The organism is Herbidospora yilanensis (genome assembly GCF_001570565.1).
Classification (GTDB): Bacteria; Actinomycetota; Actinomycetes; order Streptosporangiales; family Streptosporangiaceae; genus Herbidospora; species Herbidospora yilanensis.
Genome location: NZ_BBXE01000028.1, coordinates 1 through 111,715 on the forward strand (window position 1 = coordinate 1; position 111,715 = coordinate 111,715).

At 71.9% G+C, this 111,715-nt stretch carries 111 protein-coding genes and 2 riboswitches (1 of these 113 cut by a window edge); of the genes, 31 read left to right on the forward strand and 80 right to left on the reverse strand.

Annotated elements, in window-relative coordinates; translation table 11 throughout:
- The 14 genes from ftsZ to mraZ form a co-directional block, all read right to left on the reverse strand.
- The coding region (gene ftsZ, locus AW273_RS22125; RefSeq protein ID WP_062351101.1) for a cell division protein FtsZ at positions 1-1,046 on the reverse strand (1,046 nt) is incomplete at its 3' end.
- A 188-nt stretch (positions 1,047-1,234) separates the two neighbouring features.
- A complete protein-coding gene (locus tag AW273_RS22130; protein ID WP_062351104.1) occupies positions 1,235-1,969 on the reverse strand; it encodes a cell division protein FtsQ/DivIB in 735 nt (244 codons plus the stop codon).
- Entirely contained in the window at positions 1,966-3,363 is a 1,398-nt protein-coding gene (gene murC / locus AW273_RS22135; protein WP_062351107.1) for a UDP-N-acetylmuramate--L-alanine ligase, read from the reverse strand. The genes AW273_RS22130 and murC overlap by 4 nt, the downstream gene beginning before the upstream one ends.
- Complete coding sequence (gene murG, locus AW273_RS22140; RefSeq protein WP_062351122.1) at positions 3,360-4,439, reverse strand: undecaprenyldiphospho-muramoylpentapeptide beta-N-acetylglucosaminyltransferase; 1,080 nt, start codon at positions 4,437-4,439, stop codon at positions 3,360-3,362. Before murG ends, murC begins: the two co-directional genes overlap by 4 nt.
- 42 nt (positions 4,440-4,481) lie before the next feature.
- On the reverse strand, positions 4,482-5,735 hold the full coding sequence (ftsW, locus tag AW273_RS22145; protein ID WP_062351125.1) for a putative lipid II flippase FtsW: 1,254 nt from the start codon (positions 5,733-5,735) through the stop codon (positions 4,482-4,484).
- Positions 5,732-7,093, reverse strand: a complete 1,362-nt coding sequence (gene murD, locus AW273_RS22150) for a UDP-N-acetylmuramoyl-L-alanine--D-glutamate ligase (protein WP_062351128.1) — start codon at positions 7,091-7,093, stop codon at positions 5,732-5,734. Before murD ends, ftsW begins: the two co-directional genes overlap by 4 nt.
- Entirely contained in the window at positions 7,075-8,151 is a 1,077-nt protein-coding gene (gene mraY, locus AW273_RS22155) for a phospho-N-acetylmuramoyl-pentapeptide-transferase (RefSeq protein WP_062351131.1), read from the reverse strand. Before mraY ends, murD begins: the two co-directional genes overlap by 19 nt.
- Entirely contained in the window at positions 8,148-9,527 is a 1,380-nt protein-coding gene (locus tag AW273_RS22160) for a UDP-N-acetylmuramoyl-tripeptide--D-alanyl-D-alanine ligase (RefSeq protein ID WP_062351134.1), read from the reverse strand. The genes mraY and AW273_RS22160 overlap by 4 nt, the downstream gene beginning before the upstream one ends.
- The gene (locus AW273_RS22165; RefSeq protein ID WP_062351571.1) at positions 9,524-11,035 is read right to left on the reverse strand and encodes a UDP-N-acetylmuramoyl-L-alanyl-D-glutamate--2,6-diaminopimelate ligase; all 1,512 of its coding nucleotides are present in this window, start codon (positions 11,033-11,035) and stop codon (positions 9,524-9,526) included. Before AW273_RS22165 ends, AW273_RS22160 begins: the two co-directional genes overlap by 4 nt.
- 67 nt (positions 11,036-11,102) lie before the next feature.
- Positions 11,103-12,818: a peptidoglycan D,D-transpeptidase FtsI family protein gene (locus AW273_RS22170; RefSeq protein ID WP_500778876.1), complete on the reverse strand. Its 1,716-nt coding sequence runs from the start codon at positions 12,816-12,818 to the stop codon at positions 11,103-11,105.
- On the reverse strand, positions 12,773-13,579 hold the full coding sequence (locus AW273_RS38740; protein WP_157556039.1) for a hypothetical protein: 807 nt from the start codon (positions 13,577-13,579) through the stop codon (positions 12,773-12,775). The genes AW273_RS22170 and AW273_RS38740 overlap by 46 nt, the downstream gene beginning before the upstream one ends.
- Before the next feature lie 387 nt (positions 13,580-13,966).
- Positions 13,967-14,485, reverse strand: a complete 519-nt coding sequence (ftsL, locus tag AW273_RS22180; protein ID WP_062351141.1) for a cell division protein FtsL — start codon at positions 14,483-14,485, stop codon at positions 13,967-13,969.
- Positions 14,486-14,493: 8 nt separating this feature from the next.
- Positions 14,494-15,453 carry a 16S rRNA (cytosine(1402)-N(4))-methyltransferase RsmH gene (gene rsmH, locus AW273_RS22185; RefSeq protein WP_062351144.1) on the reverse strand — a complete coding sequence of 320 codons (960 nt, stop codon included), beginning with the start codon at positions 15,451-15,453 and terminating at the stop codon, positions 14,494-14,496.
- A 284-nt stretch (positions 15,454-15,737) separates the two neighbouring features.
- Positions 15,738-16,169, reverse strand: coding sequence for a division/cell wall cluster transcriptional repressor MraZ (gene mraZ, locus AW273_RS22190; protein ID WP_030450330.1), 432 nt, complete (start codon positions 16,167-16,169; stop codon positions 15,738-15,740).
- A gap of 410 nt (positions 16,170-16,579) precedes the next feature.
- Between mraZ and AW273_RS22195 the strand changes: the two genes are divergently transcribed.
- From AW273_RS22195 to AW273_RS22205, 3 genes are read left to right on the forward strand one after another with little or no spacing between them, the layout of a single operon-like run.
- Entirely contained in the window at positions 16,580-17,566 is a 987-nt protein-coding gene (locus tag AW273_RS22195; protein WP_062351147.1) for an AAA family ATPase, read from the forward strand.
- 11 nt (positions 17,567-17,577) lie between these two features.
- The gene (locus tag AW273_RS22200; RefSeq protein WP_062351150.1) at positions 17,578-18,816 is read left to right on the forward strand and encodes a DUF58 domain-containing protein; all 1,239 of its coding nucleotides are present in this window, start codon (positions 17,578-17,580) and stop codon (positions 18,814-18,816) included.
- Positions 18,816-21,377 carry a transglutaminase TgpA family protein gene (locus AW273_RS22205; RefSeq protein ID WP_062351152.1) on the forward strand — a complete coding sequence of 854 codons (2,562 nt, stop codon included), beginning with the start codon at positions 18,816-18,818 and terminating at the stop codon, positions 21,375-21,377. Before AW273_RS22200 ends, AW273_RS22205 begins: the two co-directional genes overlap by 1 nt.
- Positions 21,378-21,464: 87 nt before the next feature.
- On the opposite strand, the gene AW273_RS22210 is transcribed toward AW273_RS22205, so the two are convergent.
- The 8 genes from AW273_RS22210 to AW273_RS22245 form a co-directional block, all read right to left on the reverse strand.
- The gene (locus AW273_RS22210; protein WP_030450334.1) at positions 21,465-21,863 is read right to left on the reverse strand and encodes an SCO2097 family morphological protein; all 399 of its coding nucleotides are present in this window, start codon (positions 21,861-21,863) and stop codon (positions 21,465-21,467) included.
- A 156-nt stretch (positions 21,864-22,019) separates the two neighbouring features.
- Positions 22,020-23,258: a DNA polymerase IV gene (locus AW273_RS22215; protein ID WP_062351155.1), complete on the reverse strand. Its 1,239-nt coding sequence runs from the start codon at positions 23,256-23,258 to the stop codon at positions 22,020-22,022.
- A 235-nt stretch (positions 23,259-23,493) separates the two neighbouring features.
- A complete protein-coding gene (locus AW273_RS22220) occupies positions 23,494-24,189 on the reverse strand; it encodes a methyltransferase domain-containing protein (protein ID WP_062351158.1) in 696 nt (231 codons plus the stop codon).
- Between the two features lie 60 nt (positions 24,190-24,249).
- Positions 24,250-24,660 (reverse strand): transcription antitermination factor NusB, encoded by a 411-nt coding sequence (nusB, locus tag AW273_RS22225; protein ID WP_062351161.1) that lies wholly within the window; start codon positions 24,658-24,660, stop codon positions 24,250-24,252.
- Positions 24,660-25,220, reverse strand: coding sequence for an elongation factor P (gene efp, locus AW273_RS22230; RefSeq protein WP_062351164.1), 561 nt, complete (start codon positions 25,218-25,220; stop codon positions 24,660-24,662). Before efp ends, nusB begins: the two co-directional genes overlap by 1 nt.
- Before the next feature lie 30 nt (positions 25,221-25,250).
- Positions 25,251-26,288: a M24 family metallopeptidase gene (locus tag AW273_RS22235; protein ID WP_232327540.1), complete on the reverse strand. Its 1,038-nt coding sequence runs from the start codon at positions 26,286-26,288 to the stop codon at positions 25,251-25,253.
- Positions 26,289-26,307: 19 nt separating this feature from the next.
- Positions 26,308-27,735, reverse strand: a complete 1,428-nt coding sequence (locus AW273_RS22240) for an AAA family ATPase (protein ID WP_062351170.1) — start codon at positions 27,733-27,735, stop codon at positions 26,308-26,310.
- 25 nt (positions 27,736-27,760) lie between these two features.
- Positions 27,761-29,332 carry an MDR family MFS transporter gene (locus tag AW273_RS22245; protein WP_063910067.1) on the reverse strand — a complete coding sequence of 524 codons (1,572 nt, stop codon included), beginning with the start codon at positions 29,330-29,332 and terminating at the stop codon, positions 27,761-27,763.
- Between the two features lie 95 nt (positions 29,333-29,427).
- Between AW273_RS22245 and AW273_RS22250 the strand changes: the two genes are divergently transcribed.
- Entirely contained in the window at positions 29,428-29,976 is a 549-nt protein-coding gene (locus AW273_RS22250) for a TetR/AcrR family transcriptional regulator (RefSeq protein WP_232327541.1), read from the forward strand.
- A gap of 82 nt (positions 29,977-30,058) precedes the next feature.
- On the opposite strand, the gene AW273_RS22255 is transcribed toward AW273_RS22250, so the two are convergent.
- The gene (locus AW273_RS22255) at positions 30,059-31,093 is read right to left on the reverse strand and encodes an LLM class F420-dependent oxidoreductase (RefSeq protein ID WP_062351176.1); all 1,035 of its coding nucleotides are present in this window, start codon (positions 31,091-31,093) and stop codon (positions 30,059-30,061) included.
- 112 nt (positions 31,094-31,205) lie between these two features.
- Between AW273_RS22255 and AW273_RS22260 the strand changes: the two genes are divergently transcribed.
- The gene (locus tag AW273_RS22260) at positions 31,206-32,093 is read left to right on the forward strand and encodes an endonuclease/exonuclease/phosphatase family protein (protein ID WP_062351178.1); all 888 of its coding nucleotides are present in this window, start codon (positions 31,206-31,208) and stop codon (positions 32,091-32,093) included.
- Here AW273_RS22260 and AW273_RS22265 read toward each other — a convergent pair.
- From AW273_RS22265 to AW273_RS22280, 4 genes are read right to left on the reverse strand one after another with little or no spacing between them, the layout of a single operon-like run.
- Complete coding sequence (locus AW273_RS22265) at positions 32,090-32,641, reverse strand: nucleotidyltransferase family protein (protein ID WP_062351576.1); 552 nt, start codon at positions 32,639-32,641, stop codon at positions 32,090-32,092. The genes AW273_RS22260 and AW273_RS22265 overlap by 4 nt on opposite strands.
- Positions 32,641-33,744 carry an XdhC family protein gene (locus AW273_RS22270; protein WP_062351181.1) on the reverse strand — a complete coding sequence of 368 codons (1,104 nt, stop codon included), beginning with the start codon at positions 33,742-33,744 and terminating at the stop codon, positions 32,641-32,643. Before AW273_RS22270 ends, AW273_RS22265 begins: the two co-directional genes overlap by 1 nt.
- A complete protein-coding gene (locus AW273_RS22275; RefSeq protein WP_062351184.1) occupies positions 33,737-34,825 on the reverse strand; it encodes a vWA domain-containing protein in 1,089 nt (362 codons plus the stop codon). The genes AW273_RS22270 and AW273_RS22275 overlap by 8 nt, the downstream gene beginning before the upstream one ends.
- Entirely contained in the window at positions 34,818-35,681 is an 864-nt protein-coding gene (locus AW273_RS22280; RefSeq protein WP_062351187.1) for an AAA family ATPase, read from the reverse strand. The genes AW273_RS22275 and AW273_RS22280 overlap by 8 nt, the downstream gene beginning before the upstream one ends.
- Positions 35,682-35,739: 58 nt before the next feature.
- Here AW273_RS22280 and AW273_RS22285 point away from each other — a divergent pair, with 58 nt between their 5' ends.
- From AW273_RS22285 to AW273_RS22305, 5 genes are all read left to right on the forward strand, one after another.
- Complete coding sequence (locus AW273_RS22285; protein ID WP_062351190.1) at positions 35,740-36,327, forward strand: HD domain-containing protein; 588 nt, start codon at positions 35,740-35,742, stop codon at positions 36,325-36,327.
- A gap of 63 nt (positions 36,328-36,390) precedes the next feature.
- Entirely contained in the window at positions 36,391-37,212 is an 822-nt protein-coding gene (locus tag AW273_RS22290) for an ABC transporter permease (protein ID WP_062351192.1), read from the forward strand.
- The gene (locus AW273_RS22295; protein ID WP_062351196.1) at positions 37,188-37,883 is read left to right on the forward strand and encodes an ABC transporter ATP-binding protein; all 696 of its coding nucleotides are present in this window, start codon (positions 37,188-37,190) and stop codon (positions 37,881-37,883) included. Before AW273_RS22290 ends, AW273_RS22295 begins: the two co-directional genes overlap by 25 nt.
- Complete coding sequence (locus AW273_RS22300; protein WP_062351199.1) at positions 37,880-38,839, forward strand: ABC transporter substrate-binding protein; 960 nt, start codon at positions 37,880-37,882, stop codon at positions 38,837-38,839. Before AW273_RS22295 ends, AW273_RS22300 begins: the two co-directional genes overlap by 4 nt.
- Complete coding sequence (locus AW273_RS22305; protein ID WP_062351202.1) at positions 38,836-39,942, forward strand: LLM class flavin-dependent oxidoreductase; 1,107 nt, start codon at positions 38,836-38,838, stop codon at positions 39,940-39,942. The genes AW273_RS22300 and AW273_RS22305 overlap by 4 nt, the downstream gene beginning before the upstream one ends.
- Here the strand turns inward: AW273_RS22305 and AW273_RS22310 are convergent.
- The 8 genes from AW273_RS22310 to rpe all read right to left on the reverse strand — a co-directional run bounded on the left by AW273_RS22310 (position 39,939) and on the right by rpe (position 46,098).
- Positions 39,939-40,391 carry a PH domain-containing protein gene (locus AW273_RS22310; RefSeq protein ID WP_062351203.1) on the reverse strand — a complete coding sequence of 151 codons (453 nt, stop codon included), beginning with the start codon at positions 40,389-40,391 and terminating at the stop codon, positions 39,939-39,941. The two genes, AW273_RS22305 and AW273_RS22310, sit on opposite strands and share 4 nt — an antisense overlap.
- Before the next feature lie 11 nt (positions 40,392-40,402).
- The gene (ribH, locus tag AW273_RS22315) at positions 40,403-40,882 is read right to left on the reverse strand and encodes a 6,7-dimethyl-8-ribityllumazine synthase (protein ID WP_062351226.1); all 480 of its coding nucleotides are present in this window, start codon (positions 40,880-40,882) and stop codon (positions 40,403-40,405) included.
- Positions 40,879-42,099 carry a bifunctional 3,4-dihydroxy-2-butanone-4-phosphate synthase/GTP cyclohydrolase II gene (locus tag AW273_RS22320; protein WP_062351228.1) on the reverse strand — a complete coding sequence of 407 codons (1,221 nt, stop codon included), beginning with the start codon at positions 42,097-42,099 and terminating at the stop codon, positions 40,879-40,881. The genes ribH and AW273_RS22320 overlap by 4 nt, the downstream gene beginning before the upstream one ends.
- Positions 42,096-42,716 (reverse strand): nicotinamide mononucleotide transporter family protein, encoded by a 621-nt coding sequence (locus AW273_RS22325; protein WP_062351233.1) that lies wholly within the window; start codon positions 42,714-42,716, stop codon positions 42,096-42,098. The genes AW273_RS22320 and AW273_RS22325 overlap by 4 nt, the downstream gene beginning before the upstream one ends.
- The gene (locus AW273_RS22330) at positions 42,713-43,300 is read right to left on the reverse strand and encodes a riboflavin synthase (protein WP_062351236.1); all 588 of its coding nucleotides are present in this window, start codon (positions 43,298-43,300) and stop codon (positions 42,713-42,715) included. The genes AW273_RS22325 and AW273_RS22330 overlap by 4 nt, the downstream gene beginning before the upstream one ends.
- A gap of 2 nt (positions 43,301-43,302) precedes the next feature.
- Positions 43,303-44,358: a bifunctional diaminohydroxyphosphoribosylaminopyrimidine deaminase/5-amino-6-(5-phosphoribosylamino)uracil reductase RibD gene (ribD, locus tag AW273_RS22335; protein WP_232327542.1), complete on the reverse strand. Its 1,056-nt coding sequence runs from the start codon at positions 44,356-44,358 to the stop codon at positions 43,303-43,305.
- Positions 44,359-44,444: 86 nt separating this feature from the next.
- Positions 44,445-44,575: riboswitch (FMN riboswitch) on the reverse strand.
- A gap of 74 nt (positions 44,576-44,649) precedes the next feature.
- On the reverse strand, positions 44,650-45,429 hold the full coding sequence (locus tag AW273_RS22340) for an oxygenase MpaB family protein (protein ID WP_062351239.1): 780 nt from the start codon (positions 45,427-45,429) through the stop codon (positions 44,650-44,652).
- Between the two features lie 9 nt (positions 45,430-45,438).
- A complete protein-coding gene (rpe, locus tag AW273_RS22345) occupies positions 45,439-46,098 on the reverse strand; it encodes a ribulose-phosphate 3-epimerase (protein WP_062351242.1) in 660 nt (219 codons plus the stop codon).
- Between the two features lie 75 nt (positions 46,099-46,173).
- Here rpe and AW273_RS22350 point away from each other — a divergent pair, with 75 nt between their 5' ends.
- Complete coding sequence (locus AW273_RS22350; protein ID WP_062351245.1) at positions 46,174-47,067, forward strand: ATP-binding cassette domain-containing protein; 894 nt, start codon at positions 46,174-46,176, stop codon at positions 47,065-47,067.
- The gene (locus tag AW273_RS22355) at positions 47,067-47,855 is read left to right on the forward strand and encodes an ABC-2 transporter permease (RefSeq protein WP_062351248.1); all 789 of its coding nucleotides are present in this window, start codon (positions 47,067-47,069) and stop codon (positions 47,853-47,855) included. Before AW273_RS22350 ends, AW273_RS22355 begins: the two co-directional genes overlap by 1 nt.
- Here the strand turns inward: AW273_RS22355 and AW273_RS22360 are convergent.
- The 20 genes from AW273_RS22360 to pyrR form a co-directional block, all read right to left on the reverse strand.
- Positions 47,836-49,245, reverse strand: a complete 1,410-nt coding sequence (locus tag AW273_RS22360; protein ID WP_062351251.1) for an RsmB/NOP family class I SAM-dependent RNA methyltransferase — start codon at positions 49,243-49,245, stop codon at positions 47,836-47,838. The two genes, AW273_RS22355 and AW273_RS22360, sit on opposite strands and share 20 nt — an antisense overlap.
- Before the next feature lie 48 nt (positions 49,246-49,293).
- A complete protein-coding gene (gene fmt / locus AW273_RS22365) occupies positions 49,294-50,220 on the reverse strand; it encodes a methionyl-tRNA formyltransferase (RefSeq protein WP_062351255.1) in 927 nt (308 codons plus the stop codon).
- Positions 50,220-50,768 (reverse strand): peptide deformylase, encoded by a 549-nt coding sequence (gene def / locus AW273_RS22370; protein WP_062351258.1) that lies wholly within the window; start codon positions 50,766-50,768, stop codon positions 50,220-50,222. The genes fmt and def overlap by 1 nt, the downstream gene beginning before the upstream one ends.
- A gap of 45 nt (positions 50,769-50,813) precedes the next feature.
- Positions 50,814-52,043, reverse strand: coding sequence for a hypothetical protein (locus AW273_RS22375; RefSeq protein ID WP_157556041.1), 1,230 nt, complete (start codon positions 52,041-52,043; stop codon positions 50,814-50,816).
- Between the two features lie 23 nt (positions 52,044-52,066).
- Positions 52,067-53,752 carry a hypothetical protein gene (locus AW273_RS22380; RefSeq protein WP_062351261.1) on the reverse strand — a complete coding sequence of 562 codons (1,686 nt, stop codon included), beginning with the start codon at positions 53,750-53,752 and terminating at the stop codon, positions 52,067-52,069.
- A gap of 129 nt (positions 53,753-53,881) precedes the next feature.
- Complete coding sequence (locus tag AW273_RS38745) at positions 53,882-56,209, reverse strand: primosomal protein N' (RefSeq protein WP_232327544.1); 2,328 nt, start codon at positions 56,207-56,209, stop codon at positions 53,882-53,884.
- A gap of 62 nt (positions 56,210-56,271) precedes the next feature.
- Positions 56,272-57,459, reverse strand: coding sequence for a methionine adenosyltransferase (gene metK, locus AW273_RS22390; protein WP_062351275.1), 1,188 nt, complete (start codon positions 57,457-57,459; stop codon positions 56,272-56,274).
- 90 nt (positions 57,460-57,549) lie between these two features.
- Complete coding sequence (locus tag AW273_RS22395; RefSeq protein WP_062351279.1) at positions 57,550-57,906, reverse strand: hypothetical protein; 357 nt, start codon at positions 57,904-57,906, stop codon at positions 57,550-57,552.
- Between the two features lie 71 nt (positions 57,907-57,977).
- Positions 57,978-59,177 carry a bifunctional phosphopantothenoylcysteine decarboxylase/phosphopantothenate--cysteine ligase CoaBC gene (gene coaBC, locus AW273_RS22400; RefSeq protein WP_062351282.1) on the reverse strand — a complete coding sequence of 400 codons (1,200 nt, stop codon included), beginning with the start codon at positions 59,175-59,177 and terminating at the stop codon, positions 57,978-57,980.
- Positions 59,178-60,159: 982 nt separating this feature from the next.
- Positions 60,160-60,429: a DNA-directed RNA polymerase subunit omega gene (rpoZ, locus tag AW273_RS37385; protein WP_030450373.1), complete on the reverse strand. Its 270-nt coding sequence runs from the start codon at positions 60,427-60,429 to the stop codon at positions 60,160-60,162.
- Between the two features lie 12 nt (positions 60,430-60,441).
- Positions 60,442-61,005: a guanylate kinase gene (gene gmk / locus AW273_RS22410; protein WP_062351285.1), complete on the reverse strand. Its 564-nt coding sequence runs from the start codon at positions 61,003-61,005 to the stop codon at positions 60,442-60,444.
- 148 nt (positions 61,006-61,153) lie between these two features.
- The gene (gene mihF, locus AW273_RS22415) at positions 61,154-61,477 is read right to left on the reverse strand and encodes an integration host factor, actinobacterial type (protein WP_030450375.1); all 324 of its coding nucleotides are present in this window, start codon (positions 61,475-61,477) and stop codon (positions 61,154-61,156) included.
- A 161-nt stretch (positions 61,478-61,638) separates the two neighbouring features.
- A complete protein-coding gene (pyrF, locus tag AW273_RS22420) occupies positions 61,639-62,343 on the reverse strand; it encodes an orotidine-5'-phosphate decarboxylase (protein WP_062351288.1) in 705 nt (234 codons plus the stop codon).
- Complete coding sequence (locus AW273_RS22425) at positions 62,340-63,287, reverse strand: dihydroorotate dehydrogenase (RefSeq protein ID WP_062351292.1); 948 nt, start codon at positions 63,285-63,287, stop codon at positions 62,340-62,342. Before AW273_RS22425 ends, pyrF begins: the two co-directional genes overlap by 4 nt.
- A 1-nt stretch (position 63,288) precedes the next feature.
- Positions 63,289-64,107 (reverse strand): dihydroorotate dehydrogenase electron transfer subunit, encoded by an 819-nt coding sequence (locus AW273_RS22430; RefSeq protein WP_062351585.1) that lies wholly within the window; start codon positions 64,105-64,107, stop codon positions 63,289-63,291.
- A gap of 56 nt (positions 64,108-64,163) precedes the next feature.
- The gene (gene carB / locus AW273_RS22435; RefSeq protein WP_062351295.1) at positions 64,164-67,442 is read right to left on the reverse strand and encodes a carbamoyl-phosphate synthase large subunit; all 3,279 of its coding nucleotides are present in this window, start codon (positions 67,440-67,442) and stop codon (positions 64,164-64,166) included.
- Positions 67,435-68,538, reverse strand: coding sequence for a glutamine-hydrolyzing carbamoyl-phosphate synthase small subunit (gene carA / locus AW273_RS22440; RefSeq protein WP_062351298.1), 1,104 nt, complete (start codon positions 68,536-68,538; stop codon positions 67,435-67,437). The genes carB and carA overlap by 8 nt, the downstream gene beginning before the upstream one ends.
- On the reverse strand, positions 68,535-69,824 hold the full coding sequence (locus tag AW273_RS22445) for a dihydroorotase (protein ID WP_062351301.1): 1,290 nt from the start codon (positions 69,822-69,824) through the stop codon (positions 68,535-68,537). The genes carA and AW273_RS22445 overlap by 4 nt, the downstream gene beginning before the upstream one ends.
- Positions 69,821-70,735: an aspartate carbamoyltransferase catalytic subunit gene (locus tag AW273_RS22450; protein ID WP_062351304.1), complete on the reverse strand. Its 915-nt coding sequence runs from the start codon at positions 70,733-70,735 to the stop codon at positions 69,821-69,823. The genes AW273_RS22445 and AW273_RS22450 overlap by 4 nt, the downstream gene beginning before the upstream one ends.
- A complete protein-coding gene (gene pyrR / locus AW273_RS22455) occupies positions 70,732-71,292 on the reverse strand; it encodes a bifunctional pyr operon transcriptional regulator/uracil phosphoribosyltransferase PyrR (RefSeq protein WP_062351307.1) in 561 nt (186 codons plus the stop codon). The genes AW273_RS22450 and pyrR overlap by 4 nt, the downstream gene beginning before the upstream one ends.
- A 390-nt stretch (positions 71,293-71,682) precedes the next feature.
- Between pyrR and bldD the strand changes: the two genes are divergently transcribed.
- The 4 genes from bldD (at position 71,683) to AW273_RS22475 (ending at position 74,645) form a co-directional block, all read left to right on the forward strand.
- Complete coding sequence (bldD, locus tag AW273_RS22460) at positions 71,683-72,177, forward strand: transcriptional regulator BldD (RefSeq protein ID WP_030450384.1); 495 nt, start codon at positions 71,683-71,685, stop codon at positions 72,175-72,177.
- 103 nt (positions 72,178-72,280) lie between these two features.
- Positions 72,281-72,493 carry a DUF3040 domain-containing protein gene (locus AW273_RS22465; protein ID WP_062351310.1) on the forward strand — a complete coding sequence of 71 codons (213 nt, stop codon included), beginning with the start codon at positions 72,281-72,283 and terminating at the stop codon, positions 72,491-72,493.
- A 37-nt stretch (positions 72,494-72,530) separates the two neighbouring features.
- Entirely contained in the window at positions 72,531-73,754 is a 1,224-nt protein-coding gene (locus AW273_RS22470; RefSeq protein ID WP_062351313.1) for an arginine deiminase, read from the forward strand.
- A 6-nt stretch (positions 73,755-73,760) separates the two neighbouring features.
- Positions 73,761-74,645 (forward strand): universal stress protein, encoded by an 885-nt coding sequence (locus AW273_RS22475; protein WP_062351315.1) that lies wholly within the window; start codon positions 73,761-73,763, stop codon positions 74,643-74,645.
- On the opposite strand, the gene AW273_RS22480 is transcribed toward AW273_RS22475, so the two are convergent.
- The 5 genes from AW273_RS22480 to AW273_RS22500 all read right to left on the reverse strand — a co-directional run bounded on the left by AW273_RS22480 (position 74,642) and on the right by AW273_RS22500 (position 77,872).
- Entirely contained in the window at positions 74,642-75,028 is a 387-nt protein-coding gene (locus AW273_RS22480) for a VOC family protein (RefSeq protein WP_062351318.1), read from the reverse strand. The genes AW273_RS22475 and AW273_RS22480 overlap by 4 nt on opposite strands.
- Before the next feature lie 43 nt (positions 75,029-75,071).
- Entirely contained in the window at positions 75,072-75,635 is a 564-nt protein-coding gene (locus AW273_RS22485) for an NADPH-dependent FMN reductase (protein ID WP_062351322.1), read from the reverse strand.
- 128 nt (positions 75,636-75,763) lie between these two features.
- On the reverse strand, positions 75,764-76,174 hold the full coding sequence (locus AW273_RS22490) for a winged helix-turn-helix transcriptional regulator (RefSeq protein WP_232327546.1): 411 nt from the start codon (positions 76,172-76,174) through the stop codon (positions 75,764-75,766).
- Positions 76,175-76,298: 124 nt separating this feature from the next.
- A complete protein-coding gene (locus AW273_RS22495) occupies positions 76,299-76,760 on the reverse strand; it encodes an SAV_6107 family HEPN domain-containing protein (protein ID WP_062351325.1) in 462 nt (153 codons plus the stop codon).
- Positions 76,761-77,098: 338 nt separating this feature from the next.
- Positions 77,099-77,872 carry a L,D-transpeptidase family protein gene (locus tag AW273_RS22500; protein WP_062351328.1) on the reverse strand — a complete coding sequence of 258 codons (774 nt, stop codon included), beginning with the start codon at positions 77,870-77,872 and terminating at the stop codon, positions 77,099-77,101.
- Positions 77,873-78,016: 144 nt separating this feature from the next.
- Between AW273_RS22500 and AW273_RS22505 the strand changes: the two genes are divergently transcribed.
- The 3 genes from AW273_RS22505 (at position 78,017) to AW273_RS39170 (ending at position 79,391) form a co-directional block, all read left to right on the forward strand.
- Positions 78,017-78,481 (forward strand): YbaK/EbsC family protein, encoded by a 465-nt coding sequence (locus AW273_RS22505; RefSeq protein WP_439648641.1) that lies wholly within the window; start codon positions 78,017-78,019, stop codon positions 78,479-78,481.
- An 18-nt stretch (positions 78,482-78,499) separates the two neighbouring features.
- Positions 78,500-79,081 carry a GNAT family N-acetyltransferase gene (locus tag AW273_RS22510; protein WP_062351334.1) on the forward strand — a complete coding sequence of 194 codons (582 nt, stop codon included), beginning with the start codon at positions 78,500-78,502 and terminating at the stop codon, positions 79,079-79,081.
- Positions 79,082-79,259: 178 nt separating this feature from the next.
- Complete coding sequence (locus AW273_RS39170; protein ID WP_269750260.1) at positions 79,260-79,391, forward strand: hypothetical protein; 132 nt, start codon at positions 79,260-79,262, stop codon at positions 79,389-79,391.
- Between the two features lie 49 nt (positions 79,392-79,440).
- Here the strand turns inward: AW273_RS39170 and metF are convergent, their stop codons facing one another.
- A complete protein-coding gene (gene metF / locus AW273_RS22515) occupies positions 79,441-80,361 on the reverse strand; it encodes a methylenetetrahydrofolate reductase [NAD(P)H] (RefSeq protein WP_062351337.1) in 921 nt (306 codons plus the stop codon).
- A gap of 129 nt (positions 80,362-80,490) precedes the next feature.
- On the opposite strand from metF, the gene AW273_RS22520 reads away from it, so the two are divergent.
- Positions 80,491-81,558, forward strand: a complete 1,068-nt coding sequence (locus AW273_RS22520; RefSeq protein WP_062351340.1) for a polyprenyl synthetase family protein — start codon at positions 80,491-80,493, stop codon at positions 81,556-81,558.
- Here AW273_RS22520 and thiE read toward each other — a convergent pair.
- The 3 genes from thiE to AW273_RS22535 are packed head-to-tail and all read right to left on the reverse strand — an operon-like array spanning position 81,555 to position 83,811.
- Entirely contained in the window at positions 81,555-82,199 is a 645-nt protein-coding gene (thiE, locus tag AW273_RS22525; RefSeq protein WP_062351343.1) for a thiamine phosphate synthase, read from the reverse strand. The genes AW273_RS22520 and thiE overlap by 4 nt on opposite strands.
- A 24-nt stretch (positions 82,200-82,223) precedes the next feature.
- Complete coding sequence (locus AW273_RS22530; protein WP_062351346.1) at positions 82,224-82,598, reverse strand: Rv2175c family DNA-binding protein; 375 nt, start codon at positions 82,596-82,598, stop codon at positions 82,224-82,226.
- Between the two features lie 43 nt (positions 82,599-82,641).
- Positions 82,642-83,811 carry an NAD(P)/FAD-dependent oxidoreductase gene (locus AW273_RS22535; RefSeq protein ID WP_062351349.1) on the reverse strand — a complete coding sequence of 390 codons (1,170 nt, stop codon included), beginning with the start codon at positions 83,809-83,811 and terminating at the stop codon, positions 82,642-82,644.
- 124 nt (positions 83,812-83,935) lie between these two features.
- Positions 83,936-84,050, forward strand: a riboswitch (TPP riboswitch).
- On the opposite strand from AW273_RS22535, the gene thiO reads away from it, so the two are divergent.
- From thiO to pknB, 4 genes are all read left to right on the forward strand, one after another.
- The gene (thiO, locus tag AW273_RS22540) at positions 84,040-85,086 is read left to right on the forward strand and encodes a glycine oxidase ThiO (RefSeq protein ID WP_062351351.1); all 1,047 of its coding nucleotides are present in this window, start codon (positions 84,040-84,042) and stop codon (positions 85,084-85,086) included. It overlaps the preceding riboswitch by 11 nt.
- Positions 85,087-85,287 carry a sulfur carrier protein ThiS gene (gene thiS / locus AW273_RS22545; protein WP_062351354.1) on the forward strand — a complete coding sequence of 67 codons (201 nt, stop codon included), beginning with the start codon at positions 85,087-85,089 and terminating at the stop codon, positions 85,285-85,287.
- Between the two features lie 5 nt (positions 85,288-85,292).
- The gene (locus AW273_RS22550) at positions 85,293-86,063 is read left to right on the forward strand and encodes a thiazole synthase (protein ID WP_030450401.1); all 771 of its coding nucleotides are present in this window, start codon (positions 85,293-85,295) and stop codon (positions 86,061-86,063) included.
- Positions 86,064-86,135: 72 nt separating this feature from the next.
- On the forward strand, positions 86,136-88,052 hold the full coding sequence (gene pknB / locus AW273_RS22555) for a Stk1 family PASTA domain-containing Ser/Thr kinase (protein WP_062351357.1): 1,917 nt from the start codon (positions 86,136-86,138) through the stop codon (positions 88,050-88,052).
- Between the two features lie 56 nt (positions 88,053-88,108).
- Here the strand turns inward: pknB and alc are convergent, their stop codons facing one another.
- Genes alc through uraD form a run of 9 tightly spaced genes read right to left on the reverse strand, consistent with a single transcriptional unit; the run spans position 88,109 to position 95,780 of the window.
- Positions 88,109-89,050, reverse strand: coding sequence for an allantoicase (alc, locus tag AW273_RS22560; protein ID WP_062351360.1), 942 nt, complete (start codon positions 89,048-89,050; stop codon positions 88,109-88,111).
- Complete coding sequence (gene allB, locus AW273_RS22565) at positions 89,047-90,327, reverse strand: allantoinase AllB (RefSeq protein WP_062351363.1); 1,281 nt, start codon at positions 90,325-90,327, stop codon at positions 89,047-89,049. The genes alc and allB overlap by 4 nt, the downstream gene beginning before the upstream one ends.
- Positions 90,324-91,463 (reverse strand): glycerate kinase, encoded by a 1,140-nt coding sequence (locus AW273_RS22570; RefSeq protein WP_062351366.1) that lies wholly within the window; start codon positions 91,461-91,463, stop codon positions 90,324-90,326. The genes allB and AW273_RS22570 overlap by 4 nt, the downstream gene beginning before the upstream one ends.
- Positions 91,464-91,470: 7 nt before the next feature.
- Entirely contained in the window at positions 91,471-92,799 is a 1,329-nt protein-coding gene (locus AW273_RS22575) for an 8-oxoguanine deaminase (protein ID WP_062351369.1), read from the reverse strand.
- Positions 92,796-93,272: a (2Fe-2S)-binding protein gene (locus AW273_RS22580; protein WP_062351372.1), complete on the reverse strand. Its 477-nt coding sequence runs from the start codon at positions 93,270-93,272 to the stop codon at positions 92,796-92,798. Before AW273_RS22580 ends, AW273_RS22575 begins: the two co-directional genes overlap by 4 nt.
- Positions 93,269-94,111, reverse strand: coding sequence for an FAD binding domain-containing protein (locus AW273_RS22585; protein ID WP_062351375.1), 843 nt, complete (start codon positions 94,109-94,111; stop codon positions 93,269-93,271). Before AW273_RS22585 ends, AW273_RS22580 begins: the two co-directional genes overlap by 4 nt.
- Positions 94,111-94,965 (reverse strand): factor-independent urate hydroxylase, encoded by an 855-nt coding sequence (gene pucL / locus AW273_RS22590; protein ID WP_062351378.1) that lies wholly within the window; start codon positions 94,963-94,965, stop codon positions 94,111-94,113. Before pucL ends, AW273_RS22585 begins: the two co-directional genes overlap by 1 nt.
- Positions 94,966-94,968: 3 nt before the next feature.
- Positions 94,969-95,310 carry a hydroxyisourate hydrolase gene (uraH, locus tag AW273_RS22595; protein WP_062351381.1) on the reverse strand — a complete coding sequence of 114 codons (342 nt, stop codon included), beginning with the start codon at positions 95,308-95,310 and terminating at the stop codon, positions 94,969-94,971.
- Positions 95,307-95,780 (reverse strand): 2-oxo-4-hydroxy-4-carboxy-5-ureidoimidazoline decarboxylase, encoded by a 474-nt coding sequence (uraD, locus tag AW273_RS22600; protein WP_062351384.1) that lies wholly within the window; start codon positions 95,778-95,780, stop codon positions 95,307-95,309. The genes uraH and uraD overlap by 4 nt, the downstream gene beginning before the upstream one ends.
- A gap of 128 nt (positions 95,781-95,908) precedes the next feature.
- Here uraD and AW273_RS22605 point away from each other — a divergent pair, with 128 nt between their 5' ends.
- The gene (locus tag AW273_RS22605; protein WP_062351387.1) at positions 95,909-96,745 is read left to right on the forward strand and encodes a deoxyribonuclease IV; all 837 of its coding nucleotides are present in this window, start codon (positions 95,909-95,911) and stop codon (positions 96,743-96,745) included.
- A gap of 96 nt (positions 96,746-96,841) precedes the next feature.
- Here AW273_RS22605 and AW273_RS36480 read toward each other — a convergent pair whose 3' ends face one another.
- Positions 96,842-97,606 carry a LytR/AlgR family response regulator transcription factor gene (locus tag AW273_RS36480; protein WP_232327547.1) on the reverse strand — a complete coding sequence of 255 codons (765 nt, stop codon included), beginning with the start codon at positions 97,604-97,606 and terminating at the stop codon, positions 96,842-96,844.
- Between the two features lie 28 nt (positions 97,607-97,634).
- The gene (locus AW273_RS22615; RefSeq protein WP_083949965.1) at positions 97,635-98,177 is read right to left on the reverse strand and encodes a molybdopterin-dependent oxidoreductase; all 543 of its coding nucleotides are present in this window, start codon (positions 98,175-98,177) and stop codon (positions 97,635-97,637) included.
- Positions 98,178-98,452: 275 nt separating this feature from the next.
- Here AW273_RS22615 and aroF point away from each other — a divergent pair, with 275 nt between their 5' ends.
- Both aroF and AW273_RS22625 read left to right on the forward strand, forming a co-directional pair.
- Positions 98,453-99,487: a 3-deoxy-7-phosphoheptulonate synthase gene (aroF, locus tag AW273_RS22620; RefSeq protein ID WP_062351391.1), complete on the forward strand. Its 1,035-nt coding sequence runs from the start codon at positions 98,453-98,455 to the stop codon at positions 99,485-99,487.
- Positions 99,488-99,498: 11 nt separating this feature from the next.
- A complete protein-coding gene (locus tag AW273_RS22625) occupies positions 99,499-100,686 on the forward strand; it encodes an MFS transporter (protein WP_062351393.1) in 1,188 nt (395 codons plus the stop codon).
- Here AW273_RS22625 and thiI read toward each other — a convergent pair.
- The 3 genes from thiI to macS are packed head-to-tail and all read right to left on the reverse strand — an operon-like array spanning position 100,675 to position 103,667.
- On the reverse strand, positions 100,675-101,871 hold the full coding sequence (gene thiI, locus AW273_RS22630; protein ID WP_062351395.1) for a tRNA uracil 4-sulfurtransferase ThiI: 1,197 nt from the start codon (positions 101,869-101,871) through the stop codon (positions 100,675-100,677). The genes AW273_RS22625 and thiI overlap by 12 nt on opposite strands.
- Before the next feature lie 42 nt (positions 101,872-101,913).
- Complete coding sequence (locus AW273_RS22635) at positions 101,914-102,564, reverse strand: response regulator (RefSeq protein ID WP_062351398.1); 651 nt, start codon at positions 102,562-102,564, stop codon at positions 101,914-101,916.
- On the reverse strand, positions 102,561-103,667 hold the full coding sequence (gene macS / locus AW273_RS22640; RefSeq protein WP_062351411.1) for a MacS family sensor histidine kinase: 1,107 nt from the start codon (positions 103,665-103,667) through the stop codon (positions 102,561-102,563). Before macS ends, AW273_RS22635 begins: the two co-directional genes overlap by 4 nt.
- Positions 103,668-103,777: 110 nt before the next feature.
- Here macS and AW273_RS22645 point away from each other — a divergent pair, with 110 nt between their 5' ends.
- A complete protein-coding gene (locus tag AW273_RS22645; RefSeq protein WP_062351415.1) occupies positions 103,778-104,614 on the forward strand; it encodes an MHYT domain-containing protein in 837 nt (278 codons plus the stop codon).
- A 25-nt stretch (positions 104,615-104,639) separates the two neighbouring features.
- Here AW273_RS22645 and AW273_RS22650 read toward each other — a convergent pair whose 3' ends face one another.
- Complete coding sequence (locus AW273_RS22650) at positions 104,640-105,665, reverse strand: 6-phosphofructokinase (protein WP_062351418.1); 1,026 nt, start codon at positions 105,663-105,665, stop codon at positions 104,640-104,642.
- A 107-nt stretch (positions 105,666-105,772) separates the two neighbouring features.
- On the opposite strand from AW273_RS22650, the gene AW273_RS22655 reads away from it, so the two are divergent.
- Both AW273_RS22655 and AW273_RS22660 read left to right on the forward strand, forming a co-directional pair.
- Complete coding sequence (locus AW273_RS22655) at positions 105,773-107,227, forward strand: FGGY family carbohydrate kinase (protein ID WP_062351421.1); 1,455 nt, start codon at positions 105,773-105,775, stop codon at positions 107,225-107,227.
- A complete protein-coding gene (locus AW273_RS22660) occupies positions 107,224-109,770 on the forward strand; it encodes an ABC transporter substrate-binding protein (protein ID WP_157556043.1) in 2,547 nt (848 codons plus the stop codon). Before AW273_RS22655 ends, AW273_RS22660 begins: the two co-directional genes overlap by 4 nt.
- A 12-nt stretch (positions 109,771-109,782) precedes the next feature.
- Here the strand turns inward: AW273_RS22660 and AW273_RS22665 are convergent, their stop codons facing one another.
- Positions 109,783-110,736: a lactonase family protein gene (locus tag AW273_RS22665; RefSeq protein ID WP_063910068.1), complete on the reverse strand. Its 954-nt coding sequence runs from the start codon at positions 110,734-110,736 to the stop codon at positions 109,783-109,785.
- An 89-nt stretch (positions 110,737-110,825) separates the two neighbouring features.
- Between AW273_RS22665 and AW273_RS22670 the strand changes: the two genes are divergently transcribed.
- Positions 110,826-111,715: the 5' portion of a bifunctional helix-turn-helix transcriptional regulator/GNAT family N-acetyltransferase gene (locus tag AW273_RS22670; RefSeq protein WP_062351427.1), read on the forward strand. It continues 22 nt past the right edge of the window; the window shows 890 of its 912 coding nt (coding positions 1-890); the start codon lies at positions 110,826-110,828; the stop codon falls past the right edge of the window.

Below are 111,715 nucleotides of genomic sequence, written 5' to 3' on the forward strand. Positions count from 1 at the left end.
GCGGCGGCCTGCGTCTGGGCCGGACGGCCCGCGGCGGCGGCCGGGGCGGCGGGCTGCGGACGCGCGGTCTGCTGCGGCACCGGCTGGGCGCGCACCGGCTCGGGCTCGTCGAACCCGGCCGCGATGACCGTCACGCGCACCTCGTCGCCGAGGGCGTCGTCGATGACCGTGCCGAAGATGATGTTGGCGTCGGGCGCGGCGGCGTTGGAGACGAGCTGCGCGGCCTCGTTGATCTCGAACAGGCCCAGGTCGGAGCCGCCCGCGATCGAGAGCAGCACGCCGTGGGCGCCGTCGATGCTGGCCTCCAGCAGCGGGCTGGAGACGGCCATCTCGGCCGCGGCGACCGAGCGGTCGTCGCCGCGCGCGTGGCCGATGCCCATGAGGGCCGAGCCCGCCCCCGACATGACCGACTTCACGTCGGCGAAGTCGAGGTTGATCAGGCCCGGGGTGGTGATGAGGTCGGTGATGCCCTGGACGCCCGAGAGCAGGACCTGGTCGGCCGCCTTGAAGGCGTCGAGCACGCTGACCTGCCGGTCGCTGATCGACAGCAGCCGGTCGTTCGGGATGACGATGAGGGTGTCGACCTCGGCGCGGAGATTCTCTATTCCGGCCTCCGCCTGCATCGCCCGCCGCTTGCCCTCGAAGGAGAAGGGACGGGTGACCACACCTATTGTCAGCGCGCCGAGCGAGCGGGCGATGTTGGCCACGACGGGCGCGCCGCCGGTGCCGGTGCCGCCGCCCTCACCTGCGGTGACGAACACCATGTCGGCGCCCTTGATGACCTCTTCGATCTCCTCGCGGTGGTCTTCGGCCGCCTTGCGGCCCACCTCGGGGTTGGCGCCTGCGCCGAGGCCGCGGGTGAGCTCCCGGCCGACGTCGAGCTTGACGTCGGCGTCACTCATCAGCAGCGCCTGGGCGTCGGTGTTGATGGCGATGAACTCGACGCCCTTGAGTCCCTCCTCGATCATCCGGTTGACGGCGTTGACTCCGCCGCCGCCGATGCCAACGACTTTGATGACCGCGAGGTAGTTCTGCGGTGCTGCCACGACGAGGGGCCTTTCCGCTCGCTTACATATGTCCGTCACGGGCGGGTGCCCGCACTAGCCAACTCTCACCCTCAAGTTGAGATTTAGAGTTATGTCAACCTGAGGATTGATACGGACAGTAGGGTTGCGCCCCGCCAGGGTCAACTCACCGCGCCGCAACCGGCCCGGCGTGTCGTGAACACGTCTCCTCAGCGTACGGTGACGACTTCCGGAGAGCTCACGTCGAACGTCTGGGCCCGCTGGTCCAGCAGCCCGAGAAGGATACGGGTCTTGTCGGCCGCGCGCTCGGGCCCGCCGAAGACGACGGTGCGGCCGTCGGAGAGCAGCAGGGTCACCGAATCGGCCGTCTTGGCCTGCACCTCGTGGACCTTGCGCAGCAGATGGTCGGGCAGCACCCCGAGCACGGTCAGCGCGGCCCGCACCGCCGGGTCCTGCGGGTCGAGGCGCGGCAGCCGGACCACCGGCAGCCGGGGCGGGGCGACCGCGACGATGTCGAGCACCACGCCGTACCGGTCGACCACGGCCGACTTGCCGTTCATCGGCACCGAGGCCAGCGCGGTGCGCTCGCGGATCCTGATGACGACGGTGCCCGGCCAGACCCGCTCGACCTTGGCCGACTCGACCTCGGTCACCGCGGCCACCCGCTGCCGGACCGCCTCGGTGTCGACCGTGGCCATCGGCGTGTCGAGCGGCAGCGCGGCGGCCTGCTCGATCTGCTCGGCCGCCAGGCCCAGCACGCCCTCGACCCGGATCTCCTTGACCCCCAGCACGGGCGACAGGAACACCAGCCACCCCGAGACCGCCAGCGTGCCGCCGGTGATCAGGGCCGCGGTGGCGAACCGCCAGATGCCCGGCCGCTTGCGGACCGCCCGCTCGGCGGCGGGCGGCCTGTCGGTGAGCGCCGGAGCTTCCGAAGGGGTCACCGCGACCGCAGCTCCGCGACGATGCGGGGGCCGAGCTCGGTGACGTCGCCGGCGCCCATCGTGAGCACGATGTCGCCGGGACGGGCCCGCTCGGCGACCAGCGCCGGGACGGCCGCCCGGTCGGGCGCGTAGGCCACGTTGCCGGCCGGGAGCGTCACCTTGCCGGCCACCAGCGCGCCGGAGACCCCAGGCTCGGGGTCCTCGCGGGCGCCGTACACGTCCAGGACGATCGCCTCGTCGGCCAGGCCGAGCGCGGCGCCGAACTCGTCGGCGAAGAAGCGGGTGCGGCTGTAGAGGTGGGGCTGGAAGACGGCGATGACCCGGCCCGCCCCGGCCACCACGTCGCGGGCGGCGCGCAGGTCGGCGGCCAGCTCGGTCGGGTGGTGGGCGTAGCTGTCGAAGACGGTGACGCCGTCGGCCTCGCCCTTGGACTCGAACCGCCGCTTGGCCCCGGTGAAGGCGGCCAGGCCGTCTCTGACCTCGTCGAACGGCAGGCCGAGGTCGAGGGCGACGGCGATGACCGCGGTGGCGTTGAGGGCGTTGTGGCGGCCCGGCACCGACAGGCGGACCGCGCCGTGGCCCTTGAGGGTGAACTCGACGCCGAGGCCGCGCGGCACCACGTCGCAGATGCGCAGGTCGGCCTCCTCGCCCTCACCGTAGGTGACGACCTTCAGGCCCCGCGCGCGGGCGATCGGGGCCAGCGCGGCGGCGCCCGGGTCGTCGGAGCAGAGCACGATCGTCTCGCCGACGCGCTCGACGAAGCGGGCGAAGCTGTCGTAGACGGCCTGCGGCTCGCCGTAGTTGTCGAGGTGGTCGGGCTCGACGTTGGTGACCACCGCGATGCGCGGGGCCAGCATCAGGAACGAGCCGTCGCTCTCGTCGGCCTCGGCGACGAACGCCCGGCCGGTGCCCTCGTCGGCGCCCAGGCCCGTGGTGACGAGCTGGCCGCCGACGCAGTAGGACGGGTCGGCGCCGCACTTCTGCAGCGCCACCGTGAGCATCGAGGTCGTGGTCGTCTTGCCGTGGGTGCCGGCGACGGCGACCCCGGTCTTGCCGGTCATGACGGCCGCGAGCGCGGCGGCGCGCGGGATGATGCGCACGTTCTGCCGCAGCGCCTCCCCCAGTTCGGGGTTGGAGTCGCGGATCGCGGTGGAGACCACGACCGTGTTGACGTCGCGGATGTGCGAGGCGGCGTGGCCGACGTGGACGGTCGCGCCCAGCTCACGCAGCTCGGTCAGCAGGTCGGAGCTGCGGGCGTCGCTGCCCGAGACGGCCACCCCGCGCTTGAGCAGGATGCGGGCGATGCCGGACATGCCGGCGCCGCCGATCCCGATGAAGTGGACCCGCCCGAGTTCCTCGGCGGGGATGGGCTCAACCAGTTTGACCAGACTCATCGGGCTGCGATCTCCAGAACCTTGCGGGCGAGCGTCACGTCGGCGTCCTTGCGTCCCATCCGGGCGGCGGCCTCCGACATGGCCGCTATCCGGTTGGGGTCGTGGAGCAGGGGCGCGAGGTTGCGCATGATCCAGTCGGGGGAGAGCTCGGCGTCGTCGACCATCAGGCCGCCGCCCGCCCGCACGATCGGCTCGGCGTTCAGGCGCTGCTCGCCGTTGCCGTGGGGCAGCGGCACGTAGGCGGCCGGGAGGCCGACGGCGGTCAGCTCGGCGGTGGTCATCGCGCCGCTGCGGCAGAGCACCAGGTCGGCGGCGGCGTAGGCCAGGTCCATGCGGTCGACGTAGGGCAGGATGACGTACTGCGGGTCGCCGGGCGGGGGCTCGACCTCGACGGTGTTCTTCGGGCCGATCACGTGGATGACCTGGATGCCGGCGCGGCGCAGGTAGGGCTCGGCGTTGAGGGCCGAGTTGTTGATCGAGCGGGCCCCCTGGGAGCCGCCGAACACCAGCAGCGTCGGGCGGTCGCTCTCCAGGCCGAAGTAGGACCGCGCCTTGTCGCCCAGCGAGAACCGGTCGAGCGTTGAGACGTCTTTGCGGAGCGGGATGCCGACGTGCTCGGCGTTGGGCAGCGGCGTGTCGGGGTGGCCGGTGAACACGTGGGTCGTCAGCCGCGCGCCCAGCCGGTTGGCCAGGCCCGGGCGCGGGTTCGCCTCGTGCACGACGATCGGCACGCCCTTGCGGCGCGCCCCCAGGTAGCCGGGCGTGGCGACGTAGCCGCCGAAGCCGACCAGGATGTCGGCCCCCACCCGCTCCAGGATGTTGCCCGCGGCGCTGATCGCCCCGGCGAGCCGCCCCGGCACGGTCAGGAGCTGAGGCGTCAGCGCGCGGGGCAGCGGAACCGCGGGCACGAGCGCGAGCTCGTAACCCCGGGCCGGGACCAGCCGCGTCTCCAGGCCGCGTTCGGTGCCGAGGCAGGTGATGCCGATCGACGGGTCGAACTGACGAAGCGCGTCGGCCAGCGCCAGCGCCGGCTCGATGTGGCCGGCCGTCCCGCCGCCGGCGAGGACAACCCTCATGTCTCTCCCTAGTCGTGCTATGGACCGATTCGCCCAGGGCGGTCAGGTCTTGAGGCCAAGCCAGCTTAGAGCCCGTGCGGCCGGGCCGGGGCCCCGTGCGGCCAAGGCCTCGGCGGCCCCCGGCTCGCGTTTGGCGAACGACAACAACATGCCAAGCGCGGCGAGCGTCGGCAACAGCGCCGATCCGCCGTAGGAGACCAGGGGCAGCGGGATGCCGGTGATCGGCAGCGCGCCGATGACGGCGCCGATGTTGACGATCGCCTGCCCGCCGATCCAGGCCGTGCAGGCCGCCGCGGTCAGCCGGATGAACGGGTCTCTGGTCCGGGAGGCGATGCGCAGCCCGGCGTAGCAGAGCAGGCCGAACAGGGCGAGCACCGTGAGGGTGCCCATCAGGCCGAGCTCCTCGCCGAGGATCGCGAAGATGAAGTCGCTCTCGCCGTGGGGCAGCCAGTCCCATTTCTGCCGTGACGACCCGAGGCCCAGCCCGAACCAGCCGCCCGACCCCATCGCGATCTGCCCCTGGGCGGCCTGGTAGCCCGACCCCTGCGCGTTGCCCCAGGGATTCAGCCAGCCCTCGATGCGGTCGGACCGATATCCCTCAGAGATGATCATGAAGACGGTGGCCATGGCGAGGAGGGACAGGATGCCGGCGAAGAGCCGTACCGGAGCCCCGACGACCCACAGCAGCGCCAGGAAGATGATCATCAGCACGATCGTGGTGCCGAGGTCGCGGCCGAGCATGACCAGCACGGCCAGGATGGCGACGCCGGGCATCAGCGGGACCAGCAGGTGCCGCCACTCGATCATCCCGTTGCGCGCCCTGCGGGCGAGCAGGTCGGCGCCCCAGATCACCATGGCCAGCTTGGCCGGCTCCGACGGCTGGATGGTCAGGCTGCCGATGTAGATCCAGCGCTGCGCGCCGAGCTCGGCGGAGCCGATGAAGATGGTCATGACCAGGCCGATGATGGACAACGCCATCAGCGGATATCCGGCCAGCCGGAAGTAGCGCTGCGGGAGCTTCGAGCAGACGTACATGAGCGGCAGGCCGAGCCCGACCGACAACGACTGCTTGAGGAACCAGTAGAACGGGTCGCCCATCATCTGCAGCGCCTCGATCGACGAGGCCGACAACACCATCATCAGGCCGAGCGCCAGCAGCAGGGCGCTGCAGCCGAGGATCAGGTAGTAGGAGGTCAGCGGGCGGCTCAGCAGCTCGCGCAGGGCGCCGAGCTGGGTCGCCGCCCACGACGGACGCGACCGGGTCTGGGTCTCCTCCGCCTCCTGGGTGGCGGTCACCGCTCTTCCAGGGTGCGAACGGCGCGCGCGAAGGCGTCTCCCCGCGCGCCGTAGTTGGCGAACATGTCCAATGACGCCCCGGCGGGGGCCAGCAGCACGGTGTCACCCGGGGAGGCGAGCCGGGCGGCTTCGGTGACGACACGGTCCATGACCCCAGTGTCTTCCCCGCCGACCTCCACAACGGGAACATCCGGCGCGTGTCGCGCGAGCGCCTCGGCGATCCTGGCGCGGTCGGCGCCCAGCAGCACCGCGCCGCGCAGCCGCTTGGCGGACCTCGCGACCAGCTCCTCGACGTCGGCCCCCTTGAGCTGCCCGCCCGCGACCCACACGATCGAGCCGTACGCCGCCAGCGACGCCCCCGCCGCGTGGGGGTTGGTGGCTTTGGAGTCGTCGACGTAGGAGACCCCGTTCACGGTCGCCACGTGGGCGATCCGGTGGGGGTCGGGGGTGAACGCCGTCAGGCCCTCGCGCACCGCCTCGGGCGGCACGCCGAACGACCGGGCGAGCGCGGCGGCGGCCAGCGCGTTGGCGACGTTGTGGGGCGCGAACGGCCTGATGTCGCCCAGCGTGGCCAGCTCGACCGCCGAGGTGCGCGGGTCGTCGACGAAGGCCCGGTCGACCAGCAGGTCCTCCACCACGCCCAGTTCCCCCGGCCGGGGCACCTGGAGCGTGCAGCCCACCGAGTCGTAGGGCTCGGCGAGCCGGGCCGACCAGGGGTCGTCGGCGTTGTGCACGACCACGCCGGCGTTGGCGAAGATGCGGGCCTTGGCGGCGGCGTACTCCTCGAAGGAGCCGTGCCAGTCGATGTGGTCGGGCGCGACGTTGAGGATCGCGGCGGCCGCCGGGGCGACGCTGGACGACCAGTGGAGCTGGAAGCTCGACAACTCCACGGCCAGCACGGTGGTGTCGCCGGGGTCGAGCACCGCCTCGATGATCGGCGTGCCGACGTTGCCGACCGCGAGCGGCCGCTCCCCCGCCTTCTCCAGGATGGACGTCAGCATCCGCACAGCCGTCGTCTTGCCGTTGGTCCCGGTGAGCGCCAGCCACGGCGCGGCGCCCTCGTGGCGCAGCCGCCAGGCCAGCTCGACCTCGCCGATGACCTCGACGCCGGCCGCCGCCGCTTCGAGCAGCAGCGGGTGGTCGGGCCGCCAGCCGGGCGAGGTGACGACCAGTTCCACCTTGTCGGGCAGCCCGGCGGCCTTCTCGACCCCCAGATCGGCCAGCTCCGCGGGGAGCGGCCGGTCGGACTGCTCGACCACGACGACCCGCTCGCCGCCCAGGGCCAGGCCGCGCGCGGCGGCGGTGCCCGAGACGCCGAGCCCGGCGACGACGACACGGCTCACGTCTTGGGCATCCATTCCACGTAGAAGAGACCGAGCCCGGCCGCGGCGCACAACATCGCGATCAGCCAGAACCGGACCACGATGGTGGTCTCGGCCCAGCCCTTGAGCTCGAAGTGGTGCTGGAGGGGCGCCATCCGGAAGATGCGTTTCCTGGTCATCTTGAAGAACCCGACCTGGATGATCACCGAGGAGGTGATGATGACGGTCAGGCCCGCCAGGAGCAGCAGCAGGAGCTGGGTGCGGGTGGTGATGGCCAGACCGGCGATCACGCCGCCGAGGGCCAGCGACCCGGTGTCGCCCATGAAGATCTTGGCCGGGGGGGCGTTCCACCACAGGAACCCGATCAGCGCGCCCAGCACGGCGGCGGCGACGACGGCCAGGTCGAGGGGGTCGCGCACGATGTAGCAGTTGGGCCCGAGGATCGCGGTCGTGCAGCTGTTGCGGAGCTGCCAGTTGCCGATGAGCACGTACGACGCCAGCACCACGCCGGTCGCCCCGGAGGCGAGGCCGTCGAGGCCGTCGGTCAGGTTCACCGCGTTGGAGAACCCGACGATCATGATGAGCACCCAGATGATGAAGCCGATGAGCCCGATCGGGGGACCGAAGTCGCGGAGGAACGACAACCGCGTCTCGGCGGGGGTGACCGCGTAGGCGTTGGGGAAACGCACCACGAGGACGGCGAAGACGACGCCGACGAGGAGCTGGCCGAGGGCCTTGGCGCCCGACCGCAGGCCCAGGCTGCGCTGCTTGTAGATCTTGATGAAGTCGTCGAGGAAGCCGACCACGCCCAGGCCGGTCATGAGGAAGAGGACCAGGAGGGCGGAGGCGGTGGGGGGCGAGGGGTTGGCCGACAACATGGTGGCCAGGTGGGCCACGGCGTAGCCGAGGAGGGCGGCGATCACGATCACCGTGCCGCCCATGGTGGGCGTGCCCTTCTTGTCGTAGTGGCCCTGGGGGCCCTCCTCGCGGATGTTCTGGCCGTAGCCGCGCCGCCCGAACAGCCGGATCGCGATGGGGGTGCCGAGCATCGAGACGACGAGCGCGACCGCTGCGGCGACGATGATGTCTCTCACCGGGCGTCACCCCCCGACCCCGTGGTCAGCAGCGCTTCGGCGACCTTCTCCAGCCCGGCGGCCCGGGGTCCCTTGATCAGCACGACGTCTCCCGGCGCGAGGCGGCCGGTGAGCTCGGCCACGGCGGCCTCGACGTCGGGGGCGTGGATCGCGTCGGGGGCGCCGGCGATGATCTGCCCGGCGTCGTCGCCCACGACCACCAGGGCCTCCAGACCGGCTCCCGCGGCCAGCCGGCCGACCCCCGCGTTGAGCTCGGCGGCGTCGTCGCCCAGCTCGCGCAGGGAGGCCACGACCGCGAACTTGCGGCGGTGGCCGGCCAGGGCGTGCATCGCGGCGAAGGCGGCGCGCATCGAGTCGGGGTTGGCGTTGTAGGCGTCGTTGATCACGGTCACGCCGTCGGCGCGGTCGGTGACCTCCATCCGCCAGCGGCTGCGCGGCTCGGCCAGCGACAACTCCTCGGCGATGGCGGCCGGCGACAGCCCCAGCTCGTGGGCGGCGGCCGCGGCGGCCAGGGCGTTCTCGACCGCGTGGGCGCCGTGCAGGCGCAGCGCGACCTCGGCCTCGCCCGAGGGGGTGTGGAGGGTGAACCGGGCCCGGCCGCGGTCGTCGAGGGTCTCGTGGGAGGCGCGCACGTGCGCGCCGCGCGAGCGGCCGAAGTAGAGGACCCGCGCCCGGGTGCGCCCGCTCATCGCGGCGACCAGCGGGTCGTCGAGGTTGAGCACCGCGACGCCCGAGGAGGGCAGCGCCTCGGGCAGCTCGCCCTTGGCCCGCGCGATGGCCTCCTTGCCGCCGAACACGCCGAGGTGCGCGGTGCCGACGTTGAGGACCACCCCGATGGACGGCGGGGCGATTCCCGCCAGATAAGCGATATGTCCGGCATTACGCGCCGAAAGCTCCAGCACCAGGAACCGCGTGTCCTCATCGGCCTTGAGCACCGTGAGGGGGTGCCCGATCTCGTTGTTGTACGACCCCACCGGCGCCACCGTTGGACCGATCCTGGCCGTCAGCCGTGCCAGGAGGTCTTTGGTCGACGTCTTGCCGGCCGACCCGGTCACGCCCACCACGGTCGCCTTCGGCAGGTTCGTGACGACGGCGTTGGCCAGCTTCGCCAGCGCCGCCACGACGTCGCCGACCACGACGGCGGGCCCGTCGACCGGCCGGGAGGCCAGCACGGCGGCCGCGCCCGAGGCGAGGGCCTGGGCGGCGAAGTCGTGGCCGTCGGCCCGCTCGCCCCTGATCGCGGCGAACAACGACCCCGGCTCGGCGGCCCGCGAGTCGATCACGACCGGGCCTCTCACGACGGCGCCCGGGTCGGCCTGGCCCGTGAGGGCGCCCGATGTGATCTCTGCGACCCGGCCCAGCGGCAACGGGATCATGCGTTCCTCCTGCTGATGGCGGCGGCGACCACGTCACGGTCATCGAACGGGACGACTTCGCGGGCGAAGTACTGCCCCTGTTCGTGGCCCTTCCCGGCCACGACGACGACGTCGCCCCGGCCGGCCCTGGAGATCGCCAGGTCGATCGCGGCGGCCCGATCGGGCTCGACGACCACGCGCGCGCGATCCTCGCGCGGCACGGCCAGCGCGCCGTCGAGCATCGCGGCGATGATCGCGAGCGGGTCTTCGCTGCGGGGATTGTCACTGGTGAACACGGCCACGTCGGCCAGCCGCGCGGCGGCCTCGCCCATGAGGGCGCGCTTGCCGCTGTCACGGTCGCCGCCGCAGCCGAGGACGACCGTCAGAGTACCGTCGGTGACCTCGCGCAACGCACGCAGCACCGACTCGACGGCGCCCGGTTTGTGGGCGTAGTCGACGATCGCCTGGAACCCGTCGCCGCCCGGCACCCGCTCCATCCGCCCCGGGACGCCGCGGAACCCGCTCACCCCGTGGACGGCGGTCTGCAGCGGCACCCCCGACTCCACGAGCGCCACGAGCGCGCCCAGGGTGTTGGCGACGTTGAACGGCCCCGGCAGCCCGACGGTCACGTCGGCCTCGACCCCGCCCGGCCCGACGACCCGGAAGGAGCTCCCGTCGGCCCCGAGCCGGACGTCGGCTGCCCGCCACTCGGCGTCGGCCGCGCCCTCGGCGGAGAACGTGGTGACCGGGATCTTCACGAACCCGGCCAGCTCGCGCCCGTGGGGGTCGTCGACGTTGATCACGCCGAGCCGGGAGAACTCGGGCGTGAACAGGCGGGCCTTGGCGGCGAAGTAGTCGTCGAAGTCCTTGTGGAAGTCGAGGTGGTCCTGCGACAGGTTGGTGAAGATCGCGACGTCGTAATAGAGGCCCTCGACCCGGCCCAGCGCCAGCGCGTGGCTGGAGACCTCCATCGTCGCGGCGGTCACCTTCTGCTCGCGCATCAGCGCGAACAGGCCCTGCAGGTCGCTGGCCTCGGGGGTGGTGAGCTCGGGCTTGATCGTGACGTCGCCCGCGTGGATCTCGACGCCGCCGACCAGGCCGGTGCGGTGCCCGGCCGCGCGCAGCCCCGCCTCAAGCAGGAACGTCGAGGTCGACTTGCCGCTGGTGCCGGTGACCCCGATGACCGGGATGTCGGCGGCCGGCTGGCCGTAGACCCAGGCGGCGACCTGGCCGAGCACCGCGCGCGGGTCGGGCAGCACGAACACCGGCAGGCCGGTCTCGGCGGCCATCTCGGCGCCGTCGTGGTCGGTCAGGATGGCGCTCGCGCCCGCGCCCATGGCGGCCGAGCTGAAGGTGGCGCCGTGAGCGGTCTTGCCCTGGACGGCGACGTAGAGGTCGCCCCGGCGGACCCGGCGGGAGTCGATCGTGACCCCGGTGACCACGCCACGCCCCGCGCCGGCGACCGACTGCACGCCGAGCAGGGCCGTCAGCCCAGAGAGCGGGCGCGGCGGGCTGGACGACGGGCGCATCTGCTGATCCGGAGAGGGCCGGGCGGTGCGGTCGGGCTCGTTCACGGCGAGAGCGTATCGTTCCCGGTCACCGGAGAAGGCTCGTCGACCCGGTCGGCGGGATTTTCTTGGTCTTCAACGCAAAAGTCATGACTTCCTGGAAAACGGGCGCGGCAATCGTACCGCCGTAATGGTCTTTTTTCGGGTCCTGAATGACGGCCAGGGCCATCAGGCGGGGCGCTTCGGCGGGGGTGAAGCCGACGAAGGTCGCCGTATAACCGCAGTATCCGCCACATTTCTGGTCATAGCGCATGGCGGTTCCGGTCTTGCCCGCCACCCGATAGCCCTCGATGGCGGCGGCGCCACCGGTTCCGTCGGCTCCGGCGACCGCCTTCTCGAGCATGCCGGCGAGCTGGCGGGCGGTCAGCTCGCTGATCACCCGGGTCTGCTTCGGCGCGGCGGCCGGGACCAGGTGGCCCTTCTCGTCGGTGGTGCCCGCGACGATCGAGGGGGTCAGCCGCACGCCGCCGTTGGCGATGGTCTGGTAGACGCTGGCCATCTGGAGGGCGGTGACGGAGATGCCCTGGCCGTACATGATGGTGCAGCGCTGGGAGCCGCTCCAGTCCTGCCAGTCGGGCAGCAGGCCGGCCTCCTCGCTCGGGATGCTCCCGCCGCTCTTGGCGCCGAAGCCGAAGGCCGTGAACATGTTGTGCAGCCGCTGATCGGTGATCTTGGTGCCCGCCATGATCGTGCCGACGTTGCTCGACTCCTCGAGGATCTGGGCGAAGGTCATCTGCTCGGTCGGGTGGGGGTGGGCGTCGCGCAGCACCTTGTCGGCGCACTGGATGTTGTCGGGCACCGTGAACAGCGTCGACGGCGCGACCACGCCCGCCTCCAGCGCGGCGGCGGCGGTGATGACCTTGTTGGTGGAGCCCGGCTCGAACACCTCGGCGGCGGCCTTGTTGCCCCGGTCTTCGGCGCGGGTGGCCTGCCAGTTCCGCAGGTCGACCTCGGGCGCGTTGGCCATGGCGAGGATCTGCCCGGTCTTGACGTCCATGACGATGACGCTGCCGCTGCGCGCCCCGACCGCCTTGACCTGCTTGGCGATCGCCTCGTAGGCGGCCCACTGGATGTAGCGGTCGATCGTCAGCCGCAGGTCGCGGCCCGGCACCGGCGCCACGCGGGTGCTGCGCGTCATCGGGATGCGCTCGCCGCCCCGCCCGATCTCGATGCTCTGCTGGCCGTCCTGACCCGCGAGCGTCTTGTTGTACGCCTGCTCCAGCCCCTCCAGCCCGAACCCGTCGTCGCCGACGAACCCGACCAGCCCGCCGGCCAGCGTGCCGCCGGGATAGAGCCGCCGGTACGTGGGCTTGGAGCCCACCCCGCGGAAACCCATGCCCATGATCTTGCGGGCGACCAGCGGGTCGACGTCGCGGGCGACGACCAGGTAGCGCTTGTCGACCTGGGCGAGCTTGGCGGCGATGCCCTCCTTGGGCTTGCCGAGCTCGGCCGAGAGCGTGGTGGCGATCAGCTCCCGCTGGGTCTCCTTGACCTCCTTGGGGTCGAGGTAGATCTCCCGCGCGTCGGCCGTGACGGCCAGCTCGTTGCCGTTGACGTCGGTGATCGACCCCCGCTTGGCCGGCAGGACCTCGGGCGTGACCCGCTGGTCGGCGGCCTTGGCCTGGAACGTCTTGGAGTTCAGCCCCTGAAGCTGCACCAGCCGCCCGGCGAACAGCGACAACACCACGGCCATGGCCATCAGCGCGATGTTGATCCGCCGCCGCGGACTCCCCAGCCGCAACACGGCGGGCCTCGGCGGCGGCCCCGGACGGCGCGGCGGCCCCCCGGGCCCGGCGGGACTCCGGCGCGGCGGCCCGTCACCGTCCCGCCCCCGGACCGGCCGCTCCCCCGGCCGCAGAGGCCGGACCGGCCTTTCTCCGGGGCGCACCGGCCTCCCCGCCCCGTCCCGCCCGCGAGCACCCTCACGAAGCGGCCCGTCGGCCGGGCGGCCACCCTCACGAAGCGACCCGCCGGAGGTGCGTCCGCCGCGAAGCGGCCCGTCGGCCGTGCGGCCGCCGTCACGGGAAGGTCCGTCACCGGCCCGCCCGCCCGCGCGGGAACGCCCGTCGGCGGAGCGCACGTCATCCCTGGTATCCCTGGAATCCCTGGACCGGCCTTCGCCGTCGCGTGCCCGCCCGGCGCCGTCACGGCTCCGGCCGTCGTCGCGAAGGACGGAGTCACCGCCGCGCCCGCCGTCACCGGCAGACCCTCTGTCGCGGGAACGCGCGCCGCCGTCACCGGCCCGCCCACCATCACGAGAACGCGGGCCACCGTCAGCAGCCCGGCCGACATCACGCGAACGCGGGCCGCCATCAGCAGCCCGCCCACCATCACGGAAACGCGCGCCGCCATCAGCAGCCCGTCCACCATCACGTGAACGCGGCCCACCGTCAGCAGCCCGCCCACCATCACGCGAACGCGGGCCGCCGTCAGCAGCCCGCCCGCCGTCACGGGAGCGTGCGCCACCATCAACAGCCCGCGCACCATCACGCGAACGAGAGCCACCGTCAGCAGCCCGCCCGCCGTCACGCGAACGCGGGCCACCATCGGCAACCGGCCCGCCGTTACGCGAACGCGGGCCACCATCAGCAGTGCGCCCGCCGTCGCGGGAGCGTGCGCCGCCCTCGGCGGGGCGGCGGTTGTCGCGGGAGGTCTCAGGCCGGTCGTCGTCGTGGCGGCGTGGATCGTCGGCCGGACGGCCCTTGCGGGGGCCGCCCGGTTCGGTGTCGGCCTCGCGGGAGCGTCCGGCGTCGTCGGGGCGACGGGGGCGGCCCGGTCCGTCGGCGCGGCCCGGGTGGGAGCCCGAGCCCGAGGCGCGGCGGCCGTCGCGTGGGCCCCGGTCGCCGGGGCCACCCGGCCGGCCCGGGGACGGTGGGCGGCCGCCGCCACTGCTCACTGCGCGCTGCTCCCCGTCTCCGATGCGTCCGCCGCGCCGCCGGGCTCGGTGCGGCCCGACGTGGTGGGCCCGGCGTCGTCGGCCGCCGGCGTGTGGCCGCCGCCGACCCACTTGGGGGCCGACTGGTCGGGTGAGACGCCGTGCTGGACGGCGCCCTTGGCGACCGCGTCGGGCTGGCGGGCGTCGCGGATGCGGCCCTTCTCGGCCTCGGCCTGCTGGCGGAGCTGCTCGTTGACGCGGCGCAGCTCGTTGTGCTTGAACGAGTCCTGCGCCAGGACCGTGTTGAGCAGGAGCAGGCTGACGAGACCGCCGCCGAGCAGGCCGACGACGAGCATGACGAAGGGCGCCCTCGGCGGGCGCCGCCGTTCGGACGGCGGTTGCGGCGCACGGCGGGCGACCGGCGTCTCGGGCCGCTCGACCGGGCGGGCGTGGGTCACGGGACCGCGCGGACGACGGCGGACGTCGGGCTTGGCGCCGGGCTTCACGCCGGTCTTCGGGTCTTTCAGTGGGCTCATCGTTGGCCTCATCCCTGGCGGATCCTCTCTGCCGCCCGCAACCGGGCCGAGGCGGCCCGCGGGTTGCGGGCCAGCTCGTCGTCGTCGGGGAGCTCTGCCCCCCTCGTCAGGTGACGGAACCGGGGCTGGTGAGCCTCCAACGGGACGGGCAGCCCGGGAGGGCCGGTGTCCCTGGTTCGCGCCGCGAGGACCTGCTTGGTGAGCCGGTCCTCCAAGGAGTGGTAGGAGAGCACGACCACGCGCCCGCCCACCGCGAGCGCGTCGAGCGCGGCGGGCAGGGCCACGTCGAGGGCGGCCAGCTCCGCGTTCACTTCGATGCGCAACGCCTGGAAGGTTCGTTTCGCCGGGTTGCCGCCGGTGCGGCGGGTCGCGGCGGGGATCGCCTCGCGGACGAGGTCGGCGAGGCGTTTGGTCGAGGTGATCGGTTCGACGGCCCGTTCCTTGGCGACCCGCTCGGCGATGCGCGCGGCGAAGCGTTCCTCGCCGAAGTCGCGCAGCACCCGGGCCAGGTCGCGGGGTTCGTAGGTGTTCACCACGTCGGCGGCGGTCAGCTCCTGGTCGCGGTCCATGCGCATGTCGAGGGGCGCGTCGTAGGAGTAGGCGAACCCGCGGCCGGCCTCGTCGAGCTGCGGCGAGGAGACGCCGAGGTCGAACAGCGCGCCGTGGATGACGGGGTGGCCGCTCTCGGCGAGCACCCGCTCCAGGTCGCTGGAGACGGCGCGGACGATGGTCGTGCGGGCGGCGTAGGGCGCCAGCCGTGCGGTGGCGTGGTCGATGGCGAACGGGTCGCGGTCGATGCCGATGAGGTGCACGTCGGGATGGGCGGCGAGGATCGCCTCGGCGTGACCCCCGAGGCCCAGGTTGGCGTCGACGACCACCGGGGACGGCCCGGTGAGCGCCGGAGCCAGCAGCTCCAGCACACGGCCGAGCAGCACCGGAACGTGCCCACCGGTGTTCTGGTCGGTCATTCGTCGTACACCCCCATGAAAGGAAGGCAGGTCGTGGCTCGCGCCGCGGATCCGCCTCGAACGATTGCCGCTTCCGGGCTCGCGGTCGCGGCGCCCCGTCGGCTAGACAGTCCCCACCCTCGGTCGACTGCGCCGCAGAGAACTATGGCGGAGAGCCGACCCGTCCGGCCAGGTCCCCATCCGCGGACCGCGTCTCGTGGCACCTGACACCGGGGAAGGTGCATCAGGTACCCGGCGGGCGGGTGGAGACCTCGCCGAACGTCACCGACGGGTCATTTGAAAGGTCACAGGATCCCTGGCAACACCTCCTCGGAAAGGTCGGCGAATGCCTGCTCCTGGTCGGCGAGATAGGCCTCCCACGCCGGGGCGGCCCAGATCTCCAGCCGGGTGTTGGCGCCGATGACCACGCAGTCACGATCGAGCCCGGCGTACTGGCGCAGGCCGGACGGGATGGTGACGCGCCCCTGTTTGTCGGGGGTCTCATCGGAGGCACTGGCGAAGAAGACGCGGCTGTAGTCGCGGACGGCCTTGGCGGTCACCGGCGCGGTGCGCAAAGCCTCAGTGATGCGCTGGAACTCCTCTACGGGGAAGACGTAGAGGCAGCGCTCCTGGCCTTTGGTGATCACAAGACCCTCCGCCAGCTCCTCGCGATACTTCGCCGGCAGGAACAGCCGTCCTTTGTCATCGAGGCGCGGGTGGTGAGTGCCGAGGAACATCGGCGCCACCTCCCGTGCCATGGGGAACACGAAGCCCTACAGCCACGGTCCTCCATTGGGCTCCACCATACTCCACTTCTCTCCACCGTCAACTGATTCAAACGGTATGACGATCTCGTTTATCGGGCGTTTTCGCAGGTCAAATGCGGTGGTGCGAAGTGGGGGGCCGGAGCGGCGCGGGCGTGTCGCGCTCACCGGCGTCAAAGGGAAGGCGTCAAGTCGCGGACCCGGCGTGTCACGGAATCAGGACTGACGTACCACAGGATCCGGACCGCATAGCACGACACTGTGGGCAGTTCACGCTTCTTTCTGCACAAAGTCGCCCGAGAACCACGTGCGGCATAGTCTCGGTACACACAATGGATGGAAATGGCAAACCCCCAGCAATACGGCACGCCCTTGGAGGCCCGGTGGCAGTAACTCACGGCGTCGGTGACAAAACCGGCTCGGAGAGTCTCAACGAGCTGGTCGAGACCGCGCACCGGATCCGGGACGCGATCGAATCCGTCATCGAAGGCAAGAGCGACGTGGTTCGGCTGACGCTGACCGTATTGCTCGCGGAAGGTCACCTTCTCATCGAAGACGTACCGGGTGTGGGAAAGACGATGCTCGCCAAGGCGCTGGCGAAGTCGATCGACTGCCCCATGCGCCGCGTGCAGTTCACCCCCGACCTCCTCCCCTCCGACATCACCGGTGTGAGCGCCTACAACCAGCAGACCCGGGAGTTCGAGTTCAAGCCCGGGCCGGTGTTCGCCAACATCGTGGTCGGCGACGAGATCAACCGGGCCTCGCCGAAGACCCAGTCGGCCCTCCTGGAGTGCATGGAGGAGCGGCAGGTGACCGTCGACGGGCTCACCCACCGGCTCGACGCGCCGTTCATGGTCATCGCGACCCAGAACCCCATCGAGATGGAGGGCACCTACCCCCTCCCCGAGGCGCAGCGCGACCGGTTCACCGCGAAGATCGCCATGGGCTACCCCGAGCCGGTGGCCGAGCTCGAGATGCTCGACGTGCACGGCGCCTCCCAGCCGCTCGACAAGCTGGAGCCGGTCGCCACCACCGCCGAGGTGAAGGCGCTGATCGAGGCGGTCCGCGCGGTCTACGTCTCGCAGCCGGTGAAGAAGTACGCCATCGACCTGGTCACCGCCACCCGCCAGACCCCCGACCTGCGGCTCGGCGCCTCCCCGCGCGCCACGCTGCAACTGGTCAGGGCGGCCCGCGCGCACGCCGCGCTCTCCGGCCGCGACTACGTGATCCCCGACGACCTCCAGGACCTGGCGACGCCGGTCCTGGCCCACCGCCTGCTGCCCAGCATGGAGGCGCAGGGCCAGCGGCGGACGCCCGAGCAGTCGCTCGCCGAGCTTGTGCGCCGCGTCCCGGTGCCCGACACGAAGTAGGACTCCTCTCTATGACCGGACTCAGGGCGCTCACCGCCCGGGGCAGGTCGTTCCTCGCTTCCGGGATCGCCGCCCTGGTGTGCGCGTTCCTGCTCGGGGAGCACGACCTCATCCGGGTGGCGATCCTGATCGTCGCGCTTCCGCTGCTGGCCGTCATGGTGGTGGCGCGGACCCGTTACCGGCTGAGCTGCGCGCGCCGCCTCGACCCCTCCCGGGTCGAGGCCGGCAACGACAGCACGGTCACGCTGCGGCTGGAGAACGTGACCCGGCTGCCCACCGGCCTGCTCCTCATCGAGGACACGCTCCAGTACGCCCTCGGCACCCGCCCCCGCTTCGTGCTCGACCGGGTGGAGGCCAAGGGCATCCGCGAGATCGACTACAAGGTGCGGTCGGACCTGCGCGGGCGCTACTCCATCGGGCCGCTGTCGGTGCGCATCACCGACCCGTTCGGGCTGGTCGAGCTGGCCCGCACGTTCACCGCGACCGACACCCTCGTGGTGACCCCGCAGGTCATCCCGCTGCCCTACGTCCGCCTGTCGGGCGAGTGGGCGGGCGGGGGCGACAGCCGGACGAGGTCGGTGGCGGCGGCCGGCGACGACGACGTCGCGCCGCGCGACTACCGGCAGGGCGACGACCTGCGCCGGGTGCACTGGCGCTCGACCGCCCGCTACGGCGAGCTGATGGTGCGGCGCGAGGAGCAGCAGTGGCAGAGCCGCGGCGCGCTCCTGCTCGACACGCGGCGGCCCGCCCACCGGGGCGAGGGGCCGCGTTCGTCGTTCGAGGTCGCGGTCTCGGCGGCGGCCTCCATCGGCGTGCATCTCGCGCACGAGGGGCTCGGGCTGCGGCTGGTCACCGACCAGGGGCCGCAGCAGCTCCTGGAGGGCGGTGTGCAGGCCTCGCTGCTCGACACGCTCGCGGTGGTGCGCAACAGCCAGGCCCGCTCCCTGTCCAACGGCATCGCCGGGCTGCGGCAGGGCGGCGGCGAAGGACTGATCGTGGCGGTGCTCGGGGCGCTCGACCTCGACGACGCCCAGTCGCTGGCGCGGCTGCGGCACGGCCACATGACCGGCGTCGCGGTGCTGCTCGACGTCGCGACCTGGGAGGGCGGCGCGGAAGGCGAGGTCTCCCCCGAACACGAGCAGGCGCAGGCGGTGCTGGCCGCGAGCGGCTGGCGGGTGCTGCGGCTGCCCGCCGGGGTGTCGCTGGCCTCGGTCTGGCCCGACGCCGCGTACAAGAGGAGTGCCGCGTGATGCGACTGCCGATCGCTTCGGGGGCGGCCACCGGGGCCGTCGCGCTCACCCTTTATCCGTTGTTCTCCGAGGGCTCGTGGTTCTGGGCGACGCTCGGGATCCTGCTGTGCACGACGCTGGCGGCGGCGCTGGTGTCGCGGTACGCCCAGCCGGCGTTCGCGGCGCCGATCGCGATGGCGCTGGCGGCGATCGTGTTCATGACGGTCACCTTCGCCCGCGACGAGGCGTGGTGGGGGTTCATCCCCAACTTCGACTCCACCGCCCGGATCGCGCAGACGATGGCCGAGGGCTGGGACGAGATCCAGAAGTTCGCCGCGCCGGTCCCCTCGACCGGGGGCATCAGCCTGCTGACGGCGGGCGGCGTCGCGTTCATCGCGATCCTGGTCGACGCGTTCGCGGTGCGGGTGCGCCGGGCGGCCCTGGCGGGCCTGCCGCTGCTCGGGCTGTTCACTGTCCCGGCCGCGGTGCTGAACGAGCCGATCGCCTGGCCCGCGTTCCTCATCGGCGCGCTCGGGTTCGTCGGCCTGCTGGTCTCCGACGGGCGCGAACGGGTGTCCCACTGGGGCCGGGCCGTGCTGGTACGGCGTTCGCGGACGACCACCACCACCCCCGACGCGGGCAAGCTGGTCCTGTCGGGCAAGCGCATCGGGGTCACCGCCGTGGCGCTGGCCATCGGCATCCCGGCGCTGATCCCCACGCTGACGCCCAACCCGCCCTTCGGGTTCGGGGTCGGCAACGGCCTGGGGCCGGGCGGCCGCAACGTCGGCATCCCCGACGCCATCGCCAAGCTCAGCGGGCAGCTCTCCCATCCGGTGAACGCGCCGGTGCTGACCTACACGTCCAAGGACGACGTGCCGCGCTACCTGCGCATCTACTCGCTCGACGAGTTCGACGGGCAGCAGTTCAAGTCGAGTTCGCTGCGCGGGCGTCCCGAAGACCGGGTGAGCGAGAGCGTCATGCCGCCCGCGCCGGGCCTGTCGGCCATGACGCCGGGGGGCCCCATCGACCAGACCATCACCATCAGCGAGGACATCGAGGAGCTGCGCTTCCTGCCGCTCCCCTACCCGGCCACCCAGGTCATCGCCGACGGCGACTGGCGGGCCGACCGCAACACCCTCATGGTCTTCTCCACCGAGGACGACGCGGCCGGGCTCGAATACCAGGTCATCGGCAAGGACGTGCGGCCCACGCCCGAGATGCTGGACAACGCGCCGCAGGCGCCGATCGAGGTCCAGGGCCGTTTCCTGACGCTGCCCGCCGACATCGACCCCGCGGTGGTGGCGCTGGCCGACGACGTCACCCGCGACGCGGCCACGCCCTACCAGCGCGCGGTGAAGCTGCAGGAGTGGTTCACCCGCACCGGCGGGTTCACCTACGACCTGCAGACCAAGGGGTCGGGGCTCGACGCGCTGACCGACTTCCTGCTCGTCGGCAAGTCGGGCTACTGCGAGCAGTTCGCCAGCGCCTTCGCGGTGATGGCGCGCGTGCTGGGCATCCCGTCGCGGGTGTCGATCGGCTACACCGGCGGCACCAAGTCGGAGGGCCGGTGGATCGTCCGGACCCACGACGCCCACGCCTGGCCGGAGCTCTACTTCGAGGGCGCCGGATGGCTGACCTTCGAGCCGACCCCGTCGGGCGGGTTCGGGCAGGCGACGGCGCGGGTGCCGTCGTACACGCTGCCGCAGTCCGACTCGGCCGAGCCCTCGCCCGGGGCGTCGGCCCGGCCCTCGGACGACCCCGCGGCCTCGCCCGGGGCGAGCAACCCGGCGCGCGGCATCGACAATGCCGAGCGGGAACTCGGGCCGACCGGTCTGCCGGCGGTCGAGGAGAGGTCGATCTGGGGGAACGTCGGCATCGGCGTCGCCGTCGCGCTGCTGCTGTCGCTGATCCCCGCGTTCATGCGGGCGGTGCTCTGGTTGTGGCGGCGGCGGGTGCTCAACCGGGCCGCGGCGGTGCCCGACGACGAGGTGCCCGTGGTGAAGCCGGAGAAGGACGACGACGACGGCTGGAGCGGCGGCGAGGTGATCGGCGGGGAACCCGCCGGGAGGCCCCTGTCGGTCTGGGCCGACGCCGGGGAGCCCCCGGCCCCCGCGAGGCGGGAGAACACCTTCGCGGCCCCGGCCGTGGAGGCCGCCTGGGCCGAACTCTGCGACACCCTGGTCGACCTGGGCATGCCCAAGGCCGGCAGCGAGACCCCCCGGGCGCTCGGCCGGCGGCTGGCGGCGGCCTACCCCCTCGACACCGAGGCGGCCAAGGCGCTGACCAAGATCGCCACCAGCGAGGAGAAGCTGCGGTACGCCCGCACGCCCGGCGAGGTCACGCCTCTGGTCGACGACCTCAAGGCGGTCAGGCGGGGCCTGGCGGCGTCGGTGTCGCGGGGGCGGCGGATCGCGGCCGTGCTGGCGCCCATGTCGTCGCTGCTGCGGGTGCGCGGCCTCGGGGAGCGGGTGCTGGACGGGTTCGACCGCCTGGAGAACATCCGGTTGCGGCCGGCCCGGAAGGACGACGAGACCGCGGCCCCCGACGACGTGCTGGAGTCACAGGTCGGGTCGCGGCGGTAACGCCGGAACAAACGAGCGGGCTCGGGGCGTGTCTGCCCCGGGCCCGTCGTGTTCGCGTGGTTACTGTGACAAGTGAAACCGCGGCGGCTAACGCTCGTCGTTACGACGGCGCCAGCGCTCCTCCATGCGCTCCATGAAGCCGGGACGGCGCCCACGGCGGGCGGCCGGCCCCTGCTGCTGCGTGGACGTGGCGGAGCGGCTGTCGCCGTGGAAACCGTTCATGCGTTTCCAGCTGGACAGACCCCACAGACACGTCGCGAGCATGACCACAAAGCCGGCGACCCCGAGCCAGATGACGGTGGACACGACGCCGACCATCAGCAGGACGACGCCGAGTGCGAAGCCGATGGAGGCCTTCACCAGGCGGCGCTTGTAATGGCTGCGTGGGTCACTGATCCGGACGGTATTGGCCCACTTCGGGTCCTCGGCATAGAGGGCCTGCTCGATCTGGTCGAGCAAGCGCTGCTCGTGCTCAGACAGCGGCACGGCGCCTCCCAAGGACGGCCCCAAGACGGGGAAGACGGCAACGAACGAAGGATGTCCGAACCCTGCGGTCGGTTATCCCCAGAATACGAGTCTGTAGACGTGGGCGAAAGAAAACGGTCAGAACGTCCACAAGCGCGGTCCAATGCGGAGGTGACGTCATAGATCCATTGGACCAAACCGTTTTCGGACGAGCGAGGCGGGGCGGACCGCATCGGGCCCGAACCTCCGGATCGCCTTGTCCATGGCCTGTTCCGCCTCCCGCCAGCCGATCTCGCGGTCTCCCAGGCCGATTTGCCTGGTCGCCGTGTCTGCCGGGCGGAGGTTCTCCATCCGGACGCCTACGAGTCGCAGCCGCACTCTATCGAGACCCGCGGCCCTGTAGAGGTCGCAAGCGGTGGTATGTATCTCTTTCGCCACATCTGTGGCCTCTCGGAGGGTACGCGACCGGGTGATGGTCGTGAAATCGGACCGGCGCAGCTTCACGCTGACGGTCCGGCCGACGTAGCCGGCGGCGCGCAGCCGGGCGGCGACCCGCTCAGAGAGCCGGAGCAGCTCCCGCATGATCGTCTCAGGGTCGTCGACGTCGTGGGCGAAGGTCTCCTCGTTGCCGATGCTCTTGTCGGGGACGTGGGCGGTCACCCGGCGCTCGTCGCGGCCCCACGCCAGCGCCGCCAGATGGCTCCCCGCGGCCCCGAACTCGCGCTGGAGCGTGGCAACGGGCACCCGGGCAAGGTCGCCCACCGTTTTGATGCCCAGCCGCGTCAGCGCCTGCTCAGTGCGTTCGCCCACGCCCCACAGGGCGGCGACGGGCAGCGGGTGGAGGAACTCGACGACACCCTCGGCCGGGACGACCAGGAGGCCGTCGGGCTTGCACTGGCGGGAGGCGAGCTTGGCGACGAACTTGGTGGAGGCGACCCCGACCGAGCAGGTCACCCCGAAGCGCTCGGCCACCTGGGCCCGGATCGCCGCCGCCACCTGAACCGGGGACCCCAGCCTGCGGCGGGCCCCGGCGACGTCGAGGAAGGCCTCGTCGACCGAGAGCGGCTCCACGAGCGGGGTGACCGCGTGGAAGATCTCGAAGACGCCCTTGGAGATAGCGCCGTATTTGCCGTGGGAGGGCGGGATGACCGTCGCCTGCGGGCACAGGCGCATCGCCCGGGTCATCGGCATCGCCGAGTGGACCCCGAACCCGCGGGCCTCGTAGGTGGCGCTCAGCACCACGCCCCGCGCCCCGGCGGCGCCGACGATCACGGGGGTGCCCCGGAGCTCCGGGCGCTCGATCAGCTCGACCGCCGCGAAGAACGCGTCCATGTCGACGTGGAGGATGGGGCAGCCGGTGTCGTCGGCGACTTGGGCCGGGCCGGTGACCTGCGGCAACACCTGTTTCCTCGACATGGCGCGAGTCTAACCGAACAGGGGTTCGACCGGAACGGCGCCCCTGAGAGGTCGGCCGAACATGCCCGCCTGGGCCGGACGCCGGGCGGGCTCGCTCTTTTCGCCCGACCCGCTCGTTGGGCACGACGAGGGAGCGGGTGGCCGGCGCCGGATACGGCGGGATCCGGGGGCGGCGGGCGGTGTCGGGGTGGGCGGAGCCGTGACGGAAGAAAGGGCTTGTGAGCCTTTAAGGCCGTTACCGGTGGGCCAGGAGGTGGATCCTGGTCGCGATGTCCCTCAGGACGGGGTGGGCGGTGGCGGCCCTTTCAAGCTCGATCAAGCCATCTGGGTCGTCTTCGGCGAAGCGGCTGGGGACCAGGTCGGTGAAGATGCGGGCGCCCTGCACCTCGCCGACGGTGAAGCCCGCCTTGCTCAGGAGGGCCGCGAGGGCCTCGCCGGTGAAGCGGCGGGGGGTCGGGTCCTTCTCGCCCCAGGTGCCCGTCTCCAGGACGTCGCGGGCCTCGGCGAAGTTGCCCGCCAGGGCGCGGTGGATGGCGGTGGCGACGGGGTTGGCGGCCAGGACGCTGACCACTCCCCCGGGCCGGACGACCGTGTGGACCGACGCGAGGGCGGCCGACGGGTCGTCGACGTATTCCAGGACGCTGTGGCAGAGCACCAGGTCGGCGCTGGCGGGCGGGAGGAGGTCGGCCAGGTCGCCGGCGTCGCCCTGGAGGCCGGTGACGGTCACGCCCGCCTCGGCGGCGCGGCGCTCCAGCGCGGCCAGCGAGTCGGGCGTGGGGTCGACCACGGTCACCGAGTGGCCCAGGCGGGCCAGCGGCACCGCGAAGCCGCCGGTGCCGCCGCCGGCGTCGAGGATGTCGAGCGCGGATCTGCCGGCGATGACCGCTTGGAGCGACTCCCAGACGACGGCCTGCCGCGTGGCGTCACGCACGGTGATCCTCCGAAAAGTCGACGACGACGTAGGCACGCCAGCCTACGCCGCCGCCGGAGCTCAGAGCGTCAGGGACGGCTTGAGCTGCTTGAAACGGGCCAGCAGGCCGTTGACGAACTGGGGCGACTCGTCGGTCGACAACTCACCGGCGAGGGCCACCCACTCGCTGATCACGACGCCCTCGGGCACGTCCTCGACCCAGAGCATCTCGTAGGTGCCGACCCGGAGGATGTTGCGGTCGACGGCGGGCATGCGCTCCATCGTCCACCCCTCCGAATAGGTCGAGATGAGCTCGTCGATGCGGCCCAGCCGCCCGGCCACGCCCTCGACCAGGCTGATCGTGTATTCGTTGACCGGAGGCTCGGCCCGCTCGACCCGCTCGGCGAGGATGTCGAGCGGGTTGGTGTCGCGTGCCTCGGCCTCGAAGAGGATGTCGAGCGCGCGGCGGCGCGCCTTCCCCCGGGCAGACATCAAGCGCGACCGAGGTAGTCGCCGGTGCGGGTGTCGACCTTGACCTTCTCGCCGGTCGTGATGAACAGCGGCACCTTGATCTCGGCGCCGGTCTCGAGCGTGGCGGGCTTGGTGCCGCCGGTCGAGCGGTCGCCCTGGAGGCCCGGCTCGGTCTCGGAGATCGTCAGCTCGACGGCGGCCGGGAGCTCGACGTAGAGGACGTTGCCCTCGTTGATCGCGACCGTGGCGGTCATGTTCTCGAGCAGGTAGTTGGCGGCGTCGCCGACGGCCACGCGGGAGACGTTGAGCATGTCGTAGGTCTCGGTGTCCATGAAGACGAACTCGTCGCCGTCCATGTAGGAGAACTGCATCTCACGGCGGTCGACGGTCGCCACCTCGACCTTGACGCCGGCGTTGAAGGTCTTGTCGACGACCTTGCCCGACATGATGTTCTTCAGCTTCGTGCGGACGAACGCACCGCCCTTACCGGGCTTGACGTGCTGGAACTCCACGACCGACCAGAGGTCGCCGCCGTCGAGTTTGAGCACGAGTCCGTTCTTGAGGTCGTTCGTGGTCGCCACGTGAAGTCTCTTCTCCTGCGTGCGGGCCGCTCACAGGACGAGCAGCTCCCTGGTGGTGAGTGTGAGCAGTTCCGGCAATGGGTCACGCGTCACGAGCGTGTCCTCGATGCGCACACCGCCCAACCCCGGCAGGTAGACCCCGGGTTCGACGGTGATCGGAACTCGATCCTCTAGTCTACCGGTCCTGCCGGGGCCCAGAAACGGCTCCTCGTGGATCTCCAGGCCGACGCCGTGGCCCAGGCCGTGGCCGAAGCGGTCGCCGTACCCGGCGGCGGCGATCAGGTCGCGCGCGGCGGAGTCGATCTCGCCGGCCGTCGCCCCCGGGCGCACGGCGGCGCGTCCCGCCGCCTGGGCGTCGTGGACGACGGTGTAGATCTCGTGCTGCCAGGCCGACGGCTCGCCCAGGGCGACGGTCCTGGTCATGTCGGCGTGGTAGCCGGCGTACAGGGCGCCGAAGTCCATGGTGACGAGGTCGCCGCGCCGGACCGGGCGGTCGCCGGGCGAGTGGTGCGGGACGGCGCCGTTGGGGCCGCTCGCGACGATCGTCTCGAAGGCGGGCCGGTCGGCGCCGAGCTCCGTCATCCGCAGTTCGAGCATCCGGGCGATCTCGCGTTCGGTCATTCCGGCCGCGATCTGTCCGATGACCAGGGAGAACGCCTCGTCGGTGAGAGCGCAGGCGCGGGCCAGGGCGGCGATCTCGGCGTCGTCCTTGACCCTTCTGAGGTCTTCGACGAGACCCTCCGTGAGGGGCGCCCTCCCGCCCAGGCGGTGGTATTCGGCGACCGTCAGGTGGTGGGCCTCGACGGCGGCGCCGGGTTCCAGGAGGTCGCCGGCGACGTCGCGGGTCTCCTTGATCCGCACGTCGTCACCGAGCCCCCGGGCCGTCTCGATGTAACGGGAGTCGGTCGCGAGGACCGCGGTCGCGTCGGCCCGCACCAGCACGGCGGCGTTGGAGCTGGCCAGGCCGGTCAGGTAGCGCACGTTGACGGGCCGGGTGACCAGCAGGCCGGCGTGGCCGCCCTCGGTGAGGAGGGCGGCCAGGCGGGCGCGGCGTTCCGCGAAACTCATGGTCAGAATGTAGGACATATCAGCATTTAGGAGGTTCCAGGCGGGCTTTGGGACGGACGTCCTTCCGTTCCGCCGCGCCGCCGAGGAGGGCCCGGGTCAGCGACTCGCCGTCTCCGGCCATCCGGGTGAGGACCGCGGTGAAGTGGTCGTCGGTGAGGGCGTGCTCGTCTCGTCGCAGGGCCGTGAGGACGACCCTTCTGAGCAGTTCCTTGATGAAGGAGGCGGTGACCCCCTCGGTGGCCTTCACGACGGCGGCCACGTCGGCCTCGATGGGACGGTTGCGGGCGTAGAGGCGGATCAGGCGGTCGCGGGCGGTCGCGTCCGGGGGCGGGACCTCGACGGCCAGGTCGATGCGGCCGGGCCGCTGGACCAGCGCCGCCTCCAGGGTCTCCACGCGGTTGGTGGTGAGGAGGAAGGTCACGTCGGCGTCTCCGGTGACGCCGTCCATGGCGTCGAGGAGGGCGAAGAGCAGAGGGCTGGTCTCGAACTGGGAGCGGTCTTCGGCGATGAGGTCGACGTCCTCGATGACCACGATCGACGGCTGGAGCCGCCGGGCCAGCGCCACCGCGAAGTCGATCTTCGACATGCCCTCGGCGGTCATCAGGATCGCGGTGCTCTCGGGCCGCCGGCCGATCAGGTAACGGACGGTGTGGGTCTTGCCGGTGCCGGGCGGGCCGTAGAGCAGCAGGCCCCGGCGCAGGTGCTGACCGGCCTCGCGTAACCGGTCGGCCTCCCGGCCGATGCCGACGACGTGGTCTTCGAGCGCCTCCAGGCGGCCGTCGGGCAGCACCACCTCCTCGGGGGTGAGCGCGGCCCGGGGGATGAAGGTGAGCAGTTCGTTCTCGCGGTGCTCGGAGAAGCCGAAGCTCACGACCTGGCCGCGCAGCGGGTCGAGGGTGTCCTTCAGGCGGTCGACCTCCTCGCGCACGGCGGTCGCCGCCGCCCTGTCGGTGGCGAGCACGGTGAGGAGGGCGTACTTGTTGTAGTCCTCGCGGTTGCTGACCGCCAGGATCACCGGCGTGCCGTCGGGGGCGTGGGTGCACACCATGCCGAGCAGGATCACGTCCATGGTGTCGTCGGGCCCGATGGAGGCGACCGCGTAGTCGGGGCGGCCGAGGAGCACGCCGCCCGACTTCATGGCGCTGGTGATCATGTTGATGAGGCTCTCCCAGCGCCGGTCGGAGCCGACGATGCCGAACCACTCGGCTCCGGGGCTGTGCTCGCTGAGGTAGCGGTCGGCGGCGAGTTGGAGGGCGGCGTGCTCGAAGAGGCGGTACCTCTCCTCGACCACGACCACCTCCCCGATGGGGCGGCCCAGGTGGCCGGTGACCCTGGCGGCGAGGGGCGAGGCGGCGTTCTCCTCGGTCACCCGTTGCGCGACCGCGTCATAGACCCGGCGGAGGCCTTCGGCCAGGGCGCGGGCGTCGTGCGAGTCGATTGACGTCACCCGGCCATGTTGCCAAACGGAGGCCTCAGGCGGGCTGCCCACTGCGGGAGCGCTCGTGCCTGCCGTGCCGGCCGTGCCTGCCGGGCTCGCCCGGTGAGGGGGCGCCGCCGCCGCGCAGCGGCACCTCCTTGAGGAACAGGACCGCGATCACGCCGAGCACGGCGGCGGGCACGCCGACCAGGAACACCGTCTGCATGGCTTCGGTGTACGACTCCAGCACCGCCCTCACCACCTGCGGCGGCAGGCCGTGGATGGCCTCGGGGGTACCGAGCTGGGGCGCGGCGGCGACGCCGCCGAGACGGGCGGCCAGTTCGTCCTTGACCCGGTTGGTGAGGATCGCCCCGAACGCGGCGACGCCGACCGCGCCGCCCAGGCTGCGGAAGAACGTGACGCCGGACGTGCTGACCGCCATGTCCTCGCGGGAGGCGGCGTTCTGCGCGGCCAGCACGAGCATCTGCATCGTCATGCCGAGCCCCGCGCCCATGATCGTGATGTACGCCCCGATCTCCACCGGCGTGGAGTCGACGTGCAGGCGCGACAGCAGGAACAGGCCGATCGCGACCAGCACCAGCCCGACGGCCGGGAACGCCTTCCACCGCCCGGTCGACGAGGCGACCTTGCCGGAGACGATCGAGCTGAGGAACAGCCCGATCACCATCGGGAGGGTCATCAGGCCCGACTCGGTCGGCGACATGCCCTTGACGATCTGGAGGTACTGCGGCAGGTAGATCATCGCGCCGAACAGGGCGACGCCGACCAGAAGCGAGGCGATGCTCGCCAGCACGAACGTGCGGTCGCGGAACAGCCGGGGCGGCAGGATCGGCGAGGCCGCCGCCCGCTCGGCCACGACGGCCGCCGCGACCAGCACCACGGTGATCGCGCCCAGGGCGTAGGTCCACGCCGAGTTCCACTCGAACTCGTGGCCGCCGAACGACAACAGCAGCATGAGGGCGGTCGCGCCGCCGGTCAGCGTGGTGGCGCCCCACCAGTCGATGCGGGCGTCGCGGCTCTCGTGATCGAACCGGAGCACCCGCTGGACCACCGCGAAGGCCACCACCGCGAGCGGCACGCAGACGTAGAAGCACCAGCGCCAGCCCAGCCAGTCGGTGTCGACGATGAACCCGCCGAGCAGCGGCCCGGCGACGGTCGAGAGGCCGAAGACCGCGCCGACGTACCCGGAGTAACGCCCCCGCTCCCGGGGCGGCACGATGTCGCCCAGGATGACCTGGGTGAGCGCCGACAGGCCGCCCGTGCCGAGACCCTGGACGGCGCGGGCGGCGATGAGCATGCCGATGTTCTGCGACAGCCCCGCCACCACCGAGGCGGCCACGAACAGGCCGAGGGCGATCTGGAAGAGGCGCTTGCGGCCGAAGATGTCGGACAACTTGCCCCAGAGCGGGGTGGACACGGTCATCGTGAGGAGGGTCGCGCTGGCCACCCAGGAGAGCTGCTCCTGGCCGCCCAGGTCGCCGACGATCGTGGGGAGGGCGGTGCCGACGACCGACGTCGAGAGCATCGAGGTCATGAGGGCGAGCAGGAGGCCGGAGAGGATCTCCAGGACCTGGCGATGGCTGTAGGTGCGTTGCGGTGCGTCCAAGAGAGTCAAAGCCGGCGTCCCCCCGTGTAAAGAATGCTCCACAACAGAGTTAGTAGACGCTTGTTTACTTGTCAAACGCAGCTAATATGCGTCAGGTGACGAGAGATCGGGAGGCGACCAGCCGGAGGATCCTGGAAGCGGCCGGCGACCTGTTCGCGGCACACGGCTACGACCAGGTGACGATGCGGATGATCGCCGCCGAGGCCGGGGCCAACGTGGCCCTGGTGAACCGCTACTTCGGCACGAAGGCGGCCCTCTTCGCCGAGGCCCTGGCGACCGGCTCGACGATCGAGTCGGTGATCGCCGGCGACCCCGCCGGACTGGCCGGCAGACTCGCCCACCGCCTGGCGGTCCGCCTGCAGAGCGGCGCGACCGAGCCGGTCACCCGCATGGTCGACCGCGCGGGCACCAGCCCCGAGATCCAGGCCATCCTCCGCGCCCACGTCGAGGCGACCGTGGTCAAGCGCATCGCCGCCCAGCTCGACGGCCCCCACCCGGAACAGCGGGCCCTGCTGGCCGCCACGATGATCCTGGGCACCGGTTCGGTACGCCGCCTCTTCGGGCCGGGCGTGATCGAGGCGGTCGACGCGGAAGAGGTCGAGGCCCGGCTGCGCTCGATGTTCGAGATCTGCCTGCGCCCCTGAGCACCTCGCCCCACCCGCCCGAGTCCCGCCAGGCCGGAGCGCGGGCCGCTTGCCCGCTCGGGCCGCGTCCGTCGCCGGCGTTTCAGCCCGCGAGTTCCTTCACCTTCTCGATCAGTCGCACGCGTTCCTCGTGGGTCGAGGCGATCGGGGTCACGTTGACGGTCGTGACGCCGCTCTCGCGCATCGCGGCCAGCCGGTCTCTGACGAAGCCCTCGCTGCCGATCAGCGACATCTTCTCCAGCAGCTCGTGGGGCACCCGGGCGGCGGCCTCGTCCTTCCTGCCCGCGAGGTAGAGGTCCTGGATCTCGGCGGCCTCCTTCTCGTAGCCGTAGCGGACGGCGAGGTCGTTGTAGAAGTTCTTGCCCTTGGCGCCCATGCCGCCGATGTAGAGCGCGGCCATCGGGCGGCCGAACTCCAGGAAGCCCGCCACGTCGTCGCCGATGGCCAGGTGGGCGGTGGCGATGACGTCCAGGCCGCCGAGTTCGGGAGCACGTCTGGCCGCGCCGGCCGCCAGGGACGGGCCCCACACGTCGGCGGCCTTCTCTGGCATGTAGAAGATGGGCAGCCAGCCCTCGGCCAGTTCGGCGGCCAGTTCGACGTTCTTGGGGCCGATGGCGGCGACCACGATCGGGATGCGCTCGCGGACCGGGGCGTTGATCAGCTTCAGGGGCTTGCCGAGGCCGGTGCCGCCCTGGAGGGGCATCGTGTAGTGCTTGCCCTGGTATTCGAGGCGTTCGCGCTTCCACACCTTGCGGGCGATCTCGATGACCTCGCGGGTGCGGCCCAGCGGGGCCGAGTAGGGCACGCCGTGGAAGCCCTCGATCACCTGGGGGCCGGAGGCGCCGAGGCCCAGGGTGAAGCGGCCGTCGGAGACGTAGTCGAGACCGGCCGCCGTCATGGCCAGCAGGGCGGGGGTGCGGGAGTAGACCGGGAGGATGCCGGAGGCGATCTCCAGGCGCTCGGTCCGGGCGGCGATGTACCCCATCTGGCTGACCGCGTCGAAGCTGTAGGCCTCGGCGACGAACACGATGTCGAGGCCGGCCTTCTCGTAGTCGGCCAGTTCGGCGACGGTCTCCTTGAAACCGCCGGAATAGCTCAGGGCCATCCCGATCCGCATAGATCCTCCTGGACCGAATGTTGTTCCGGTAGTACGGCATTCCGAGGGTACATGTCGGCTCACCTCCTCCGTATACGGGGAGCCGTACACTTTCCCGGCAGGGGGAGGGATCTTGCTGGCTCGTGTGGTGTCGGTGGTCGCGGTGGCGCTCGCCGCGATCCTGGCCGGGCATCGGCTGCTGCCCGAACTGGGCGGGGTGACGCCGGTACTCGAAAGCGTGTTGCCTTGGCTCGGGGTGGCGATCGTCCCGCTGGTCGCGCTGGCGGCGGTGGCCCGCTCGCGGGGGGCGGTCGTGGCGTCGCTGACCCCGGCCGTCGTGTGGGGCGTGATGTTCGGGCCGGGCGTCTTGCGGCAGCCGCCCGGCGGCGACAGCGACTTCACGGTGGCGACGCTCAACGTCGGGGTGGCCAACGACCTGTCCGGCGAGGCGGTGCGGGCCGCGGCCGAGGGCCGTGACGTGGTGGCGGCGCAGGAGCTGACCCCGGGCGGCCCGGCCGCCAAGGAGCTCAGCCGCATCTTCCCCCACCGTTTCCAGGTCGGGACCGTCGGGTTGTGGAGCAAGTACCGGCTCGACGACGCCAAACGCGTCGACGTGGGGCTCGGCTGGGCCAGGGCGCTGCGCGCCGTCGTCAAGGCAGAGAAGGGCGACGTGACCGTGTACGTCATGCACCTGGCCTCCGCCCGCCCCGGCGAGACCTCCTTCCGTGACAAGACCTTGCAGGAGGCCGGCGAGGTCATCGCCAAGGACAAGAGCCGCCGGCTCGTCCTGCTGGGCGACCTGAACACCGCCACGACCGACCGGGCCCGGGGCAACCTGGTGCCGCCGCTGCGCGACGCCCAGGAGGAGGCGGGCCGGGGCTTCGGCTTCACCTGGCCGTCGGGCTTCCCGATCACCCGCCCCGACCACATCCTCTACCGGGGCATGGAGGCCACCCTGGCCGAGGTCCGCCAGGCCGCCGGCAGCGACCACCGCGCGGCCGTCGCCGACCTGAGGTTCTAGCCCGCCGGCAGGTCGCCCGGCTCGTCGATGTCGGCCGGGTCTCCCGCGTCGTCGCAGGGCACCTCGGTGACCAGCTCGGCGTGCCGCTTCAGGTAGGGGCGCGCGCCCACGTCGCCCTCCAGTGAAGCGGCCACCCCGGCGATGTGGTCGCGGCCGATCAGCACGGGGTTGCGCCGCGCTCCCCCGTAGGTGGCGACGGCGAGTCCGGCCCCGGCCTGGAAGGCGGCGACGAGCCGTTCGACCGCCTCGGGACGGATGAGCGGCTGGTCGACCAGCGCGACCACCACGCCCGCCGCCTCGGGCGGGACCGCCGCCAGGCCGACGCGCAGCGAGGAGCCCATCCCGGTCGCCCAGTCGGGGTTGAGGACGGTCACCGCACCCCGTACCGGAGTGCAGGCGGCCCCCAGCACGACGACGACCGGATGGCACCCGCCCTCTTCGAGCAGCCGCACCCCCCGGTCGACCAGGCGTTCGCCCTCGTATTCGACCAGGGCCTTGGGGCGGCCGAACCGGCGGCCCGCGCCGGCGGCCAGCAGGACTCCGGCGATCACGCGAGTTCGCCGTGGATGCGGCCCTCGGTGGTGGTCAGCGGGCGGCCCGAGCCGCCCCAGCGCAGTTGGATGAGCTCGGCCGCGATCGACACGGCCGTCTCCTCGGGGGTGCGGGCGCCCAGGTCGAGGCCGATCGGCGAGCGCAACCGGGACAGTTCCACGTCGGTCAGCCCGATCTCGCGCAGGCGGGCCATGCGGTCGTCGTGGGTCCGGCGCGAGCCCATCGCGCCCACGTAGGCGGCGGGGGTGCGCAGGGCCACCTCCAGCAGCGGGACGTCGAACTTCGGGTCGTGGGTCAGCACGCAGATGACGGTGCGTTCGTCGACCGCCGCGTGGGACAGGTAGTCGTGCGGCCACTTCACCACGACCTCATCGGCGTCGGGGAAGCGCTTGGAGGTCGCGAACACCGGGCGGGCGTCGCAGACGACCACGTGGTAGCCGAGGAACTTGCCGACCCGGGCGACCGCCGCCGCGAAGTCGATCGCGCCGAACACCAGCATCTTCGGCGGCGGCGCGAACGACTGGACGAACACCTGGAGGTCGTCGAGGCGGCGTTCGCCGTCGCGGCCGTAGCGGCGGACGCCGGTCGTGCCCTGGGCCAGCATGCCCCGGGCGTCGTCGTCGACGGCGGCGTCGAGCCGGGGCGAGCCCAGCGTGCCGGAGACGTGGTCGTCCCACACGACGCGGCGGGCGCCCACCCTGCCGGGGCCGGACAGTATGGTCGCCACCGCCACCGGGACCCGCTTCTCGATCGACGCCGCGATCTCCCCCAGCTCGGGGTAGGCGTCCCGGGAGACCGGCTCGACGAAGACATCGATGATCCCCCCGCAGGTCAGGCCCACGGCGAAGGCGTCGTCGTCGCTCACGCCGTAGCGCTGGAGCACGGGTCTCCCGGAGGCGACGACCTCCTGGGCCAGTTCGTAGACGGCGCCCTCGACGCAGCCGCCCGACACGCTGCCGACCGCCTCGCCGCCCAGGACGGCCATGGCCGCGCCGGGCTGGCGTGGCGCGCTGCGGAAGGTGCCGACGACCGTGGCCAGGCCGAACACGCCCTGGCCGGCCGTCCACCAGCGGTTGACCTGAGACAGGATGTCACGCATGACCGGCTCTCCTTCCCGCGAGGAGCCCGGCCAGCTCCTCGTAGGCGGCCAGGCTGTGCCCGGCCACCAAGTCGTCGATATGGGGCAGCGCCGCCCGCATCCCCCCGGTGAGCGGCCGGTACGCCGGGTCGCCCTTATGGGGGTTGACCCAGATGACCCGGTGGGCCATCCGGCCCAGCCGCTCCATCTGGGCGCCGAGCAGGGACGGATCACCACGTTCCCATCCGTCGGAGGCGATCACCACGATCGCGCCCCGCGCGTCGGGCAGCCGCAGGAACGCCCGCAGCTCCTCTCCCAGGCGGGTGCCGCCGCTCCAGTCGGGGATGGCCGCCGAGACCTGGTCCATGGCGCGGGCGGCGTCCCTGACGCGCAGCTCGGCGGTGAGCCGGGTCAGCCGGGTCCCGGCGGAGAAGACCTCGGTGGCGCGGGGCGCCGACCGCACCACGGCGTGGGCGAGCCGCAGCAGGGTGTCGGCGTACGCCCTCATCGAGCCGCTCACGTCGATCAGCAGCACCACCCTGCGGGGTTTGCGCCGCCGGTCGCGGAACCGGAGCCTGGCCGGTTCGCCGCCGCGCCTCATCGCCTCCCTGACGATGCGGCGGGGATCGAGGGAGCCGCGTCTGGACGCGGTCAGGCGGCGGGAGACGCGCGTCTCACGGGCGGTCCGCAGGAGGGCCAGCAGGCGGTGGACCTCGGCGCGCTCCTCGGGGGTGAGGGTCGCGACGTCGCGGGAGCGGAGCACTTCGAGGGTGCTGGCGGTGGCGGCGGTGGTCCGCTCGCCCGGGTCTTCGCACCCGCCGTCGGGTGAGGCGACGTATCGGGTGACCGTGGCGGCGGGCCCCACGGGCCCCGGGAAGGTGCGGCCGTCGAAATAGGCCGCGAAACAGCGGTCGTATCGGGGCAGGTCGTCGGGGCCGGCACACAAAGTCAGCCGGCCGGCCCAATAGACGTCTTTCCGGTCTCCGGCGTCGAGATTCTCCAGTGCGGTCAGAAAACCCCGGGTCCGCTCATGGTCGGCCGCCACTCCGGCGGCCCGGAGTGTGCGGACGAATCCCACCATCGACGAAACGACGTCAGGCATCGAGAAGCCCGTCGCGAAGGGCGGCCTGCTGGTCTTCGCGGTATTTCAGCGCGGCCCCCAGCGTCACGGCCGCGGTGTCGGGGTCGAGCCGGTTGACCCCCAGCGTCAGCAGCGCCTCGGCCCAGTCGAGCGTCTCGGCGATGCCGGGCGGTTTGAGCAGGTCGGCGGCCCTCAGCCGGGCCGCCGCGCGGGCGACCTGTTCCGCGAGAGCGGACGTACAGGACGGCAGGCGGCGCAGCAGGATGGCGACCTCGCGGTCGAATCCCGGATGGTCGAGCCAGTGGTAGAGGCAGCGCCTCTTCAGCGCGTCGTGGACTTCGCGGGTGCGGTTGGAGGTCAACACGACCAGCGGCGGCGCGGCGGCGCGAATGGTGCCGAGTTCCGGAATGGAGATGGTGAAATCCGAGAGCACCTCCAGGAGAAAGGCCTCGAACTCGTCGTCGGCCCGGTCGATCTCGTCGACGAGAAGGACGGCGGGCTGCGATTCGATCGCCTGCAGCAACGGCCGGGCGATCAGGAAACGGCGGTCGTAGATCTCGCCTTCGAGGGCCCCGAGGTCGGTGATCCCGGCCGCTTCGGCGGCCTTCAGGTGCAGCAACTGGCGGGCGAAGTCCCAGTCGTAGAGGGCCTGGGCGGCGTCGAGCCCCTCGTAGCACTGCAGGCGGATCAGCGGGGCGCCGAGGACGGCGGCGAGGGTCTTGGCGAGCTCGGTCTTGCCGACTCCGGCCTCCCCTTCGAGGAACAGCGGCCGGCCCATGCGCAGGGCCAGGTAGGCGGCGGTCGCCAGGCCCGCGTCGGCCAGGTAGTCGCGCTGTTCGAGGAGGTCCCGCAGGGCCTCCGGGGAGTCGATTTCCACCCGTCCAGGCTACTTCGGCGCGTGATCACGCGGCGCTCGCCCTTGGTAGGTTCGCCGGGTGACGCAGGATTTCCCCGATTCCCCCGCGGGGCGCGCCCTGGTCGCGGAGTTGTCCGCACGCTGGGCCGAACCCCACCGCCGCTACCACACGACCCGCCACCTGACCGAGGTCCTGGCGGCGATCGAACCGCTGGCGGCCCATGCCGCCGATCTCCGAGCGGTCCGGCTGGCGGCCTGGTTCCACGACGCCGTCTACGACGGCCGGCCGGGCCTCGACGAGGAGCGCAGCGCCCAGCTCGCCCAGTCGCGCCTGACGGCCCTGGGGCTGCCGATCGCGCGTGAGGTCGCCCGGCTGGTCCGGGTGACGGCCACCCACTCCTACCCCGAGGGCGACGGGAACGCGGCGGTGCTCTGCGACGCCGACCTGGCCGTGCTCGGCCAGAGCCCGGAGCGGTACGACGCCTACGCCGAAGCGGTCCGGCGGGAATACCGCCACGTGCCCGACCCCCTGTTCCGGGTGGGCCGGGCCGAGGTGCTCCGGCGGCTGCTCGACGGTTCTCTCTACGGCACCCAAACGGCCCGTGACCTGTGGGAAGACCAGGCCCGGCGCAACCTGGAACGGGAGCTCCGGCACATTACCGATTGACTTGGTAGGAAATATGGGTAACTCTGGGGGCGGTCCACTCACCGCTCTCTGCGAGGTTCCCGTATGTCCGTCGTCGAGCTGGCGCGCCCGGTCGAAAGACCGCGCGCCACGCCGAAAGGGCCGCGGCGCCGCGTCACCGCGTGGCATCGCTGGCTGAGCCCGCTCGCCCTCCTCGTGATCTGGCAGATCGCCAGCGCCACCGGTCTGCTGCCCGAACGCCTGCTGGCCGCACCGGCCACCATCGCCGCCACCGCCGTCGAACTGACCCAGGCGGGGACGCTGCCGACCGCGATCGGGGTCTCGCTCCAGCGGGTGCTGATCGGCTTCCTGGTCGGCGGCGCGGCCGGAATCCTGCTCGCCCTGGTCGCGGGGCTGAGCCGGGCGGGTGAGAACGCGGTCGACCCGATCATGCAGGCGCTGCGGGCGCTGCCGTTCTTCGGCCTCATCCCGCTGTTCATCCTGTGGTTCGGCATCGGCGAGGAGCCGAAGATCCTGCTGGTGGCCCTGGCGGTGTCGTTCCCCCTCTACCTCAACACCTTCTCGGGCATCCGGGGCGTCGACGGCAAGCTCGCCGAGGTCGCCACGACGCTGAAGTTGTCGCGCGGCCAGTTGATCAGGCACATCGTGCTGCCGGGCGCGCTGCCCCAGACGCTCGTCGGGCTGCGGCAGGCCCTCGGCGTGGCCTGGCTGGCGCTGATCGTGGCCGAGCAGGTGAACGCGACCACCGGCCTCGGCTACATGATCAACGACGCCCGGGAGTTCCTGCGCACCGACGTGATCGTGGTCGGGCTGCTCGTCTACAGCGCGCTCGGGCTGGCCACCGACGCGATCGTCCGGCTGCTGGAGCGGAGGGCGCTCGCATGGCGACGCGGCTTTCTGGCGTAGCACGCGCGTTCGGCGACCGGGTCGTGCTCGACTCGCTCGACCTGGAACTGCGCGACGGCGAGTTCACCGCCCTGCTGGGGCGCAGCGGCTCCGGCAAGTCGACCCTGCTCCGGGCGCTGGCCGGGCTCGACGACGAGGTCACCGGAACGATCGACGTCACCGGCTCGGTCGCGGTGGCCTTCCAGGAGCCCCGGCTGGTGCCGTGGAAGCGGCTGCTGGCCAACATCACGCTCGGGCTCGACGCCCCCGCCGGCAAGGCGAAGGCGGCGCTGGCCGAGGTCGGGCTGGCCGAACGGTCCGACGCCTGGCCGCTCACCCTCTCGGGTGGTGAGGCACAGCGCGCGAGCCTGGCCCGCGCGCTGGTCCGCGAGCCCGAACTGCTGCTGCTCGACGAGCCCTTCTCGGCCCTCGACGCCCTCACCCGGATCACCATCCACCAGCTCGTGCTGGAGTTGTGGGCCCGGCACCGCCCGGCCGTGCTGCTGGTCACCCACGACGTGGACGAGGCGCTGCTGCTGGCCGACCGGGTGCTGGTGCTCGACGAGGGCCGCATCGCCCACGACATCTCCATCACGGCCGAGCGTCCCCGCCACCGCGAGGACCCCGGCCTGGTCACCCTGCGAAACACCCTGCTCGCCGCGCTCGGCGTCTCACCCGAAGGAAGATCATGAAACGCGCACTGCTGGCCGCCGTCCTGCTGCTGGCCGCCGCGTGCGGCAGCCCGTCGACCGACGCCGGCGCCCCCGAGGGAACGGTCACGCTCCGCGTGGGCGACCAGAAGGCCGGGGCGCAGGCGCTGCTGAAGGCGGCCGGGCTGCTCGACGGCGCCCCGTACAAGATCACGTTCGCCCAGTTCACCTCGGGCCCGCCGCTGCTGGAGGCGATCAACGCCGGGGCCGTCGACATCGGCGGCGTGGGCAACACTCCCCCGATCTTCGCGGCGGCGGCCGACTCGAAGATCAAGGTCGTGGCGGCCTACAAGCAGAACGTGACGGGGGCGGCGGTGGTCGTACCGGCGAACTCGACCCTGACCGGCCCGGCCGACCTCAAGGGCAAGAAGATCGCCGTGGCCAAGGGCAGTTCCTCCCACCACCACCTGCTGTCGGTGCTGAAGAAGGAGGGCCTGGCCTTCTCCGACATCCAGCCGCAGTACCTCCAGCCCGCCGACGCGCTGGCCGCCTTCTCCGGCGGCACCGTCGACGCCTGGACGATCTGGGAGCCCTTCACCTCCCAGGCGATCCTCCAGCACGAGGCGAGGGTGCTGGTCGACGGCACCGGCTACGTCAACGGCCTGAACTTCCAGGTCGCGGCCCCCGAGGCGATCGAGACCAAGGCCGACGCGGTCCGCGACTACCTGACCCGCATCGCCAAGGCCCGTCAGTGGGCGCTCGGTCACAAGCCCGAATGGGCCAAGGTGTGGGCGGCCGAGACCGGCCTGCCGCAGGAGGTCGCCGACGCGGCCGTCGACAACGCGGTCATGTCGCCGATCGTCATCGACGACGCCGTGGTCACCTCGGAGCAGCAGATGGCCGACGCCTTCGCCGCCGAGGGCCTCATCCCGGGCGGGCTGAAGTTCGCCGACTTCGTCGACCGGCGCTTCAACGACATCGTGGAGGCGGCGCAGTGAGATTCCACTGGTTCCTGCCGACGACCGGCGACGGCCGCTCGATCGTGGCCGGCGGCCACGGCCTCGGCCGCACCCACGGCGACGCCGAATACCGCGCCCCGTCGGTCGAATACCTGGGCCAGATCGCGAAGGCGGCCGAGCAGGTCGGCTTCGAGGCGGTGCTGACCCCGACCGGCACCTGGTGCGAGGACGCCTGGCTCATCACGGCGGCCCTGACCCAGGTGACGACCCGGCTGAAGTTCCTGGTGGCGTTCCGGCCGGGCCTGCTCTCCCCGACGCTGGCCGCGCAGATGGCCGCCACCTACCAGCGCGTCTCGGGCGGGCGGCTGCTGCTCAACGTGGTGACCGGCGGCGAGGCGGCCGAGCAGGCCCGGTTCGGCGACCACCTGAGCAAGGACGAGCGCTACGCCCGCACCGACGAGTTCCTCAGCGTCGTGCGGGGCGCCTGGCAGGGCGGCCTCGACTTCACCGGGACCTACTACGACGTGGCCGACGCCCGCGTCGCCGCCCCGCCGGAGCCCGCACCGGAGATCTACTTCGGCGGCTCCTCCGGCGCGGCCGGCCCGGTGGCCGCCAAGCACGCCGACGTCTACCTGACCTGGGGCGAGCCGCCCGCGCAGGTGGGCGAGAAGCTGCGCTGGATCCGCGACCTGGCCGCCGCGGAAGGGCGCACGCTCCGGTACGGCGTGCGCCTGCACGTCATCACCAGAGACACCAGCGAGGAGGCCTGGGCCGAGGCCGGACGCCTGCTGGAGCGCATCCCGAGCGGCGACGTCGCCAAGGCCCGCGAACTGCTGTCGACGAGCGAGTCGGTCGGCCAGAAGCGCATGCTCGCCCTGCACGAGGGCTTCACGGGCGGCAGGGCCCGCGACCTGGAGATCCACCCGGGCCTGTGGGCCGGGGTCGGCCTGGTGCGGGGCGGCGCGGGAACCGCGCTGGTGGGCAGCCACGCGGAGGTCGCCGACCTGCTGGAGGAGTACGCCGCCCACGGGGCGTCGGAGTTCATCCTGTCGGGCTACCCCCATCTGGAGGAGGCCTACTGGTTCGGCGAGGGCGTGCTGCCCGAACTGCGCAGGAGGGGCCTGGTCGCGAAGGCGGCCTAGTGGTCGGGGGCCTCGCTCTTGATCTTGATCAGCGCGTTCAGCTCCGCCACCGCCCGCGCCGCCCGCGCCTTCTCCGAGCCCTGGATCCCCATCGCCCCCACGACGCTCCCGTCGGCGAGGTCGAGGCGGGGCCAGGGCTCGGCCTCCGGGAGGGAGACGCCGAGGATCTCGGCCCACTCGTAGCGGTGCACCCGCACCGCGTTGACCACGGTCACGCCGTCGTCGTCGGCCACCACCCGCAGGCGGCCCAGCAGGTGGAGGAGGAAGGCGACGGCGCAGCCGAACACGAAGACCCCGATGCGGTCGGGGAGGTGGAACTGCTCCGGAAGGACGACCGCCAGGATCAGCGCGCCGCCCACCATGATCGCCGCGAGCGTGTAGGCCACGACGCGGGCCCTCTTCGGACGCCAGACGACGGGGAGGGGCGGCGCGGGAACACTCGGGAACATGAGACCGAACGTTAGCGCGATCCCGGGGTGAGCTCGCGCAACAGAACCGCCGTCTCCAGCGCCGCGACGGTCGCCTCGTAGCCCTTGTCCTCCTTCGACCCGGGCACACCCGACCGCTCGACGGCCTGGTGGACGCTGTCACACGTCAGCACGCCGTTGCCGACGGGGGTCGACTCGTCGAGGGAGACCCTGGTCAGGCCGCTGGTCACCGAGTCGCACACGTAGTCGAAGTGAGCCGTCTTGCCGCGGATGACCGCGCCCAGCGCCACCACGGCGTCGTGGGTGCGGGCCAGCGCCTGGGCCACCACGGGGATCTCCAGCGATCCGGCCACCCGGACCACGGTCGGGGTCGCGCCGCAGTCCTTGGCCGCCGCGACGGCCCGTTCGACCAGCTGGTCGGTGATCTTCTCGTGCCACCGGGCCGCGACGATGCCCACCGTCAGCCCCTGCGCCTCGACCGGCCACGTCTCCGGCCGTCCGCCACCACTCATGCCTGCTCCTCGGGAATCTCGTGACCCAGCCGGTCACGTTTGGCGTACAGGTACTTCTCGTTGTACGGGTTCACGGCGATCGGCATCGGCTCCCGGCCGAGCACCTTGATGCCGTATCCGTCCATCCCCCGCATCTTGGCGGGGTTGTTGGTCAGCAGGCGCACCGATTTGACCCCGAGGTCGCCGAGCATCTGGCCGGCGTTGGAGAACTCGCGGGCGTCGACCGGCAGGCCGAGTTCGAGGTTGGCGTCGACGGTGTCGTGGCCGTCGTCCTGGAGGGCGTAGGCGCGCAGCTTGGCCAGCAGGCCGATGCCGCGGCCCTCGTGGCCGCGCAGGTAGACGACCACGCCGCGGCCCTCCTCGGCGATGGCGGCCATGGCGTGGTCGAGCTGCACGCCGCAGTCGCAGCGCAGCGAGCCGAGCACGTCGCCCGTCATGCATTCGGAGTGGGCCCGGACCAGCACGTTCTCGCCGTCGTCGAGATCGCCGTAGACGAGCGCGACGTGCTCGCCGCCGTCGAGGGAGCTGGCGAAGCCGTAGGCCCGCCACATGCCGTAGCGGTTCGGGATGGACGTCTCGGCGACCCGGGTCACCACCCGCTCGGTGCGGCGGCGGAACTCGATGAGCTGCTCGATGGAGACCAGCGCGAGGTCGTGCTCGTCGGCGAAGACGCGCAGCTCGGGCAGCCGGGCCATGGTGCCGTCGTCGTTGGTCACCTCGGCCAGCGCCCCGGCGGGGGTCAAGCCGGCGAGCCGGGCCAGGTCGACGGCGGCCTCGGTGTGGCCGGGCCGCACCAGCACGCCGCCGTCGCGGTAGCGCAGCGGGAAGATGTGACCGGGCCGGACCAGCTCGAACGGCTCGGTCGCCGAGTCGGCCAGGGTGCGGATGGTGCGCGCCCGGTCGGCGGCGCTGATGCCGGTGCTGACCCCGTCGCGGGCGTCGACGCTGATCGTGTACGCCGTCCGCATGCGCTCCTTGTTGTCGTTCACCATCAGCGGCAGCCCGAGCCGGTCGAGGTCGTCGCCCCGCATGCCGACGCAGATGACGCCCGAGCTGTGCCGGATCGTGAAGGCCAGCGTCTGGGCCGTGGCTTTGGACGCCGCGAAGATGAGGTCGCCCTCGTTCTCGCGGTTCTCGTTGTCGACGACCACGACCGGCTTGCCGTCGCGGATGTCGGCGATCGCCCGTTCGATCGGATCGAGCCTGATGTCGTTCATACTGCGACGGCCTCCTGCTTGCGCCAGTTGACGAATCCGGTGAGGACCAGGACGAAGAACACCGCGTAGACCGCCCCGGAGACGACGAGCCCCGACCGGAAGGCCAGCGGCACTCCGACGAGGTCGACGGCGATCCAGACGAGCCAGAAGTCGGTCAGCGCCCTGCCCTGGGCCCAGGTCGCGACCGCGCTGCCGACGAAGATGTAGGCGTCGGCCGCCACCAGGAAGTAGCCCTCGGGAAGGGGGGCGTGCGCGCCCCACGAGAGCCCGGTGACGAAGAAGAACCAGCCGACCAGGGCGGTCCCGGCGACGACGGTCCCGGCCAGGAACAGCCGCTCGGCGTACGTCGCGGTCCGCACGGCCAGCACCTCGCCCTGGCTCTTCCACCGCACCCAGCCGTACACGGCCAGCACGCCGAACATGACCTGCTTCAGCGCGTTGCCGGTCAGCCCCGCGTCGATCGAGGCGGCCAGCAGCAGCACCGACGCGGTGAGCTGGACCGGCCAGGTCCACAACGACCTGCGGATGGCGAACACGACCGTGGCCAGGGCCAGGATGTTGCCGATGAGGTCGGTCCACAGGACGGTCGTCCCGAAGACCTCGAAGGTGGCGTTCACCGGGCCACCAGCTTCTCCACGTACTTGGCGATGACGTCGGCCTCCAGGTTCACCGGGTCGCCGGCGACCTTGCCGCCGAGGGTCGTCAGGGCGAGCGTGGTGGGGATCAGGCTGACGGTGAACTCCTCGCCGGAGACCGACGCGACGGTCAGCGAGACGCCGTCGACCGTGATCGAGCCCTTGTGGACGACGTAGCGGGCCAGGTCGGCGGGCAGGGAGATGGTCACGACCTCCCAGTGCTCGCCGGGTTCCCGCTTCAGCAGCGTCCCGGTCCCGTCGACGTGGCCCTGCACGATGTGGCCGCCGAGCCGCTGGTCGGCGCGGACCGCGCGCTCCAGGTTCACCGGCGAGCCCACGGTCAGCGCGCCCAGGCTGCTCCGGTCGAGGGTCTCCTTCATGACGTCGACGGTGAAGACGTCGTCGTTCACCTCGACGACGGTCAGGCAGACGCCGTTGACGGCGATCGAGTCGCCGTGCCCGGCGTCCTCGGTGACCTTGGGGCCGCGGAAGGCCAGCCGGGCCGCCTGCGGGAGAGGGTCGACGGCGACGACCTCGCCGAGTTCCTCGACGATTCCGGTGAACATGCTCAGTTCTCCTTCGGGGGCGCCGGCCGCGCGGTCACGCGCAGGTCCGGTCCAATGGGGACGACGTCTTCGAACTCCCAGCGGTGGATGCCGCCGACGCCCGTCACCCCGGCCTCGCCCAGGGCGCTGAGCCCCGAGCCGAGGAAGGCGGGCGCCAGGTAGGCGACGACCCGGTCGACCAGACCGGCGCGCAGGAAGCTCCCGGCGAGGGTGGGGCCGCCTTCGAGGAAGACGCTGACGATCCGGCGGCGGTGGAGTTCGGTCAGCAGGGCGGGCAGGTCGAGGCCGTGGGGGCCGCGCGGGACGCGAACGGCGTGCGCGGAGGGGAGGTCGACCCCGACGGCGAGCAGGGTGGGCGCGGCGTCGTCGAGCACCTTCGCGTGCGGGGGCGTGCTGCCCTCGCTGTCGACGACGACACGCAGGGGTTTCGCGGCGCCGGGCCGGACCGTCAGGTGGGGGTCGTCGGCCAGCACGGTGCCGATCCCGGCCATGATCGCGTCGTGCTGCGCGCGCAGGCGGTGCACGTCGGCGCGGGCCTCGGGCGAGGTGATCCACCGGCTGGTGCCGTCGGCGGCGGCCGACCGGCCGTCGAGGGTCGCGGCGAACTTCCACGTGACGAACGGCCGCCTCATCCGCGTGTACGTCAGCCAGTGGGCGTTCCCCCGCTCGGCCTCGGCCCGCAGCAGCCCCGTCTCGACGGCGACGCCCGCACGGCGCAGCCTCTCCGCGCCCCCGGCCGCGACCGGGTTCGGGTCGGGCACCGCGACGACGACACGTTCGATCCCGGCCTTGAGCAGCGCCTCGGAGCAGGGGCCGGTCCGGCCGTGGTGGTCGCAGGGTTCGAGGGTGACGTAGGCGGTGCCGCCCCGGGCCAGCTCACCGGCCTCGCGCAGCGCCCAGACCTCGGCGTGCGGCCCGCCGGCCGCGGCGTGGAAGCCCTCGCCGACGACGGAGCCCCCGGCGGACGTGATCACGCACCCGACCACCGGATTCGGGCTCGTCGTGCCCAGCCCGCGCGCGGCGAGGTCGATCGCCCGGCGCATGAAGTGGTCGTCCACCCCGGTCCCTTCCCTGAATCAGGGCTCCGGGGCATGGGCATGGAAGCGCCCAAGGACGGACGCACCCCGAACAGGGGCCTCGTCCGCCGCGTGCTGCCTCCCATCCGGACTTTCACCGTCGGTCCTGGAATTCCACCAGGTCAACCGGCCGATGGATTCGGCCGGGTCGCGGACTGTCACCGCCGGTTCGGACTTTCACCGACCCCGGAGCACGCATTGTTTCTTCGGTACGCGTAAAGGCTGTTGCCTACGCAAGTTATTCCCAGTCTGCCACGAGGGTTCCGGGCGGCGTCAATGTGGCACGGGTCGCAGTGCCCTCGGGACGGCGTTCAGGCCGGTCCGGACGGTGCGCAGCGTCATCGTCGCCCACACGTCGCCGAACGGGGTGGCGGGCAGGCCGTAGAGACGTCTGGCCCAGCGGGGCAGGCTGGCGAAGGCCACGGCGGTGATCCACGGGAAGATCGGCTTGATCAGGGTGAGCCGCGCCGGCAGCGGCGGGTTCAGCGACATCAGCAGCGGGTGGGGCGCCTCGGGCACGAACCGCAACTTCGGCCGCTCCCCCTCGATGTAGTCGCGCATCTCGCCCACCGAGTGGGGCACCTCGTCGGGTGACAGGCCGACGACCTCGGCGGCGCGGCGCCATTCGTACACGAACCGGTCGGCCTCCTCGTCGGTGAGGGGGACCCCGGCGCGGCGGGCCGTGGACAGGTAGGAGTCGACCTCCCCGACGTGCACCCAGCGCAGCGCGTCGGGCTCGTCGAGGTGGTAGCGGTCGCCGACGTCGGGGTCGTAGGCGGTCAGGGTGGCGTGGATCTTGCGGACCCGGGAGGCGGCCTTCTCCACCTCGGCCGCCGAGCCGTAGGTGCGCACCCGGACGAACTCGGTCGTGCGCAGGAAACGCGCCCACGCCTCGGACGGATCGAACAGGGCCGAGTTCTGGATCACCCCGCGCATCGCCCGGGGGTGGAGGCCCTGCATCAGCAGGGCCCGGAAGCCGCCCACGAAGAGCACCGGCTCCGCCATCACCCGCCAGGTGACCGAACCGGGCCCGAACAGCCCGTCTTGGCTCATGACCTCACGCTACGCCCCCTCGGCGAGCGCGCGAAGGGCGCGGACGGCGGCGGCGGGGTCGTCGCGGCCGTAGACGGCGTTCCCGGCCACGAAGACGTCGGCGCCCGCCTCGGCGCAGCGCTCGATCGTCTCGTCGGCCACCCCGCCGTCGACCTGGATCCAGACCTCCAGACCGTGCTTGGAGACCAGTTGCCGGGCCCGGCGGATCTTCGGCAGCACCCCGTCGAGGAACGGCTGCCCGCCGAAGCCGGGCTCGACGGTCATCAGCAGCAGCATGTCGATCTCGGGCAGCAGGTCTTCGTAGGCGTCGACGGCCGTCGCCGGGTTCAGCGCGAACCCCGCCCGCGCGCCCTCCTTGCGGATCGCCCGGAGGGTGCGCACCGGCGCCTTGGCCGCCTCGGCGTGGATGGTCACGCTCCTGGCGCCCGCCTCGGCGTAGCCGACCGCCCACCGGTCGGGGTCTTCGATCATGAGGTGGCAGTCGACCGGCGTCGAGACCGCCTTCAGCAGCGCCTCCACCACGGGCAGGCCGAGCGTCAGGTTGGGCACGAAGTGGTTGTCCATCACGTCGACGTGGAGCCAGTCGGCCACTCCCGCGACCCGGGCGGCCTCGTCGGCCAGTCGGGCGAAATCGGCGGACAAAATGCTGGGCGAGATCTGTACGGCCATGACGCCGAAGTCTACGCGGCAAGGTTTTGTCCCCTCATGAACCTGCGGATGATCAGCGCGAACTAGCCTCGAACCATGATCAGCGCATCCGGCCTGACCAAGGTCTACGGCGGCAAGACCGCCGTAGACCACGCCGACTTCACGGTGCGGCCGGGTGTGGTGACGGGCTTCCTCGGCCCGAACGGGGCGGGCAAGTCGACCGCGATGCGGCTCATCCTCGGTCTCGACCGGGCGACCTCCGGCTCGGTCACCGTCAACGGGCGCCTCTACCGCGACCTGCCCGCGCCGCTGCGCGAGGTCGGCGCGCTGCTGGAGGCCAAGGCCTGGCACGGCGGGCGGTCGGCCTACAACCACCTGCGGTTCCTGGCCCGCACCAACGGCATCCCCAACCGCCGCGTCCGCGAGGTGCTCGACATCGTCGGCCTCCACGACGTCGCCGCCAAACGCGCCAGGGGCTACTCGCTGGGCATGGGCCAGCGGCTCGGCATCGCCGCCGCCCTGCTGGGCGACCCCGCGATCCTGATGTTCGACGAGCCGGTCAACGGGCTCGACCCCGAGGGCATCCTGTGGATCCGGCGGCTGATGCAGTCGCTGGCCGCCGAGGGACGCACCGTGTTCGTCTCCAGCCACCTGATGTCGGAGATGGCGCTCACGGCCGGGCACCTGATCGTGATCGGCCGGGGCCGGATCCTGGCCGACACCCCGATGGCCGACTTCATCCCCGCCAGCCACGTGCGGGTCCGCTCCCCCGACCTGGCCGCCCTCGGCCGGGCCGTCGCCGCCGAGAACTGGCGGGCCCGCACCGCCGAAGAGGCCCTCCTGGTGTACGGGGCGACGCCCGCCGACGTCGGCGACCTCGCCTACCGGCACGGGATCCGCATCCACGAGCTGTCGCCCGTCCATCCGTCGCTGGAGGAGGCGTTCATGCGCCTGACGGCCGACAGCGTCGAGTTCCACGGGGGCGGTTGATGGTCCTCCGGAAGGCCACCTTCGCGGGAGCCGTGGCCGGGGAGTGGATCAAGATCTGGACCGTGCGGTCGACGTTGTGGACCATGTTCTCCACCGTCGTGGTGACCGTGGGGCTGTCGTCGCTGCTGGCGCTGGCGTACACGTTGTCCTACGACCGGCTCGGCTTCCGGGCCCGGCTGGCCTTCGACCCGGTCGCCTACGGGCTGGCCGGGCTGAACTTCGGGGTGATCACCCTGGGCGTGCTCGGGGTGCTGGCGGTCTCGACCGAGTTCTCGTCGGGGCTCATGCGGACCTCGCTCTCCGCCGTGCCGCGCCGCTCGCGCCTGCTGGCCGCCAAGGCCGTCGTGCTGGCCGTGATCGCGCTGGCCGTGGGGCTGATCTCGTCGTTCGCGGCGTTCTTCGCCTCGCAGGCGATCTTCTCGATGCGGCGGCTCGGCGTCGGGATCGGCGACCCCGAGGTGCTGCGCGCGGTCACCGGCGGCGGGCTCTACCTCACGCTGATCGCGCTGATCTCGCTCGGCGCGGGGGCGATCGTGCGGCACACCGCCGGGGCGATCACGTCGGTGCTCGGGGTGCTGTTCGTGGCGCCGATCTTCGGGGTGTTCCTGCCGGAGGACTGGGGGCGTACCGTCCAGAAGTTCCTGCCCCCGGCGGCCGGGAGCGCGATCCTGACCACCCGCGAGACGCCGGTCACCCTGCCGCCGTGGCAGGGGTTCGGCGTCTTCGCGGGTTACACGGCCCTGGTGCTCCTGGTCGCGTTCGTGTTGTTCAGGCGTCGCGACGTCTGAGCAGCGCCAGGAACATGGCGTCGGTGCCGTGGCGGTGCGGCCAGAACTGGGCGTAGGGGCCGTCGCCGAGCCCCGGGACCTCGGGCAGGTAGGCGCGGGCGTCGAGCGTCTCGGCCAGGTCGGCCATGTCGCCCACGACGGCCCGGGTCTCGGCGATGTGGGGCGAGCAGGTCACGTAGGCGACCACGCCGCCCGGCCGGACCGCCCTCAGCGCCGACCGCAGCAGCGTGCGCTGCAGCGCGGTGAGCTCGGGGATGCCGCGCTGGTCACGCCGCCACCGGGCCTCCGGACGGCGCCGCAGCGCCCCCAGGCCGGTGCACGGCGCGTCGAGCAGAACGCGGTCGAACACACCCTCCCGCCAGGGCGGGTTGGTGCCGTCGGCCACCACGACGGTGGCCTCCTTGGTCGCCTGCCAGGCCAGCCGGGCGCGGTGTTCCTGCGAGTCGCCCGCGAGCAGCCGCGCGCCGGTCTGCGTCGCGATCGCGTCGAGCAGGCCCGCCTTGCCGCCGGGGCCCGCGCACATGTCGAGCCAGGTCCCGTCGCGGTCGTCGAGCGGCACCCGGGTCAGGGCCAGGGCGACGAGCTGGCTGGCCTCGTCCTGCACCGCCGCGCGCTGCTCGCCGACCGCCTTGAGCTGGCCGGGGTCGCCCTCGGTCAGGTAGGCGCCGTAGGGCGAGTAGGGGGCGGGCTCGGCGCCGGCGTCGACGAGCTCGTCGATGGTCGCGCGGCCCGGCCGGGCCACCAGGGCCACCCGGGGCCGCTCGTTGTCGGCCTCCAGGACCTTGGCGGTCTCGTCGATCGAGCCGCCGACGGCGTCGCGCAGGGCGGTGACGATCCACTTCGGGTGGCTGTAGGTGACGGCCAGATGGCCGATCGGGTCGTCTTCGACCGGCGGCGCGACCGCCTTCAGCCACTCGTCGAGCGAACGCTGGCTGACCTTGCGCAGGATCGCGTTGGCGAACCGCGACGGCCCCTGGCCGACCCGCAGCCGGACCAGGTCGATCGTGGCCGAGACGGCGGCGTGGGCCGGGATGCGGGTGCGCAGGAGCTGGTGGACGCCCAGCCGCATGGCGTCGAGGAGCGGCGGGTCGATCTCCTCCGGCGGGCGGTCGCTGCAGGCGGCGATCACCTCGTCGTAGGTGCCCAGACCCCGCAGGGTGCCGTAGGCCAGCTCGGTCGCGAGGGCGGCGTCGCGGCCGGTGATGTCACGCTGCCGCAACATCTGCGGCAGCAGCAGGTTGGCGTAGGCGTCGCGCTCGTCGACGGCCCTCATCAGGTCGTACGCCGCGTTTCTTGCCTCGTCACGGACGGGCTTGGGGGGCCTCGGAGGGCCGCCGCGCCGACCGGTGGAGCGGGCCCGTCCTGAGGGGTTGTTGCCCCGGTTCGTCATCTGGCGGTTGCCTTTGGTTGGTGGTGGCGAGCGATCATCCAGGGTAGCTCAGCCCAGGTGGTCGCCTTCCCCGATTCGGGCACCGCGGGCCCAATCGCCCGCCGTCATGGGCTTCTTCCCCTCGGCCTTCACCTCGCCGAGCAGAACGGGGTGGCTGGCCGTGCCGGCCCAGACCCGGTTCTTCTGGACGCGGATCTCTCCCGGCGCCAGCTTCTCGGCGTCGGGGGCCGGGGTGACCGGGCCCAGTTTGAGCCGGTGGCCGCGGAACTCGGTCCAGGCGCCGGGATTGGGCGTGCAGGCCCGGACGAGCCGGTCGACCCGGAGGGCCGGGGCGGTCCAGTCGACCCGGGCGTCGTCGACCTGGATCTTGGGAGCCAGGCTGACCCCCTCGGCGGGCTGCGGGCGCGCTTCGAGGGTGCCGTCTTCGATGCCGTCGATCGTGGCGGCCAGCAGGCCGGCGCCCGACTCGGCCAGCCGCGCCAGCAGCTCGCCGCTGCTGTCGGACGGCCGTATCTCCTCGGTCACCACCCCGAACACCGGACCGGCGTCGAGCTCCTTGACGATCCGGAACGTGGCCGCGCCGGTGATCTCGTCGCCGTGGAGCACGGCGTGCTGGACGGGGGCCGCGCCGCGCCAGGCCGGCAGCAGCGAGAAGTGCAGGTTGACCCAGCCGTGGACCGGGATGTCGAGCGCCGCCTGCGGCAGCAGCGCGCCGTAGGCGACCACCGGGCAGCAGTCGGGCGCGATCTCCCGCAGCCGGTCGAGGAACACCGGGTCGCCGGCCTTCGCGGGCTTCAGCACCTCGACGCCCGCCTCGGCGGCGAGCTCGGCGACCGGGCTGGGATGGAGCCTGCGGCCGCGCCCCGACTGGGCGTCGGGCCGGGTCACCACGGCCGCCACCTCGTGACGGGAGGCCAGCAGTGCCCGCAGCGACGGGAGCGCGGTCTCGGGGGTGCCCGCGAAGACGAGACGCACTAGATCGCCCTCCCGAACGTGGCGTGCGGCGAGAACTTCACGACCGGGGCCGACAGGCCACTCCACTCGGCCTCGCGGACCGCCTTCATCGCGAGCTTGCGCTGCTTGGCGTCCATGCGGTCGACGAACAGGATGCCGTCGAGGTGGTCGGTCTCGTGCTGCAGGCAGCGGGCCATCAGGTCGGTGCCCTCGATCGTGACCGGGTCGCCGTGCATGTTGAAGCCCCTGGCGACCGCGCGGATCGCGCGCGGCGTCGGGAAGGCCAGGCCGGGGAAGGACAGGCAGCCCTCCTCGCCCTCCTCGTCGCACTCGTCACCAAGGTCGAGGACCGGGTTCACCAGATGGCCGACCACGTCGTCGATGTTGTAGGTGAAGACGCGGAGCCCGACGCCGATCTGCGGGGCGGCGAGGCCGGCGCCCGGGGCGTCCATCATCGTGTCGGTCAGGTCTTTGACGAGCTTGCGCAGTTCCTTGTCGAAGGTCTTCACCGGCTCCGCCGGAGTGCGCAACACGGGGTCGCCGAACAGGCGGATCGGCTGAACTGCCACCAGAAGGCTCCTTGGACTAGGGATCAGCCCAGTTTAAGGGCGCTCTCAGCGCGACCGGGTCTTCATCGCCGCCTTGCGGGCGGCCTTGGCGACCACGACGTCGGGATGGTTCTTGCCGAGCAGTTCGAGCACGGCCAGCGCGTCGGGATGGTCGGCCGCGCCCATGATGGGCACCAGGCTGAGCAGGTCGTCGCCGAGCACGTCGAGGTCGCCGCCCTTGGCCGGGGCGCCCAGGTAGAGCAGGGCGGCCAGGGTGTCGACGGCCACCCAGGCGCCGTCGGCCTCGCCGAGGGCCGGGGCGTCGAAGTCGCGCACGCCCAGCCAGGCGGCGGCGTAGCGCCACATCAGCGGCTCGTCGAGCGCCTCCCGCACGGCCGGGGCGGCCTCCGGGCCGAGCTCTTCGAGGATGGTGCCGGCGGTGCCGCGCTGGGCGGCGTTGCCGGTCGCGGCGATCTTGATCAGGTCGCGGGCCGCCTCTTCGGGGGCCCGCCGCTCCAGCCACAGGCTGGCCGCGCTCGCCGACGCCTTCCCGGCGATCAGCGCGTCGATGAGCTCGCCGGCGGTCAGCAGGGCCAGGCCCTCGATCTCGCTCAGCGAGGGGGCGTCGTGGCCTTCGCGCAGCAGGTCGCGGCGGACCGCCCACACGCCGATCGGGGTGAGCCGCACCGAGTCGGCCCCCGCGGACTCGATCAGCCCGCAGTAGGCCAGCAGCTCCATCGCCGCGGCCAGCTCGGCCGGCAGGGCCAGGCGCAGCCGCCGCAGCTCCTGGAGCCCGGCCTCGCAGCCGACTTCGTGGGCCTGGAGGATCCCGGTCGTGAGCAGCGGCACCGCCATGCCCTCGCGCACCGAGTACATCGTGGCCAGGATCTCGGTCAGGTGCTCGTCGACGACGGCCGAGCCGGTCAGCCCCTGCTCGTCGGTCCGGTCGAGCACGTCCATGACGACGCCGTCCCAGAACTCCATCGTGTCGCGCACCCCGGGCCCCGGCCGGGCGCCCTCGGGGGTGATCTCGATGAGGCGGCCGTTGACCGCCACGATCCACAACAGCCGCAGGCGGTCGGCCTTCAGGCCGAGGTCGTGGACGACCTGGGCGGCGTCACCCGGCCGGAGGGTGTGATCGTCGGCGACGGGGCGGGTGCCGGTCCAGGCGGCGAGGCGGGCCGCGTCGCGTACCAGGGGGACCGCCCGCACCTGAGCGGCGAGCTCGTCGTCGAGCGCCAGCTCGACCGGCGGGAAGGTGAGCACGTCGCTGTCGAGGATCGCTGAACCTGGCATTCCTGCAACTTACTCCACACTGGTTACCTGATACCCCGCGAACGAGCCTTGAAGGCGGCCTTCCTGGCGGCCTTGGCGGCGTTCCGGTCGGGCAGGGTGTGGCCGAGCAGTTCGAGCACCTGCACGACGTCGGGGTGCTCCACCTTCCACATGTCCTCGATCACCTCGGGCGACGGCCCGGAGGCGGCCATGTTCTCGGCGAACGACTCGGGGTCGGCCTCGGCCGCCGGGATCGCCAGGGCGAGCATGTCGACGCTGACCCAGAGCATCTCGTCTTCGGTCAGCGGCGGCGCGCCCAGCCGGCGGGCCGACAACCAGTGGATGACATGGGGCCGCAGCTCCGGGTCGGACAGGTAGCGCCGGACGGCGGGCTCGGCCTCGAACCCCAGCCGGTCGACGATCGTGACGGCCACCCCGCGCACCTCGGCCGGCGCCCCGACGACCGCTTCGAGCAGCTCCCCGGCGGCCTCGGCGGGCGACCGGGCGCCCAGCCACCGGACGATGTCGGGCTCGGCCGCCTCGGGGGTGACGCCGTCGGACAACAACCCCGCGATGAGCCCGCTCGCGTCGCCCTCGGCCAGGTCGGGCGCGATGGGCGCGTCGAGGCCGAGCTCGGCGTACATCTCGCGGATCCCCCACATGCCGTGAGGGGTCAGCACGAGACCCTCGTCGGTTATGGCGACGGTGCCCGCGGCGACGAGCCCTTCGAGGGCCTCGGTCAGGTCGCCGACCGGCCCGTCGTCGGCCACCTCGCTGAGGTAGTCGCCCACGGCCTCGACCGGGACCGGGACCTGGAGCCGGTAGAGCAGGTCGTGGATGGCGTAGACCTCCTTGTCGACCACCGCCGACCCGGTGACCTCGCCGCGGTCTTCGCCCAGGAACTCGACCAGCCCCACCCAGAGGTCGAGCACGTCTTCGTCGGCCCGCTCCTCAAGGGCGCGGAACCCCGCCTCGGCGCTGACCCGGACGCCGTCGAGCTCGGCGAGCCCGAGCTCCAGCGCCAGCCCCCAGGCGACCGACGGCCGGGCCACCCCCTGGCCCGCGAGCTCTCTGGCGTCTTTGACCCTGAGGGCCTTGCGGGTGGTCGCGGTCGCGCCGTTCCCGACCATCCAGGCCACGACGGTGTGGGCGTCGCGCAGCAGCGGCACCTCGCGCACCATCGTGGCGACCTCACCCGGCGCGGCCAGCCGCACGGGCGGCAGCGGCGCGCAGCCGGGGCAGTCGCAGTCTTCGTCGAGGGTGAGGCTGCGCCCCTGCCCGAGCCGCGGCGCGGCGTCGTCGACACCCGGCTCGATGAGCTCGAAGGTGTCGGCGCCGATGACACTGAAGATGCTCTTGGCCATGCCGAACTTGGACGAGTCGGCCAGCGCGGCCGGCATCAGCGGCCCCACCCGGTCGAGCGTGGCCCGCATCTCGGCGGCGGTCGGGCCGTCGACCTCACCGGTGGCGGCCAGGAAGTCGACGAGCGAGTGGGCGGCCGCGACGGTTCCCGGCGCGCTGTCGGGCGGGGTGATCACCTTGCGGGGATAGATCTCCAGCAGCAGTTCCTCGAAAGTGGCGGGCCGGAAATCCCCCGGCGCGGCGACCTCCAGGTAGTCACTGGCGTAGTCGCACAGCAGCCTGACCTCATCGGCATCGGGAGTGACGCCGTTCTCGTGCCCCCAGACACGCAGGCCGTCGATGGCCCGGTTCACCCATTCGATCGACACAGGGAGACGCTAACGGGTTACTGACCGCATCGCGAATCGACGCCCTCGCCCCTAGATCAGGTCACAGCAGTTCAACCACCCCGATCCCCACCCTGACCACCTCGGAGACCCGCCTCCTGGATCCGTCCGTCACAACAGGTCCAGCGGGTCGATGTCCACCCGGACCACCTCGGCGGCCTTGCGCGCGGACCTGACCCCGGCGGCGCCCTTGAGGACCCTGGCCAGCTCGGCCCCCTTGGACTTGGGCGCCCGCAGGACCGCCCGCTCCTCGCCGGCACGTCCGACCGGCACCGGCCCCAGCACCTCCACGCCCTCCGGGAGCGCGGTGACGCCGAGCATCTCCCTGATCGCGGCCGGCGACCCGGTGAGCGTGGCGACGTGGGTGACGGGCGGGAACCCGAGCTCGGCGCGGTCGCGGAGCTCCCGTTCGGCGTGCGTGACCGGATCCCACCGGACGAGCGCCTGGGTGACCGGCGCCTGCCCGTCGGTGAGCACGACGACCTCACCACCCGGCCGGACCAGCGCCGCGGCGTTCAGCCACCTCCGGAGCGCCTCCTCGGCGGCCCGGAGGTCGGGCCTGCTCAGCATCGCCCACCCGTCGAGCAGCGCCGCCGCCGCGTAGCCGCCCTCTGCCACGGGTTCGGCCCCCGGCGTGGCCACCACGAGCGCCGCCGAACCGGGCACCGAGGCGAGCACCCCGTCCCGCCCCGACGTCGTGACCCTGGTCGACGGAAACGCCCGTCCCAGCTCTTCGGCCGTCCTGCGCGCCCCCACGACGGCCGCTCGCAGGCGCGGGGACCCGCAGTTGTGGCAGCGCCAGTCTCCGGCGATCCGGCCACACCAGCGGCAGTAGGGCGCCGCGTGCCCGTTCGTCAGCGCCAGCGGCCCGGAGCAGTTCGTGCACCGCGCCCGGGTCCGGCAGTCCTGACAATTCAACGCCGGGAGATATCCGCGCCTCGGCACCTGGACGAGCACCGGCCCCCGCTCCAGCCCCGCCTTGAGCGCCCGCCACGCGACGCTGGGCAGCCGGGCGGCCTTCGCGGCCTGGTCGCGCCCGAGCTCGGCGTCGTCACCGGCCGGCCTGACCCGTGGCGCCCACCGCCTGACCTCGTCACGGGCGGCGGCCAGCGGCCTCGCCCACCCGGTGGCGATGAGCCGTGTCCCTTCGGCGGTACGCGCGTACCCCCCGATCAGCATCGCCGCACCCGCCGCGTGAACCCGGGTGGCCAGCACCTCCCGGGCGTGCGGGTAGGGCGCCAGCCGCTCGGAGTGCAGGTCGTCCCCGTCGTCCCAGAGCACCGCGAGCCCCAGGTCCCGTACGGGCGCGAACGCCGTCGCCCGGTTCCCCACGGCGACCGCGACCTCGCCCCGCAGCACCCTGAGCCACCGCCGATAACGCTCGGCGGGCCCCAGATCAGCGGTGATGGCGACGTGGGGCGTGTCGTCGAGCGCGGCGCCGACGAGCGCGACGTCCTTCCCGTCGGGGACCACCACGACGACCCCCCGCCCGGCGGCGACGGTCTGCCGAACGGCTTCGGCGACCGCTCCGGGCCAGGTCGGCGGCCCACCGGGCAGCGCGGTCCAGACGGCCCGCACCGGCCGCCCCTCCCGGAGCCCGGCGAGGAAGGAGAGCCCGGCGGGATAGGCGCCCCAGTAGTCACTCGACTCCCGCACCCGTCCCGAAATCAGGTGATCGGTCTGGGCGGGGAGGGCAACCGAGATCTCGCGATTCACGGGGGTGGCGCGCGGCGAGGGAACACTCCCTTCACCAGAAATCTCGCGACTTACATCCCCCGCTCCGCCCGGCATCTCGGCGTCCGCGCCCGGCCCTGACACGGCCCCGGCGTCCAAGCCCCCGGAAACCGCATCACCCGCCATAGGCCCCGATGCGGCCGCGCCAACCGAAATCTCAGGACCCGCACCAGGCAAGGCCTTCCCGCCGGAGGCGGCGTCGCCGGCCCCCAGCCGCACGGTCACCCCGGCCTCACGCCGCCCGCCCGAGGCCGCCGACTCGCGCCCCGCCTCAGCCCGCGCGTGCCGGGGCGGGATCGCCAGCCGCAGCACATCGGACAACGTCCCCGCATACCGATCGGCCACGCCCCGCGCCAGAGCGGCGATCTCCGGCGTCAGCACCCGCTCCGGCGAGATCACCCGGTCGAGGAAGAGGAGCGCCCCCTGATGCTCGCTGGACTCCACCCGTTCCAGTAGGAAGGCGTCGGTCAGCTTGCCCGCGAACCGCACCCGCACCCGCACCCCGGGCCGGGCGGCCTCGTCGAGCGAGGCGGGCACGAGATAGTCGAAGGGCCGGTCGAGGTGGGGCAGCGGGTTGTCGACCACGACACGCGCGACCGGAGAGGAGTCAGCCGGTGAGGGCGCGCCTGCGGCCCTCCCTCGGGCTCCCGGGGAGGTCGCGTCGGAGGGAAGCGCGATCAGCGCCTCCTGCGAACCCTCGCTCACAAGGCCCAAGTCCTAGCAGCAACCAAAAGATCCCCGGGCCGGAGCCCGGGGATCCGGGAAGACTACAGACCGGCGGCGGCGCGCAGCGCGCCGGCGCGGTCGGTCGACTCCCAGGAGAAGCCGTCGCGGCCGAAGTGGCCGTAGGCGGCGGTCTCGGAGTAGATCGGGCGGAGCAGGTCGAGGTCGCGGATGATCGCGGCCGGACGCAGGTCGAACACCTGGAGCACGGCGGCCTGGATGGCGGCGATCTCGACGGTCTCGGTGCCGAAGGTCTCGACGAACACACCGACGGGCTGGGCCTTGCCGATGGCGTAGGCGACCTGGACCTCGGCGCGGTCGGCGAGGCCGGCCGCGACGATGTTCTTGGCGACCCAGCGCATGGCGTAGGCGGCCGAGCGGTCGACCTTCGACGGGTCCTTGCCCGAGAAGGCGCCGCCGCCGTGGCGGGCCATGCCGCCGTAGGTGTCGACGATGATCTTGCGGCCGGTGAGGCCGGCGTCGCCCATGGGGCCGCCGATCTCGAAGCGGCCGGTCGGGTTGACCAGCAGGCGGTAGCCCTCGACCACGATGTCGAGGTCGGCCAGGACCGGCTCGACGACGTGCTCGCGGATGTCGGGGGTCAGCATCTCCTTGAGGTCGATCTCGGGAGCGTGCTGGGTCGACACGACGACCGTGTCGAGGCGGACCGGCTTGTCGCCGTCGTACTCGATCGTGACCTGGGTCTTGCCGTCGGGGCGCAGGTAGGGCACGGTGCCGTTCTTGCGGACCTCCGACAGGCGGCGGGCCATGCGGTGGGCGAGCGTGATCGGCAGCGGCATCAGCTCGGGGGTCTCGCGGCAGGCGTAGCCGAACATGAGGCCCTGGTCGCCGGCGCCCTGGCGGTCGAGGTCGTCGGCCTGCTGCTCCTCGCGGTGCTCGATGGCGTCGTCGACGCCCTGAGCGATGTCGGGCGACTGGGCGCCGATGGAGACCGAGACGCCGCAGGAGGCGCCGTCGAATCCCTTGTGGGAGGCGTCGTAGCCGATCTCGAGGATCTTCTCGCGGATGACGCCGGGAATGTCGACGTAGGTCTCCGTCGTCACCTCGCCGGCGACGTGGACCTGGCCGGTGGTGATCATCGTCTCGACGGCGACACGGCTCTTGGGGTCGTCCTTGAGCATGGCGTCGAGGACCGCGTCACTGATCTGGTCGGCGATCTTGTCGGGGTGGCCCTCGGTGACCGACTCGGAGGTGAACAGGCGACGGGACAACTCGTGGCTCCTCATGCAGCGGCTGCTGTCGGCTAAATGGCTTCGCTGAGTGTAGCCGGACGACCGTCACCCCCGCGAAACCGTCTCACGTTACAAGTCGGGTAGCGGATCCCTCGGGAGGTCCCCCGGCGCGAACGCCTCGGCGTCGGCCGCCCCGACGACGGCGACGTACTCGTCGGCGACCTCGAACGACACGCCGCCGAGCTCGATGACCGGACCGGGCGAGAAGTCGACCGGGCCGAGGCGGGTGCGCCGAGGATGGCGCGCCCACACCGACGCGGGTTCGTGCCGGCCGAACACCTTGGTGGCCAGGACCGTGATCGACCGGTCGGTCACCACGACGAGATAGCCGGCGCCCTCGGCGTGGGCCGGGAAGACGTAGCGCAGGTCCTCGCCCGGCGGGAGCAGGGCGCGGCAGCGTTCCCGGATCGCGGCGGACACGGGCATGGCCATCTCCTTCAAGGGCCAAACGAGCCTTTTATGGGCCCCATTCCCTCTTTGTCCCGCGAACCGGCGGGTTACACCAGCCTCGCGGCGATCAGATCCCAGACGACCCCGGCGAGGTCGTCTTTGGGCCCGCGCGGGATCTCGACCGGGTCTCCCCCCGCCACCAGGACGGTCGCCGCGTTGTCGGGCGTCCCGAAGGCGAGGTTCTCCCCCACCTGATTGACGACGAGCAGGTCGCAACCCTTCCGCGCGAGCTTGGCCTGCCCGTTGGCCAGCACGTCGTCCGTCTCGGCCGCGAACCCGACGATCACCGCGGGCGATTTCTCCCCCGCCCGGCGCCGCTCTCCGAGCTCCGCCAGGATGTCGGGGTTCTTGGTGAGATGAATGGCCTCGGGCTCGTCGCCGGTTTTCTTGATCTTCGTACGACTCGGGGCGACCGGCCGGAAGTCCGCCACCGCCGCCGCCATGACCACCGCGTCGGCGTCGGCCACGGCGTCGAGCACGGCCTCGCGAAGCTGCCGCGCCGACTCGACCCGGACGACGTCCACCCCCGCCGGGTCGGGCAGCGAGACGTTGGCCGCCACGAGCGTGACCGCGGCCCCCCGGGCGGCCGCGACGCGGGCCAGCGCGTACCCCTGAAGCCCCGACGACCGGTTCCCGATGAACCGCACGGGGTCGATGGCCTCCCGCGTCCCTCCCGCGGAGACGACCACCCGCCGCCCCGCGAGATCGGCGGCGCCCCCGGCGAGCACGTCGCGGCACACCTGGAAGATCGCCGCGGGATCGGGCAACCGCCCCTTCCCGGAGTCGGCCCCGGTCAGCCGCCCGACGGCCGGCTCGATCACGATGGCCCCCCGCGCCCGGAGGGTCGCGACGTTGGCCTGGGTGGCCGGGTGCTCCCACATCTCGGTGTGCATCGCGGGCGCGAACACGACGGGACACCGCGCCGTGAGCAACGTGTTGGTCAGCAGATCGGAGGCCAGCCCATGAGCCGCCTTGGCGAGAATGTCCGCGGTGGCCGGCGCCACGACGAGAAGATCGGCACTCTGCCCGATCCGCACATGCGGAACCTCCTCCACCGAATCCCACACCTCAGCGGAAACGGGATTCCCGGAAAGCGCCGCCCACGTCGGCGCCCCCACAAACCGCAAAGCATCCCGCGTAGGCACAACACGGACAGAATGCCCCGATTCGGTAAACAACCGAAGAAGTTCACACGCCTTATAGACCGCGATCCCCGCGGAAACCCCCAACACCACCCGATTCGCCACAGAGAAACCCTACCGACCCCTCTCCCGCCAATCGGCGCACCCCACCGGGAGCACAGCCCGAACAAGAATCTTCTTCTATTCCGTTACGGCTCCGCCCACCCGACACCACCCGCCGCACACGGCCCCCACCGCCGTCTCCGCCAACCACCGCACAACAACCCACCGCAACGAACAGACGGGCAACCAAGCCGACACCCCAGCCTCCCCCGCCCCCTCACCCAAGTCGCGCCCCCCGCCAAAGAGTCGCGCGAGCCGCCAAAGAGTTGCGCGAGCCGCCAAAGAGTTGCGCGAGCCGCCAAAGAGTTGCGCGAGCCGCCAAGAAGAAGAGAGCGCCCGAGGCAGAGAGAGTGGCTGAGGCAGAGAGAGTGGCCGAGGCAGAGAGAGTGCCCGAGGCCAGGAGAGTGCCCGAGGCCAGGAGAGTGCCCGAGGCCAGGAGAGTGCCCGAGGCGAAGAAGAGAGCACCTGAGGCCGCCGAACAAGGAACCCCGGTCACCAACGGGCAAAGTGCCTGGCCGAGAAGGCCGCAGGCACTCCGGCGGTCATCACCTGACCGGCGAACTCGACAGAGACACCAGCCGCCCGGAGGTCTTCTTCGTGATCAATCACCTACGGCCACGGTCACCAAGATCTCGGCCAAGTACACCTGGCGCACGCCGAAGCACCCGAAGATGCCCGTCCCACCACCAAGCGACCGACTGCGGGCAAGAGCAGACGTACACGACCAAACGAAAAGGCCCGGAGGTGAACAAGAGTGTTCATCCCCCAGGCCACACAGAACATCCAGGGCAATCAAAAACCGCAGCTCGTATGGTGCCCGCTCGGGCGCGCCCGTGTCTGGACCGAGGAGCGCAGGAGAGCGAAGCGAACCGGAGCGACGAGGGAAGACACGGGCTCAAAGCGCCCGAGCCGCGCGTGCGGAGCACGCGCCGTATACACAGCCCGAGCCGCGCGTGCGAAGCACGCGCAATCAAACACGCGCGTACTACACAGCGCCTTCGATCGGCTCCGACGTCAGCAGGCCCTCGGAGACCTCGCGCAGCGCGATCGACAGCGGCTTCTCCTGGGCGTGGGTCTCGACCAGCGGGCCGACGTATTCGAGCAGGCCCTCGCCGAGCTGGGAGTAATAGGCGTTGATCTGACGCGCACGCTTGGCGCCCATGATGACCAGGCTGTACTTGCTGTCGACCACGTCGAGCAGCGAGTCGATCGACGGGTTGGTGATGCCCTCGGCGTAGGCGGAGCTGGTGGTCACAGTAGGGGTCCCCTAGCTAGTCGGATCGTCGGCCATCAAATCTATCAGCCGCCGACATACCTCTTGCACCGACGTGTTGACAAGGGTGAGGTCGAATTCTTTCTCGGCCGCCATCTCGACCCGCCCGGCCTCAAGGCGGCGGGCGATCACGTCGGGTGGTTCGGTGCCGCGTCCGCGCAGGCGGCGTTCGAGCTCTTCCCAGGTCGGTGGGGCGAGGAAGACGAGCAGGGCCTCGGGCATGCTGGCCCGGACCTGGCGTGCGCCCTGGAGGTCGATCTCGAGGAGGGTGGGTTCACCCTTGGCGAGGCGTTCCTCGACGGCGACGCGGGGGGTGCCGTAGCGGTTGCCGGCGAACTCGGCCCACTCCAGCAGGTCTCCGTCGGCGACGAGCCGGTCGAACTCGGCGTCGTCGGCGAAGAAGTATTCGACCCCGTGGGTCTCCCCGGGGCGGGGTTTCCGGGTGGTCACCGAGACCGACAGCCACACCTCTGGGTGTGCCCGCCGGAGCTCGGCGACGACCGTGGACTTGCCGACGCCGGACGGCCCGGACAGGACCGTCAGGCGTGTCAGAGGCATGGAGTCACCGTATCGCGCCCCGTCCCCTCCGGTTTCCGCGGCCTCGTGAGCCGTGCCGCCGTCGGACCAGGACGTCGTGGTCAACTCAATGCCCCTCTGGTGTCACGCGATCCCCGGCCATCCCGGGGGATGGCCGAAAGCGTACGCCTCAGCTTTCCGCGCCACCGAATTCGCGCTCCAGAGAAGCGCGCTGGTTGGCGCCAAGTCCGCGCACGCGGCGGGATTCGGCGATACCAAGACGTTCCATCAGCTGCTTGGCGCGGACCTTGCCCACGCCAGGGAGCGACTCAAGCAGAGCCGAGACCTTCATCTTGCCGATGACGTCGTCGGTCTGCCCATCCTTGAGCACCTCGGCAAGAGACACCGCGCCATGCTTGAGGCGGTTCTTGACCTCAGCACGCTCCTTGCGGGCCTTCGCAGCCTTCTCAAGTGCTGCGGCGCGCTGCTCGGGGGTCAGGGGAGGAAGAGCCACGCCGGGTCACCTCGAATTTCTGTCGATGTACTCGGACGAGAGGGGAAATTAGCTGGTCCTTGCCCCTTCCGGCAACGTCAAGACCTGTTTCTAGCAAAGAAATCCAAATAAACTACGCCCAGTAATCGCCATTTAACTGTCCGTCGATGAAAACGGCCTCATCAGGGGCGGGACAGTGATGTGCGCCTCAGTGCCGCGGCGATGGCCGCGGCGCTCGCTCCGGGGTCGGCCGAACCGGTGATCGGGCGTCCGATCACGAGGAGGTCGGCGCCGTCGGCAAGCGCTCTCTCGGGGGTCGCGACGCGCGCCTGGTCCTGTGAGGCGGCGCCCGCGGGGCGCACTCCGGGGGTGATGAGGGTGATGTCCTCCCCCACCTCGGCCCGGACGGCCGCGACCTCCATGGGCGAGCACACGAGCGCCTGGGCCCCCGCGCCCACGGCGAGGACGGCGAGGCGGCGTACGGCGTCCTGAGGCGGCCCCTGGAGGCCGATGGCGGCCAGGTCGGCCTCTGACAGCGAGGTGAGCACCGTGACGGCGGCGATGCGCGTCTGAGGGGCCGCCTCGACGGCCGCGCGGATCATCGCGGCGCCGCCGGAGGCGTGGACGGTCAGGAAGGCGGGCTTGAGCCGGGCGACGGCCTTGGTGGCGCCGGCGACGGTGTTCGGGATGTCGTGGAGCTTCAGGTCGAGGAAGACCTGCACGCCGCTGGCGCCCCGCACGGAGGCGATCACGTCGGGGCCGTAGCGGAGGTAGAGCTCCAGGCCGACCTTGACGGTCGAGACGTGGGGGGTCACCAGGCTCGCCCAGCGGGCCGCGGTCTCCAGGTCGGGCGCGTCCAGGGCGACGGCGATGGGTGCGGGCGTCACGGGGAAATCTCCTCACGGTCGGTGCGGTGGGACGGGCGGTGGGCCAGCCCCACCGCGTCGGCGAGCCGGTCGAACCCGCGCTCCTGGAGGAGTTCCTCCAGCTCTCTGAGCACGCGGTGGCCGGCGTACGGGTCGTGGAACAGGACCGTACCCACCGCGACCGCGCAGGCTCCGGCCAGGACCAGCTCAAGGGCGTCGCGGCCGCTCGTGACGCCGCCCATGCCGATGACGGGGGTGCCGGGCAGGGCGGCGTGCACCTGCCAGACGCACTTGACGGCCAGCGGCCGGATCGCGGGGCCCGACAACCCGCCGGTGCCGGCGGCCAGGGCGGGGCGCATGCGGTCGACGTCGATGGCCATGCCGACCGGATTGTTGATCATCGAGAGGGCCTCGGCGCCGCCGTCGACGCACGCCTTGGCGATGGCCACCACGTCGGCCACGTCGGGCGTGAGCTTGGCGATCACGGGCAGGTCGTAGCGGGCGGCGGTCCGGACGGCCGAGACGACCTCGCCGGCGGCCGAGGGGTCGCGGGCGAAGACGCGGCCCCGGTCCTCGACGTTGGGGCACGACAGGTTGACCTCCAGCGCGGTCACGCCGGGGGCGTCGGTGAGCTTGCGGGCCAGCGCCGAGAACTCGGCGACGCTGCCGCCGCCGATCGACACGACGGTCCGGGCGCCGCGCTCGGCCAGCCAGGGCAGCTCGCGGTCCAGGAAGACGTCGACCCCCGGCCCCTGGAGCCCGACGGCGTTCAGAAGCCCTGAGGGCGTCTCGGCCATGCGGGGGGTGGGACGGCCCGCCCGGGGCGCCATCGTGATCGTACGGGTCGTCAGGGCCCCCAGGCGGGTCACGTCGGCGAAGGGGGCCAGCTCGCGGCCGGTCCCGGCGCAGCCGGAGGCGGTCAGGATCGGGTTGGGCAGCTCGACGTGCGCCAGGTAGGTGCGCATGTCAGCGGGCACGGTCGCCTCCCGGCGCCCCGTGGGCGTCGAACGGGATCGTGCCGACGTCGTCGAACCGCACCCGCTCGCCCCGGAAGACCGGCCCGTCGACGCACGCCCTGGTCATGCGGGTGACGCCGTCGTCGCCGATCACGGGAACGGTACAGGTCATGCAGAGCCCGATCCCGCACGCCATCAGCTCCTCGACGCTCACCTGCACGGGGATGTCGAACTCGGCGCACACGGCGGTCACGCCGCCGAGCGTCGCCATCGGCCCGCAGGCGTAGACGACGTCGGCGTGCGTGTCGGCGATCACCCCGGGCAGCACGTCGACCACCGACCCGCGTACGCCGAGGGAGCCGTCGCGGGTCGTGAGGGTGGCCGTCTCGGCCATGCGGCGGGCGCGCAGAGCCCCGAAGACGCGGTCGGAGGAGGCCGCCCCGAGCACGAAGTCGACCCGGCAGTTGCGCTGCTGCAGCGCGTCGGCCAGGGCGAACAGCGCGGCGGCGCCGTACTCCGAGCCGACCAGCAGGCAGGTGGCGGGGTCGCGCGGCAGCGGGAAGGGCCGCCCCAGCGGGCCGATGAGATCCAGCGGATCACGGGCCCGCCGGTCGGCCAGCCAGGCGGTGCCCGCGCCGCGCACGGTGAAGACCAGCTCGACGGTGCCGCCGTAGTCGGGCTTCACGTCGTGGACGGCGAAGGCCCGGCGGGTGAGGGTGGAGGTGCGCGGCCCGCCCACGGCGACGGTGACGAAGTGGCCGGGCCGGAACCGGTCGGCGATGCCCGGCGCCACGACGGTCAGCGCGTGGTAGGCGTCGACCCGGCGCATGGTCAGCACCGTCCCCGTCACCTGCACCGGGCTCCCGGCCACGTCGTACTCCCTTGTCAGCCCCTGAGGCGCTGAGCGTGCTCCTGCAGCGAGCGCACGCCCACGTCGCCGCGGACGATGTGCTGGATGCCCTGCACCGCGGCGGCCAGGCCCTGGACCGTCGTGATGCACGCGATGCCGCGCAGCACGGCGGCGGTGCGGATCTCGTAGCCGTCGAGCCGCGGCCCCGACTGGCCGGGGCTGCCGAAGGGCGTGTTCACGATGAGGTCCACCTCCCCGTCGAGGATGCGCCGCACGATCGTCGGCTCGCCGTCGGCGCCCGGACCGTCGCTCTGCTTTCGCACGATCTTGGCATGGACGCCGTTACGGCGCAGCACCTCGGCCGTACCCTCCGTCGCCAGGATCTCGAAGCCGAGCTCGGCCAGCGCCTTGACGGGGAAGATCATCGCCCGCTTGTCCTTGTTGGCCACCGACACGAACGCCCTGCCCTTGGTGGGCAGGCCGCCGTAGGCCGCCTGCTGCGACTTGGCGTAGGCCGAGCCGAACCCGGCGTCGACGCCCATGACCTCGCCGGTCGAGCGCATCTCGGGGCCGAGCACGATGTCGACGCCGCGGAACCGGTCGAAGGGCAGCACCGCCTCCTTGACCGCGATCGGCGAGTCCATCGGCAGGGTGCCGCCGTCGCCGCTCTTCGGCAGCATGCCCTCCTCGCGCAGCCCGGCGATGGTGGCGCCCATCATCACCCGGGCCGCCGCCTTGGCCAGCGGCACCGCGGTGGCCTTGGACACGAACGGGATGGTCCGGCTGGCCCTGGGGTTGGCCTCCAGGACGTACAGGACGTTGGCCGCCATGGCGTACTGGACGTTCAGCAGGCCGCGCACGCCCACGCCGCGGGCGATGGCCTCGGTGGCGGTCCGGATGCGCTTGATGTCGAAGCTCCCGAGGGTGATCGGGGGCAGCGCGCAGGCCGAGTCGCCGGAGTGGATGCCGGCCTCCTCGATGTGCTCCATGACGCCGCCGAGGTAGAGCTCCTCGCCGTCGTACAGGGCGTCGACGTCGATCTCGATGGCGTCGTCGAGGAACTTGTCGATGAGCACCGGGTGGTCGGTCGCGGCCTTGCCCATGTACGTCGTGAGCGTGTCGTCGTCGTACACGATGGCCATGCCGGCGCCGCCCAGGACGTAGCTGGGCCGGACCAGCACCGGGTAGCCGATCTCCTCGGCGATGGCGCGGGCCTCGTCGACCGACAGGGCGGTGCCGTGGCGGGGGGCGGGCAGGCCCGCCTCGGCCAGGACCCGGCCGAACGCGCCGCGCTCCTCGGCGAGGTGGATGCTCTCGGGCGGCGTGCCGACGACCGGGACCCCGGCGTCCTTCAGCGCCTGGGCCAGCCCCAGCGGGGTCTGGCCGCCGAGCTGCACGATGACGCCCGCGACGGGACCGGTGGCCTGCTCGGCGTGCACGACCTCCAGCACGTCCTCCAGGGTGAGCGGCTCGAAGTAGAGCCGGTCGGAGGTGTCGTAGTCGGTCGAGACGGTCTCGGGGTTGCAGTTGACCATGACGGTCTCGAACCCGGCCGCGGCCAGCTCGAACGAGGCGTGCACGCACGCGTAGTCGAACTCGATGCCCTGCCCGATGCGGTTCGGCCCGCTGCCGAGGATGATCACCTTGGGCCGGTCGCCCGCCGGGACCTCGGTCTCCTCGTCGTAGGTGGAGTAGAGGTAGGGGGTCTTGGCCGCGAACTCGGCCGCGCAGGTGTCGACCGTGTTGTAGACCGGCCGCAGCCCGAGGGCGTGCCGCAGGTCGCGGACCCGGACCTCGTCGAGGCCGAGGATCTCGCCGATCTGGACGTCGGAGAAGCCGTGCTCCTTGGCCTTCTTCAGCGTCGGACCGTCGAACTCCGTGATGCCCTCGGCGACCTCGTGGATGAGGAAGAGCTGGTCGAGGAACCACGGGTCGACCTTGGTCGCGTCGTGGAGCTCCTCCAGCGTGGCCCCGGCGCGGATGGCCTGCTGGATGGTGCGCAGGCGGCCGTCGTGCGGGACCCGCATCCTGGCGATCAGCGACTCCTTGGAGGCGACGGGACCCGTCCAGGAGAACTGGGAGTGCTTCTTCTCCAGGGAGCGCAGCGCCTTCTGCAGCGCCTCGGGGAAGGAGCGGCCGATGGCCATCGCCTCGCCGACCGACTTCATGTGGGTGGTGAGGGTCTGGTCGGCCCCGGCGAACTTCTCGAACGCGAACCTCGGGACCTTGACGACGACGTAGTCGAGCGAGGGCTCGAACGAGGCCGGGGTCTCCTTGGTGATGTCGTTGGGCACCTCGTCGAGCGTGTAGCCGACGGCCAGCTTCGCGGCGATCTTGGCGATCGGGAAGCCGGTGGCCTTGGAGGCCAGCGCGGACGACCGGGAGACGCGCGGGTTCATCTCGATGACGATCATGCGGCCCGTGGCGGGGTCGACGGCGAACTGGATGTTGCAGCCGCCGGTGTCGACGCCGACCTCGCGGATGACCGCGATGGCGACGTCGCGCATGTTCTGGTATTCGCGGTCGGTCAGCGTCATCGCGGGCGCGACGGTGACCGAGTCGCCGGTGTGCACGCCCATCGGGTCGATGTTCTCGATGGAGCAGACGATGACGACGTTGTCGGCCCGGTCGCGCATCACCTCCAGCTCGAACTCCTTCCAGCCGAGGATCGACTCCTCCAGGAGGACCTCGGTGGTGGGCGAGGCGTCGAGCCCGGCCCCGGCGATGCGCCGCAGGTCGGCCTCGTCGTGGGCGAAGCCGGAGCCCGCGCCGCCCATGGTGAAGGAGGGCCGGACCACGACGGGGTAGCCCAGTGTCTCCGCACCCGCCAGGCACTCGTCCATCGTGTGGCAGATGACGCTGCGGGCCGACTCGGCGTTGAGACCGTGTTCTTCGGCGACCTTGGCGACGATCTTCTTGAACTTCTCGCGGTTCTCGCCGGCCTGGATGGCGTCGAAGTTGGCGCCGATGAGCTCGACCTCGTAACGGGTCAGCACGCCGCTCTCGTGGAGGGCCACCGCCGCGTTGAGGGCGGTCTGGCCGCCGAGGGTCGGCAGCAGCGCGTCGGGGCGCTCCTTGGCGATGATCTTCTCGATGATGTCCGGGGTGATCGGCTCGACGTACGTGGCGTCGGCGAACTCCGGATCGGTCATGATCGTGGCCGGGTTGCTGTTGACCAGGATCACCCGGAAGCCCTCGGCGCGCAGCACGCGGCAGGCCTGGGTGCCCGAGTAGTCGAACTCGCAGGCCTGCCCGATCACGATCGGCCCGGAGCCGATCACCATGATCGACTGGATATCCGTCCGCTTAGGCACCCATGACCTCACAGAACTCGTCGAACAGGTAGGCCGCGTCGTGGGGTCCGGCGGCCGCCTCGGGGTGGTATTGCACGCTGAACACCGGCCGGTCGAGCAGGCGCAGGCCCTCGACGCAGTCGTCGTTCAGGTTGACGTGGCTCACTTCGGCCCGCCCGTAGGGGGTGTCGAAGGGACCGTCGAGGGGGGCGTCGACGGCGAAGCCGTGGTTGTGGGCGCTGATCTCGACCTTGCCGGTCCGCCGGTCCTGGACGGGCTGGTTGACGCCGCGGTGGCCGTAGCGGAGCTTGTAGGTCCCGAGGCCCAGCGCGCGGCCGAGGATCTGGTTGCCGAAGCAGATGCCGAAGAACGGCTTCCCGGCGTCCAGAACCTTTCGCAGGGTCTCCACCGCGTGGTCGGCGGCGGCGGGGTCGCCGGGGCCGTTGGAGAAGAACACCCCGTCGGGGTCGAGCGCGAGGATCTCCTCGGCGGTCGCCGTGGCGGGCAGCACGTGCACCTCGCAGCCGCGCTCGGCCATGCGGTGGGGCGTCATGCCCTTGATGCCGAGGTCGACGGCGGCGACGGTGAACCGCTTCCCACCGATCGCCGGGACCACGTAGGCCTCGGTGGTGGCGACCTCGGCCGCGAGGTCGGCCCCGGTCATCTCGGGGCTGCGCCGGACCCTCTCGACCAGTTCCGGTACGGGGGGCAGCGCGTCGCCCGAGAAGATGCCGGCCCGCATCGCGCCCCGCTCGCGCAGGTGGCGGGTGAGGGCGCGGGTGCCGCGCATGGCGATCCCGACCACGTTCTGCTCGCGCAGGTAGTCGTCGAGCGACCGGTTGGCGCGCCAGTTGGAGTGGACGCGGGCGGGTTCGCGGACGACGTACCCGGCGACCCAGACGCGGCCCGACTCGGGGTCTTCGTCGTTGACGCCGGTGTTGCCGATGTGCGGCGCGGTCATCGCGACGATCTGGCGGTGGTAGGAGGGGTCGGTGAGGGTCTCCTGGTAGCCGGTCATGCCGGTGTTGAAGACCATCTCCCCGAACGTCTCCCCGACGGCGCCGTAGGGCACCCCCTCGAAGACGCGGCCGTCCTCCAGAACCAAGAGCGCGGTCATACCAACTTCCCATCCAGAACAGTGGGGCGGCCCCGCAGGAGGGTCGCGACGACGCGGCCCGGCAGGGTGAGGCCCTCGTAGGGCGTGTTGCGGCTGCGGGACACCATCGCCGTCGGGTCGACCGGGGTGCGGACCGCCGGGTCGTACAGGGTGATGTTCGCGGGCGAGCCCACTTCGAGCGGCAGGCCCTGGCCCGAGAGGCGGCCGATGCGCGCCGGTCGGGCCGACATGCGGTCGGCGACGCCGGCCCAGTCGAGCAGGCCCGTCTCGACCATGGCCTCCTGGACGACGCTGAGCGCCGTCTCCAGGCCGATCATGCCCATGGCCGCCGCGGCCCACTCGGTCTCCTTGTCCTCCACCGGGTGGGGCGCGTGGTCGGTGGCGACGCAGTCGATCGTGCCGTCGGCGAGGGCCTCGCGCAGGGCGGTGACGTCGTCGTGGGTGCGCAGCGGCGGGTTGACCTTGTAGATCGGGTTGTACGGCCCCACCGGCGACGCCTCGGCGCAGGAGTCGGTGAGCAGCAGGTGATGAGGGGTGACCTCGGCGGTCACGTTCCAGCCCTTGGACTTGGCCCACCGGATGATCTCGACGGAACCGGCGGTCGACACGTGGCAGACGTGCAGCCGCGACCCGACGTGGGCGGCCAGCAGGCAGTCACGCGCGATGATCGCCTCCTCGGCTACCGCCGGCCATCCGGTGAGCCCGAGCCGCCCCGAGACCTCCCCCTCGTTGAGCTGGGCGCCCTCGGTCAGGCGCGGCTCCTGGGCGTGCTGGGCCACCACTCCGTCGAAGGCCTTCACGTATTCGAGCGCCCGCCGCATCAGCACGGCGTCGCTGACGCACTTGCCGTCGTCGGAGAACACCCGCACGCGGGCCTGGGAGTCGGCCATCGCGCCGAGCTCGGCCAGGTGCTTGCCCTCCAGGCCGCTGGTCACCGCCCCGACGGGGTGGACGTCGCAGTGGCCGGCCTCCTGGCCGCGCCGCCAGACCTGCTCGACCACGCCGGCCGTGTCGGCCACCGGGGAGGTGTTGGCCATCGCGTGGACGGCCGTGAACCCGCCCATGGCGGCGGCGCGGGTGCCGGTCTCGACGGTCTCGGCGTCTTCGCGGCCGGGCTCGCGCAGGTGGGTGTGGAGGTCGACGAGGCCCGGCAGGGCGATGAGCCCGTCGGCCTCGATGACGGTGTCGCCGCCGAGCCCGGCGCCGATCTCGGAGATCAGCCCGTTCGCGATGAGGATGTCGCGCGGCTCGCCGCCCAGGATGCGGGCGTTCCTGATCACGATCACTGGTTCTCGCCTCCGATGAGCAGGTAGAGCGCGGCCATCCGCACGGTCACCCCGTTGCCGACCTGCTCGACGATGGTCGACCGGGGGGAGTCGGCCACCTCGGCGGAGATCTCCATGCCGCGGTTCATCGGCCCGGGGTGCATCACGATCGCGTCGTCGTGGAGCCTGGCGAAGCGGTCGCGGTCGAGGCCGTAGCGGCGGCTGTATTCGCGGGCGCTGGGGAAGTAGGCCGCGTTCATGCGTTCGAGCTGCACCCGCAGCATCATCACGACGTCGGCCTTGGGCAGGACGGCGTCGAGGTCGTAGGACACCTGGCACGGCCAGCGCTCCACCGAGACCGGCAGCAGCGTCGGCGGGGCGACCAGGGTCACCTCGGCGCCGAGGGTCGACAGCAGCAGCACGTTGGACCGGGCGACCCTGCTGTGCAGGATGTCGCCCACGATGGCGACCTTGAGGCCCTCCAGGCGGCCCAGGCGCTGCCGCATCGAGAAGGCGTCGAGGAGCGCCTGGGTGGGGTGCTCGTGGGTGCCGTCGCCGGCGTTCAGCACGCTCCCGCGCACCCAGTTGGCGAGCCGGTGGGGCGCGCCGGAGGCGCCGTGGCGGATGACCACGGCGTCGGCGCCCATGGCCTCCAGGGTCAGCGCGGTGTCCTTGAGCGACTCGCCCTTGGAGACGCTCGACCCCTTCGCCGAGAAGTTGATCACGTCGGCCGACAGGCGCTTTGCCGCGGCCTCGAAGGAGATCCGGGTGCGGGTGGAGTCTTCGAAGAACAGGTTCACCACGGTCCGGCCGCGCAGGGTCGGCAGCTTCTTGATGGAGCGCTCGGAGACGCGGGCCAGCTCCTCGGCGGTGTCGAGGATGAGCAGGGCCTCGTCGCGGGAGAGGTCTCCGGCGGAGATCAGGTGCTTCACCGGTCGGCTCCCTTCAGCAGCTCGACGGCGTCGCGGCCGTCGATCTCGGAGAGCAGGACCTTGACCTTCTCGCTCTTGGCGGTCGGCAGGTTCTTGCCGACGTAGTCGGCGCGGATGGGGAGCTCGCGGTGGCCCCGGTCGACCAGGGTGGCGAGCTGCACGGCCTTCGGGCGGCCGATGTCGCCCAGCGCGTCGAGGGCGGCTCTGACCGTACGGCCCGAGAAGAGCACGTCGTCGACCAGGACGACGGTCCTGCCGTCGATCCCCCCGGCCGGGACGTCGGTCTTCCCGAGGGGCCGGGCCGGGCCGAGCCGGAGGTCGTCGCGGTACATCGTGATGTCGATCGAGCCGACCGGAACCTGCACGCCCTCGAACTGGGCCACGCGCTCGGCGAGGCGATGGGCGAGGGTGGCGCCGCGGGTGGGGATGCCGAGAAGGACGACGTCGGAGGCGCCGCGGGTCCGTTCGAGGATCTCGTGGGCTATCCGGGTGAGGGCCCGGTGGATGTCCGGCCCTTCGAGCACTGCCCTGGCGAGCTGATTTTGGGCATGCGTCATCGGAAAGTTCACCGCCTTTCCCGCCTCACGGGACGGGTCTTAAAAGGGTGTCTGGCCACCGAAACCCTACCAGGCCCCCTACCGCTGCCAGCGGGGACGGGTCCCATGGCAGGTAGGAGGGCGCCCGGTGTGGAGCGCCCGAAATCCGAAGGATGCTCGGTTCTCGCCGAGAGCACGGTTTCGCCATCTTTTCCCAATCGACTTGACCTTTGACTGTGACGGCTTTACCGTCACTGTCCGTAACCACAACTCTCGACCTTCCTGGGTAAAACCCGACGCAACGGTCACCGTTGGTACCTGCCCCCAGGTGCCGCACCCGGTGAACCGGGCATACGGGACGTGGGCACACAATCAAGTAAGAACAGACATAGAAAGCCGGGGGCCCAAACGATGCCGTCTGACTACGCCAAGTCGCTTGGCGCGCGGCTGCGCGCGATCCGAACACAGCAGGGCTTGTCGCTGCACGGGGTGGAGGAGAAGTCCCGCGGCCGCTGGAAGGCCGTCGTGGTGGGCTCCTACGAGCGTGGCGACCGCGCGGTGACCGTGCAGAAGCTCGCCGAGCTGGCCGATTTCTACGGGGTGCCGGTGTCCGAGCTGCTTCCCGGGGGCACCGCGCCCTCCCCGCTGCTGCCCACGCCGAAGCTCGTGATCGACCTTGAGCGCCTTGGCCAGTTGCCGAAGGACAAGGCCGGCCCGCTTGCCCGCTACGCGCAGACCATCCAGTCGCAGCGTGGTGACTACAACGGCAAGGTGCTGAGCATCCGCCAGGAGGACCTGCGCTCCCTGGCCGTCATATACGACCGGTCCCCGGCCGAGCTGACGGAGGAGTTCATCGCCTGGGGCGTCCTCGACGCCGAGGCCCGCCGCGCCGTCGAGTCGTTCTGACCCCGCGATCACCCCTTCCGCGAGCCGGGGTGATCGCGCTGGCCATTTCGGACAAACAACGCTAAAACTTCCTTCACGGTTTCCCCAGGTGGAGGAAGATCACATGAGGCTGTCCCGGGCCGAGCGGCGCGTTCTCGACGAGATCGCGCGGCAGTTCCGCCAGAGCGACCCCCAGCTCGCCCAGGACCTCGCCGGGCCCCCCGAGGAGCGGCAGGTCCCCATCCTCCCCGCCTTCATGACCGGCCGTCCCGCCATGGCCGTGGCCGGAATCGTGCTGATTACCGCGTTTCTGATGCCCTTTATGGCTATCAACTAGCGTTTGACCACATTCGGTGACGGGCAGGTCGCCGAGCATGACGTTCACCGTCGCCTCCGAGGTCGGGCGCCTCCACCACGTGCTGCTGCACGCCCCCGACCTGGCGCTGAAACGGCTCACCCCCACCAACATGGCCGATCTGCTCTTCGACGACGTGTTGTGGGTCGCACGGGCCGTCGAGGAGCACGAGGAGTTCCAGCGCGTCCTGCGCGAGCGGGGCGTGCGGGTCACCCTGCTGCACGACCTGCTGCGCGAGACCGCCGAGATCCCCGAGGCCCGCAAGCACATCCTCGACGGCAGCGTGGAGGAGCGGTTCTTCGGCCCGATGGCGGCCGACGCGATCCGCAACACCCTCGACTCCCTGTCGGCCGCCGGCCTCGCCTCCCACCTGACCGGCGGGCTGACCAAACGGGAGACCCTCGACCTCGGCTGCGACCCCAAGTCGCTGTTCTTCCACTCCCTCGACCCCGACGACTTCGTGCTGCCGCCGCTGCCCAACCACCTCTACACGCGCGACACCTCGTGCTGGGTCTACGACGGCGTCTCGGTCAACACGATGCGCAAACGGGCCCGCCGCCGCGAGACGGTCAACATGGAGGCCGTCTACCGCTTCCACCCGATGTTCGCCGGCGAGCGGTTCGGGGTCTGGTATCCCGGCACGTCCATGGCGCCCGCCACCATCGAGGGCGGCGACGTGCTGGTGCTCGGACGGGGGGCCGTGCTGGTCGGGATGAGCGAGCGCACCCAGCCGCAGGCGATCGAGATGCTGGCCAAGAACCTGTTCGCGGCCGGTTCGGCCTCGGTGATCGTGGCCCTGCGGCTGCCGCAGGCCCGCGCGTTCATGCACCTCGACACGGTGATGACCAACGTGGACGTCGGGGTGTTCACCAAGTACGCGGGGCTGGGCATGTTGCCGTCGTACACGATCGAACCCGGCGACACCGAGAAGGAGCTGAAGGTCACCGACCACCCGCCCGAGGACATGCACCGCGCCATCGCCCGCGCCGTCGGCCTCGACGACATCCGGGTGCTGACCCCGACCCAGGACGTGCACGCCGCCGAACGCGAGCAGTGGGACGACGGCTGCAACGTGCTGGCCGTCGAACCCGGCGTGGTCATCGGCTACGAGCGCAACACCACCACCAACAACTTCCTGCGCGCCAGCGGGATCGAGGTCGTCACGATCAGGGGCAGCGAACTGGGCCGGGGGCGGGGCGGCCCGCGCTGCATGAGCTGCCCGCTGCTGCGCGACGGGATCTGAGCCGGCGTGAACATCGTCACCGGGTTCGCCCCCGACGACCGGGGCCACGACGCCCTGGCGCTGTCGGGTGTCATCGCGCGGGCGCTGGACGCGCACGTGACCGTCGCGAACGTGCGCCCGGCGGCGTGGGAGACGCCCGGCCCCGGAGGGGCCGACGCCGAGTGGAAGGCCTACCTGCGGGAGCGGTGGTCGGCGGCCCTGAGCGCGGCGGAGAAGGCCGCGGAGGAGGCCGGCTTCGACGACGCGGAGGCGGCCACCACCGCCCACCGCAGCGCGGGCCTGGGCCTGATCCGGCTGGCCGCCCAGGGGAACGGCGACCTGATCGTCATCGGCTCGGCCCCCCACGGCCCCGCCGGCCGCATCGCCGTCGGCGGCACCGCCGACCAGCTCCTGCACAGCAGCCGCACCCCCGTGGGCATCGCCCCGAAGGGCTACGCGACCGACCCGCCGGCCACCCTGACCCGGATCACCTTCGCCTACCATAAGTCCCCCGCCTGCGAAGACGCGCTCCTGCTGGCGATCCGGGCGGCCGGGCGACTCCAGATCCCGCTCCGCCTGCTCACGGTCCTGCTGAAGGAACGCGGCACCCCCCGCGTGCCGGAGGACGTCCTGGAGCAGGTCCACGCCCGCTGTGAACACGACCTCCGGGCGGCCGTCCGCAGCCCCCGCCGGACCGCCGCCCTCCCCCGGGGCGTCACCACCGAGGTGGTGGCCGGCCCCGACGCGGCAAAGGCGCTGGCGGAGACCGGCTGGGTGCCCGGCGAACTGCTGGTCTGCGGTTCGAGCTCGGCGGGCCCGCTGCGCCGCGTGTTCCTCGGCGACATGTCGCTGAAGATCCTCCGGGCGGCCCCCTGCCCCGTGGTCGTGCTCCCCCGCTCGGCCACCCACTAGCCGAGCAGGTCCCAGCGGTTGCCCGCGACGTCGAGGAAGACCGCCACCCGGCCGTACGGCTCGGTGCGCGGCACGGTGACGAACTCGACACCCGCGTCGGTCATCTTCCGGTACGCGCCGTCGAAGTCGCCGACCCGCAGGAAGAACCCGACCCGTCCGGCGACCTGGTCACCGACGACGGCCCGCTGGCGCTCGCCGTCGGCCCGCGCCAGCAGGATGCCGGTGTGCCCGCCGGGCGGGCGCACCACGACCCAGCGCTTCGGGCGCCCGTCGTTGGTGAACGACGGCGAATCCTCGGCCAGGTCGAAGCCCAGGACTCCGACGAAGAACGCGATGGCGGCGTCGTAGTCGTCGACGACGATCGTGACCAGGTCGATGCGCACGAGCGGCGATCGTACCGGCGCCCCGGCCTCGCGGGGGTCCGGTTCAGGAGGCCTGGCGCAGGGGCGCCAGCGCGCGGCTCCAGGCGACGACCTCGTCGAGCATGGTGGTGAGCGTCGCGACCTGGTAGGCGCTGGCGTTCAGCTTGGTGAACTCGACGAAGTCGGTGAACAACGACAGCGCCACGTTGGTGCGCACGTCGGCGAGCTTGAGCTCCCCGCCGATCAGCCGCAGGTGCTCGGCCGCCCGCGCCCCGCCCACGCCCCCGTAGGAGACGACGCCGAACGCCTTGTTGTTCCACTCGGCGAACAGGTAGTCGATGGCGTTCTTCAGCACACCCGAGGTCGAGTGGTTGTATTCGGGCGTCACCATGACGAAGCCGTCGTAGGAGGCGATCTTCGCGGCCCACGCCTTGGTGTGGTCGTTCTTGTACTGGCCCATGAGCGGGGAGACGGGCTCGTCGAAGTGCGGGAGCGGGTAGTCGAGCAGGTCGATGATCTCGAAGGTGGCGTCGGTGCGCTGCGATGCGTGGTCGTACACCCATCGGGCGACCTGCTCGCCGTTGCGTCCGGGCCGGGTGCTGCCGAGGATGATGCCGATGCGCGTCATGGGGAGAGATCCTCTCGCCGAAGGCGGCGATCAAGCTCGCCACCTGCTCAGTAACTTATGAGTACTGAGTACACGCCGGTAACCGGTTACTTCAACTAAACCCGGTCACACCAAGTGGACCGCCCTCGTCATTCGAGCTCGCCGGCCGCCGCGTCGAACGCGCAGCGGTTGGCGACGATCGTGTCCTGGTTGTCGGCGGCCCACTGGGCGAGGCCGATGACCGGGGCGGTGAGGGTGTGCCCGAAAGGGGTGACCTCGTATTCGACGCGGGGCGGGATCTCGGGGTAGATCGTGCGCTTGACGATGCCGTCGCGTTCGAGGTTGCGCAGCGTCAGGGTGAGCATCCGGCGGGAGATGCCCGGGGTGGTGTTGAGCAGCTCGGTGAAGCGCATCGACCCGGTGTCGAGCAGGCCGATCAGGATCAGGGACCACTTGTCGCCGATGCGGTCGAGGACGGAGCGGAAGACGTCGGGGTCGTGTTCGAGACACAACCGCCCCATGGAACGCATGACCCGGTCGGCTTCGACTTCGTGAGACATGACGGCACCCCGCTATCGCTTTTCGGTTACCAAACCATACCTCAGGTGTGAAGCGGTAACCGACCAGCTCAGGCGAGACCGGGTGCGGCCGGATGCGGCGGGGAAACACATCCGGACGCCCGCGCTATCCCGCCATGGGCAGGGTCTCCTGGGTGGTCACGCCGAGGGTGGACTCGATGATGGTCACGAACGCCGTCGCCTCGGCGATGAGCTCCTCCGCGTCGTGGACGCTCACCAGGTGGACCAGCCCGGCCTCGGCCGCGGCGCGCTTCTTGGCGCTGACGGCGAAGTAGGCGGCCCACTGGGACAGTTCGGGCTGGACTTCGGGAAGGAGCTCCCACGCGCTGCGCAGGCGGCGGCGACGGCCGTCGATCGGCTGGGGGCGGGCGGCGAGGATGGCCGCGGCCGAGCGGAGGGCGGCGAGATGGGCGTGGATGTAGCGGTCGGCCGGGTTGCCCGCCTGTGCCGCGTCGGCGAGGCAGGCGCGTGCGTCGGTGAGATGCGCGAGGACGGTCCGCGACACCTTGGGCCCGCTGGCGGGCCCGGTCGGGGCGGCCCCGTTGCCGTTCTGCTGCGGTCCGGTCATGGTGGTTCGGCCTCCTAAACGAGTGGCCACCGGCGGTCTCGTCGCCGGTCAGGGTCAACAGTCGCAGACCCCACCGACATTTCCGCCGGATCGGGCGGCCGGACGAGGAGCTTCCCCTCTCCCCGTCCGGCCCGAAGCTGTGGGGCCGCGACACCCGCCCTTCCGCCGATGGCCGGCGCCCGGACCCACGCGGTGAGAGCGAGCCGCGAGTCCCGCTCCCACCTTCATCGAACATAGTTTCGATCAACATCAAAGTCAAGAAACTTCGAAAGCCCGTTCGACAGGAGGCAACGGAAAAGGCCCCGCCGACCGGCGGGGCCTTTTCGAGAAATTGGGTGTCAGCGCTGGAACTTCCCGCGCACGTGGACCGGCACGCCCTTGCCCAGGAGGCCGGGCAGGACCTCGGCGACGTGCATGGGGAGGCGCACGCAGCCGTGGGAGGCCGGGTAGAGGGGGACCGACAACGCGCCGTGGAAGGCGATGCCGCCGTTGAAGAAGATGGGGTTGTAGAGCTGGCCCAGGTAGGACCTGTGCCAGCCGTCGCGCCGCCACGTCGTCTTGAAGTTCCCCGTCGGGGTGCGGGCGTCGCCGGTGAACTTCTGGCGGGTGCCGTTCCACGTCGCGTATTCGACGTAGGGGACGCCGCTGCCGCTGGAGATGTGCGAGATCAGCTTGATTCGGCCCTTGACGTACAGGACCAGGATCTGGGTCGTCAGGTTGACCTCGGCGCGGGTCGGCCTGCCGTTCGGGACCAGGACCTTCGGGAGCTTGGGGTTCTCCAGGGCGCGCCAGGTCCTGGACGCGATGGTGCTGGTCGGCTTGATGCCGTTGACCTTCTGGAAGGCCCAGACGGCCGACTGCGTGGCGCCGCCGTAGCGGCCGTCGATCTTGCCGGGCAGGTAGCCCAGTTCCCTCAGGCGCGCCTGCAGGGTCTTGACGACGCTGCCCTTCGCGCCGATTTTCAGCGTCTTGCCGGGTGAGATCCAGTCAGCGGCCGTCTGTACGGTCTGCTGCACGGCCACCGGCGCCGCCATGGCCGGTGGTGACATCGCCAGCACGGCCCCCGCCGTGACCATGGCGGCGGCGACAGCCAGATGCTGCCGAACCCCCATTGCTACCAACCCCTCCAAAAGTGCACAAACTCGGGTCAATGGACCATAACCCAAGGGCCGATTGGTCCAAGTGGAGGGCATGGTGTCGTTATCAACACGCCATGTCCCATCCGATCTGTTTAGAGTTGGCGCGTGCCAGAAAAGTTGCCGCCGAGCGCTGTCCATATCGCCGGAATCCTCCGGGCCCACGGGGCTACGGGAGAGGTCGTGCTCCTGGAGGACGCGGCGCCGACCGCCGCGACGGCCGCCGCCCAGCTCGGGTGCGAGGTCGGCGCGATCGCCAACAGCCTCGTCTTCGACGCCGACGGGGCCCCGCTGCTGGTCCTGACCAGCGGCGCCCACCGGGTCGACACCGGCCTGGTCGCGTCGCTGATCGGGGTGGCGAAGGTACGCCGGGCCACCCCCGAGTTCGTCCGCGAGCACACCGGGCACCCCATCGGCGGGGTGGCGCCCATCGGCCATCCGGCGCCGGTGCGCACCCTCGTCGACACCTGGCTCGGCAAGCACCCGGTCGTCTGGGCCGCCGCCGGCCATCCCCACACGGTCTTCCCGACGACGTTCGACGAGCTCGTCGCCCTGACCGGGGGTACACCCGCCGACGTGGCGTGATCGGCTAGGGTGCGGAGGATGATCGAGATGCGCCGGGTGGGGCCCGAGGACTTCACCTCGGAACTGCGCACGGTCCTGGGCATCTACACCGCCGCCATGCGCCCGCCGCCCGACCAGTTGTCGGGGCGGCTGGCCATAATGCGCAACCACACCACCTACCCGGCCTTCGCCGCGGTGCTGGCCACGACGGAGAGCGGCGAGATCGCCGGGTTCGCCTACGGCTTCCACGGCGCCCACGGCCAGTGGTGGCACGACGTGGTCAAGCGGGCCCTGTTCGAACGCGCGGGCCCGCTGGTGGCCGACGACTGGTTCGGCGACGCGCTGGAGCTGGCCGAGATCCACGTCCACCCCGACCACCAGAGCAAGGGCATCGGCCGCCGCATGATCCACACGATGTGCGCGGGGCGGCCGGAACGCACAGCCGTGCTGTCCACCCACGACGCCCCGACGGCGGCCCGGCACCTCTACGCGAGCCTCGGCTTCTACGACCTGATGACGGCCTTCGCCTTCCCGGGCGGCTCAGAGCTCTACGCCATCGCCGGCGCCCGCCTCCCCCTCGCGCCGCCCACGTTCCCCGAGGCCCGATCAGCCGGAGTGTGATCCGGACGAAGGCCCGCAAGCACCGCCCACCCGCTCGGCATCGTCGCCGGGTCGGCCCCTGAGCCTGAGCCTCGTTTTCGCACGCCGGAGGGTGAACGGCAGTGATCCCCAAGACGATTGCAAGATCGCTTTGGCAGCGTGGACGCGGACGAGATCCCTCCCGACCGAAAGGGTTCACATGAGCGACTTCGCATCCTCCGCCCGCCCGCTCGACGAAGCCGAGCTCGCCGAGATCACCGGCGGCCACGCCCCCGACTACAACTGGGCCGAGTACGACTGGCGCGACGCGGTGATGTGCGCTCTGCCGTAGTCACGCGAAAGGCGGGGCCGTCCACCGGGACGGCCCCGCCTTTTCGTTGTCAGACCGCGGGGACGGCCGGCATCAGCGCCTGGTAGACCTCGCGCGTCGCGTTCGACCGGTTGAACGTGATGAAGTGGATGCCCGGCGCCCCTTCGTCGAGGAGGCGGCGGCACAACTCCACGCCGTGCTCGATGCCGAGCTGGTAGACGGCGTCGGGGTCGTCTTTGACCCGTTCGAACCGTTCGGCCACCTTCGCGGGGAACGGTGCCCCGGAAAGCTGCTCGGAGCGGGCGATCGTGCCGAATTTGGTCACCGGCATGATGCCGGGGATGATCGGCGTCTCGCAGCCCGAGGCCGCGACCCGGTCGCGCAGCCGCAGGTAGTCGTCGGCCTCGAAGAACATCTGGGTGATCGCGTAGTCGGCGCCGGCCCGGCATTTGCGGACGAAGTAGTCGACGTCGGACTCGATCGACGGTGACCGGGGGTGCTTGTAGGGGAAGGCCGCCACCCCCACGCAGAACTCGCCCGACTGACGGATCAGCCGGACCAGGTCTTCGGCGTAGTGGACGCCCTCCGGATGGGCGATCCACTCGCCCATCGGGTCGCCGGGCGGGTCGCCCCGCACGGCCAGGATGTTGCGCACGCCCGCGTCGGCGAAGCGGCCGATGAGGTGGCGCAGTTCGCGGACCGAGTGGTTGACGGCGGTGAAGTGGGCGACCGGCGTCAGCGTCGTGCTGTGGGCGATGCGCTCGACGATGTCGACGGTCCGGTCGCGGGTGGAGCCCCCCGCGCCGTAGGTGACCGAGACGAAGGTCGGCTTCAGCGACTCCAGCTCCCGGATCACCCGCCAGAGCTGACGTTCCGCCTCGGGTGTCTTGGGCGGCATGAACTCGAACGAGAACGACCGCTCGCCGGCCGCGAGCAGTTCCCTCACGGTGGCGACACGGTCGGGAAAGCGTGAGGGGAGACCCAGAGCCATGCGGCCAAGGTTACTAGTCTCACCGGAAAGACGGCAGAAAGCGTCTTACGGGATGATCAAATCTCGGCTCACCAATCACAACCACCCCGCCAGATGAACGAATCGATCACCGGCATATACCCTCATTACATGACAAATGCCACCGCGCCTTTGGACTTCATCCGTCCCGAGGTGGACCAGGCCCTCCAGCGCTTCGTCGACCGCCGCCGGGCGGCGTTCGACGATCCCGATCTGGCGGCCGTACTGGGCGCGGTGCGCGACTTCCTGGCGGGCGGCAAACGGCTGCGGCCGGCCTTCTGCTACTGGGGCTGGCGGGCCGCCGGAGGGGCCGACGACCCCGGCGTGATCTCCGCCGCGTCGGCGCTGGAGCTGCTCCAGGCCAGCGCGCTCGTCCACGACGACGTGATGGACTCCAGCGACATGCGGCGCGGCATGCCCTCCGCCCACCGGCGCTTCGAGAAGCTCCACGTCGACTCCGGGTGGCACGGGTCGGCGGTGCAGTTCGGCGAGGGCGCGGCGATCCTGGTCGGGAACCTGCTCCTCATCTGGTCGGGCGAGTTGTGGCGGACCTCCGGCCTGCCCGCCGAGAGCCTCGCGGCGGCGCAGCCCGTCTTCGACCACATGCTGACCGAGCTGATGAACGGCCAGTACCTCGACCTGCTGGCGCAGGCCCACGGCGAGAACTCCTTCGAGAGCGCGCGGCGGGTGGCCCTGTTCAAGAGCGGCAAGTACTCCGTCGAGCACCCGCTGCGCCTCGGCATGACCCTGGCGGCCCAGTCGCGCGATTCGTGGATCGACCAGGTCTGCGCCGGCTACGGGCAGAACGTCGGCATCGCCTTCCAGCTCCGCGACGACGTCCTGGGCGTCTTCGGCGACCCGGCCGAGACCGGCAAGCCCGCGGGCGACGACCTCCGCGAGGGCAAGCGCACGATGCTCATCGCGCGCACCCTGGAGCTGGCCTCCCCCGCCCAGGCCCGTTCGGTTCGGGCCCTCGTCGGTGACCCCAAGCTCGACGAAGAGGGCGTGGCCACCCTGCGGGCCGTCATCGAGGACACCGGCGCGCTCGCCTCGGCCGAGGAGCTCATCACGACGTATGTGAAGGAGGCCATCGCGGTCCTGGACGCCGCCCCCATCGAGGCGGAGGCGCGGGAGGCCCTGAAGGCCCTGGCCATCGCGGCCACGACCCGCCGCAACTAGCGCCGGAGTCGGCGGGCGAACTCCCCGGCGGCCGCCTTGGGGTCGGCGGCCTCGGTGATGGCGCGCACGACCACGACCCGGGTCGCCCCCTGGGCCAGGACCTCGTCGAGGTTGCCCAGGTCGATGCCGCCGATGGCGAACCACGGCCGGTCGGAGGGCAGCGCCGAGGCGTGCGCGAGCAGCGGCAGGCCCGGCGCGGGACGTCCCGGCTTCGTCGGGGTCGGCCAGGTCGGCCCGCAGCAGTAGTAGTCGACGCCCGGCTCGGTCGAGGCCGCCTCGGCCTCGACCGCGGCGTGGGTCGAGCGGCCGATCAGCATCTCGGCCCCGACGATCTCCCGGGCCAGGGGCACCGGCAGGTCGTCCTGTCCGAGGTGGAGCACGTCGGCCCGCGCCGCGTAGGCGATGTCCGCGCGGTCGTTGACGGCCAGCAGCGCGCCGTGCCGGTCGCAGGCCGCGCGGAACACCCGGAGAAGGGCGAGTTCCTCCCGGGCCTCCAGGCCCTTCTCCCGGAGCTGGACGATGTCCACCCCGCCGGAGAGCGCCGCGTCGAGGAATTCGACCAGGTCGCCGCGCTCCCGGCGGCCGTCGGTGCACAGATAGAGGCGGGAGTCGGCGAGTCTGCGCCGGGAGGAGTCGGTCACCCGCCCCACGATGTCATGGGACCACTAGAAGCCGAGCGCCTGGGCTCTCCGCTTCACCTCGGTGTGGCGGCCGGCCTTGATGGCCTCGATCGGGGCGCCCGGCAGCGACTCGTCGGGAGTGAAGAGCCACCGGATCGACTCGACCTCGCTGTAGCCCGCGTCGGCGAGCACGGTCAGCGTGCCGGGAAGGCCCTTGATGACGTCGTCTCCGGCGATGAAGACCGCCGGGATCTGGGGCTCGCCACCGCCTCTGCGGGCGCCCACGAGCTTCTTGTCCTTGATGAGCTGCTTCGCCCTGCCGATGCTGAGCTGGAGCTTTTTCGCGACTTCCGAGAGAGGGAGCCACTCCCCCACGAGCTGGTCGGTGTCTCGGTCGATCTGCGCAACTGTAAGCGTCACGAATCCACCATTACCACACGTCCGCCACCATGAAACACCCAGTTTACGCCACGGTGCAGTCTCGAAGGGTAACGCTTGGGTCGGCGAGGCGGGCCGCGTCGAGCCTTTGCCGTCCTTCGACGAGACGTCGGCCTTGCACCAGATCGCGCGGTCTGTCGACCGTGAGGATCGCGGTCAGCCGGTGGTCGCGGGTGAGCCAGCAGGCCGCCCACTTGGCGTCGGTCTCGGGGTCGCCGCGCAGCACCAGGCGGGCGCCGTGGTGGTGGCCGGCGTACTGCACCATGCGGCCGAACTGCTCGGACCAGAAGTAGGGCACCGGGTCGTAGACGGCGTTCTCGCCCATCAGGGTCGCGGCGGCGGTGTCGGGGGCGCCCAGGGCGGTGTCCCAGTGTTCGACGCGCATGCGGCGGCCGAACCGGCGGCTGTACCAGTTGGCGCAGTCGCCCACGGCGACCACGTTGGGCACGAAGCTGCGCAGGTGCTCGTCGACCAGGACGCCGTTGTCGAGCTCCACGCCGGAGCCGTCGAGCCAGCCGACGTTGGGGCGCACGCCCACGCCGGTGACGACGACGTCGGCCTCGATCCGGCCGCCGTTCATCAGGGTCAGGCCGTCGGGGTCGACGCTGCCCACGGGGGCGTCGAGCACGAGGTCGACGCCGGCCTCGGCGTACCAGGGGATCATGTGGCGGCCGATCGGCAGCGCCGCCGCGACCGGGGCGTCGGCCGCCTCGACGACCGTGACCCGGCAGCCCGCGCGGGCCGCCGCCGTGGCCACCTCGGCGCCGATCCAGCCCGCCCCGATGACGGCCACGCGGGCGCCCTCGACCAGCGCCTCGCGCAGCGCCAGGGCGTCGTCGATGGTGCGCAGCACGTGCTGGTGGCCCTCGCCGCGCAGCCGGACGGGGGTGGCGCCGGTCGCGACGACCAGGCCGTCGAAGGCGATCTCGCCGTCGGTGGTCGACAGGACGCCGTCGTGGAGGCCCTTGGCGGCGGTGCCGAGCATGAGGCGGACGTCGAGCGCCTCCAGGTCGGAGTCGACCACGGTGGAGTCGGCGTCACCGAGGAGGACCGCCTTCGACAGGGGCGGGCGGTCGTAGGGGCGATGGGGTTCCTCGCCGATGAGGGTGATCCGGCCCTGGTACCCGTGGGCCCGCAAAGCCTCGACACTCCGGACACCGGCCAGGCCGGCGCCCACCACCACGACGTGATCCACGAGTAGACCCTAGATTGCCGACGGGCCCACCCGCCAATGGAGATTCGGTAACGAATTGAGTAAGTAGCTCGCACAGTGGGGCTATTCCGTGTTGTGCGAATCAGATCAATTCGCATTACTCTGGACAAAGACGCGCGGGAGTCCGGCTGACCGGGCTGAGAGGGGAACTCCACAGGTTCCCGACCGCTATCGAACCTGATCCGGATCATGCCGGCGAAGGGAGCGCGGATGAACGCTTCAGACGTGTTCGTGATCGGCGGCGGCATCGCCGGCCTGTCGATCGCCTGGCGGGCCGCCACGCGGGGCCTCACCGTCACGCTGGCCGACCCCGACCCGGGCTCGCAGGCGACCCGTGCCTCCGCCGGCATGCTGGCGCCCGTCAGCGAGGTCACCTACACCGAGGAGCCGCTGCTGCGGCTGGGCCTGGCCTCGCTGGAGTTGTGGCCCGCCTTCGCGGGCGAGCTGGAGGCCGCCGGCGGGATCCCCGTCGACCTGCGCTGCGACGGCACCGTCGAGGTCGCCTACGACGCCGACGACCTGGCCCAGCTCGACGAGCTGGCCGCGTTCGAGGAGAAGCTCGGGCTGCGCGTGGAGCGGCTGACCGGGCGGCAGTGCCGCCAGGCCGAGCCGATGCTCTCGCCCAACGTCCGGGGCGGCCTGCTGGCCCGTGACGACCTGTGGGTGAATCCGCGGCGGGTGGCCCAGGCGCTGCAGCAGGCGTTCCAGAACGCGGGCGGCCGGATCGTCAGGGAACGCGTCACCACGCTGGAGGGCCTGCCGGCCGACCACGTCGTGGTCGCCGCCGGGGCCTGGTCGCCCAGCCTGCTGCCCGGCCTGCCGATCCGCCCGGTCAAGGGGCAGATCCTGCGGCTGCGCGGCCCGCGCGGCTTCCTGAGCACGTGTGTACGCGGCACGGTCCGCGGCTCCGAGGTCTACCTGGTCCCCCGCGACGACGGCGAGATCGTGGTCGGCGCGACGATGGAGGAGCTCGGGTTCGACACCCGGGTGACCGCCGGCGGGGTCTACGAGCTGCTGCGGGACGCCCGCGAGATCGTGCCGGGGATCACCGAGCTCGAACTGGCCGAGACGTTCGCCGGGCTGCGGCCCGGCACCCCCGACAACCTCCCCTACGTCGGCAGGCACGGCGACGTGTGGGTGGCGGCCGGCCACCACCGGGCGGGCGTGCTGCTCGCCCCCCTGACGGCCGAGGCCGTCGTGGCCGGCCTCTTCGGCGAAGCCGATCCCATGCCCGAATGCACCCCCGCGAGGATCTAGATGCGCATCACCATCAACGGCGACCCCCACGACCTCGACGACGGGGCGACGGTCACCAAAGCCGTGCACAGACTGACCGCCCAGGCCGCCGGGATCGCGGTGGCCGTCAACGACGAGGTGGTCAGCAGGGGCGCGTGGGACGCGACCGTGCTGACCGACGGCGACCGGGTCGAAGTGCTCACCGCGGTCCAGGGAGGCTGAAGGACATGGACGATCCCCTGCTGATCGGCGGCGAGGAGTTCGGCTCGCGGCTCATCATGGGCACCGGCGGCGCGCCGTCGCTGGAGGTGCTCGACCGGGCCCTGGTGGCCTCGGGCACCGAGCTGACCACGGTCGCGATGCGCCGGCTCGACCCGGCGGCCCGAGGGTCGGTGCTCGACGTGCTGCGCGAGCGCGCCATCAAGGTGCTGCCGAACACCGCCGGGTGTTTCACGGCGGGCGAGGCGGTGCTGACCGCGCGGCTCGCCCGGGAGGCGCTCAATACCAATTGGGTAAAGCTGGAAGTCATCGCCGACGAGCGCACTCTGCTGCCCGACCCCATCGAGACGTTCGACGCGGCGGAGCGGCTGGTGGCCGACGGGTTCGTCGTCCTCCCCTACATCGGCGACGACCCGATCCTGGCCCGGCGGCTGGAGCAGGCGGGCTGCGCTGCCGTCATGCCGCTCGGGTCGCCGATCGGGTCGGGTCTGGGCATCCGAAACCCCCACAACATCGAGCTCATCGTCGAATCGGCACAGGTGCCGGTGATCCTGGACGCCGGAATCGGCACCGCGAGCGACGCCGCCCTCGCCATGGAACTGGGCTGTTCGGCGGTGCTGCTGGCCACGGCGGTCACCCGGGCGCAGAAGCCCGACCTGATGGCGGCGGCGATGCGCGGCGCCGTCGAGGCGGGGCGCCGGGCGTTTCTGGCGGGCCGAATTCCGCGACGGCGATATGCTGAGGCGTCCTCGCCGGGGCGACCGTTCCAAGACGGGTAAACCTTCCTGTTTCGGTCTCGGTTTGGGATTCCTGCACTCAGCACGTGGCAAATCACCCGTAAACTCGAGGCCGTGGACACGACGCTTTCCGATCCGCTCGTCGGGCATACGCTCGACGGTCGCTACCGCGTCGAGTCCCGGATCGCCCGGGGCGGCATGGCGTCCGTCTATCTGGCTCTGGACGTCCGGCTCGACCGCATGGTCGCGATCAAGGTGATGCACCGGTCGCTGGCGGAGGACCCGCAGTTCGTCCGGCGCTTCATCGGCGAGGCCAAATCGGTCGCCTCGCTGTCGCATCCCAACATCGTGCACGTCTTCGACCAGGGCACCGACGGCGACCACGTCTACCTGTCGATGGAATACTTCCCGGGCAAGACGTTGCGGGCGGTGCTCGACGAGCGGGGGCCGCTGGCCCCGCGCGAGGCCCTGGAGATCATGATCCCGGTGCTGGCGGCGCTCGGCAGCGCCCACCAGGCCGGGCTGATCCACCGCGACGTGAAGCCCGAGAACGTGCTGATGACCGACGACGGCCGGGTCAAGGTCGTCGACTTCGGGCTCGTCCGGGCCATCGAGGGCGGCAACCAGACCCGCTCCGGCGTGATGATCGGCACGGTCGGCTACATGGCCCCCGAGCAGGTCACCACCGGCCAGGCCGACGTCCGGGCCGACGTCTACGCCGCCGGGATCATGCTGTTCGAGCTGCTCACCGGGCGTCAGCCGTTCGGCGGCGAGAGCCCGGTGTCGGTCGCCTACCGCCACGTCCACGAGTCGGTGCCCGCGCCGTCGTCGTTCTCCTACGACATCGCGCCCGCGCTCGACGCGCTGGTGGCCGCCGCCACCGCCAAAGACCCGGCCGACCGGCCGCGCGACGCCAACGCGATGCTGGTGGCGGCCGTCGAGGTGCACCGCACCCTCCCCGCCGCCGTGACCGGGCGCCACTCGGTCCCGCCCCGGCCCGCCCCGGTGGACCAGGCGTTCCACACCGGCTCCCACACGATGATCCAGCCGGCCATCCAGATCCCGCCGACCACGCCGCCGAAGTCGCGGCGCGGGTTCCGGGTCAACTGGGGCATCGTCGCGCTGGCCCTGGTGATGGTGGGCGGCATCGCGTTCAGCGGGTGGTATTTCACGACGCCGCGCACCGCGATCGTGCCCGACCTGGTGCAGCGCAACGTCGAGGCGGCCCGCCAGCTCGCCGAGAGCAACGGCTTCACCATCAAGATCGCCGAAGGCCGCTACGACGCCAAGGTGCCCAAGGACATGGTGCTGGAGACCAGCCCGGTCAAGGGCGTCGAGGCCGAGCGCGGCTCGATCATCACGATCATCGCCTCGCGCGGCCCCGAGATGGTGACCGTGCCGAAGGTCGAGGGCAAGACCGAGGCCGACGCCCGGGTGACGATCTCCGACGCGGGGCTCAACGTCTCCCGCGTCCGCCGCACCCCGAGCGACACCATCGCGCGCGGCCTGGTGATCAGGACCGACCCCGTCGTCGGCAAGAAGGTCGAGAAGGGCTCCAACGTCATCCTCGCCGTCAGCATGGGCCTGCTGCTGCCCGACGTGGTCAACATGCCGCGCGACCAGGCCGAGGCGCTGATGCGCGAGAACGGCTTCGACCCGAGCTGCGTCAACGAGGTCGTCGACGACACCCAGCAGGGCACCGTCATCGCCCAGGAGCCGATCGCCGGCGCCGAGGTCGACAAGGGCGCCCGGGTCTGCCTGACCGTCTCGCGCGGCCCCGACACCGGCTGGAAGTGGCCCTGGGAGCAGGACCCGTCGGTCGCCGCGCCCGACTTCGTGCCCGTCCCCGACGTGCGGTTCAAAGACGTCAAGGAGGCCAAGCGCGAGTTAGAGGCGGCCGGCTTCAAGGTGGCGGTCCACAAGCTGTTCTCCCGGGGCCGTCCCGGGGGCGACGGCGCGGGCAAGCGCGTGCGCGGCCAGAACCCGCTCGGCCAGGTGCCCGCGGGCAGCACGATCAATCTCTGGTACTAGCCCAAGCGAGCCGCGGACGGCCGAAGGCCGGCCGTGGCTCGCGCCATGAATCTGCCTCAGAAAACCAGACGGCCTGGCAGGCGTAGCCGCGCCAGGCCTCCGTCGGGGTAGATGTCGCACTTCACGTGGGTCACCGGGCGGTCGCTGTCGAGGCGGAAGCGGTGCTGCGCGTCCGGCTGGAGGCGGGTCTTGCCGAGCAGGCTGAACCAGTCGCCGTCGCCGTCGCGGCCCGACAGCGACACCCAGCCCGGGGCGTTGAAGACCAGGTGGGTGGTGTCGATCTCGGCGACGGTGACGGTGCCGCGCCCGGCCAGCCGGACCACCAGCCAGTCGTTGCCGTCGTCGCGGCGGCGCGCGGTCTCCCAGCCTTCGGCCTGGTGGCGGGCGAGACCGGGGGCGATGACGTTGTTGGGCGAGCTGTAGAACTGGTTGGAGCAGTCGATCACCCGGGCGCCGTTGGAGAGCGCGGCCAGGTCGACGGTGAGGCCGTGCAGGAACCGGGGGTCGGGCACGACCTCCCCGTGCACCCGGAACCGGGCCACTCCCCCGTCGGGGTAGATGTTGAGCCGCACGTGCGTGTAGCGGTTCGGGTCGCCGACGGCGAACTCGTGCTCGCGGTCGCCGCCGAGCGGGCTCTTGGGCAGGATCTCGGTCCAGCCGGTCAGCTCGTGGTGGGCCAGCGGCTCGTCGACGGCGCAGGCGTCGACCGAGGCGTAGGGCGGGTAGTTGCCCTTGAACCAGGCGGTGTCGATCACCAGGCCGTGGACGACGCCGGGCAGCCCGAGCCGGACGATCGCCCAGTCGTGCCCGGTGGTGCGCCGGCGGCGGGTCTCCCAGCCGTCGTAGATCTGGCCCTTGGCGCCGAAGTCGTGGGTGTGGAACTGGGCGGCGTGCGGCAGGATCAGCGCCTGGCGTTCGGCGAAGGCCTCGTCGTTGGCGGCGATCACCGAGCCGCCGTTGCCGCGCAGGGCGAGGTCGGGCAGGTGGCGGAAGGTCATCGGGCACCTCTCGTCAGGAACCGGCCGTGGCCGGGGGTCTCACCGCGAAGCCAGGTCCTCTGTACGACACCCCGGAGCGCCCGGCCCTGATAGGCGGTCACCGGGTTCTTGTGGGCGAGGTCCGCGGCCTCGACGACGAAGGCCGCCTCGGGATCGAAGGCCACGAGGTCGGCGTCCGCCCCGGCCTCGATCCGGCCCTTGTAGGACAACCCGGCGAAGTCGGCGGGGCCGCGCGCCATCCACCTGACGACGTCCTCCAGGGAGAAGCCCCGCGCCGACGCCTCGGTCCAGACGACGGGCAGGCCGAGCTGGAGCGAGGAGATCCCGCCCCAGGCCGTGGCGAAGTCGCCGGGGCTCTTCATGTCGGCCGGGCACGGGGAGTGGTCGGAGACGACGCCCATCAGGGTGCCGTCGGCGAGCCCGGCCCACAACGCGTCGCGGTTGGCCGCCTCGCGGATCGGCGGGCAGCACTTGAACGCGGTGCCGGTGACCTCCTCGGCGCTGAGGGTCAGGTAGTGGGGGCAGGTCTCGGCGGTGATCCGCACCCCCTGCGACCGGGCCGCGCGCAGCACGGGGACGGCGTCGCCGGCGGAGACGTGCACGATGTGCGCCCGCGCGCCCGTCTCACGGGCCACCGCGATCACCGTCTCGATGGCCCTGACCTCGGCGTCCTGGGTGCGTGAGCCGAGGAACTCGGCGTAGGAGGGGCCGGTCGGCTCGGTGAGCGTCCGGGGGTCCTCGGCGTGGGCGATCAGGAGGCCGTCGAAGCGGGCCAGTTCGCGCAGCGCCAGGGTGAGCCCGTCGCCGTCGAGGGCGGGGAACTCGTCGACGCCCGACGGGGACAGGAAGCACTTCACCCCGAACACCCCGGCGTCCCAGAGGGGACGCAGGTCGCCGAGGTTGCCGGGGATCGCGCCGCCCCAGAAGCCGACGTCGACCGCGATCCGGCCCCGGGCGGCCTTCTTCTTGATCTCCAGGTTCGGCACGGTCGTGGTCGGCGGCAGCGAGTTGAGCGGCATGTCGACCATCGCGGTCACGCCCCCGGCCGCCGCCGCCCGGGTGGCCGTGGCGAAGCCCTCCCAGTGGGTGCGGCCGGGTTCGTTGACGTGGACGTGCGTGTCGACCAGGCCGGGCAGCAGCGCGACGTCACCGAGGTCGAGTCCCTCGCCGGTGTCGTACGGCACCAGCCCCGCGATCCGCCCGCCGACGACGTCGACGCCGAGCGGCCGTACCCCTTCGGGGGTCACCACCCGGCGTGACCGCACCAGAACCGTCACAGATGCTCCTTCACCACACTCGCCACGAGCCGCTCCAGCAGCGGCCCGGCCTGGGCCATGCAGATCTCGGGGTCGGGCTCGATGCCGGTGAGCGCGTACGCCGCGTCGATCCCGGCCTTGCGCAGGTCGTCGTCGCCGACGGCGCGCCGTCCGCAGACCGCGATCACCGGCACGCCGTGCCGCATGGCCGCGGCGGCGACGCCGACGGGGGCCTTGCCGCGCAGCGACTGCTCGTCGAGGGAGCCCTCGCCGGTGACGACCAGGCGCGCGCCCTCGACGTGGGTCTCGAAGTCGAGCAGGCCGAGCAGGTAGGCGATGCCGGGCCGGATGGACGCGTTCAGGAACGCGAGCGCGGCGAAGCCGACGCCCCCGGCCGCCCCGGCGCCGGGCTGCCCGGCCACGCCCATCGCGCGGACGATCCCGTCGTGCTCGACCGAGCCGGTCAGGCCGTGGGTGTGGACGGCGACCGCGGCGAGCCGGGCGAGCCCGGTCTCCAGGAGCCTGACCTGGTCGGCGTCGGCCCCCTTCTGCGGGGCGTAGACGGCCGCCGCGCCGTGCGGGCCGAGCAGCGGGTTGTCGACGTCGGAGGCGACGACGTACTCGGCGGTTCCGGCGTCGAAGCCGGACAGGTCGATCGTGGCCAGGTCTTTCAGCGCGCCGCCGCCGGGCGGCAGCTCCTGACCGGAGGCGTCGAGGAAGCGGGCGCCCAGGGCGCGGGCCAGGCCGGTGCCGCCGTCGGTGCAGGCGCTCCCGCCCAGGCCCAGCACGATCCTGCCCGCGCCGCCCCGCAGGGCGTGGGCGATCAGTTCGCCGGTGCCGTAGCTGGTGGCGGTCAGCGGTTCGAGCCCGCCGGGCAGACGGCGCAGCCCCGACGCCTCGGCCATCTCGACGACGGCGGTCTCGCCCCTGACCGCGTACGAGGCGCGGACCGGCCGGCCCGTCGGCCCGGTCACCTCCACCTCGACGCGGGTGAAACCGCAGGCCGCGACCGCGTCGACGGTGCCGTCGCCGCCGTCGGCGACCGGCAGCAGCACGACCGGCACGTCGCCGAGCCCGGCGGCGACGTGGCGGGCGACCTCGGGGGCGGTCAGCGAGCCCTTGAACTTGTCCGGTGCGATGACGACGTGATCCTTCATCCCGTCATCATGACCGAAGCAGTCTGGCGTGTGCCCGCGCCCCCGCCGCTCCGGCGGCCTCCCCGGAGACGGTCCGCAGGTCGCCGTCCTCGACCACGGTGACGCCGTTGACGATCAGCCGGGCCAGGGGCGGGGTCTGGCCGTAGCCGAGTGCCACGATCGGGTCGGAGGCGGCGGCGTAGGGGCCGTCGACCCGCCAGACCGCGACGTCGGCGAGCTTGCCGGGTTCGAGGGAGCCGATCTCGTTCTCGCGGCCCAGGCAGCGGGCGCCGCCGATGGTGGCGATCTCCAGGGCCTGACGGGCGGTCAGCGCGTGCGGGCCGTAGCGGGCGCGCTGCATGAGCATCGCCTGGCGGATCTCCCCGGCGAGCGGGATGAACTCGGCCGAGCCGGGGCCGTCGACGCCGAGCCCGACGGTCGCGCCCGCGCGCAGCAGTTCGCTGACCCGGGCGATCCCGGCGCCGAGGCGGCCGTTGGACGACGGGCAGTGGGCGGTGCCGGTGCCCGTCTCGGCGAAGCGGGCGATGTCGGCGTCGGTGAGGTGGACGCTGTGCGCGATCCACACGTCGGGGCCGAGCCAGCCGAGCGATTCGAGGTATTCGACGGGGAGCATGCCGAACTGCGCCTTGCAGTGGTCGTCCTCGTCGAGGGTCTCGGCGCCGTGGGTGTGCAGGCGGACCTTCAGGTCCCGGGCCAGCGCGGCGGCCTGGCGCATCAGGTCGCCGCTGACCGAGAAGGGCGAACAGGGCGCGACGGCCACCCGCAGCATCGAGTCGAACAGGGGGTCGTGGTACTTGCGCACCGCCGCCTCGGTCTCGGCCAGGATCTCGTCGAGGGTCTCGACCACCTCGTCGGGCGGCAGGCCGCCCTGGGAGCGGCCCCGGTCCATCGAGCCCCGGCACGGGTGGAACCGCAGGCCGACCTCGGCGGCGGCCTGGACCTCGGCGGCGAACAGGTCGCCCCGGCCCTTCGGGAAGACGTAGTGGTGGTCGGTCGTGGTGGTGCAGCCCGACAGCGCCAGCCAGGCCAGGCCGGCCGTCGCCGCGCCGTGCACGACCTCGGCGTCCATGCGCGCCCAGACCGGGTAGCTGGCCACCAGCCACTCGAACAGGGTGCCGTCGGGGGCGATGCCTTGGGAGGCCCACTGGTAGAGGTGGTGGTGGGTGTTGACCAGCCCGGGGGTGACCAGGCGGCCGCGCCCGTCGATCCGCTCGGCGTCGCCCTCGTAGGGCCCCGCGCCGACCGACACGATGCGGTTGCCCTCGATCGCGACGTGGCCGTCGGGGATCTCGGCGCCCACGACGGGGGCGACGTAGGCGTTCTCGATGACGATCATGAACCGGCCTTCCGGCGGGCGGCCAGGCGGACCGCGTCGAGGATCTTCTCGTAGCCCGTGCACCGGCACAGGTTGCCCGCCAGGTGCTCGCGGATCTCCGCGTCGGCGGGCACCCCGTCGTGCCGGGCGATCAGCGAATGGGCCTGGACGATCAGGCCGGGCGTACAGAATCCGCACTGGACGGCGCCGCACTCGACGAACGCCTGCTGCACCGGATCGAGCTCCCCCTCGCCGGGGGCCAGCCCCTCGACGGTCAGCACCTCGCGGCCCTCGGCCTGGCCGGCCGCCACGAGGCAGGCGCAGACCGGCCGGCCGTCGAGATAGACCGTGCAGGAGCCGCACTCGCCCTGTTCGCAGGCGTTCTTCGCGCCCGGCAGGCCGAGCCGCTCCCGCAGGACGTAGAGCAGGCTCTCCCCCGGCCAGACGTCGTCGGCGGTCATCGGCGCGCCGTTGACGGTGACGTTGACCCTCATGACGTCCTCCTGTGTTCTTCCCAGGCCCAGCCGAGCGTGCGGCGGGCCATCACGGCCAGAGCGTGGACGCGGTAGTCACGGCTGCCCCGGACGTCGTCGATGGGTGCGGCCGCGGCGGCGACGAGCTCTCCGAACCTCCTGCTCACCTCGGGGTCCCCGGGGGACCAGTTCTCGGCCAGGAAGGTCTCCGCCTCGGGGGCCCGGCGCGGCGTGGGGGCGGCCGAGCCGATCCCGGTGCCGACCGTTCTCGCCGCCACGTCGAGGGCGATGCCGAACGAGCAGACCGCGATGACCATCGCGTTCCTGGTCCCGATCTTGGAGAAGTACTGCGGGCCCCGCCGCTCCGGCACGTGGACCGCCCGGATCAGTTCGCCGGGCGCCAGGGCGTTGCGCTTCACGCCGGTGTAGAAGTCGCCGATCGGGATCATCCGGATGCCGCCCACCGACTCGGCCTCGACGATCGCGCCGGACGCCAGCAGCGGCGGGTGGCTGTCGCCCGCCGGGGAGGCCGCGCCGAGGTTACCGGCGACGGTCCCCCGGTTGCGGATCTGCGGCGAGCCGACCGTGCGGGAGGCCTGGGCCAGGCCGGGCAGCCGGTCGGCCAGCTCGGCGATGACGCGGGTGTAGGTGACCCCGGCCCCGATCCGGACGATCCCCGAGTCGGCGGACCACTCGGTCAGCTCGGTCACCGGCGTGAGGTCGAGCAGCGCCTTCGGACGGCCCTTGTCGAGGTTGATCTCGACCATGACGTCGGTGCCGCCCTGGATCGGGGTCGCGTCGGGCCGGTCGGCCTTCATCCGCAGGGCCTCGGCCCAGGTGGTCGCGCGCAGGAAGTCCATCAGTCCCACGCCTTTCCGGGGCCGGGCGCGTCCTCGCGCGACACGGCGCCCTCGATCAGGCCGTAGGGGCGGTCGGCGGCGAAGTAGACCTCGCCGTCGTTGTCGAGGCCGAACGGGTCGAGGTCGACCAGGAAGTGGTGCTTGTTCGGCAGTTCGAGGCGGACCTCGCAGACGTCCGGGCAGTCGGTCAGCACCCGGGCGCCCATGGCGTAGAGGGTCTGCTGGAGCGACAGGCTGTGGGTGGTCGCGAAGGCGTCGAGCAGGGCCTCCCTGGCCGTCGCGTAGGAGGCCTCCCAGTCGCCGGGTTCGCCCGCGTGCCGCCAGCGGGCGGTCACGGCGGTGGCCAGCACGCGGTCGCGGGTCTCCGGCAGGGTCGTGTAGCCGTCCTTCAGGTAGCCCCAGAACTCCGAGCCGGTCGTGTTGAGGACCACCAGGTCCTTCAGCCCCGAGACCACGGTGGCCCGCTCGCCGTCGTAGTGGACCACGCAGGTGCGCACCTCCTGGCCCTTGCGGGCGAAGGAGTGACCGCCGCGGCGCTCCCAGGCGTACTCCTCGATCTCCACGCGGGCGTGGTGGATCGTGGGCTGCCCGTCGACGAAGTGGCGGGCCAGCAGCAGGGCGAACTCCTCGATCGCGCCGACGCCGTGCTTCCTGGCGAACGCGTAGACGGTGTTCTTCTGCGTGTCGGTCGGCAACACGGCCGCGTTGTCGCCGGTCAGGTGGACGTCGGTCATGTCCCCCGACAACGACGTGCTGACGTTCAGGTCCTTGATCTGGTGGGCGTCGCCGTGCCGGGTGACCCGCACGACCCGGGTCTCGGCTTTGCCGTAGCGGTTGGGGCCGAGCGTGAACACTTTCTAACTCCCCCGGTAGGTCGAGTAGCCGAACGGGCTCAGCAGCAGCGGCACGTGGTGGTGCTGATCGGCGTCGGCGATGGTGAAGACGACGGTGACCTCGGGGAAGAACGCGTCGTCTCCCAGGTAGCCGCCGGTGTCGAAGATCAGCCGGTAGGTCGCCGCCTCCAGCGTGCCGGTCCACTCGCGGCCGAGCGGCGTCCACTCCCCGATGCGGCCGTCCTTGTCGGTGCGGGCTTCTGCGAGGGCGACGTACCCGTGGGCGGCCCGGCGGGCCAGCCGCACGTGGACGTCGGCGGCCGGGCAGCCGCGCGCGGTGTCGAGCACATGGGTGGACAGGGTCACGCGCCCTCCTCCCACAACTTGGCCAGCCGCAGCCGGACGATCTTCCCGAGCTCGTCGCGCACGACCATCCGCTCCTTCTCCGGTACGTTGCCCAGACGATCCTCCAAGATCGCCAGCATCTCGGGGGCCGACTTCCCGGTCGCGCAGACGAGGTAGACGTGCCCGAACCGCTCCTCGTAGGCCGCGTTGCCCGCCTTCAGACGCCGCAGGACGTCCTCTTCGGCGGCGGCGGTGCCCGACTGCTCGTCGCGCGACCACGCCGACTCCCTCGACCCCCCTTCGGAGCGGTCGCCGATCCGGGGGTGCGCCGCCAGCGCCTCCTCGACGTCGGCCCAGTTCAGCATGGCCAGCACCCCGTCGCTGCGGTCGAGGAGACCGGCGAGGTCGGCATAGGGCCGCCCGGCCACGCCGTCGGCCCAGCGGGCGGACGCGCAGCACGCCAGCAGGTCGTCGCGGCTCGGTTCACGCATGGTCGCCAGTACACAACGCGGCCCCGGCCGAATCCAGCAGCGGGAGCTCCCAAAGCCCCGTCCATGAGCGGCCGATGGTTTGTACGTTGCCACAAACCGCCGAAACCCCCGGGTAACCTGATCCCACTATGAGCACTGGAAACGCGATCGGCGGCCACGTCCTGGTGGCCGGCGGGCTGGCCACCGGAGGGCTGCGGTACGCCGCCGAGATCGGCGCCGAGATGGCCCAGGTCTTCGTCACCAACCCGCGCGGCTGGGCCCTCAACGAGGGCGACCCCGCCGAGGACGCCAAACTGCGCGAGGCCGGCCTGCCGGTCTACGTCCACGCGAACTACCTGATCAACTTCGGCTCGCCGACCGAGGCGACGCTGGAGAACTCGATCGCCTCGGTCCGCCACACGCTGCGGCGGGGCCGCGAGGTCGGGGCGCTGGGCGTGGTCGTCCACACCGGCTCGGCGGTCAGCCAGCCGCGCGAGGCGGCCTTCCGGCAGTTGCGCGACCATTTGCTCCCCCTGCTGGAGGAGATCCCCGACGACGGCCCCGACCTGCTGCTGGAGCCGATGGCCGGGCAGGGCCAGATGCTCTGCGCGACCGTCCAGGATCTCGGCCCCTATCTGTCGGCGCTGGAGTGGCACCCGAAGGCCGGCGTCTGCCTCGACACCTGTCACGCCTTCGCCGCGGGCCACGACCTGTCGACCCCCGAGGGCGTCCGCGAGACCTTCGACGCCCTGCACACGATCGCGCCGGGCCGGCTGAAGCTGATCCACGCCAACGACTCCAAAGACGTGCTGGGCGCGAAGAAGGACCGTCACGAGAACATCGGCGCGGGCCACATCGGGGCCCAGGGGTTCGCCGAGATCATGCGCCACCCGGCGGTGGCCGGGGTGCCGCTGTGCATCGAGACGCCCGGCAAGGCCGACAAGCACCGTGAGGACATCGACCTGCTGAAGAAGCTCCGCGGATAGCGGGCGGATCCGGCCGTCCCCCGAACGACCGGATCCGTGACCGCAACCTTATTTCCCAGGTCAGCGCCACACCGGCTGATCACGACAGACGGCGTGTCAGGCGCGACGAGCGGTCAGCCGCTCCCTGACCTCCCGCGCGAGCCGCCGCGAGACCGGCAGCGTCTCGGTCCCGACCAGCAGCAGCGCCCGCCCGCCGGCGAACCTGAGTTCGCTGACGTGGCGGGCGTTGACGAGCGTGCTCCGGTGGGCCCGGATGAACCCGGCCGCGGCCCACCGCTGCTCCAGCGCGGCCATGGAGGTCCGCACCAGGAAGCCGCCCTCGGCGGTCCGGAGCCGGACGTAGTCGCCGTGCGCCTCGGCGAACCAGACGGCGCCGGGGTCGATGAACCTGGTCCGGCCGCCCAGCTCAACCGGGATCGACTCGTGGGCGGTCTTCCTCCGCAGGTGATCCAGTTCGAGCTGGTCGGACAACCACCGGGCGGTCTTGAGAAGATCGCAGACCGGTTCGGCCGCGGGGCCGGCGCCTTCAGCGGGTGCGGTGGCGGCGCGATCCCGCCGGCATGCCCGACGGTCCGGCCGGACTCGGTTCCAGGGGGCGCCGGCCTCCCGGGGGAACTCCGGAGCCGGGGCATGGGCCACCAGGGCTCCCGCCACCGTGCCCATGATCGTCAAAGGCGCCGCCCCGCCCGGGGACCTCCCCCGCATGGCCGCCACCGCCGCGTCCCAGCCGTCGGCCCGGCCCGCCAGGACCTCGGTCGTGGAGGTGATCGTCAACGGGGCGCCGACGGCCCGCTCCAGGTGGGGCAGGGCCGCTCGGGCGGCCTCGGGGGTGAGCCGGAAGGGCACGTCGAAGCAGCACACCCGGGCGAGACTAGACCTCCCGGCCCGGCTAGGGCGGGCCCTCGCCCGGGTCCTCCTGGTATGAGTAGCGCTGCTCCCGCCAGGGGTCGGCGACGTTGTGGTAGCCCCGGTCCTCCCAGAAGCCGCGCCGGTCTTCGGTCAGGTATTCGATGGCGCGCACCCACTTGACGCTCTTCCAGGCGTACAGATGGGGGACCACGGCCCTGACGGGGTGCCCGCGCTCGGGGCTGAGCGGCTTGCCGTCGAGCTCGGTCGCGAAGAGGGTCGAGTCGCGGTCGAAGTCGCTCATGCGGACGTTGGCGCTGTAGCCGTATTCGGCCCAGATCATCACGTGGCCGACCCCGGCGGCGGGCGGCACGGCGGCCAGGAACGCCGACGCGGGCACGCCGGTCCACTCGTTGCCCATGATCGAGAACTTGGTCACGCAGTGGAAGTCGGCCAGCACCGTCGAACGCGGCAACTGGCCGAAGTCGTCCCAGGTCAGGTAGTGCTGCTCGCCGGACGCGGTGGCGCCGAAGATCTGCAGGCGCCAGGTCGCGGGCCGGAACGTCGGCACCCTGCCGTAGTGCATCACGGGCCTGCCGCGCGGGACGTACTGCCCCGGGGGCAGCCGGTTCTCCTCCTCGGGCGTCTCCGGCACCCGCCCATCCTGTCACCCGCCCCGCGGTGCGCCCGCATCAGGGTTGTGCGATATATTTCGACCATGCTTGGCGCAGTCTCGTTTTGGTATGGCGACGGACCCGTGAGGACCGTTCGCCATGAGGTTGTGCACTAGCAGCCACAGGCGGTCGAAAAGCCCCGGGTCCGATCTAGGACCCGGGGCTTTTCGCGTGTTAAGGAGAAATCATGGTCATCGTCATGGCCCCTGAGGCCACCCAGGAAGACATCACCGAGGTCGTCGCGCTCGTCGCGTCGGCGGGTGGTGAGGCGTTCGTGTCCCGCGGCGTGAACCGCACGATCATCGGGCTGATCGGCGACGTTGAGCAGTTCGCCAGCCTCAACCTCCGCGGTCAGCGCGGCGTCGCCGACGTGATGCGCGTGTCCACCCCCTTCAAGCTCGTGAGCCGCGACAACCATCCCGTGCGGTCGACGGTCCGGGTGGGCGGGGTGCCGATCGGGCCCGACACGGTCACCCTCATCGCGGGGCCGTGCGCGGTCGAGACGCCGCAGCAGACCCTTGAGGCCGCCGAGATGGCCAAGGCCGCCGGGGCCACCCTGCTGCGCGGCGGCGCGTTCAAGCCGCGCACCTCGCCGTACGCCTTCCAGGGCCTCGGCGAGCAGGGGCTGCGCATCCTGGCCGACGTCCGGGAGAAGACCGGGCTGCCGATCGTGACCGAGGTGGTCGACGCCCATGACGTGCCGCTCGTGGCGTCGTACGCGGACATGCTGCAGGTCGGCACCCGCAACACGCAGAACTTCGCGCTCCTGCAGGCGGTCGGCGCGGCCGGGAAGCCGGTCATGCTGAAGCGCGGCATGAGCGGGACCATCGAGGAGTGGCTGATGTCGGCCGAGTACATCGCCCAGCGCGGCAACCTCGACATCGTGCTCTGCGAGCGCGGCATCCGCACCTTCGAGACGGCGACCCGCAACACCCTCGACGTGTCGGCGGTGCCGGTGGCGCAGCGGCTCTCCCATCTGCCGGTGATCATCGACCCGTCCCACTCGGGCGGGCGGCGCGACCTGGTGCTGCCGCTCACCCGGGCGGCCGTCGCGGTGGGCGCCGACGGCGTGATCATCGACGTCCACCCGCACCCCGAGCAGGCGCTCTGCGACGGCCCGCAGGCCCTGGTCGACGGTGACCTGGAGGAACTGGCGAGGATCATGCGGAACTTCGCCCCGCTGATGGGCCGCACCCTGGCCGGTGAAGCGGTCGCGGTGTAGCCTCCGCCCTCGTGGCGTTTTCGGGGGATCTTTACCGCAACAAGAATTTCGTTCTCCTGCTCGGTGTTCAGACGTTGTCCGTGCTGGGCGACGCGTTCTCGACCGTGGCGGTGCCGCTGCTGGCGCTGCACGCGACCGGGTCCGTCGCCCAGATGGGCGTCCTCACCGCGCTGACGGGCGTCGCCTCCGTCGTGACCGGCACCTTCGCCGGAGGCATCGTCGACCGGTTCGACCGGCGGCGGGTGCTGGTCGTGTGCGACGTCGGCCGTTTCCTCCTGTACGGCCTGATCCCGGTCCTGTGGTGGGCGACACCGGCGATCTGGCCGCTCTACGTGATCGTCCCGCTGGCGGCCGCGCTCGGCATGGTCTTCAACGTCGCCTATGTGACCGTCCTGCCGTCGATCGTCGACCCGGGCGACATCACCCGGGCCAACGGCGTCCTGTACGGGGTCTTCGCCGTCGCGGGGGTGGCGGGCCCCGCCCTGGCGGGCGTGGTCTCGGGCGGGTACGGCCCGGCCGCCGCGATCGGGCTGGATTCGGTGACCTTCCTGATCTCCGCTTTCGGGCTGCGGTTCATCCGGCTGCGGCCGTACCGGAAGGAGGAGACCGGCGGCCGCCTCGCCGGAGCCAGGTTCCTGCTCGGGAACCCGGTGCTGCGGACCATGACGATCCTGCTCACCGCGCTCATCTTCCTCACGGCCGGGCTCGACGACCTGGTCGTCTTCCACCTCAAGCAGAACCTGGAACAGGCCGACGCGGTGGTCGGCTATGTGCTGGGCGTGGGCGCGATCGGCACGATCATCGCATCGATGGCGGTGGCGCGGGTGCGGAAACGGCTCGGGTTCGGGCCGACGTGGTTGCTCTCGACCACCCTGGCGGGGCTGGCGGTGGTGGTCATCGGGCTCTCGCCCGGCGTGGCCGGGATCGGGGCGCTGATGGCGCTGTTCAGCCTGGCGATCACGGTCGGCGCGATCTGCTCGATGTCGCTGCGCCAGGAGATCACCCCGGCCCACCTGCTCGGCCGGGTGACGGCCGCGTTCTGGACCATCCACTTCGCCCTGGGGCCGCTGGGGGCGACCCTGGCGACGTGGACGGCGGCCGGGCAGGGCGTGGCGCCGGTCGTGACCGTGATGGGGGCCGGGCTGCTGCTGACCGCGCTGGGCGGGGCGTTCAGCCCGGTCAGGCGGTCAGGTCTCTAGCTTGTAGGCCTGGATCGAGTCGGCGAGCTGCACCGCGAGCTCCTCGGCGTCGAGCCGCTTCTCGATCAGCTTCAGGTCTTCGATCTTGGCGGCCAGCTCGGGCTGGCGGGAGGCCAGGATCGTGCAGCAGTCTTCGTCGGGCAGCTCGGAGATGGCCAGCGTGCCGATGCGGCGGGCCTCGGCGATGACCTCCATCTTGTCGAGCCCGATCAGGGGCCGCAGGATCGGCAGGTCGGTCGCGCTGTCCTGGGCCGCGATGTTGGCCATCGTCTGCGACGACACCTGGCCGAGCGAGTCGCCGGTGATCAGGGCGGTCGCCTTGTGGCGGTGGGCGACCTCTTCGGCGGTCTTCAGCATCAGGCGGCGCTGGGCGATCATCGCCAGGCGGTCGCTGCCGGAGGTGCGGATCGACTGCTGGGCCTTGCCGAACGGCACCACCCACAACCGCGAGCGCCCCTGGAAGGCGTCGAGGCGGCGGACCAGCGCGTAGGCCTTGTAGATCGACTCGGTGGTGGTGAACGGGATGCCGGAGAAGTGCAGGAAGTCGACCCGCAGGCCGCGGCGCATCATGCGGTAGGCGGCCACCGGGGAGTCGATGCCGCCCGACAGCAGCGCCAGGCCCCGGCCGCTGGTGCCGACCGGGAGGCCGCCCTGGCCGGGGCGGCTGTCGACGTAGACGAAGACCTCGTCGCGGTCGACCTCGATGGCCATGGTGAGCTCGGGGTTCTTCAGGCTGACCGGCAGGCCGTAGGTGTCGTTGATCTCGCCGCCGACGTGCCGGTCGAGCTCGGCGGAGGTCATCGGGAAACGCTTGTCGCGGCGGCGCGAGCGGACCGCGAAGGTGGCCTTGCGGGCCGCCTCGGGGGTCTCCCTGACCAGTTCGAGCGCGGCCTTGGTGACGACCGACGGGTCTTTGGCGACCCGCCAGGCCAGGTGGACCAGCACGATGCCGGGCACCTCGCTGACCCGCTTGGCGACCGCCTCGGCGACCTCGACGCCGGTGCCCTCGGGCAGGAACAGGGCGATCACGCCGTGGCGCTGGCGCAGGTCGATCTCGAAGCCCGACAGGGCGAATTTGATGTTCGCGCGCAGCCGGACCTCGAACTGCTCCCGGTTCTTTCCTTTCAGGACGATCTCGCCCAGTTTGAGCAGCACACAGGGCTCACCCAGAGCGGTCATGGTCATGGTGATGGTCCTTCGGGAACGACTGGCGGGAACCTTTTAACTCTAGTCGAGGTCCGCCAGACCTTTTTCGATCGCGTAGCGGACCAGCTCGACGCGGTTGTGGAGCTGAAGCTTGCTCAGGGTGTTCTGCACGTGGTTCTGGACCGTCCGGTGCGACAACACGAGCCGTTCGGCGATCTGCTTGTACGACAGCCCCTTCGCCACCAGCCGCAGCACCTCGGTCTCCCGGTCGGTCAGCCGGGGACCCTCCTCGGCGGCCTTCGGCTGGGCGGCCAGACGGCGGTACTCCCCCAGCACCAGCCCGGCCAGGCCCGGCGTGAAGACGGCGTCGCCCTGGGCGGTGCGGGCCACGGCCTCCAGGAAGTCGGCCTGGCTCGCCGACTTCACCAGGTAGCCCGACGCGCCCGCCTTCACCGCCTCCAGCACGTCGTCGTGCTCGGCGCTGGCCGACAACACCAGCACCTTCGGCGGGTGCTCCGAGGCCCCCAGGCCCCGGGCCACCTCGACCCCGCGCAGGTCGGGCAACTGGAGATCGAGCACGACCACGTCGGGCCGCACGGCCGCCGCGACCCGCAGCGCCTGGCGGCCCTCGCCGCAGGTCGCCACGATCTCGTAGCCGGCCTCGGCGAGGTCGCGGGCCACGCCCTCCCGCCACATCGGGTGGTCGTCGACGACCATGACGCGCACGCTCATGGCGCCACGATAACCATCTCGATCTCGGTGCCATCAGGGGAGGAGGCGATCGTGACCCGGCCGCCCAGAGCGGCCACCCGGCCCCTGATCGACTGCGAGACGCCCAGGCGGCCCCGCCGCTCGGCCTCCTCCAGGCGGCCCTCCGGCATGCCGGGGCCGTCGTCGCGGACGGTCACCGTCACCTCGCCGTCCTCGGCCTCGACGAGGATCCACGCCCTGGTCCCCTCGGGGCAGTGCCGGCGCACGTTGTCGAGCGCGTTGCCGACGGCGGCCGACAACTCCTCGACGGTGCGGGCGGGCAGGTCGACCGGGGTCGCGGGGGTGGCGACGGTGACCGCGGCCGAGGCGTGGCGGCGCAGCGCGTCGTTGAGGTCGGCCGACTCGGCGGCGGGGGGCCGGGGCGCGGTCCTGACCAGCTCGCGCAGCACGGCCTCCTGCTCGCCCGCCAGGCGGCCCAGCTCGGCCGCCTCTCCCCCGATCTCGGCGCCCCTGCGCTGGACCAGGGCGAGGACCTGCAGGACCGAGTCGTGGATGCCGCGCGCCAGGCGTTCGCGTTCGCGTCCGGCCGCCTCGATCTCGACCGCCCGCTGCATGCGGGCCTCGGCCTGCTTGGCCAGCCGGGCGACGTGGCCGATCACGACGCCGGCGAGGAACAGCAGGACCGCGCCGTTGACCGGGACGGTGTTCAGGTCGAGCACGCCGACCCCGCGCAGCCACACGTCCAGCGCCGCGATGACCGCCGCGGCGGCGGCGCCCGCGCGGCGGCCCGCGTAGACGGCCCAGGCGACCACCGGGGCGGCCACCCAGGTCGCGGTGATCGGCATGGCGCCGCGCGGGCCGTCGAACCCCTGGACCCAGACCGACGACAGCAGGCAGGCGGCGGTGACGAGGAGGTCGGCGGTCAGCAGCGGCCAGCCGCGCAGGCGCTCGCGGGAGTAGGCGTAGGTGGCGAACACCGTCCAGGCGGTCATGAGGACCAGCACCGACCAGGCGGGCCCCGGGTTGCCGTAACCGTCGGCCTCGATCACCAGCACGGCGGCGTAGCCGAGGGAGCAGAACCGGTAGACGGCGATCGCCCGCCAGAAGGGCGTCTCGATGGTCATTTCGGTCATCGTACGACTACCTAACGAACGTCACATGAACCCTTGAACCGGACAAAGTCCCCAGATGGAGCGATGCAATAATTTTGTTGCAACCACAACGAGGAGAACGCATGTCCCATATCAATCACTTCTCGCACGGAGCGTGGACTCCTCTCCTCGCCTACCTGATGTCCGTCGTCGGCTCACTGCTCGGCCTCATCCTCACGGCCAGGGCACGTTCGGCGCAGGGCGCCTCCCGCTACCGCTGGCTGGCCGGGGGCGCGCTGGCCATCGGCGGCACCGGCATCTGGGTCATGCACTTCATCGCCATGATGGGCTTCGACGTGAACAGCGAGATCCGCTTCGACGTCGGGCTGACCACGATCTCGGCGGTCGTGGCGGTCGCCGTCGTCTACGGCGGGCTCCACGTCGTCTCGCGGGGCGACGGACTGCCGCGCCTGCTCGCCGGCGGCCTGCTGGCCGGCACCGGCGTCGGCGCCATGCACTACATCGGCATGTTCGCGATGAGCATGTCGGGCACCCTGACCTACGACCCGGTGATGGTGGCGCTCTCGGTGCTGATCGCGATCGTCGCGGCCACCGTCGCCCTCTGGTTCACCCTGAAGGTCGAGGGCCCGCTGGCCACCACCGGCGCGGCCCTCATGATGGGGGTGGCCGTCACGGGCATGCACTACACCGGCATGTACGGCCTCAGTGTCGCCCCCGGCGACAACGTCCCCCAGGGCGCCAGGGCCATGGACTTCCTGCTGCCGCTCATCGCCGGCATCAGCCTGATCACCGTGGGCCTGCTGCTCGCGATCCTGCTCTCGCCCTCGGCCCGCGAGATGCGCGAGGACAGCGAGCTGCTGGAGCGCCTGCGGCACCGCGGGAACACCCCGGCGACGCCGCCCCCGCCCGCGCCGCAGCGCCGGCAGGACGGCGACGACCTGTTCACGCCGCGCAGGTGAACCCCGCGCGGCGCGTCGAGGGTCTTTAGCCGAAGAAGACCTCGGCCTCGGCGTAGCGGTGGACGGGCACGGTCTTGAGCTCGGCCGTCGCGGCGTCGAGGCCGTTGCGCACGATCTCGGTGCCCTGGAGGCCGACCATCTTGCCGAAGTCGCCCTCGTGGACGGCGTCGATCGCGGCGAGGCCGAAGCGGGTGGCCAGCACGCGGTCGTAGGCGGTCGGGGTGCCGCCGCGCTGGATGTGGCCGAGGACCGTGGTGCGGGCCTCCTTGCCGGTGCGCTTCTCGATCTCCTGGGCGAGACGGTCGCCGATGCCGCCGAGGCGGACGTGGCCGAACGCGTCGAGCTCGCCGGCCTGCAGCTCCATCTGGCCGTCGACCGGGTGGGCGCCCTCGGCGACCACGATGATCGGGGCGTAGCGGGTCTTGAAGCGCGACTCGACGTACTCGCAGACCTTGTCGATGTCGAACGGCTTCTCGGGGATCAGGATGACGTTGGCCCCGGCGGCCATGCCGGCGTGCAGCGCGATCCAGCCGGCGTGGCGGCCCATGACCTCGCAGATCAGGGCGCGGTGGTGGGACTCGGCGGTGGTGTGGAGGCGGTCGATGGCCTCCATCGCGATGTTCACCGCGGTGTCGAAACCGAAGGTGTAGTCGGTCGCGTTGAGGTCGTTGTCGATCGTCTTCGGCACGCCCACGACGTTCACGCCACGGTCGAAGAGCTGCTTGGCGACGCCAAGGGTGTCCTCACCGCCGATGGCGACCAGGGCGTCGACGCCCTGCGCGGCAAGGTTCTCCTTGATGCGCTCGACGCCACCCTCGATCTTGATCGGGTTGGTGCGCGAGGAGCCAAGGATGGTGCCACCGCGCGGCAGGATGCCGCGCACGGACTGAACGTCGAGGGGCATCGTCTCGCCCTCGAGCGGGCCGCGCCAGCCGTCGCGGAACCCCACGAACTCGTGACCGTAGACCGTGACGCCCTTGCGGACCACGGCCCGGATCACGGCGTTCAGACCGGGGCAGTCGCCGCCGCCGGTGAGCACTCCAATACGCATGTCGGGTTCCTCCATATGAGATAGCGCGGCCAGACTGTGTCTGGACGCCGACGGTGGCATTCTGCCGTGACGGCGCAACAATGGTCTAGACCAAAAAGTGAGGCGCCGTGGCGGTTTTGGCGATAGACGCTGGTACGACCGGTGTGACCGCACTCGTGGTGGGTGAGGACGGCCACATCGACTCGCGCGGGTACCAGGAGTTCGAGCAACGGTTCCCGGAACCCGGATGGGTCGAGCACGCGCCCGACGACATCTGGCGCGCGACGCTCGCAGCCTGCCGCACCGCTCTGGCCAGGGCAAGCACCACTGTGCGGTGCGTCGGCCTGACCAACCAGCGCGAGACGGCGGTGCTCTGGAACGCCACCACCCTCGACGCGCCGCGTCATGCCATTGTCTGGCAAGACCGCAGGTCCTCCGGCATCTGCGCCCGTCTTCGTGACGAAGGTCACGAACCCCGTGTGAGCGAACTCACCGGCCTGCGGCTCGACCCCTACTTCACCGGCACCAAGCTGACCTGGCTGGCCGAGCACGACCCCGAGGCCTGGGCGGCGAAGGACCTGGCGATCGGGACGGTCGACAGCTACCTGGTGGCCCGGCTGACCGGCGGCGCCCGCCACGTGACCGACCCGTCGAACGCCTCCCGCACCCTTCTCTACGACATCCACGCGGGCGCCTGGTCGCCCGAGTTGTGCGACCTGTTCGGGGTGCCGATCGACGCGCTGCCCGAGGTGGTGCCCAACTACGGCGAGATCGCCCGCACCGATCCCGCCCACTTCCTCGGCCTCGACCTGCCGGTCAGCGGCATGGCCGGCGACCAGCAGGCGGCCCTGTTCGGCCAGACCTGCTTCGAGGTCGGCGACGTCAAGTGCACGTACGGGACCGGCTCGTTCGTCCTGGTCAACACCGGCCGCGAGGCGGTGGCTTCGGACGCGGGCCTGCTGACCACGGTCGCCTGGCAGGAGCCCTCCGGCGAGCTGACCTACGCCCTCGAAGGCGCGATCTTCGTGACCGGCGCGGCGGTCCAGTGGCTGCGCGACGGGCTCGGCCTGATCGGCACCGCCGCCGAGTCGGAGGAGCTGGCCCGCTCGGTGCCCGACGCGGGCGGCGTGGTGTTCGTGCCCGCGCTCACCGGCCTCGGGGCGCCGCACTGGGATCCCGACGCCCGGGGCACGATCACCGGCCTCACGCGGGGGACGACCAAGGCCCACCTGGCCCGTGCCACCCTCGACGCGATCGCCTACGAGGTGCGCGACATCGTGGCCACCATGTCCGGGGAGGTGACCGTGCTCAAGGCCGACGGCGGCGGCAGCGCCAACGACCTGCTCATGCAGGTCCAGGCCGACCAGCTCGGCATCCCGGTCGAGCGCCCGGTCGTCCAGGAGACGACCGCGCTCGGCGCGGCGTTCCTGGCCGGCCTGGGCGCGGGGGTGTGGTCGACGCGCGAGGAGCTCAGGCACACCTGGCGGCTCGACAAGCGGTTCGAACCCGGCCCCCGCGACGAACGCGCCTACGACGACTGGCTGCGCGCGGTGAGCCGGTCGCGGGGGTGGGCCACGCGGTGACGGCCGACCTTCGCGGCGATTTAGCCGGATTCCTGCGCCGCCCCTGGTTCTGGCGGCGCGACCAGCAGTTGCCCGTCGTGCTGGTGACCGGCGACGACGGGCCCGCCGTGGTCGCCGAACTGGCCGCCCCGTTCGTCGACCACCTGCCGACCGCGCTGGTCCGCGACGGCGAGCAGGGCTCGGTGCTCGCGCTGGTGGCGGCGCTGGCCGGGCCGCGCGGCCAGCTCGGGCGGCCGGTCGGCGGCTCGTTCCTGCCGCCGCCCCGGTTCCCGCTGGCCCAGTTCGTGCTCTGGGCCGCCGGGCAGCACCACGCGCCCGAACCCCGGTCCCACGAGGGCTACCAGGAGTTCCGCCGTCGGCTGCGCGACCGCCGGCGCGGCCCCGCCGACGCCTCGCTCCGCCTGGTCGCCGACTTCTTCATCGGCCGGGCCGCGCTGACCTGGGTGCCGATCGGCACGATCGTGGTCTGGCTGCTGGCCGGGCCGACCGACCTGGTCGGGGTGATCCCGTGGGTGCTGGGCGCGCTGGTGACCGTGCTCGGCATCGGCGGCCAGGGCTTCGCCACGATCCGGGGCTGGTTCTTCTACGGCTGGTTCCGCCGCCAGCCGGTGCTGCGCCGCAACCCCTGGGAGAGGCTCGCCTGGTACGCCCTGCGGCTGGCCAACGCCACGCCCGAGGAGATCGAACGGCTGGCGGTCAACGCCATGTGCGAGGACCTGCGGCAGGCGTACAAGAAATGGCGCATCCCGTGGCCGAGCTGGGGCCGCGGGCTCTACTGCCTGCTGCGATTACAGATCGCCGACCCCCACGGGGTGACCGCCCGGTTCCTGCGGCTGCTGGAGGACGCCGCCGCGCTGACCGGTCGTCCGGTGCCCGTGGTGGTGGTCGCCTCCGTGCCCGCCGAGCTGGCCGATCCCCGGCCGATCGCGGCGACCCCGCTCGCCGACATCACCGGCCACGTCGCGACCTGGCGGCGGGAGCACCGGGGCCGCCGGATGCCGGTCCGGCTCGTGATCGGCCCCGGCGACCACGCCGCCCATCCCGGTGTCCCCCACCGCTTCCGGCCCATCGCCCACCAGGCGCGGGCGTGGATCTACTGGGCGGTCGTGCTGGCGGTGCTGCCCGGCCTGATCATCGGGTTCGTGGTGGTCAACCTGTCGGAACGCGCCGCCCACTGCGGCGGCCTCCCCTACGTCGACCGCGTGGGCGGCGAGTGCGTGGGCGTGGTCAACGCCGCCGGACCCGCCCCGGACGGCCTGTTCGCCAAGCCGATCGCCGACCTGGTCGGGCGGATCGACGCCAACAACACCTACGCCGTCGAGTCGGAGCAGTACGTCACCCTGGCCCTGTTCGGCGAGTACTCGGTCCGGCAGACCGCCCAGGACGACACCCGCTTCCCCAGCATGGTCTCCGAGCTGACGGCCGCCGAGGAGTACCAGCGGACCCTGCAGAACCCGCTCCGGCTGCGCATCCTGATCGTCAACGCGGGCGACAACTTCGTGCACGGCGGCCGGGCCGCCGACCTGGTGGCGCGGCTGGCCGACGACGACCCCCACATGGTCGGGGTGGTGGGCCTGGGCCGCAGCGTCGGCGGGGTCGAGCAGGCGGTCGAGCGGTTCGACGCCGCCAAGATCCCCGTGATGACCACCACGGCCACGGCCGACGACCTCGGGATCGTCGGCGACCGGCCCTCGCCCTACTTCTTCCGGGTCGGCCCCACCAACTTCCGTGAGGCCACCCTGTCGGCCCGGTTCGCCCGCCGCACCCTCGGGGCGGACACCGCGGTGATCGTCCAGGACGGAACGGCCGACGACACCTACACCAACAACCTGGCCGGCGACTTCGCCGCGGCGCTCGCCGCCGAGGGCGTCGAGGTCGGCGCGCCGGTCGCCTACGGCGTCTCGCGCGAGGGCATGTCGGGCGCGGTCGCCGCGGCCTGCGCCCGCGGGGCCGACGTCTTCATGTACGCCGGCCGCGCCCGCGAGTTCGTCGGCTTCCTGAAGTCGCTGGAGGGCGGCAGCGCGTGCGGCGCCGGGGTGCTCAAGGTGGTCGCGGGCGACGACGTGATCAGGGTGGTCGCCGACCATCGGGCCGAGATCGCGGCGATGACCCAGACCGAGGTCTACCACGCCGCCCTGGCCAGCCGGGAGATGTGGGTCGGCGTCAACCCGACCGGTTTCGTCACCGCGCTGCGCGACGGCGCGCACCCCGGCGCGGCCGACGACAACCTGATCCTGACCTACGACGCCGTCGACGTCGTCTACCGGGCGGCCGACCGCGCCTACCGGCCGGGCGACGACCTGCCCAGCCGGGGCGACGTCCTCTACCGCCTGGCCCGCACGTCGGGCCCGTCGGCGTGGAACGGATCGAGCGGCGTGATCGACTTCGGCCACGGCGAACGGCACGACCCAGTCGACAAGGCGATCGCCATCATGAAGGTCGAGGAGGAGCCGACACCCCCGCTGGTCCGCTGCGGCCCGCTCGACGCCGACGAGAAACCCGCGCGTGACCCGCTCTGCGAGAAGCTGCCCGATGCCCCTTAGACCCGATGCCCCTTAGAGGAGGACGCAGGTCGGGGCCGGCACGGCCAGCACATGGCCGGTCGGCTCCGGCACGCCGCCCGTCAGCCGGAAGTGGACCACACCGCCCGAACGCTGGTTGGCGACGTAGAGATCGTCGCCGTCGATCGCGAAGTGGCGGGGCCAGTCGCCGCCGCAGTCGACCTCGGCGACCATCTTGAACGTCTCGGGGTCGAAGACGCTGATCGTGTTGGGGCCGCGGTTGGCCACATAGAGCCGGTCGCGGTGGAGCTGGATGTGGGAGGGGTAGTTGGCGCTGTCGCGGCCGCTCGCGGCGAACTGGCCGGTCGGGTGCCATTTCGGGTCGAAGGCGTGGATCTGGCCGTCGAGCTCGCCGGTGACGAACCAGCCGGTCGGAGCGCCGGCCAGGTGGCGGGGGCCGGTGCCGGGGGCGAGCACGAGGGGTTCGAGCTCGGTGACCTCGGTCTGGACCCGCCACTGGCGGATCTGGTCGGCGCCCAGGTCGGTGACGTAGAGGACGCCGGACACGAAGACGGCCTGGTGGGCGTGGGGGCCGCGCTGGCGGTCGGGGTCGGGGCCGGAGCCGAAGCCCGGGAAGAGCAGCGGCGGGCCGGTGAACAGGCCTTCGTCGTCGAGGGCGTGGAGGGCCACCGTGCCGTCGCCGTAGTTGGCCACGGCCAGCCAGCGGTCGGCCACGGCCACGTGGCACGGGGAGTCTCCGCCGCTCGACCGGGTCGCCAGGCGCTCGGGCTCGGCCGTCGCGGTGAAGGCGGTGATCGTGCCGTGGGCCGCCTCGCCGACGGCGTAGAGGATCGGGAGCGTCGGGTGGGCGGCGAGGAACGAGGGGCCGGAGGCGGCGGCGGTGCCGGCCTCGGTGAGGGCGCCCGTCCCGGCGCGGGCGGCGACGGTGACACCGGCCCCCGCCCCTCCGGTGTCGGGGGTGTAACCCCCGATGTAGACCGTGCTCACGTCGCTCCTTCGAGAAGGCTGGCGGGGTTTCGAACCCTAGCGCATCGGGTCTATCGTTGCCTGAGTCAACGATTTACTTGAGGAGAGCAATGGACGCCATCGCGGAGGTCCGCGCGTTCAACCGCTTCTACACCGAGGTCATCGGCGTGCTCGGTCCCGGCATGCACGACTCGCCCTATTCGCTGACCGAGGCCAGGGTCCTGTACGAACTGGGCCAGACCCCCCGCCCCATGGAGACCGGGGAGATCCGCAGGGCGCTCGGCCTCGACGCCGGCTACCTCAGCCGCCTGCTGACCCGGCTGGAGACCGACGGGATGGTGACCCGCGAACGGGCCGGCCACGACGCCCGCCGCCAGGTCGTGTCGCTCACCGAGGCCGGGAGGAAGACGTACACGGATCTGGACGAGAAGTCGGCGGCCCAGGTCGCCGGCCTGCTCGACGGGGCCGACCTCGCGCGCCTGCTGGGCAGCATGGCCGCGATCAGGGAGATCCTCGGCGGCGGGCCCAAGAGCGACACCGTGGTCATCCGGCCACCCCGGCCCGGCGACCTCGGCTGGGTGGTGCAGCGGCACGGCGCGATCTACGCCCGCGAGCAGGGCTGGGGGCCCGGCTTCGAGGCCCTGGTGGCGCGGATCTGCGCCGACTTCCTGGACGCCCGCGACGACCCCGGCCAGGCCGGATGGATCGCCGAGGTCGACGGCCGCCCGGCGGGGTGCGTGTTCTGCGTCCGGAACGACGGCGAGACGGCCCAGTTGCGGCTGCTGCTCGTCGAACCGTGGGCACGCGGGCGCGGGGTGGGCGCGCGGCTGGTCGAGGAGTGCCTGCGCTTCGCCGCCGACGCCGGATACGCGCGGATCCGGTTGTGGACGCGCGACGTGCTGACCTCCGCCCGGCGGATCTACCGCGCGGCCGGATTCGAGGTCACCGGCACCGAGCGGGCCGACGGCTTCACGGACGAGATCTGGGAGCGCGATATTCC

What these genes read in the sequence shown, in the direction of transcription:
- AW273_RS22605 (WP_062351387.1), top strand. Translation starts at nt 95,909, where the DNA reads ATGAGCACTGGAAACGCGATCGGCGGCCACGTCCTGGTGGCCGGCGGG.
- murG (WP_062351122.1), bottom strand. Translation starts at nt 4,439, where the DNA reads ATGAGGGTTGTCCTCGCCGGCGGCGGGACGGCCGGCCACATCGAGCCG.
- AW273_RS22580 (WP_062351372.1), bottom strand. Translation starts at nt 93,272, where the DNA reads ATGAGGGTCAACGTCACCGTCAACGGCGCGCCGATGACCGCCGACGAC.
- AW273_RS22470 (WP_062351313.1), top strand. Translation starts at nt 72,531, where the DNA reads ATGACGTTCACCGTCGCCTCCGAGGTCGGGCGCCTCCACCACGTGCTG.
- ribH (WP_062351226.1), bottom strand. Translation starts at nt 40,882, where the DNA reads ATGAGTGGTGGCGGACGGCCGGAGACGTGGCCGGTCGAGGCGCAGGGG.
- AW273_RS22485 (WP_062351322.1), bottom strand. Translation starts at nt 75,635, where the DNA reads ATGACGCGCATCGGCATCATCCTCGGCAGCACCCGGCCCGGACGCAAC.
- bldD (WP_030450384.1), top strand. Translation starts at nt 71,683, where the DNA reads ATGCCGTCTGACTACGCCAAGTCGCTTGGCGCGCGGCTGCGCGCGATC.
- AW273_RS22350 (WP_062351245.1), top strand. Translation starts at nt 46,174, where the DNA reads ATGATCAGCGCATCCGGCCTGACCAAGGTCTACGGCGGCAAGACCGCC.
- uraD (WP_062351384.1), bottom strand. Translation starts at nt 95,780, where the DNA reads ATGCGTGAACCGAGCCGCGACGACCTGCTGGCGTGCTGCGCGTCCGCC.
- AW273_RS22290 (WP_062351192.1), top strand. Translation starts at nt 36,391, where the DNA reads ATGTCCGTCGTCGAGCTGGCGCGCCCGGTCGAAAGACCGCGCGCCACG.
- AW273_RS22295 (WP_062351196.1), top strand. Translation starts at nt 37,188, where the DNA reads ATGGCGACGCGGCTTTCTGGCGTAGCACGCGCGTTCGGCGACCGGGTC.
- mraZ (WP_030450330.1), bottom strand. Translation starts at nt 16,169, where the DNA reads ATGTTCCTCGGCACTCACCACCCGCGCCTCGATGACAAAGGACGGCTG.
- AW273_RS22500 (WP_062351328.1), bottom strand. Translation starts at nt 77,872, where the DNA reads ATGGGGGTTCGGCAGCATCTGGCTGTCGCCGCCGCCATGGTCACGGCG.
- AW273_RS22495 (WP_062351325.1), bottom strand. Translation starts at nt 76,760, where the DNA reads ATGACCGGACCGCAGCAGAACGGCAACGGGGCCGCCCCGACCGGGCCC.
- AW273_RS22510 (WP_062351334.1), top strand. Translation starts at nt 78,500, where the DNA reads ATGATCGAGATGCGCCGGGTGGGGCCCGAGGACTTCACCTCGGAACTG.
- AW273_RS22570 (WP_062351366.1), bottom strand. Translation starts at nt 91,463, where the DNA reads ATGAAGGATCACGTCGTCATCGCACCGGACAAGTTCAAGGGCTCGCTG.
- AW273_RS22300 (WP_062351199.1), top strand. Translation starts at nt 37,880, where the DNA reads ATGAAACGCGCACTGCTGGCCGCCGTCCTGCTGCTGGCCGCCGCGTGC.
- murC (WP_062351107.1), bottom strand. Translation starts at nt 3,363, where the DNA reads ATGAGTCTGGTCAAACTGGTTGAGCCCATCCCCGCCGAGGAACTCGGG.
- murD (WP_062351128.1), bottom strand. Translation starts at nt 7,093, where the DNA reads ATGGATGCCCAAGACGTGAGCCGTGTCGTCGTCGCCGGGCTCGGCGTC.
- AW273_RS22550 (WP_030450401.1), top strand. Translation starts at nt 85,293, where the DNA reads ATGGACGATCCCCTGCTGATCGGCGGCGAGGAGTTCGGCTCGCGGCTC.
- AW273_RS22520 (WP_062351340.1), top strand. Translation starts at nt 80,491, where the DNA reads ATGACAAATGCCACCGCGCCTTTGGACTTCATCCGTCCCGAGGTGGAC.
- AW273_RS39170 (WP_269750260.1), top strand. Translation starts at nt 79,260, where the DNA reads ATGAGCGACTTCGCATCCTCCGCCCGCCCGCTCGACGAAGCCGAGCTC.
- AW273_RS22270 (WP_062351181.1), bottom strand. Translation starts at nt 33,744, where the DNA reads ATGCGTGACATCCTGTCTCAGGTCAACCGCTGGTGGACGGCCGGCCAG.
- rpe (WP_062351242.1), bottom strand. Translation starts at nt 46,098, where the DNA reads ATGGCCGTACAGATCTCGCCCAGCATTTTGTCCGCCGATTTCGCCCGA.
- pyrR (WP_062351307.1), bottom strand. Translation starts at nt 71,292, where the DNA reads ATGACGCATGCCCAAAATCAGCTCGCCAGGGCAGTGCTCGAAGGGCCG.
- AW273_RS22585 (WP_062351375.1), bottom strand. Translation starts at nt 94,111, where the DNA reads ATGGACTTCCTGCGCGCGACCACCTGGGCCGAGGCCCTGCGGATGAAG.
- AW273_RS22425 (WP_062351292.1), bottom strand. Translation starts at nt 63,287, where the DNA reads ATGCGCACCTACCTGGCGCACGTCGAGCTGCCCAACCCGATCCTGACC.
- AW273_RS22465 (WP_062351310.1), top strand. Translation starts at nt 72,281, where the DNA reads ATGAGGCTGTCCCGGGCCGAGCGGCGCGTTCTCGACGAGATCGCGCGG.
- AW273_RS22330 (WP_062351236.1), bottom strand. Translation starts at nt 43,300, where the DNA reads ATGTTCACCGGAATCGTCGAGGAACTCGGCGAGGTCGTCGCCGTCGAC.
- thiI (WP_062351395.1), bottom strand. Translation starts at nt 101,871, where the DNA reads ATGACCATGACCGCTCTGGGTGAGCCCTGTGTGCTGCTCAAACTGGGC.
- thiS (WP_062351354.1), top strand. Translation starts at nt 85,087, where the DNA reads ATGCGCATCACCATCAACGGCGACCCCCACGACCTCGACGACGGGGCG.
- AW273_RS22615 (WP_083949965.1), bottom strand. Translation starts at nt 98,177, where the DNA reads ATGCACTACGGCAGGGTGCCGACGTTCCGGCCCGCGACCTGGCGCCTG.
- AW273_RS22645 (WP_062351415.1), top strand. Translation starts at nt 103,778, where the DNA reads ATGTCCCATATCAATCACTTCTCGCACGGAGCGTGGACTCCTCTCCTC.
- AW273_RS22360 (WP_062351251.1), bottom strand. Translation starts at nt 49,245, where the DNA reads ATGACGAACCGGGGCAACAACCCCTCAGGACGGGCCCGCTCCACCGGT.
- AW273_RS22205 (WP_062351152.1), top strand. Translation starts at nt 18,816, where the DNA reads ATGCGACTGCCGATCGCTTCGGGGGCGGCCACCGGGGCCGTCGCGCTC.
- AW273_RS22490 (WP_232327546.1), bottom strand. Translation starts at nt 76,174, where the DNA reads ATGTCTCACGAAGTCGAAGCCGACCGGGTCATGCGTTCCATGGGGCGG.
- AW273_RS22320 (WP_062351228.1), bottom strand. Translation starts at nt 42,099, where the DNA reads ATGAACGACATCAGGCTCGATCCGATCGAACGGGCGATCGCCGACATC.
- AW273_RS22160 (WP_062351134.1), bottom strand. Translation starts at nt 9,527, where the DNA reads ATGATCCCGTTGCCGCTGGGCCGGGTCGCAGAGATCACATCGGGCGCC.
- AW273_RS22235 (WP_232327540.1), bottom strand. Translation starts at nt 26,288, where the DNA reads ATGAGTTTCGCGGAACGCCGCGCCCGCCTGGCCGCCCTCCTCACCGAG.
- AW273_RS22340 (WP_062351239.1), bottom strand. Translation starts at nt 45,429, where the DNA reads ATGAGCCAAGACGGGCTGTTCGGGCCCGGTTCGGTCACCTGGCGGGTG.
- rsmH (WP_062351144.1), bottom strand. Translation starts at nt 15,453, where the DNA reads ATGACCGACCAGAACACCGGTGGGCACGTTCCGGTGCTGCTCGGCCGT.
- aroF (WP_062351391.1), top strand. Translation starts at nt 98,453, where the DNA reads ATGGTCATCGTCATGGCCCCTGAGGCCACCCAGGAAGACATCACCGAG.
- AW273_RS22395 (WP_062351279.1), bottom strand. Translation starts at nt 57,906, where the DNA reads ATGCCCGTGTCCGCCGCGATCCGGGAACGCTGCCGCGCCCTGCTCCCG.
- alc (WP_062351360.1), bottom strand. Translation starts at nt 89,050, where the DNA reads ATGACCTTCCGCCACCTGCCCGACCTCGCCCTGCGCGGCAACGGCGGC.
- gmk (WP_062351285.1), bottom strand. Translation starts at nt 61,005, where the DNA reads ATGCCTCTGACACGCCTGACGGTCCTGTCCGGGCCGTCCGGCGTCGGC.
- AW273_RS22200 (WP_062351150.1), top strand. Translation starts at nt 17,578, where the DNA reads ATGACCGGACTCAGGGCGCTCACCGCCCGGGGCAGGTCGTTCCTCGCT.
- AW273_RS22165 (WP_062351571.1), bottom strand. Translation starts at nt 11,035, where the DNA reads ATGCGCCCGTCGTCCAGCCCGCCGCGCCCGCTCTCTGGGCTGACGGCC.
- thiO (WP_062351351.1), top strand. Translation starts at nt 84,040, where the DNA reads ATGAACGCTTCAGACGTGTTCGTGATCGGCGGCGGCATCGCCGGCCTG.
- AW273_RS22310 (WP_062351203.1), bottom strand. Translation starts at nt 40,391, where the DNA reads ATGTTCCCGAGTGTTCCCGCGCCGCCCCTCCCCGTCGTCTGGCGTCCG.
- nusB (WP_062351161.1), bottom strand. Translation starts at nt 24,660, where the DNA reads ATGTCTGCCCGGGGGAAGGCGCGCCGCCGCGCGCTCGACATCCTCTTC.
- macS (WP_062351411.1), bottom strand. Translation starts at nt 103,667, where the DNA reads ATGACCATCGAGACGCCCTTCTGGCGGGCGATCGCCGTCTACCGGTTC.
- AW273_RS22375 (WP_157556041.1), bottom strand. Translation starts at nt 52,043, where the DNA reads ATGCCAGGTTCAGCGATCCTCGACAGCGACGTGCTCACCTTCCCGCCG.
- metF (WP_062351337.1), bottom strand. Translation starts at nt 80,361, where the DNA reads ATGGCTCTGGGTCTCCCCTCACGCTTTCCCGACCGTGTCGCCACCGTG.
- ftsL (WP_062351141.1), bottom strand. Translation starts at nt 14,485, where the DNA reads ATGAGCCCACTGAAAGACCCGAAGACCGGCGTGAAGCCCGGCGCCAAG.
- AW273_RS22430 (WP_062351585.1), bottom strand. Translation starts at nt 64,107, where the DNA reads ATGCGCCGGGTCGACGCCTACCACGCGCTGACCGTCGTGGCGCCGGGC.
- AW273_RS22215 (WP_062351155.1), bottom strand. Translation starts at nt 23,258, where the DNA reads ATGTCGAGGAAACAGGTGTTGCCGCAGGTCACCGGCCCGGCCCAAGTC.
- AW273_RS22650 (WP_062351418.1), bottom strand. Translation starts at nt 105,665, where the DNA reads ATGCGTATTGGAGTGCTCACCGGCGGCGGCGACTGCCCCGGTCTGAAC.
- AW273_RS22575 (WP_062351369.1), bottom strand. Translation starts at nt 92,799, where the DNA reads ATGATCGTCATCGAGAACGCCTACGTCGCCCCCGTCGTGGGCGCCGAG.
- AW273_RS22255 (WP_062351176.1), bottom strand. Translation starts at nt 31,093, where the DNA reads ATGCGGATCGGGATGGCCCTGAGCTATTCCGGCGGTTTCAAGGAGACC.
- AW273_RS22355 (WP_062351248.1), top strand. Translation starts at nt 47,067, where the DNA reads ATGGTCCTCCGGAAGGCCACCTTCGCGGGAGCCGTGGCCGGGGAGTGG.
- AW273_RS22275 (WP_062351184.1), bottom strand. Translation starts at nt 34,825, where the DNA reads ATGCCTGACGTCGTTTCGTCGATGGTGGGATTCGTCCGCACACTCCGG.
- AW273_RS22635 (WP_062351398.1), bottom strand. Translation starts at nt 102,564, where the DNA reads ATGAGCGTGCGCGTCATGGTCGTCGACGACCACCCGATGTGGCGGGAG.
- carA (WP_062351298.1), bottom strand. Translation starts at nt 68,538, where the DNA reads ATGACCGCGCTCTTGGTTCTGGAGGACGGCCGCGTCTTCGAGGGGGTG.